We start from the raw sequence: 115,343 nt of genomic DNA, 5'->3' as shown, positions 1-115,343 counted from the left end.
GTAAGCTTCCAAGCGATGACCCAACGCCTGAAAGAAATGATTGGACATGTACTGGTAACCTCTAATACTGTCGTTGCGGATTCCAACTCTTTAAAAGAACGTGTTGAGGTTCTCAATGATATGGCGGAACACTCCAGCTCATCGGTAGTAGAAATCGGCAAAGGTAGTACGACTATCGCTAGCAGTGCATCAGATAACTCGAGAGCAATGGAAGAAATCAATTTAGGCATTCAAAGTATTGCCTCAGCAGCGAATGAAGTCACGGAGCAAATCAGTGAGGCTTCCGCTGAAGCAAGTGGCGGTAATGAAATTGCTCAAAGCGCTGTGCTGCAAATGCGCCAGGTTGAACGTGCTTCCCTACAGTCGCTGGATCAGTTACAAATCATGAATGAGCGTTCAGTAATGATCGGAGAAGTCGTTCACAGCATTACTGAAATTACGAAACAGATCCAAATGCTGTCGCTGAATGCTTCAATCGAAGCTGCACGCGCAGGAGAGCATGGACGCGGCTTTGCTGTTGTTGCGGGAGAAGTACGCAAGCTGTCTGAACAATCCCGTAACGCAAACGAACAGATCCGTGACTTCCTACTTGGACTTCAGGAAGATATGAGCCGCTCCGTTACCGAGATGAACCACGTGAATTCTGAGGTTGCCTCTGGAGTCGGCAAAGTAGCAGAAGCAGGTGATGCCTTTAATCACCTCCTGATTCTTATCCAAAGCATCAATCACAGCATCCAATCCGTATCTGCGGCTACACAGCAAATCTCGGCAAGTACAGAAGAAGTCAGTGCTTCCGTCGAAGAAACTGCACAAATTACATCAAGATCGCAAGAAAGTGCGGACACACTCGCTGCTAACTCAGAGCGGCAGCGCGTCGAACTGGAAGGCCATGCAGAAACCGTTAAACATCTGTATGAGCAAGCCAAGAAACTCCAAGAAGCTGTGCAGCAATTTAAGATTTAACGCTTGTAAACCAAAACCCCCGTTCACACGAAAGTGTTGAACAGGGGGTTTTTAGTTTGCGATGGCTCGCTTAGACTTGGGGGCATACGCTAGGCTTGCGCGAAGCTCGATTAGACTTGGCTACATGCGCTGGGCTTGCGCGAAGCTCTCTCTTAGACTCGGCGCGTCATTTGCTGCTAGCTTGCGCGATACTCTCGTTTAGACTCGGCACGCCATTTGCCGCTGGCTTGCGCGATACTCTCGTTTAGACTCGGCGCGTCATTTGCTGCTGGCTTGCGCAATCCTCTCGTTTAGACTCAGCACGCCATTTGCTGCTGGCTTGCGCGATAATCTCGCTTAGACTCGGCGCGCCATTTGCTGCTGGCTTGCGGACTCAGATGCCGCTATTACTCGAAAAACTGCCATTTGGAGACTTTTTCGGACTCGAGAGACGCTATTGCCTCATAATCAACCCAGACTCAGCCTATTTCGCTCAAATAGCGCCTCTGGTGTCCGAAAACGCTCCAAATTAACCCTTTTATCACAAATAAGGTCTCCTGAGTCCGGAGCCAAGTTACCTACTGCAAATTACTCAAAGTTCATCCGTGGATGCTACCTACTGCAAATTACTCAAAGTTCATCCGTGGATGCTACCTACTGCAAATTACTCAAAGTTCATCCGTGGCGCTACCAACAGCAAATTACTCAAAGTTCCTACGTGGATGCTACTTACTGCAAATTACTCAAAGTTCATCCGTGGCGCTACCTACAGCAAATTACTCAAAGTTCATCCGTGGCGCTACCAACAGCAAATTACTCAAAGTTCCTCCGTGGCACTACCAACAGCAAATTACTCAAAGTTCCTCCGTGGATGTTACCTACTGCAAATTACTCAAAGTTCCTACGTGGATGCTACTTACTGCAATAGACTCGGCTACATGCACTAGCTTGCGCGAAGCTCTCACTTAGACTCAGCACGCCATTTGCTGCTGGCTTGCGGACTCAGATGCCGCTATTACTCGAAAAACTGCCATTCGGAGACTTTTTCGGACTCGAGAGACGCTATTGCCTCATAATCAACCCAGACTCAGCCTATTTTGTTCAAATAGCGCCTCTGATGTCCGAAAACGCTCCAAATTAACCCTTTTATCGCAAATAAGGTCTCCTGAGTCCGAAGCCAAGTTACTCACTTAGTAAAAACTAGGTTACTCAGCTTTTTTCAGCTTTTATGACTAAGCAAACCTCACTCAACCTAGTGCCGCGGTGCCCAGAGGATGACCGTTACACCGATCACACAAATAACAGCTCCGACCCAGTCGTATACGTCTGGTGTCTTCTTGTCTACAAGCCATCCCCATAAGACCGCGAGTACGATAAACACCCCGCCGTAAGCCGCATACACTCTACCGAAGGAAGGGAATTTCTGCAACGTAGGGATAATCCCATACGCTATCAGAATCAAAGACCCCACTAAACCGTACCAAAGTGGCCGTGATTCTCTCAACCATAACCATACTAAATATCCGCCACCGATCTCAGCAAGCCCAGCAATTATAAACAGCAGAATGGCAAATAACATGTCATCCCTCTTCCCTATCTATCTCATAAAAACGCAAAGGTTGCTCACAACAAATTGTACTCAAGGTTCACCCGTAGAGCTCCTACAGCAAACTACTCAAGGTTTACCCGTAAAGTACCTACAGCAAATTACTCAAGACCCATCCGTGGTGCTCCTACAGCAAACTACTCAAAGCTCATCCGTAGAGCTACCCACAGCAAATTACTAAGGGTTCATCCGTAGTACCACCTACAGCAAACTACTCAAAGTTCATCCGTAGAGCTACCCACAGCAAATTACTCAAGGCTCATCCGTAGTACCACCTACAGCAAATTACTCAAGGTTCATCCGTAGTACCACCTACACCAAATTACTCAAGATTCCCCATGGAGCTCACATTAAATTGTGCTGGAGCAGCAATAACACTAGCAGCAGCACAACCTCCAGCAGCTCGTTCAGCGCGCCGTACACGTCGCCGGTGAGCCCGCCGAGCCGGCTGCTGATCCACCGCGCAGCTGCGGTGCCGCAGGCCAAGGCCGCGACCGGCAGCAGCAGAGCTGCCGCCAGATGCAGCGGCCACGCGGCTAAGCCAGCGCCGAGCGCCAGTGGCGCAGCGGCGGCGGCCAGCGAGAGCAGCGCGGCGACTGCCAGCGCGCGCCGCTCATGCGAGGAAGCTAGGCCGGCGAAGTTCGCGGCCAGCCCCTCGTTTCCACGGGCAATGGGATAACGCACCATTGCCCGCACCATATACCAGCGGCTCCAGACCGCTGGTACCAAGAGCAGCGGCAGCTCGTAGTAGGCGAAGCCTTCGATTAGAACTGCCAGTAAAGATGCTTTAAACAGCAGGAGCAGCACGCAGGCGAGTACACCCATCGCACCCACACGGCTATCCTTCATAATCTCCAGGGCCCGCTCCCGTGGCCGATAGCTGAGCAGACCATCCGCGCTGTCCATCCAGCCATCAAGATGCAACCCGCCAGTGAGGCCTACCCACAGAATCAGAGTGAGCACAGCTGCTGGCCAAGCAGGTAAAAGCAATCCCGTCAGGGCTGCTCCAGCAGCTACACACAGCCCAATTGCTGCGCCTACCATGGGATAGAAGATTACACTCCGGCGCAGCAGTTCAGGAGAGAATCCCGGATCACCTTTTACAGGAAATCGGGATAAGAACTGAAAGGCAGCTACGGCCGCATCCCTACGCTCCCTCATAAACGATACTCCCTGCTCTTCAGCTCAATCGGAATTCCAACAGTTACTAGAAAGACCTGTTCGCTTTGCCGTGCGATCAGGGCGTTCATTCTTCCCGCCAGATCACGATACAATCGGCCAAGCGCATACTCCGGGACAATCCCGTCGCCAACCTCATTAGTGACCAGAATAAGCGTCCCTTGAAAAGAACGCACACTGTCTTCAAGTCTTGTTATTTCACTCTCAACAAGCTCCTGTCTATTTTCAAAACCTTCCACGGCCAATAATGCATTGGATAACCATAAGGTTAAACAATCTACCAGCACCGCTTTTTCACCCGATAATCGCTTTAGCAGATCTGGTAAATCATACGGTTCCTCAAGCGTCTCCCAAGCGTAACCACTTTCCATTCGTTGATGCTGATGCAGAGCAATCCGTTCCTTCATTTCGTCGTCAAAAGCCTGTCCGGTTGCTACATAGAAGGCCTGATCTGCCAGTGACTGCATCAGTTTTTCTGCAAAACCACTTTTCCCGCTACGTGCGCCACCCGTTACAAGAATGCTCATCGTTGACCAGCTCCAGAGATGCCTGCACTTTCAAAGGTTGCCATTTCGTTCAAAATGCGGCAGATCGCCTCGATTAAATGAAGGCACAATACTCCCCCTGTTCCCTCACCCAATCTCAGACCTAGGTTAAGCAGCGGTTCAAGTCCAAGCTGCTCCAGCATTAGCTTATGACCCCGTTCTCCTGATACATGAGAGGCTATCATATAAGCGATGGATTCAGGTGCAAGGGCTTTTGCCACAAGCGCTGCCGCCCCCGAAATAAAACCATCCAAAATGATAGGTGTCCGATTAGCAGCGGCACCAAGAATCAGTCCCGCCAAGCCAGCGATTTCCAGTCCGCCAACTTTAGATAATACATCCAACGGATCTGCTGAATTCGGCTGATTTACCTTTAAGGCGCGTTCCACTACTGCAATTTTATGTAATAAACGTTCATCATCAATTCCCGTTCCTCGTCCCACGGCTACTTCAGGGGCTATTCCTTTGAGAGCACATAGAATGGCTGCACTAGCCGTAGTATTCCCAATGCCCATTTCGCCTGTTACAAAAATCTCCGTGCCGTTCGTAACCGCTTCCTGCGCAACGCTTATCCCAACAAGAAGAGCATTCATGGCATCCTCACGACTCATCGCAGGTCCCACAGCCATATTATCCGTTCCCCGGCGCACTTTACGATCAATCAGATCGACATGACTAAGATCGCCGTTTATGCCGACATCAACAAACTGTACCTCTGCCCCAGCTTGACGTGCCAATACATTCACAGCCGCTCCACCGCTGAGAAAGTTATGGGCCATCTGTAGCGTGACTTCCTGTGGAAATGCGCTAACCCCTTCGCAGCACACCCCATGATCAGCAGCCATCACAACAACTGTTCGTTTGGTGAAACTAGGCTGCTCCGTACCCGAAATTCCAGCGAGCTTAACGGCCAGAGGTTCCAATTGTCCCAAACTGCCCGGAGGTTTAGTCAGAATGTTCAGCCGATGCTCCGCCTTGAGGATGGACTGATCATCAGCCGGAATGATTTGTTTAATTACGTCTTGAATATCTGAAAGCATATAATTACGACCTCCTATTAAATGTATCCGTATAACCTATTCTATCTCATATTCGCAGAAAAGCCCCCATCTATGATAGAGGGGGACTTCTAGAATTACAACTTCACTTTCATAAAATCTTCGATTCTCTCCAGCGCCTCCGTCAATTTTTGTAAGGAAGCGGCGTAGGAGCAGCGAATATAACCCTCTCCGCCTGCTCCAAACACATGACCCGGAACCGCAGCGACACCGACCTCCCTGAGCAGCTGCAAAGCGAAGTCTTCTGATTTCATTCCGGTGTGAGCGATGGAAGGAAAGGCATAAAATGCGCCCGCAGGTTCATGGCAAGGTAGTCCTATGGATCGAAATCCACTAACCAGCAGCTTTCTCCGCTCATCGAAGCATTGCTTCATATGTTCCTTATGCTCCATTCCGTTGCGCAATGATTCAATCGCAGCAATTTGACCAAGCACGGGGGCACACATTGCAGTGTATTGATGGATTTTTAGCATCGCAGCAATTAATTCTCGATCGCCACAAGCATAACCCACTCTCCAGCCAGTCATTGCAAAAGCTTTGGAGAAGCCGCTAATCACAATCGTCCTTTCCAGCATCCCGGGAAGAGAGGCGATGCTGACATGCTGACTGTCATACGTAAGCTCGGCATAAATTTCATCTGAAATGACCAGTAGGTTATTCTCTTTTACAATCTGTGCAATAGGCAGCCAATCTTCATAAGTCATTACTGCACCTGTAGGATTAGTCGGAAAATTCACCATAAGAAGCTTGGAACGCGGAGTAATCACCTTCCGTAACGCTTCAGCAGTAAGTTTAAACCCCTGCTCGGCCGATGATTCTACCTCCACCGTAACCCCCCCGTTCAAATGGGTAATCGGCGAATATGCGATATAGCTCGGAGAAGGGACGATAATCTCATCCCCAGGTGTAATGAAAGCTCGTAATGCCAAATCCACAGCCTCGCTGCTTCCCACCGTAACCATAATCTCATCGTTTGGCTCATAGCGAAGCTTGAAACTTGTGTGCAGATAAGAAGCGATCTCCTCTCTAAGCTCCAGTAAACCGGAATTTGGCGTATACATCGTTTCCCCGTTATTCAAGGCACGAATACAGGCAGCTCTTACATGCTCCGGTGTAACGAAATCTGGTTCCCCTACACCCAGCGATATAATATCCTGATTCCCCGCACTTAGGTCAAAAAAAGCCCGAATCCCCGAGGGTGCAATCTCCCGCACACGTGGAGCAATCCATTCATTATGCATGGCTGTACACCTCTTCTTTTGCACTCTTTTCCGTTAGGGAAAGGGAGATGATTTCGTCCAGCAGTCCGCTGAAGGTGTAGCCTGCCGCTTGCGCGCTTTTGGGTAAAAGACTGGCCTTCGTCATGCCTGGTAACGTATTCACCTCCAGCACATAAGGAATACCCTCTTTAAGCAGCATATCAACCCGTGCATACACGCTACATTTTAGTGCTTTGTAACAGCTCAAGGCAGCCTCGCGTACCCGCTCATGCACCTCAGCAGGCAGTTCAATGACCCGTTCATCTGCTCCGCCTTCATCATACTTAGCACTGTAATCGAACCACTCGGCATTTGCTGAGGTAATTCCCAGAATAGGCAGCAGCTCTCCGTTTAGAATAGAACAGGTGATTTCTTGGCCTTGAATGTAGCTTTCGATCAAAATCGACTGATCACAGGCAAAAGCCTTCTGCACTGCGCACAACAGCTCCTCGCTGCTGCTCACTTTTTCCATTCCGATACTCGAGCCGCCTGAACATGGCTTCACCATAACAGGATATCCGAGCCGTTCCACCGCTTCAGCCGAATAATCCTTCATGCTGTCCCAGCATAGCCAATCTGCTGTATTGACGCCTGCGCAGCGCATAAGCTTTTTGGAGAGATCTTTATCCATGCAAATGCTGCTAGACAAAACCCCGCTGCCCGTATACGGAATCCCCATCGTCTCCAGCGTTCCCTGAACCGTACCGTCCTCTCCGTAAGCTCCGTGGAGCCCAAGCAGCGCGATATCGATTCCTTTTGCCTGCTCAATAAGCTCTTCACGCTTGGTGATCACTATTGGAGTAACCTCATATTTATTGGGATCTAGATTCTTCAAAATCTCTCTACCGCTATTCATGGATACCTCATACTCTGAGGACACCCCGCCCATAATTACGCCTACCTTCATCTTCATCTCAAGCACCTCTTTATCCCATTAGTTGTCGTGCTGTTCTGCCAATAATCTCGATCCCCTTGCGGATATCCTCATCCGTCACTCTGGAGAAACCGATCCGTATCGTATTTTGACCCTTACCGTCTGTGAAGAATATATCTCCTGCTGTAAAAATAACCCCTTGCTCATGACAGGCCGCCAACAGCGTCCTTGTATTAAAGCCCTCCGCGAAGGTTACAAAAAGATGCAGGCCACCGTCCCCTGACAGCGCCGTATAAGGAATACAATCCTTGCAGCATTGCAGGGTTAATTCATACTTTCGTTTGTATTCCGCTCTGGCTTTTTTCAAATACTTTTCTAAATGACCACCCAATAAATACTGATACAAAATGGATTGATCCAGCGTCGAGGTATGAATGGTACGGGCGCGCTTGACGCTTTCGAGGGAATTGATCAACTCCTGATCCGCCAGCACCCAACCTACACGTAGTCCCGGAAATAATACCTTGGAGAAGCTGCCGAGATAAATCACGCTGTTGCCGCTGCCTGCTGCTGCGATAAGTGGAGCCACATGTGAGCCCGAATATCGTAATTCCTCGTTAAAACCATCCTCAATCACCGGGACTTGGTAGCGATTCATCAGCTTCATTAGCCGCTGTCTTTTCTCTGGAGACATTACAATTCCGGTCGGATTATGATAAGAAGGGACGAAGTATGCACAGTCAAAAGCTTGCTGTTGCAATGCTTTCTCCAGCTCCGCCAAATCAATCCCATCACGCTCCATCGAAATCCCGGTGATCTCAAAACCGTTCAGCTTCAAATTTTTGATCGCTGTATGATGCGTCGGATTCTCACAAATGACCGAACCATTTTTTTTACTCAGAGCAGACAATACAATATCGAACCCTTCAGTAAAGCCATTGGTGATCAATATATCCTTGCCTTTCATTTCAACGCCCTTGTGCTCCATATACTGCTTCAAATAGTCTATTAAAGGCTTATACCCTTTGGCATAGCCGTAATTTAGCAGAACGTTGCCTTCCACCGACATCCGATCCATAAAGGACCGCTTCACATTATCCAGATCAAAAAGACTCTCATCAGGCGCTATGCTGGTGAAGGAGATCGTCCCCTTCTCCGCTCGAATCCCGCGCTTCATGATATCCAGTTCCTCTGCCAGCACCGCGTGATCATTGAGACGTGACTTCCAGTCCATCGTCCAGGAAGAGATCGTTTCACTGCCGGGCGGCGTAGCAGCAACATAACTTCCTTGCCCTTGCACGGCATAAGCAAAGCCATCATCCTCAAGCCCTGCATAAGCAGAGATTACGGAGTTGCGGCTAACCTTAAGCAATGTGCTGAGCTCTCGTGTGGAGGGCAGCTTTTGATTGCCTTGCAGACCGCCTTTTATGATTAAGTGCTTCATATAGTCTTTAATTTGTATATACACCGGCCGTCCGGCTATGAGCTTAAAATCCTTAAACATCTCTCAATCGCCCCCATGACTATCATGGCACAATCACTCGCTTAAAAAAAGAACCACAGCCATGGGATTTTAATCCGGCTGTGGTTCTATAAGAGGAAAAATGCCCAAAAAATCAAGTTACAGATCTATGCTCAATCACAAGCTCCCCTTCTCCAGAAGGGATCTCAAAACCATTTAAAAACCGGGTTAATATGTCCTCCGTAATCGGAAATGCGGCATTGGCGTCAAAACGTTCACTCCGGATAAGCAGTCTCTGACGCAATTCATCCGGCTGGACCTTTAAGTGAATCAGTTCCCACACGCCACCATAACTCTCAATGAGCTGCTTGTAATCGTTCCGTCTCTGACGTTGCCAGAAGCTGAAATCGATAACAACATGATGTTTTGCCTGAAGCAGATTCACCAGCTCCCCCCGCAGCTTTATCTCCGACTCTTCCTTATAGGACTCATAATTGTCCTCTGGATAATCCACCCCGAAACGGCCGTGCGTGGCCCAAATATCTTCATCTATCGAAAGTCTGGCGAATCCCTCTTTCTCCAGCTTTTTAGCAAAGGTTGTTTTACCCGACCCCGCTACACCGCACATCATCACTACGCTGGAAGCAACACTCGTACGCTTTTGCTGAAGCAATTTTTCAATAACCAACTTTTCGGTCAGCATTATAAATGCATCTCCCTTCCAATTGATGGTATACTCATCGTTACAAAATACTTTCTCAAGGGATTGTGATAAGGATATGGTGAAATCAGTCCAGCAGACCTCCTAAAATGAAAAATGAAATAATTTTAGGAGGTCATAATAAATGATTTTTATCCCGATTGGCATTGATAACTGGAGTAGAAAACCCTATTTTGAACATTATTTAAACAATGTCAGATGCACCTACAGCATGACTGTAAATATTGATATCACCCTTCTACTGTCAGAGCTTAAGCATAAGGGAATTAAGCTGTACCCAGCACTAATCCACATGATAACTACGGTGGTGAACCGTCATAGTGAATTCCGCACATGTTTTGATTCTGAAGGTAGATTAGGTTATTGGGATAGCTTGTCCCCTAGTTTTACAATTTTCCATGATGATGATAAGACTTTCTCAAGCATCTGGACTTCGTACGGTGAACAGTTTAATGATTTCTATAACCGTTATCTCGATGATATGAAAATGTACGGAAGCGTGAAACAATTTATCGCTAAAGCAAACGAACCACCGAACACCTTCCCTATTTCCAGCATTCCGTGGGTCAGCTTCACAAGCTTTAACCTGAATGTGTATAACGAGGGAACCTACCTACTTCCCATCTTTACGATAGGGAAATATTTTCAGCAAGACAAAAAAATACTATTACCCATCTCGGGGCAATTCCACCATGCCGTGTGTGACGGTTACCATGCCAGCATGCTGTTTAATGAATTACAATCACGTGCAGATACCTATAAGGAATGGTTACCTATTACCTAATATCTATTACCTAATATCTAATATCTAATTAACCATGTTATTCTGCTGACAGCAAACGATAGTTCAAACATAAAGGGTTCCACCTATTAGGTTTTCCTAATGACGTGGAACCCTTTTTTCATGTAATCATCCTTTTTCCAAAATATGAGCTTTAGCAGCTGACCATTGTCCATGCTGCCAGAGTATTTTTAGTACCATTCCATTCCCGGGAGAAGGAGCCACTGCATTGTAGAATGTGAGACCAGGAACTAACTGTGCAAGTAAATTCCTGATTACACCCCCATGCGTCACTACCAATACTCTATTCGATGTAACCTCACTTTTTTTCTCCTTGATAGCACAGCATCCAAACGCAGCCACAGCAGCTTGACCTAAGTCCAACAGGAAACTACGCAACCGAGCATCGAATGCTGTCCACGATTCTCCTTCTGGCGGTGTAACCTTTGAAGGATCATCAATCCAACGTCTATATAGAGAGTTATCTTTCAACTGCTCATAAGTGCAGCCTTCCCAAGCTCCGAAGTTCATTTCACGAAGCCGCTGATCGTAAACAGCGTCCTGCTCTAGTGAAGGTGCTACGAAAGCCAAGGTCTCCCGACATCTTAGCAAATCGGAACAGAACACACGCCAAAAACCACCTGATAACTCAGTCTGCATGCAGATCTGCTGCTGAGGTTGGGATAGCCGCTCACTTGCGTCAGGAAGCAATGGAAGATCCGTATGTCCCAGGTAACGATGCTCAACATTCCATTTCGTCTGCCCGTGTCGGATAAGCACTAGCTCAAGCTCTATAGAGGGAATTGCCATACCGACGCTCAGCCTCCAATCCATATCCATGCCACAACCGCGCATAGACCTACAAATATTGAAGAGCAGAGCATCATCATCCGCGAGGTCTGGATGATATCATCCGGTTCCATCGTACGTACCGGATCACCCATATAAGCCCGAAAAGAAGCGACGCCATGATACACATTTTCGCCTCCGAGTCGGATGCCAAGTGCGCCAGCCACAGCTGATTCTGGATAACCGCTGTTAGGGCTTGGATGTAGATGTGCATCCCGCTTCACCATTTGCAGGCATCTGCGCCAATCCAGACGAAGCATCCCTGCACATAGAGCCAAAAGCAATGCTGTAATCCGTGCCGGGATGAAGTTAGCCACATCATCGAGCCGGGCAGATGCCCAGCCGAGATCACGGTATTTATCGTTCTTATAACCGACCATTGAATCGAGTGTATTGACCGCCCGATAAGCCATAGCAAGCGGTGCACCGCCAATCAGCGCGTAGAAAAGCGGAGAAATAATCGCATCGACGATGTTTTCTGCTACGGTCTCCACCGTTCCACGGACAATTTCCGGTGCATCTAGCGAATTCGTATCACGTCCCACGATCATCCCTAACGCCTTGCGGGCAGCAGGAATATCGCCCTTCTGCAATTCCACGTACACCGCCATTCCTGCATCCTTTAGTCCCTTGGAGGCAATCGTGGTTGAAATCAACCAAACCTCGGCTATCCAGACGAGCCACGGTGAGATAGATGACAGCAGCCATAGCAGGATGGCTGTCAGTGCCCAAGCACCGCCCGCCACACATAGCGGAAGCAACACCCCTGCTCTGCGCAGGCTTTGCGGGCGGGACCATAAACGACGGATCACCCGCTCCAGAGCCGTGATTGCTTTGCCCATACCAATTACGGGATGAGGCAGGTTACGCGGATCACCTACGATCCGGTCAATTACGTAAGCCGCAAGCAACACCAAAGCGATTGTCACAAGCAATCACCTCTGAACAAGCTTCTACTTCTCCAGCTATCCATTCTCATTAGCTATCCTTCCTTGCCTGCACCGACAGCAGGCTGCCCGTCACAGCACTATATACAAGCCGGCCGATAGCGCCTCCAAGATCGGTTGCTGTGCCGGCATATACATGCTCGGCGCTGTATCGGCCACTTTGGCTCACAGCGAGTACAATAGCATCCGTAGTCGTGCCGGTAGCGATCAGGCCATTCTCGGGATCGGTAATCCCGAGATCTGCCAGCGCAGCAGCTTTGGCTTCGACAGCTGTCTGCACAGCATTGACCATGGCCGCCGGTGTCAGGCGGCCATCAATGCAGAGCATGATGTTAATCGTACCCGGCCGATACACAGCCAGCACATTGCGTTCCACACCTGCGCGCGCAGCATTTCCTGCGGCGGCTGTAACGCAAACAAATATTCCCGCTGAACCTGTGTCCTCTTCAGCTACCGCTGCATGCTCTAGCGGCACAGCCGTCATCAGACCAGCACAGCCGGATAAAGGATAACCCCAATCGCGCAGCTTATTCTCCATATCCTGGACAGGATCACTACATTCGTAATTGCGATCAACATATAAATTGACGGCCCGCTGCAGCCGGTTCATTCCTCCGCCGTAGAACGCGCTCGATAAACCATCGGCTTCTGCTGGCAGCTCCAGCAGCAGATGCTTATCCTTCCATTGCAGAGCAAGCCCTGGCCAGACGGCCGGACGATACTCCCTGATTCCCCCTGTAAGATTAAATGGAATCTTCACTTCCACCATAGCCGATCCCGCTCCTTTCATCGTTCATTTGTTTCATTGAACACTTACAATTATCCTCGAAAGGATGCCCCGCCAATCGCACTGTCAGCTCGCTCCGCACATAGAGTCATTAAAGACTACATGCACCTGTCACTTAGTCGCTAGAATCTCCGCCATCTGCAGCAAAAGGCGGGCATTATCCTCATGTCCCTTAACGGCAACTCGAATATGCTCAGCTCCTAACCCTGCATACATAGCGCAGCTGCGCACTAGTATACCTACGCGGCCAAGCCTAGTCTGAAACTCAGCCGCGCTCCACGGTGATGGCAAGCCACAGAGCAGAAAGTTGGCTTCTCCTGGTGGGACATCGCAGCCCAGCTGCATAAGACCTTGCCGCAGTTTTTCGCGTTCTGCTGTAATAAGCTCACGCGTGCGCTGTTCATAGTCACGTCCACTTGTAAGGCAGGCTTCCCCTGCGAGTAGCGCCAAGCCGTTCACACTCCAGGTGACCTGCTTTCCGCTCATCGCCTTCGCCAGCTTCGGGTGTGAAATCGCAAACCCGAGACGCAAGCCGGGAATCGCATAAAACTTCGTCATCGACCGCACCAGAACCGTATGCGGAAACCGCTCCAGCTCCGGCAGGAGTGTATTTCGCTCTGACTCCGGGATAAAGTCAATAAAAGCTTCATCCACAGCCAAATAAGTCCCGCAGCTTTCAGCCTTCTGCGCTAACAAGCGCAGTTCCTCCACAGCATACTGAACGCCATTGGGATTATTCGGCTGTCCGAGAAATAACAGCTCCACCTGTTCCAACAGCCCGACAATTTCCTCCACTCCAGCGCGAAAATGCTGTTCCCTTGTCCCCTGAACCGATAATACTTCAGCGCCAAATTGTACGGAAAGCTGCCGATACTCAGAGAAACAAGGCTCCACGATGCCAACCTTTTGCGGAGCTATCGCCAGCAGCAGCAAAGCCATAGATTCCGCTGCTCCGTTGCCCACAGTTAACCAGCTATTATCTACGCCAAGATTTTCCGCCAGTAGGCGTTTGAAGCGTCGGTGTCCAGGATCCGGATATGCTACCACCGTTGACAGTGCTGTTCTGAGCAGCTCCAAAACTTGCGGTGGAGGACCGACCGGATTGATGTTAGCACTATAGTCGAGAAATGTGCCTCCAGCTTCCCCATAGAGCTCCGCTGCCGTCAGCAAATCACCGCCATGGCCATATTTTTCAAGCATATTTACACTCCCTCTATCTACTTTCTCTAGCACGATATGTATGTCATTGCCACCATTATTGCCTCTTTGCCGGAAGAACGTCAATGCTTTCGCAGAAGGAATCAGCTAAATCCCCCGCTTCCCTCAAACCGACATGAATCTCAACAATGTGATCTCTTTTGTTAAAAAACCGCTTTTGGTTTAAAATGAAAGTTGTAATCAATTTTGCTGCGACGGAGGAATTCACTATGCTTTTTATTGATAACACAGGGATTACTGACGCATCCATCAATTTGGCGATTGAGGAATATGCGCTGAAGCACTTGCCGATGGACGAGAGTTACCTGCTTTTTTATATCAACAGCCCATCCATCATCATAGGGAAACACCAGAATACTATCGAAGAAATTAACCAAGAGTATGTAAAAGATAATAATATTCAGGTCGTACGTCGTCTATCCGGCGGTGGAGCTGTTTATCACGATCTTGGAAATTTGAACTTCAGCTTTATTACCAAGGATGACGGCCAATCCTTTCATAACTTTTTGAAATTTACCCAACCGGTCATCGATTACCTGCAAAGCATGGGTGTTAACGCCGAGCTAAGCGGACGAAATGATCTGCAAGTTGGTGAGCAAAAGATTTCCGGTAACGCTCAGTTCTCCACACGCGGACGTATGTTCAGCCATGGTACCTTGATGTTCAATCTTAATTTAGATGATGTACAAGCCTCTCTAAAAGTGAATCCAGAGAAGTTTAAATCAAAGAGCACCAAATCCGTACGCAGTCGTGTAGCGAATATCAAAGAACTGCTGGGTACAGATATGACGATCGAGGAGTTCCGCGCCGGCCTGCTGCGTTCGATCTTTGGTATGGATCCTTCGGAGGTTCCTCAGTACAAGCTGCAACAAGCCGACTGGGACAAAATTAATGAGATCTCCAAGGAGCACTACCAGAACTGGGACTGGAACTACGGTCTGTCACCAAAAAGCAACGTTAAACACACGCGCAAATTCCCTGCCGGAATTATTGATATTCGGATGGATATTGAAGATTCCCTCATTAAAGACATCAAAATCTATGGTGACTTCTTCGGAGTCGGTGACGTAGTAGATGTTGAAAATGCACTTCGTGGCAAACGTTATGACGAGGCTGAGGTTAGAGAAGCATTAGCTGATCTCGATTTGAAGCATTATTTCGGCCGTATTGAGCCGGAGGATTTTATCGGATTGGTCTTCCTAGAGGAATAGGATGAATTCACTGGTCATGATTTGAATCAAAAAGAGGACTCCTGCGCATTCGCCAGAAGTCCTCTTTTGCATGAATTAATACTCTTCGCTTTATCCTTTTACAGCAGATCCAACTGTCATAGCCCGTTCTACCTGCTCACTAAAGAACAAATAGACAATAACCATTGGCAGACTCGCCATCGTCATAACCGCCCCCATGCCACCCCAGTCTGTGCTGTATTGGCCTTGGAAGAACAATAGACCCAGCGGCAGTGTTTTCATCCCCTCATCAGAGATCAGAATATAAGCCAGCAAAAATTCATTCCAGTTGTTCAGAAATTGAAAAATGGCTACTGTTGCGACAGCTGGCGTTACAACCGGCACAATAATCTGCAGAAACATCCGGTATACATTCGCGCCGTCCATACAAGCGGATTCCTCCAGCTCCCCAGGAATACCCTTCATAAAGCCGTAGAATACCAGACAAGAGAACGGCAATCCAATGGCGACATAAGGAACAATCAGCCCACCGTAGGTATTAGTCAGATGTAAGTCCCGCACGAGTATAGCAAGTGGAATCATAATTACCTGCAGCGGCATGAACATTCCGATCGTCATATACAATCTGACCCCTTCACGGAATCTCCACCGCAGCCGGGAAATTGCGAATGAGAACATCAGCGATAATATGATAATAAGTAGCGTTGAAATCGTAGAGACTACCAAGCTATTCGTAAAATATCGCGGTATATTGAACTGTGACCAAGCGGCCACATAGTTTTCAATCCGGAAATTAGTCGGAAATCCGAAAGGGTTGGTGACAAAAATCTCGTCATTATTTTTCAGAGAATAAGAAATCATCCATAATAGCGGATAGATGGAAATGATAAAATAAATCCATAAGGGAAGCTGTATGAGCAATGCTCTCACTTTTTTCATAACGTTCCTTTTCCTTTCCGGCTTACTGCCTTATGCTTCATTTCGGTCAAATGTCTTGTTGATAATAATGGTGGCCAGAAGCGACAGAAGGACAAGCACAACCGATACCGCACAGGCATAGCCGTAGTTGCTTTCCAAGAAAGCATAACGATAAATCATAAAGGTAAGCGTATAGTTGCTCGTTCCCGGTCCGCCGTTAGTCATAATCAACATTTGTACAAAAGCACCGATTCCTGAAGTAATGGCAATGATCAGACAGAATTTGAACGTCTCCTTCATCATTGGAATCGTCACCTTACGATGCGCCATCCATTTGGAGCAACCGTCAATCGTGGCAGCTTCCATGTACTGCTCAGGGACAGATTTAACCCCCGCATATAAAAGACTGAACTGGTAACCCATGAACTGCCAGGCATTAACAAAGGCAATCGCAATTATGGATGTGGTTGGAGAAGTGAGCCAGTTTTGTTGATAAGGAATATGCAAAATTTCAAAAAGCCTATTGATCAATCCGTTATTCGGGTCGTAGATGGCAATCCATAGCTGACAAACAACCGTAACCGACAAAACTACGGGGATAAAATAAGCTGTTTTCAACAACTTACGCCCTTTGATTCGCGGGTCGGCACAGGCAAGCGCAAGAATGGTTCCCAATCCGATCTGAAATACAGCGAGCACCAGTGCAAAAATAAGGCCGTTACGAAGGGATGTCAAAAGCAATGGATCATCAAACATCTCTACATAGTTGGACAATCCGTTAAAAGTAGCCGTACTGAGCCCGTCCCACTCGAAAAAGCTACGATAAAAGGATTGAAGCACCGGATAGATAATCACTACACTATAAATCAACAGAGCGGGAAGCAGAAACAGCATTATGGCTTTCTTATTACCTAAGTATTTATGCATGCGGTAAGATTCCACTCCTTCCTTACCAAGCTGCTCACCCGATATAAGGGCTCGATCCGGGTGAGCTGCAGGGCATGGATCAATTTTTATTTATTTTATTTCTCTAATTATTTATTTTCTTTGTTCAGCACTCGGTTCATGTTATCCGTGAACTGCTTAGCCGAGAATCCTTCGATCAACATATTTTGTGTATTGTCGTCCAGTGCATTTTTAATTTGAACACTGCTTACCGCATTGGCGTAACCCTTCACGTTTGGCAGCACTTCTTCAGCGATTCTTTTCATCATGGCAGGCACTTCACCGGTCATTTCTTTATCCACTTTAGTCGCTACGATCGGGCTACCCAGCTGTGTATATTTGTATTCGCTATATTTTTGTGCGATAAAACTAGCTACTTTCACTGCAGTCTCAACATTCTTGCTGCTAGGAGAAACGGCAAAACCACCAGGGCCTCCGGCACCGTTAATGTACATTTTGTTGTTCTCATAAGTCGCTTCGTCCTTAGCTGGCCAGTACATCCAATCCACTTTATCCCCAAGCTTCTCAGCACTGCTGTAGATTTCCCACTGACCGTTGACGAACATGCCAGCTTTTCCTTGGTAGAACAAAGATGAAGCTTGATCATAATTGGTATTCGTAGCATTGACGTCGAACAAGCCTGCTTCTTCCAGCTTCTTCATTTGTTCTGCTGCTGTTACATAAGGCGAAGGCAATGTTGTCGTTCCCTTCGTTTCGAGTGGGCCAAACCCTTTCGTCTCCTCACGAGTCACAAGTCCGCTATAAAAAGAAGTAGTGATCCATTTCTCCTTCGCGAAAATTGAGAGCGGTGTATACCCTGCTGTAGAAAGCTTCTTAGCCGCTCCAGCCAGCTGATCGATCGTCTTGATCGGCATCTCGATGCCTACCTCTTTAAAGATATCCTTGTTGTAAAACAACATTTGGAATTCGATTCCCGTATATGGGAATGCGTATACATGACCGTCTGGGGCAATCAGACGGGACTCATTCCCTGTGTTTAGATTCGCTTTGAAATCTTTGGTGGCTTGGTATTCATCAAGCAGCTCGACATTTTTAGATTTGGCGAAGGTTTGCAGTGTAGGCCAGTCTGTTTCATAAATATCCGGCATGTTCCCAGTCGCGGCATATGTTTTCAGCTTCTGGTAGCCATCTTGAACAGCTTCATCCAGTACAATCTCCACCTCCGGCATTTCCTTTTTCAATTCCTCAACGGCATAATCAAATGGCTTTGAAGTATCTTCGTCAAAATGCTGTGCATAAATTTTTATTTGAATTTTCTTATCGGTGTTCCCAGCGGTCGTATTGGAATCTTCAGAGGTTGAACCACCGTTTCCGGCATTGTTACCACCACAGGCTGTAAGTGAGAAAGCTAAGGATAAAACGGTTGCAACCCCCAGTGTTCTGAATAACTTGTTGCTCATAATGAATCCCCTTTCTGATGCTCTATTTAGTGGAGCTAGTTGAATCCGCTATTTGTTAGCGTTTTCATCGTCCTATTTCTATTATATTTGAGCCTTGAAGACCCAAAAAGAGCCATATCGGGCACAATCGGTAATAAACAGGACAAAATGAAAGCGGCCTCACCAGAGAGCCGCCACCAAATTTGTTTATTAAATTTCATTATTAACGCCAATATGGCGGGAACGGGCAGCCAGCTGCTCAAATTCAGACGGCGGCATGCCATAGTGTTTTTTAAAGCATTTACTGAAATAATTCGGATCATTATAGCCCACTTTACCGGCGATTTCAGACAGTCTCACATTTCCTCCAGCAAGCAGTTCCTTGGCCTGCTTCATACGAGTATAGGTAATGAAATCAAGTACAGAGATTCCACCTTCTTTTCGAAAAACCTTCCGTAAATAGCTGGTATCTACATACACGCCATTCGCCACCTGGTCAACTGTCAGCTCACAATCGGAATAATGCTCCCGGATGTACTCTTTGGCGGCAATGAATAAATTGTACGACTTAGAGGGGCGGTGCTCACGACCTTGATCAATGACTTTACTGTACAAGCCTTTTATCCAGCTTTCAGTCTCATCCCAGTTATCCATCTCCCGTAGCCGCTGCTCTGATGAACCTGCTGGTTTCCAGAGACTTTCCGGATTGATCCCTCTTTCTCCAGCATTGGCAAGGCAAAGGGATACTATACTCATTAAAAGAGTAAAGGAATAGCTGCCTCCCCCTTTCTGGCGTCGTAGAATCTCAATTAATTTGCTTATGTCCTTCGCCGCTGCATCGCCATCCCCCATCTTTAACGCCATCAGCATGGCATCCTGAATTCCAAGATGAGTGATTTCTTTGGATGGAAAGGAGAACTCCTCTATCCCTTCAGAGGAATTCTGCTCGTCCATTTGGAGTGGAAAGAGCTTACTAGAAGCCGTCCCTTCTGCAATTATTTCCGGCTTACCAGCTTTGCGTGCACCTATTTTATGTGACTGAAGGCGCTGCTTCACCTTGATCATCATCTCGTTAAACTCTTGCTGGTTAAACGGTTTCAATAAATAATCTTGTACACCTAAGCGAATCGCTTTTTGGGCATAATCAAATTCATTGTGCCCTGTTACAAAAACAATCAGCATATCAGGAGCATTGGCCTGTAACCGGGTAACCAGCTCCATACCGTCCATATAGGGCATGCTAATGTCCACTAAAGCCAAATCAGGTTTCGTCCGTTCCGCTTCTTCCAGCGCTTCTCTGCCATTTGACGCTTCACCACAGACACTGAAATCATATTTACTCCAATCCAGCTTGGTCCGCATATAATAACGAAACAGCGGCTCGTCATCTACAACCATCACTTTATACATCTATACTGCCCCCCTGCACTTCCGTTCCGGGAATCGTCATTTTCATAACAGTACCTTTTCCCAGTCTACTTTCCACCGATAGGCCATATGGTTCTCCAAAATACAGCTTAATCCGTTCATGAACGCTGTAAATGCCAATGGATGCCGGTTTTCCTTCTCGTGAGCGGTATTCTACAATCCGGGACACCTGCTCCTCGGACATGCCAACACCGTTATCCTCCACGGTAATGATAACTTCTCTTCCGTGTGTATAAGCCTCTATTGAGATAAGCCCCTGACTGCCCTTTGTTTTTAATCCATGGTAGATTGCATTCTCTATGAGTGGCTGTAGGGACAATTTGGGTACCTTAACTCCTTCGAGAGATTTCGGGATATTAATCTCGTAACGTAATACGTCGGGGTTGCGAACCTGCATAATAGCCAAATAATCAGCTGCATTTGATACTTCCTCGGACAGTGGAATAACCTCGTTTCCTTTGCTAAGAACAACCCGATAGAAGTCTGCCAGTGCCTTGGTCGTATCCCGAGCCGCTTCATTAAGCTCCAAATCGTTGAGTACATAAATCGTATCCAGTGTGTTGTACAGAAAATGTGGTTTGATCTGGGCATGAATCAGAGCTAGTTCATATTCACGTTTCCGGACTTGTTCGTTCGTAATCGTCCGCATCAGCTCCTGAATACGACCAACCATGGAATTGAATACGGTGGAGATCAGCCCCGTCTCATCCTCTGTAGTCACTGGTGAGGTAACATTCAGATCGCCTTCCCTTACTTTACGCATCGCCTTCGTCACCTGAAGAAGCGGATTTACGATAATCTGTGACAGCTTTCCTGCAAACAGCAGAGACAGTAACAGGCATCCAATTCCCACGAATATAGTTAACGTTATATTACGGTGAATATCAGCGGTTAACTTTTGCAGCGAAATGGTATTCACAAGCTTCCAATTCAGCTTATCATAATACGTCACAGTGACCAGCTCTCGCCCGCTCCCCCTGCCGATAATTTCCGAGACAGAGCTTCCCGTCTTCCTAAGACTGCCGTTCAGTCTGTCCTCAGGCTTCAGTAGGAGCTTTGATTTATCAGGTGTAGACACGGTCCTTTGCGTTCCGTCTACTATAAAATATTTCTTGTCCGAAGAGGTTTCTCTAGCGGTTTCCAGAAAAGCAGAGAGAGCATCTTCTTTTACGTTCACAAATAATGTACCTATTAGGTTTCCCGTTTTAAGATTGTACACGACTTTACTTAGTGTGAGCACCGGAACTGCCGGATCACTAACCAGATAATCTCTCTGTTCAATAGGAAGCCAACGGTTGACTCCGTAGCTGCCTTTTTCTTTAGCCTTCTCCAGCATATCGCTGGTGAATACCTTCTGCTCGTTAGAATTACCGTAGGCGTAAGAGGAATAAATCTGGCCTTCCGTATCCACAAACACAGCAGAATCAACATCCGGAAAAATAATCAGATCGATAGAAAGCTGGCTCTGCATTAAATTGCGAAACCGCGTCTGCTCCACTGTCGAGGATAACAACGGACGTTCAGCATACATCCGATGGATGTCGGTAGTTATAATGTTGGCACTACTCTCCGTATTTTTTACAATCGTATCTATTTGCTGCATGATGAGCTTGGATTCATCTTTAAAATTGTACTTAGCCTTTTCGATCATCGAACGGCTGAACATCTGCCCTGAGAGCAAGCCTAAAGCAAGCAATGGAAAAATGATCAACGGTATAAAAATAAGGATAATTTTATTACGAATCTGCAATCTTCCAAACCACTTCACTAAGGAATCCCCCCGCATGACAGCCGCCTCCTGTGTGTTCTAGCGGTAATTCATTATGTGCTTCATATCCGTAAATCTCAAGGAGAAAGTATAAATACATATACAACTAAGGCTAGTGTCAGCAGGATAAAAACATTCTCTACAGCTCCACCTTTTTTCGTGCCTGTACTCATTAGCTTTAGACGCAGCTTAAATGGAATGGGCGGCAGGGGCGTAATTCCCCTTTGGGTGAGAGAGTCGGCTAATAGATGAAGCGCATAAGACATGCCGCCTGCTATCCATAGACTGCCACCATCCTGTATACCCGATGAAGCAAAATACAATAAAGTGCTCCAGCCTGCAACAGCATATAAGGTATGAGTCAATCCACGATGCGGGACAAGTGATGTAACTACGAGTATACAAGCTACTATGTAGTTCCAAGGATCATATGCCCCTCCGTATGCAAATACCGCAGTAGCGATTAGTACCATCACCAGATGCCGCAGCTTTCTTCCCGGCAGGAAAGTCACACTCCCCACAAGTAGGGCCAGTACAATATTCCAAGGGCTTTCAACAATTCCTGCAAAATAAAGATAAATCGCTGCTCCTATCAAAGCAACCTGTAGTACCCTGAGCAGAAAGTCAGGAATCGCCTTGCGTACCAGTAACGAATTCGGTTCATCAATGTCTGGCAGGAGCGAGCTTAATGCGGCGACGGCAATAACCGGGATTGTAATCTCATGGGCCATCAAACTCATAACAGATAGGGTAACCCCGGTGCTGATAATTAAATGGGATCTGCCCATCATAGTGAAACCGCTCCTTTCTAAGATGCAAAAACAAGAACAAATGTGCGGTTATCGAAGTATATCAAGACCCGGTTTTTTTGTCTACATAAAACGCTGAAATCGCTTAGTATATAAGCCTTTACGCGATTTCTATCTTGTCCTCCCCATGAATATACGATACAATTTGGACAACTTGACCTTGTCGTCTACATAGAGACGGCAGCTGCTGAAGAAAGGATGACCTAAGTAGTGAAGCGTTCCCGTATAGCCGATTTTAGCCTGCTGTTAGTGGCGATGATGTGGGGATGTACCTTTCTGATTGTACAAAATGCTGTCAAGGTGTTGCCACCGCTCGCGTTTAATAGTATCCGCTTTATGGGCGCTGCCCTGTTGCTGGCTCTAATCACAGTTATTTTTTACCGCAAGGATTGGAAACAGCTTAGTTTCCGCATGGTACGCGATTCTCTGCTGCTTGGCCTTTTTTTGTTTATGGGCTATGGCTTTCAGACGATGGGACTTCTATATACAACAACCTCTAATACCGGCTTTATTACCGGGCTATCGGTTGTCCTAGTTCCCTTTCTGTCTCTTGCCCTATTGAAGCATGCGATTTCACGATACACTTGGTTCAGTGCGGCACTCGCCGCAATCGGGCTTTATCTGTTGACCTTCACGGGCTCTGCATTATCCTTGAATAAAGGCGATGCCTTGATTCTTCTGTGTGCCATAGCTTTTGCGTTACAGGTAGCCTATACTGGCGTTTATGCACCTCATTATCCGGCGTTGCCGCTAGCTACTCTGCAGCTTGCTTTCGTTGGGCTGTTCAGTATTGCTGCCTCGCTTATTTTTGAAGGGGCAACACCGCTCGCCCACAGCGGGGAGCTGATTAAGGACCCAGATGTGCTTTGGGCTCTGCTGATCTCCATCGGGCCAACCAGCGCTTTTGCCTTCTGGATTCAAACCGCCTGTCAGAAATATACTACCCCATCACGGGTAGCCATTATTTATGCCACAGAACCGGTATTTGCCGTTCTGACGGGCTTAGCCTTTGGCGGGGAAACACTCGGGTTGTCCGCTCTGCTCGGTTGTGGTTGTATTCTGGGGGCTATGCTTATGGCAGAGCTGAGCCCGGAACCGGGTCAGAATCAACATAAGAAGAGTTATTTTTCCAAATTACATCTATTTAGAAAGAGATAAGGAGAGAGACAAATGTACAAATTGATCGCGATTGATATTGATGACACTCTGATTAATGACGACAAGGAAGTAACACCTGCTACCCAAACTGCGCTTGAAGAGGCTGTTGCCGCAGGTGTTGTTGTAACCCTTGCTACAGGCCGTGCTTACGCTTCCGCTCAAGCCATTGCCCGTCAAACTGGACTAAACGTACCTATCATTACTTACCAGGGTGCACTCGTTAAGAACTTGCTCGATGAAAAAGTACTGTATGAGCGTTACGTCCCGCAAGATGCAGTCCGCAAGCTGTTCACTTACTGCGTGGAGCATAATCTGCATCTGCAAACTTACATTGACGACAAGCTATATGCCCGTGAAGACAACCAAAAGATCAAAGACTATACGGACTTGAATAAAACGCAATATTTTATTGAGCCTGACTGGGAAAAGCTTGTCCCGCAAAAAACACCAAAAATGCTAATTATCGATGATCCTGATTTCTTGGATGAACTTGCTCCAATCCTGCATGAATTGCTTGGTGATTCCGTGCATATTACCAAATCCAAACCACACTTCCTGGAAATCATGCATCATGAAGGAACCAAGGGCATTGCACTTGAATTCCTAGCCAAACATTACGGCTGTGATCTTTCCGAGACCATCGCTGTAGGTGATTCTTGGAACGACCATGAGATGCTGGAAGCTGCCGGACTTGGCGTCGCTATGGAGAATGCTATTCCTGCTCTGAAAGAAATTGCTGATTTCGTGACCTTAAGCAACAATGACGATGGCGTGAAATATGCGATTGATAAATTCATTCTTAATAAAGTGAACTAAACTTCCTTAAGCAAAAGGGTGCAGCAACGCCATATTTCATGACGTTGCTGCACCCTTTTTTATTCCAAAACTCAAACTCCTGTAGAAGCTAATTCCACTTTCTCGGGTCCCATTCCACTCTCTTCTTCCTGCTCTAGCTGAGAATAGTACAAATCATTATATCTTCCTTCAGCAGCAAGCAGTACATCATGCGTTCCACTCTCCACAATTTCACCATTCTCCATCACGAGAATGATATCAGCGTTCTGAATCGTAGATAAACGGTGCGCGATAACGAGTGTAGTTTTGTCTCCCATTAGTTTACGAATGGCCTGCTGCACCAGTTTTTCTGATTCATTGTCAAGTGCAGCAGTAGCTTCATCCAACAGTAGAATAGGAGCGTTTCTCAGAATTGCTCTTGCAATGGAAAGCCGCTGACGTTGTCCCCCGGACAGTCGTGAGCCTTCCTCACCAATATCAGTATCCAGTCCCTCAGGCAATTCCATTACAAAATCATAGGCATTCGCTTTTCGCAAAGCTTCCAGAATTTCTTGCTCATCCGCCTCTGGATTTCCATTCCGGATATTATCACGAATGCTTCCTGTATAAAGACCTGCCTCTTGCGGCACATAGGAAAAATAACTTCTAAGCTTAGCCAGACTCATCTCGTTGATCCGCTGCCCATTGATTATTACTTCGCCTTCATCGGGTTCATACAATCCCAGCAATAGTTTGAAAAGCGTAGATTTACCTCCACCACTCGGTCCCACAACCGCCATCTGGGTTCCTTTTTGAAGCTCTAAGCTAATCTTGTTTATACTTTGTCTCTCTGCTCCCGGATACGAGAAAGAGATCGACGACATAACCATACTCTCAAATTCTGGTTGCTTAGTCTCCACTTCTGGAAGGGTCTCAACCTCCACCGGGCTATCCAACACCTCAAAGATCCGTCCCGCCGCCCCAAGTGATTGCTGCATCGAATTGATCAGTCCCGGCAGTGAAGAGAACGGCATCACTAAATAATTCATGAGCTGGATGAAAGCAATCATCGCACCGACCTCAAGTGATCCTTTTGCCACAAAATAACCAGCCACGACCAGCGCCAGAAGAAACGTAAAGTTTCCCAAAAAAGAGGAGAATGAGCCAGTAGCTCCCTCAATTCTTCCCCGCTTCAATTCTTCAGAAGTAATATTCTCACTATGCTCCTGATACTGCTTCATTAGTCTGCGTTCAATGCTAAAGGATTTAAACACCATACTACTGCCTAGAATGTCATGTAAAAAGGAAGTAATCTTGCTCATATTAGTCTGAATCTTCACACTGTTCTCACGCATCGCTGAACCAAAGATTTTTCCCGTAAGGAACATCAAAGGCCCCATTGCAAAACAGATCAATGCCAGTAGCCAGTTAATATAGAGCAAATAACCAAATGCCGCGAGGGCTAGTAAAGGGTTACGGATTAGATCAATCATTACCTCGCCTGTAGCATTACCAACAGATTGATTATCATTAGTAAAGCGGGACAATAAATCCCCGGAATGATTACGGTCAAAATAAGACTGAGGAAGAGCTAAGGCATGCCGCATCATATCCAACCGCAGCTCATTTCTGATCTTAGCTGCGATTTTATTTTTGAGATATCGATCGATGAAACCATTAATTGCACTCACTAATAAGTAGATTAATCCGAAAATAACCAGCCCTTTAAAAGCTTTCACATCGAGTCTAACCGCAGCATCCGTAATTACTGAGAGCAGCCAAGCAATCGTTAAATCCAGAACAATTCCAAATAAAGTCGTAAATAATAAAATCGTATATAAGAGCTTGTGCCTTAACATATATGTACTTAATCTTGAAAATACGCCTTTCTGCTTCAAAGAACCAGCCCTCTCACTTAAAATTCTATACCTCTAACCTTAGCGAACACCTTACTGTCATGCCGTTCCCCGTCATACCCAAGATTCGCACTGCGCAGGATCCCCTCCAGTGTAAAACCCGCACGTTCGGCTACCGCGGCACTTTTGATATTTCGTGCACTACAAAAGATTTCGAGACGATTCGCCCCTAATTCCCGTATGGCAAAATTGGTGATTCCATTTACGGCTTCTGTCATATATCCTTTGCCTGCACAGGCGCTCCGGATCCAATAACCAATCTCAAAATTGCGGAGTTCCCAGTTTAGATGATGCAGGCTAATGCAGCCGATAAAACCCTCCGTATCCCTTCTAAAAATACGCATATGTAGCTTATCCCTTTTTAGAAACTCCAGTCTGCCTTCTCTAGTAACTTTCTCTGATTCTTCTAATGTGGGTATTACTTGAGCAAAAGCCATCCAAGGTCTCAATTCATCTATACTTTCACGGATAGCCTCATTCATGCTAACTCCATCTCCCCATAAAGGGGCACGAATGAGCAGCCTCTCTGTTTCAAAACTCTCGGGAAAATCAAGCAGGATTGGATCCTTGGAGTCAGCCACTTCATACTCCTCCTTTGGCGATGATAATTATTCTAAATATGTAAAAATAATACGATATGCTTTTTGATTATATAGTATAAATGGGGATCTGAATACTGAATGCAATAGAAATCACAAAAGGAACATCAACAGGCTGAAGTTGCCCGAATGATGTCCCTTTTTGATTTAGTGAATATCTCAACTAAAGCGGACCACTCCATTTATTGGCTTGAAGAGTTAATTAAACGGATTCAACAAGGCGGAATATAACAGGTTAAATAGGATCAAGAAAACTCCCTTCCAGCAAAAGGGAGTTTTCTTTTTATCTAAATTTCAGCTGATCTCCGAAGACCCTAAGGGTATTCTCATCCCCGTCTCGGCCAGCGTAACATTTTCCGGTAAAATATATGATTTTCTCATATCCACATCATGCGACATATGGGTATAGATTGCCTTTTGAGGCTTCACAGTTTGCAGCAGCTCCGCTGCTTCCGTCATATCGTATACAGAACGAGTCGATAACTCCGCTGCTTCGTAATAGAAGCTTGTACCTAATACCAGCAAGTCAGCTCCATGCATCAGGCGTGTCTCTTCAGCTCCAAGAGAAATGGAATCTGGACAATACACCCATACATAGCCCTCCTTCTCCAGACGAAAAGCATACGAGTATCCATTCTTGCCATGGTTCACTTTCCAGGTATCAATTGTCCAGCCGTCTAGCTCTATGCCTTCATCACAAGGAATCATCTCGATCTGATTGCGCAGCCATGGATATTGCCGCTCTATTATCGGGATCACTTCTGCTGGGGCATAGAGCTGGCCCTTATATCCCATCCAGCGGCAAGAATCCGCCCATTCCGGCAGCCCACCAATATGATCAAAATGAGCGTGTGTCACCAGCAGTCTGCGCATATTCCGTACTCCCTGCGCCTCCATCTGACGCCGCCAGTCAGGCCCACAATCGATCACTAAAAAGTCACTGCCATTATCTATAAGTACAGAAGAGCGCAGGCGAATATTTTTACCCTGTTCCCTTGCCTCTGTACAGGTCTCACAACTGCAATATACCCGAGGAACCCCCATGGCATCCCCTGTACCCAAAAACACCAACGTATCCATCTGCTATCTCTCCTTCAGGTTCTCTTCAACGAAGTAATAAATCTAAATTACCCTCTCTCTATCTTAAAGAGACCCACCAAAAAAAGCCATCCCCACCACAGATGAACTGCTGGGATGACTCTTTTGTTATACCTTTACCTTATATTCCGGCAAGTACCTGATACCAAATTCCACGCTTGGAATAAAGTGAGCTTCGCACCTCATCCCAGCCTCCTAAATAGTTAATATCAAAGAGGCCCGCCGGATCAGGGTAATCGCTTTTGTGCTCAGCATAGACTTGTTTATCCACGGGACGAAAGCCATATTTTGCAAAGATCTCTTGTGCTTGTGGGGTTATCAAAAAATCAACCAGTGCTTCTGATGCTATGCGTGTCCCATGCTCATCCGCATATTTCTCTACAACAGCCGCCGGATTCTCAATCAGAATTGTATTTTTAGGAATAATGACTTCGTATTTGACTCCCTGAGCAATCCGGGCCAGCAGTTCATTCTCATAGGTGACAATTACATCCCCCACTCCATACTCGAAGGCTGCCATAGAAGCGCGGCCACTCTTATCCAGAGACTCTACATTGGCATGGATGCTTTCCAAAAAAGCTTTGGCTGCTGCTGGATCCTTTGCCCCCTCCTGCTCCTCTGACAGCTTCAGACCAGCCCCATAGATCGCGTTGATATCCCATTGCGCACCACCAGAGGTCTTCGGGTTTGGATATAACACTTTAATCCCTGGCTTGGCTAAGTCCGCAAAATCGCGAATGCCTTTGGGATTTCCTTCGCGGGTACCAAGAGCTACTACTGAACGTGTTACCATGCCTTGTTCACCCTGCTCTTTCCATGTTGGCGCTACGAGTCCAGCCTTAACTAGCTTCTCGACATCACCTTCCATGGCTAGCAGCGTCACATCCGCTTCAAATCCACCTACAATCGCTCTCGCCTGTGTCCCTGAAGCCTCATAAGACTCCTGAAAATTAATATCCTGACCCGTATCCGCCTTCCACTTGGCAGCAAATAACGGCAAAATATCCTGCATCGCATCCTTAGCCACACTGTATGCGCCAATTACCAGCGTAACATCCCCTTGCTTCGAAGGCTCTGCCATCGTCGTAGCTGCCTTCTCATTCCCGCAGCCGACTGCTGTCAGCGTGAGTATGGCCAGCATTAGGGCAGCAAAACATCCGTGCAGTTGTCTGCTCCTTTTGATATTCATTGCGGCCCACATCCTTCGAGGTAATGATTTTTAATATTTCCTTGAAAGTAGCTCTATGGCTGAAACTTAAAATTCAAGTAACCAACGTTCGGTATTTGCCGTAATTACGCGGAATGTTTGGACTTTCGGCCGCTGTTGTTCCCAGATTTATTAATTTTATATCCTCAGCGGATTAAATCCGGAAACAAAGGCGGTCGCTCCGCTCCTACAGTTCCAAACTTCCACTTCATTATCACATTCGCTACTATCAGAAAAAATTGAAAATCATTTTATTTATTTTTAAATAAAAATTGGCATTGGATCTTCTTTCAGGTTGTTCTCCTGGATCCAGCTGCGCTCATCATTAAACAGATAAGCCCGATGTACCAGTACTGAGATTTCCTGACCCGGCTGCAAGGTTTCTTTCTCCAACGAACGGTAGGTGACCAGCTTGTGGCCATTTACTTCAACCTCAACGAGCCATTCGCTGCCGCGGAAATGCAGATGTTTCACAACACCTTTTTCCGTGGCAGAAGCCATCTTGAACTCATGCAGGTTACCCACTTCAATATATTCAGGACGAATCAGCGCTTTGGTAGGCTTACCGTCCCCCGCACCTGTAAAGCCTTTAACCTCAGAAGCGTTCTCAATCAGCGTAGATTCGCCGATAAATGTTGCCACGAACGGTGTTTTGGGTTCCTTGTAAATATCCCACGGGGTACCCTTTTGTTCCAAACGTCCTTGATTAATGATCATAATTTCATCCGCTACTTCAATCGCTTCATCTTGGTCATGGGTTACAAAAATAGAGGTGATACCTACACGCTCAATCAGTTCACGCAGCCAAGCGCGCAGCTCCTGGCGGATCTTCGCATCAATAGCGGCAAAAGGTTCATCTAAAAGCAGCAGCTGTGGTTCAGGCGCAAGCGCACGTGCAAAAGCCACACGCTGACGTTGTCCCCCTGATAGCTGATGCGGATAACGTTTCTCGAACCCTTTTAACCCTGTAAGCTCCACAAGTTCCATAACTCGATCGCGGATAGCTGTTTTGTTAGCCTTTTTAACCTTTAAGCCAAAAGCGATATTATCAAATACAGTCATATGTTTGAAGAGTGCATAGTTCTGGAAGACGAAGCCGATCCCACGTTCTTGAGGAGGAAGATTGTTCACCGTCTGACCATGAAAAATAATCTCTCCGGTATCCGGTGACTCCAGTCCCGCCAGCATACGTAGAATTGAGGTTTTCCCGCCTCCACTTGGGCCGAGCAATCCAATCAGGTGACCTTTTGTAATGGTGAAATTGACGTCCTTGACCGCATGAAAATCTCCAAAATGCTTGTTTAACCCCCGCACTTCTACATGCATATTACTGCACTTCCTTTCTTCTCTTGGTCCATTCCATCAACAGCAGCAGACCTGCGGAAAATGCAGCCAGAACTAGCGCTATTCCTCCAGCAGCCGTCACATTAAAATTCTCAACATCCTGATAGACTAAAGTTGTCGCCGTCTGAGTTTTGTTCATAATGTTCCCCGAAACCACAAGTACCGCGCCGAACTCTCCAAGTGAACGTGCCACCGTAAGAATGACACCATACACAACCGCCCAACGAATCGAAGGCCAAGTTACCTTCCAAAAAATAGTCCAGCTACGAGCGCCCAATGTCGAAGCCGCTTCCTCCTGCTGTGAACCAATCTCCTGAAGCACCGGCATAACCTCACGCACCATTAAAGGAAAGGTAACAAATAAAGTGGCAATGATCATCCCGGGAATCGCATAAACGATCTTTAGTCCAATCCCCTCAAAAATCGCTCCCAAGGTACTATCGGGACCCAGCAACAGGACAATCATCAATCCTCCGATTACAGGGGATACCGCGTAAGGCAAATCCACAATACTGTTCAATAATCCTTTTAGACGCTTGCCGATCCAGTTCGCCCGAACAAGATACAGAGCCATCATAATACCGAACAATGTATTTAATAACGTAACTACTATCACAACAAGCCCAGTCATCATGAGCGCATGCAGCGCTTCGGGCCTAGTCAGAGCATTCCAGAAACCACCAAATCCTTCACTAAAAGCACCGATAGCCATTTTTCCTAATGGAGCAGCAATGAGCAGAAAAAACACTAAATAAGTAAGAGCAATCCATAATTTCCTCATGAGCGTCTCCCCCGCATCTGCAGCATATTAATCAGCCAAAGAATGAGAAAGGATAAGGTCAAGAGAATAACAGAAACCGCAGCGGCGGAGACCGGATTATCACTTTCAACTTCACCAAAAATAAAAACAGAAGATACAAGCGTACGGCCCGGAATATTACCTGCGACGAGTACCACTGCACCAAATTCCGCAAGCGCCCTTGAAAATGCGAGCATCCCACCACTGATCATCCCAGGCGCCATTGATGGAAGAATAACTTGCCAGAATACCCTTGCCCCCTTGGCACCCATTGTATATGCTGCTTCCTCTTCGGATGGGTCCAATTCCTCCAGCAAGGGCTGAACCGCTCGAATCACGAATGGAAACGTCACGAACACCATAGCAATTACGATAGCCGGTTGATGAAAAACAATTTCAAATCCAAGTGCCTCAGCTGCTTTGCCGATAAGGCTACCTGGTCCAAGCAGCAGTAGAATCATCAAACCTCCGACAGCTGTTGGTAGTGCAAAAGGTAAATCGACCAGACTGTTTAGCAGCGCTTTACCAGCAAATTGATAACGAATAAGGACCCAAGCAATCATAGTTCCTAACAAAACATTAATTAAAGTGGCGAAAATCGCCAGCTTTAAGGTTAGCAGCACCGACTTCCAAGCAATTGGATCGCTGACGCTTTCCACAAAATTGCCAAAACCAAGAGAAAAAGAGTTGTAATAGACCCCGAGTATGGGCAACACGATCAATACTACAAAATAGAGCAAAATTGTAGTTCGGAAACCCCAAGTCCAGCCTTTGTGTCTAAGCAGCGAATTCAATGATTTTTGCCCTCCCACCTCCGGATAACCGGTCGGTATACTAACCAAAATCCTCATTAATTATTCCTATTTATATACTTGGTTTTATATTATTACTACTTTACCAAATCCTTCTCACCGCCGTCAATTACTTTCAAGTGAATTTAGGTTAAAATATATGTATCAAAGGTACACTAAAAAATGGCACCTCACAGGAAGGGGATTGATTATGTTGCATACTCTGGAGATCACTACTACAAAGCGGGATGAATTACGTGATATTACTCGGGAAGTCATTTCTTATGTGAAAAAAAGTGGAGTTCAAGACGGATTGATTGTAGTTTATTGTCCTCATACCACTGCTGGTATTGCTATTAATGAAAATGCGGATCCTGATGTGAAGCATGATGTTCTGATGCGTTTGGATGAAGTCTACCCTTGGGAGCATCCGAAGTATCGGCATGAGGAAGGCAATACTGCCTCTCATCTTAAATCTATTACTACCGGGCCTTCCCAGACCCTGATCATCCACGAAGGTGAATTAATTCTCGGTCGTTGGCAAGGTATTTATTTCTGTGAGTTCGATGGACCTAGACGCCGGCAATGTTGCTTAAAAATAGTAGAGGGATAATAAACATACAAATGGCCGCTTCCGTTATCGCTGCGGAGCGGCCATTTAGACTATAACTAGAGTCTAGTAATACTTTCATCAAGCAGAGAAGCAGTGTTATACCAATGCACAGCTTTAAAGTGAAGATCTATAAAAAAAACAGCATTTTAAAGGCTGCGACATAAAACCTTTATATGAGCTAACGCTGCCTCTTTCACATCGTCAAACGATACTTTGTCCTGGATATAATAAGAAATAAATCCGTGTGCAGACAAGAACATTGTTAACGGCACATTCTGCCAGTCCTCAGACACATATCCCTCTTCCTTCATATGACGGCGCACAATACTGGAGAATAAATCAAAACATCGTCCCTGTTCTGCTCTACAATAAGCTAGCAATTCCTCATCGCGAATCATGAACATAATTTCATATTGATAGGGATGATCTATTCCAAATCTAATAAATTCCATAATCAGCTGTTCTACCCTTGTCATTCCTTCTTCAGGCGGTTTATTCATCACTTGACTGAGTAAAGCAGCCACATGATTAAAATCCTCTACAACAATAGCGTAGAACAACTCCGCCTTTTCCTTGAAATGATAATAGAGAGAGCCGTGGCTATATCCCAAATGCTGACCAATACTTCGCATTGAAATTGCCCGATACCCTTTGGTTATAAACAGATGCCTAGCGGCCTCTAAAATCCTTTCCCTCGACAACTCCTGCTCCACTGCTCTCCTTGCCATATACTAATCCCCTTCGCTGTAGTAAATCCGCCGCCCTTCTGTTATCAGGGCTTGCCCTTGGGTTAGATCTGTTATCCATGCCATAAAAGTGTCACCCTCATCATTTCGCGGCAAACATAACAACGTTACTTTGTCGGTGAACAAAGTCTCGCCAGTCTGAATCCCTCTTCCTCGAAGTTCGTTCTCAACCTTGCCCAGCCAAGTGTACTCTATCTCTACGAATACCTCTCGTCTCAGTACACGGGTGATTACTTCTCCTGCTTCAAGCGCAAGCACTGCTCCATCCGTATAAGCTCTAATCAGCCCACCGGCACCCAGCATAATGCCTCCGAAATAACGGGTCACTACGATTGCGACATTTTTAACTCCCTGATTGCGGATTACTTCCAAAATCGGTTTACCGGCTGTACCACTCGGCTCCCCGTCGTCCGATTGCCTCTGGATTTCGTCTCTCTCCCCAATCACATAAGCAGAACAGTTATGCGTTGCGTTCCAATGTTTCTTCTTGATGTCCTCGATAAACAATAAAGCTTCTTCTTCATTCTCCACTGGCATAACATGACCAATGAAACGAGATTTACGGATCACAACTTCCTTTGAGCCGGAAGAGCGGACCGTTTGGTATTGTTCTAACATAATTATTCCAGTCCTTATTTACATATGATGTCTTCATATAATGTCAGGAGCAGTCCCGGTATTGGATTACCTATGGACTGCTCCTGGTGACTTACATTAGTATGAATGTTCTGTGATTAATAGCTATTGTAAAACCTACTGCAATACTATTCAGTAAGTCTTGCTTCCAGCTCTGCTTTTTCTTTTTCGTAACCTGGTTTGCCAAGCAATGCGAACATGTTTTTCTTGTATGCTTCTACGCCTGGTTGGTCAAATGGGTTAACACCGAGCAAGTATCCGCTGATACCGCAGGCTTTTTCAAAGAAGTACACCAAATATCCAAAGGTGTATGGTGTTTGATCAGGAATAGTAACGATAAGGTTGGGTACTTGACCATCTGTATGTGCAAGCATTGTACCTTGGAAAGCTTTCTTATTCACGAAATCCATAGTCTTACCTGTTAAGAAGTTCAAGCCGTCCAGATCATCCGGATCATTCTCAATCGTAACATGATGAGCTACTTGATCTACTTGGATAACCGTTTCAAAAATGTTGCGGTTACCTTCTTGGATAAATTGACCCATGGAGTGTAGATCTGTGGAGAAATCAACGGAAGAAGGATAAATTCCTTTGAAGTCCTTACCTTCACTTTCGCCAAACAATTGTTTCCACCACTCAGATACAAAGTGTAAGGAAGGCTCATAGTTGACGAGGATTTCAGTTGTTTTACCTTTACGGTATAGCGCGTTACGAACTGCAGCATATTGATAAGCTTGGTTAGTAGCTACATCTGGATTGTTGAACTCATCCGCAGCGGCAGCAGCACCTTGCATCATTTCTTCAATGTTAATGCCAGCTACAGCAATTGGCAGCAAGCCTACAGGTGTCAATACGGAGTAACGTCCGCCCACATCGTCTGGAATGATGAAGGATTCATAACCTTCTTCAGTTGCCAATTTCTTAAGGGCACCTTTTTCCTTGTCTGTAGTAGCGTAAATGCGTTTACGAGCTTCTTCCTTGCCGTATTTCTTCTCCAGAGCAGCGCGGAAAATGCGGAAAGCAATCGCTGGCTCAGTAGTAGTTCCTGATTTGGAGATTACGTTCACGGAGAAGTCTTTGCCTTCTACTAGATCAAGCAGATGCGTGATGTATGTAGAGCTAATGTTATTACCAGCGAAATAAACTTCTGGAGTTTTGCGTTTATCTTTAGAAAGGTTATTGTAGAAAGAATGCGATAGCGCCTCAATAGCTGCGCGTGCTCCCAGATAAGAACCTCCGATACCAATTACAATCAGTACCTCGGAATCGCTTTGGATCTTCTTAGCAGCTTGTTGAATGCGAGCGAATTCTTCCTTATCGTAAGCTGTCGGCAGATCGATCCATCCAAGGTAGTCAGAGCCTACACCAGTTTTGTTATGCAACTGTTCGTGTGCTAGCTTAACTGGGGCGGCAAGGTTGTCGATTTCTTGTTGGTTAAAAAACGAAAGAGCTTTTGTGTAGTCAAAATTAATCTTCTTAGACATCGGTAATGGTAACCTCCTGTTTTATCTCTTTAAATTTAAAACCGTTTGTTACAACTTTATAATTAGGATACTTTAATTTGCCTTGACTGGCAAGGTCTTAGGGCACATAGAGGGCATTAGAACCAAGTTTTCCAAAGTTCCTTGGAAGCGTTTCCTGTATCAAAAGACTTAGGTGTGCTGTGGTGCTGGACAAAGTGCCGTGATAGAATAAAGAAAACGGAAGGTGGCTATATAAATGAAACAAATCGGTTTTATCGGACTCGGAACAATGGGTGCGCCTATGGCCTCCAATTTACTACATGGCGGCTTTCAGGTTACGGTATACAACCGTACGGCAGCCAAGTGTAAACCTCTTGAAGCAGAAGGTGCCCAGACTGCTCTCACGCCCCGCGAAGCGGCTGAGGGTAAGGATGTTATTATTACCATGATCAGCAATGATGATTCGGTTCGTGAAGTGTTTTATGGTCAAGATGGTATACTTGATGCTGTGAAGCCTGGTGGACTAATTATTGATTCCAGCACAATTTCACCAGGACTAGTTCGTGAGATTGCCGCTGCTGTAGAAGCGCGCGGTGGACATTTCCTAGACGCGCCAGTAACTGGAAGCAAACCGGCAGCGATTGAAGGAACCTTAGTGTTCATGGTCGGCGGTAGTGCTGAGGTCATAGAACAACATCATGATATCTTTGATACTTTGGGTAAGAAGCTGCTACATATGGGTGAGAACGGCAGCGGCGCTGTGGCCAAGCTGGCTCACAATGCTATGGTTGGTATTCATAATGTTGCCCTAGCCGAAGGATTCGCCATTGCTGTTAAATCAGGCGTACCAGCAGACAAGTTCCTGGAACTGGTACAACTTGGTTCTGCGGGCAGCAAACAAGCTGAGCTTAAAGGCCGTAAAATCATAGAAGATGATTTCAGCAATCAATTCTCCCTCGCTCTAATGCTTAAGGATTTGAAGCTTGCCTCTGCCCACAGCGATGCAACAGGCGTTCCTTCTCCTATGCTGGGCTTGGCTAAAAGCATGTTCCAAGCTGGATTCACCCAAGGTTATGGTGAAGAAGATCTCTCTGCCGTAGTGAAATGTTACGAAGAGTGGATCGGCCAAAAGATGGGTGCAAATGTATCCAATAAATAAATCCAAGAGCTCAAAACCTACTTCATAAGAACATTTACGACCGCCTCGCACATGATATTGCGATGCGGTCTTTTCTTTATGGACAATCCCATTGTCGAACCAATTATACGAACGTTTGTTTGTATAATTATAATACCAAATTAACAGTTGTAGTGCAAGAAAATATTGGTTGCTGTGGAGTTACTCAGAACGTTGTGGTGGTGTTGGTGGGATAGTTACTAAGAAGGTCGCGAAGTACTGGTTTGTCGCAAAAGTTACTGTATTAGTGATGAAAAGGTGGATTGTGCTGGTGGAGTTACTGATGAGTTGCTAAATAGTCGCTTAAAAGTTACTGAGGGAGTGCTGAAATGTTGGGTAAGTGCTGGAGAAGTTACTGGATGAGTTGTTAGATAATTTCAGAAAAGTTACTGAAGGAGCGCTGAATTGTTGGATAGATACTGGAGAAGTTGTTGGATAGTCACTGGGTGAGTTGCTGGTTAGTTGCAAATTGGTTACCAAGATGATCGCTTGATGACTACGGTATATCCCGTATTTTCTGGAACCTCTCCCTCGCTCCAAACCTTAAGCTCCTTTAACTAAGTAACCTCTGCGGTACACAGCCATCTCTATTGGACTCAGCTGACCTTATTCGCAGTATAATCTCACATTTGGCATGCTATCGGACTCCATAGTCGCTATTGGCATGAAAAGCGCCAATTATGAGGCTATTTCCATGGAATAGTTGCACTGGTGTCCGAAAACCTGCTCAAAAGACTATAAATTTGCTAATAGCGTCATCTAGGTCCTTAGCGGTAGGATTGGTGGTGACCCGGTACTACATTGGTGTTGATCTAGTGTTAACGCCATCTGAGTCCGTACGCAGTGGGTTGGCGCTAACCGTGTGCCAAAGTTGGTGATGACACAGCACCATCGGACTCAGCTGACCTTATTTGCAGCATAATCCCACATTTGGCATGATATCGGACTCCATATTCGCTATTGGCATAAAAAGCGCCAATTATGAGCCTGTTTCTATGAAATAGCTGCACTGGAGTCCGAAAACTTGCTCAAAAGGCTATCAATTTGCTAATAGCGTCAGCTGGGTCCTTAAGCGGTAGGATTGGTGTTGACCCGGTACTACATTGGTGTTGATCTAGTGTTAACGTCATCTGGGTAGTTACGCAGTGGGTTGGTGAGGACCCGGTGCCTAAAGTTGGTGATGACACAGCACCTTCGGACTCAGCTGACCTTATTCGCAGTATAATCCCACATTTGGCATGCTATCGGACTCCATAGTCGCTATTGGCATAAAAAAGCGCCAATTATGAGCCTGTTTCTATGAAATAGCTGCACTGGAGTCCGAAAACTTGCTTAAAAGGCTATAAATTTGCTAATAGCGTCAGCTGGGTCCTTAAGCGGTAGGATTGGTGTTGACCGGGTGCTACAGCGGTAGGATTGGTGTTGACCGGGTGCTAAATTGGTGTTCAATCCAGCGTTAACGTCATCTGGGTCCTTAAGTGGTAGGAATGTTGTTGAACCGGTGCTAAGTTGGTGTTGCTCCAGCGCTAACGTCATCTTGGTCCATAAGCAGTGAGGATGGTGGTGTCCCGATGCTAATTTGGTGATGATCCGATTCAGCCCTAATGTCATCTGCTTCCTTAAGCCTCAAAAGGAGCATGATGAATATACATATTTGAACATCAAGCAATCACCAGCCACAACAAAAAGCAGCGATCCTCCTATAACAGGAGAACCGCTGCCTTACTGACTTTACGATTTTTAAATTGAATCCGGGTCGTCTCACTCATTGAAAAAAGCTACTTATAGGACAACCCTTAGAAAAGTCTGTTTTCTATAGAACCGGGTAAGAACAGCAATAATCAGTTACTTCAAATACTTCCAACGCAAATTTAGAGTTGCCAGGAACATTGAACGTTGACGCTCCCTTAATCTCCTGCCATACCTCAGTGCCGGGAAGCAGCACTTTAAGATCGCCGGACAGAATCTCCATAATTTCAGGACCATCTGTACCAAATTCATACACACCCGGCAACATGATGCCCAGTGTCACCTTAGATCCATCTTGCAAAATTACCGTACGGCTGGTTACTTGTCCGCCATAATATACATTGGCTGCTTTTTCGATCGTTGCGTTGTTAAACTGACTCATTACTTGTTCTCCCCCTAATGATTATTCAGTTAATTACAGAAGTGCTTTCACACGGCTAACTACATTCTCTACAGTAAAGCCGTATTCTTTCATAACTCTATCGCCAGGCGCGGAAGCTCCGAAAGTAGTGATGCCTAGGATATCGCCTTGGTCACCAGTGTAACGTTCCCATCCGAAGGTTTGTGCCATTTCGATAGCAAGACGGGCTTTGACTCCTGGAAGAATTACGGAATCACGATATTCTTTGTCTTGTTTTTCGAACAGATCCCAGCTTGGCAAGCTGATTACACGAACATCGATGCCTTCTTCTGCCAAAGCAGCTTGCGCTTTAACTGCCAACTGTACTTCAGAACCAGTTGCGATAAGTTGTGCTTGTGGAGTGCCATTTTTGGAATCAGAGACAACATAACCACCACGTTTGATGTTTTCACGAACGCCATCTACGGTTCCAGCAAGAATTGGCAAGTTTTGACGAGTCAGAACCAAAGCAACCGGATTCTCTTTGTTTTCCATAGCATAAGCCCATGCTGCAGAAGTTTCGTTAGCATCAGCCGGACGAATAACAGTCAGACCTGGGATGATACGCAAGGAAGCCAATTGTTCGATTGGTTCATGCGTAGGACCATCTTCACCAACTGCAATACTGTCATGTGTCAATACATAGGTTACTGGCAATTTCATGATCGATGCCAAACGAATTGCTGGTCGCAGGTAGTCTGTGAATACGAAGAATGTTCCTCCGAATACTTTAAGACCAGTGTGCAGAGCAATACCGTTCATTGCAGCAGCCATACCAAACTCACGTACGCCGAAATAAATGTTGCGGCCATCATAAGATTCTGGTGTGAAAGATGTCAAACCATTCAAATGCGTCATAGTGGAGCTTTCCAAGTCAGCGGAACCACCCACTAGCTGAGGAACGCCAGCAGTCAGACCGTTAAGCGCACTACCGGAAGCGACACGAGTCGATACTGCTTTATCTTCAGTAGTGTAAGTTGGAAGGTTAGCATCCCAGCCTTCTGGAAGATCGCCATTGATTACAGTTTCGAATTGTGCAGCCAGCTCTGGATATGCTTTTTTGTAAGCCGCAAATTTGTCGTCCCAAGCTTTGTTAGCTGCGATTCCGTTTTTCTTCACTTCTGCAAAATGTGCACGAACTTCATCAGGCACATAGAAATCTTCTTCGTATACCCATTTGTAGAAATCTTTGGTCAGCTTAGCTTCTTCTGCTCCAAGTGGGGAACCGTGAGTACCACCATGGCCGCCTTTACCTTGTTTGTTAGGGCTACCATAACCAATAACTGTCTTCACTTCGATCAAAGTCGGTTTACTAGTCTCAGCTTGCGCCTCAGCAATAGCTTTTTCAATAGCCGGAAGGTCATTTCCGTCCTCTACGCGCAGAACTTGCCAACCATAAGCATCAAAACGTTGAGCTACATTTTCGGAGAAAGAAAGATTCAATTTACCATCAAGGGAAATATCATTTGAATCATACAATACAACCAATTTTCCGAGTTTCAAATGACCAGCAAGAGAAGCGGACTCAGAAGAGATCCCTTCCATAAGGTCACCATCACCACAAATAGCATAAGTATAGTGGTCAACTACGTTATGCCCTTCTTTGTTGTAGGTTGCGCCCAATTGAGCTTCGGCCATAGCCATACCAACGGCCATACCAATACCTTGTCCAAGCGGACCTGTAGTTGCATCAACACCAGCTGTGTGACCAACTTCCGGGTGACCAGGAGTCAAGCTACCCCATTGACGGAATTGTTTCAATTCTTCCATAGGAAGATCATAGCCGCTAAGGTGCAGCAAGCTGTACAGAAGCATGGAACCATGTCCAGCGGACAATACAAAACGATCGCGGTTTACCCATGTTGGATGATCAGGGTTATGATTCATTGTTTTTGCAAACAGTTGGTAGCCCATTGGTGCAGAACCCATTGGCATACCTGGATGGCCGGAATTCGCTTTTTCGATAGCATCAATAGCCAACGTACGAATTGTTGTGATAGACAGGTTATCTACTGTTGAGTTTTCTTCCTTCTGGATCGCTTGTTCTTGTTCACTCATTTAATAGTTCCTCCTCTGAAATCTCAAGAATGTCATTTTGACTCTTATTGTATCACTAGTGTGGAAGCAATTCCAATTGTTTTTAAAAACTCTTTGTTTTACAGCTTATGTTTTGCAATATCTACGCATTTATATACGCAAAAGTAACTATGTCATAAGACGGGTTTTTACTTAGCCTATGGTCTAGTTTTCTATTGCGACTAAAGTTTGTTTTACAATGCTCGAATATAAAGTAAGATGGAGTTACTCAAGTAAAATTTTCATTCATTATCCAATATCTCCAAGTGGAAAGGAATTCTGAACATGACTTCGAAAAAGGATGTTTATATTGTGCTTACCGGTACAGGTACAGCCTTCAGTGGTTTCATTAAGTGGTTTACAAAAGCTGATCTGAACCATGCTTCGATCGCCTTTGATAGTGAACTACGTGAGGTGTACAGCTTCGGAAGAAAAAAAATGCACAATCCATTCGTCGCGGGTCTGATTCAAGAAAATTTCATACACCCTTTCTATAGCAGCGCAAATTGCTCTATTTACCAGTTACGTGTCAGTGCCACGGAATACGATGCCATGTACAATCATGTCCAAGGGATGATGAAAAATCAGGAACGTTATAAATACCATCTTTTAGGCCTGATCGGCGTACTTCTAAATGTTAAAATAGATCGAGAGAACGCTTATTTCTGCTCTCATTTTGTTGCTTCCTTATTTGAAAATACCGCAGTTCAGCCTGTGAATAAGCCTTCCTGCTTTGTTACCCCGGAGGATTTCGCTCTTTCACTCTGTTCCCATAAAATATTCAGCGGCAAGTTATCCTATTATGTGCGTAGAGCTCAAAGAGCCTCTGCACGTTCGACGAATATACCTTTACATACACCTTCCGTTGCGACAAGAATGATGAGAATGAATGAAGAACGGACTGAAGGAGTTATATAAGTTATTGCTCGTGAAAAAGGGCTATGCGGATCGTATTTCCGCGTAGCCCTTTTTAGATGGAACCAGGATAAAGCCATAAATATTTCATTACTTCACACGATGGTTCTGAAAATATTCAGACCAATCGCCAGCGATCACAACAGTAGCTGTATCTATTTTTGTATTGTACTCATTCTTAGCTGTGAAGGTAAAGGTCACTGGACCATCGGGAAGTTTCACAAATGCCGGATCATATAATTCGCCTGTCCACAAGGTTTTGTCATTGTTAGTTGGATTTAGTTGTGTAGAATAACCTCCCGTCATTGTCACCTCAACAGTATCTGGTAGACCGGTTGCTATCCCTTGCAAAATAAATCGCTCACCTGCCCAAAACACATTGTAGCCTCTAGGACTCTCCTCATTACCGCTCTTGTTCAAATTGTAACCTTTACGGTTGTTATTCCATTCCTCTGTGTGCTGGACTCCACCTTTAATACTCAGTAGATTAACCATGAAATATTTACGAACTGAGATATTACTCCAGTTATAACCATCAAAAGCTTCTACTTCCACGGCATATTTTTCGTTCTCCACCAATATTCCAGCAGGCACTGGCCACTGTTTGGTACTTGAATTTTTTTCGCCAGATTGAACCTTAACCGTCCCTGTCGCCAAGTTGATAATTTGTACCTTATACCGCTGTTGTTCATCTCCATCCTCATCTTGATAATCCCACTTAATGATTGGTGTAAGCGTACTTGCGATCATAGGCTTACTTGGGTCAGTACTTGTTGGGTACGTTATCGTTACGGTCGGTTTACGGTTAGCTACGGTGATACTCTGAGATAGCTCTCGATACAGTCCTAGAGAATCCGTAACGGTTTGTTTAAAGGTAAAGACGCCATTTGAGGTGAATTTCTTCGTAAATTCAGCTTGAGTACTAGCCAATCCTTCCGTCCCGTTGGATGATTTCAAATCATACTTATGGCTGATCGTATCTCCCTTTGCAATGTCTGGATCCGTCGCTTTGCTCTTGATATTCAAAAGATCCGTGCGATAAATCGGCTCTTTGGCAGCATCTCTACCTGTATCCGTGATTAGTGTGAATCTAGGCTGTGGCGGATTGTCGATGATAAACGTTTTTTCGTTAGATATTTCTGACCAGGTTAATTTGGAATAAACCCGCCCATATACGGTGAAGTATTCAAATCGATTAAATGTATGGTTAGGGAGTTGATACTGCCGCAGCTGACCTGTGGTGTCAAAGTTCTCAACTGTCTTAACTAAGAGTCCGTCTTTTGAAAAAAATTCTAAACGGTACTTCTCCTGCGGATCACTCTCTGGGTCTGTATAATTCCATTTAATTAATGGATCTCCTTGTATTTCGGCATCTATTACGGATGGATTGGTTCCGGTTCCCACCGGGGTTATCAATGTCATTGAGGGCGCTAGATTTTTAGTAACATTCACCTTCAACGTAGCTATATTAGACTTATCACCGATCTGATCGATAACCCAGTGTTCCAATGTATAGATACCGGACTCAGGAAAATTAACATCAATATTAGGAGTTCGAATCCATTGCGTAAGGCCATCACTATCCGTTACTTTCCAGAAGTATTGCAGACTAGCCACGTCGGAGGGATCTCCATCCTCATCAAAAGATGTATATTGTCGGGTATCATATTGGAATACTGCCGATGGACCATTAATAGCAGCTGTTGGAATATGATTTTTAACAGCAAATGCACGTGTTGCATTGGAACTTAAAGCTCCAATACTTGAGGGATTAGGTACGTCTGTTGCTTTAAGGCGCATTTCCCATCCTTCTGATATAGCCTGCTGCGGTGAAATTCTGTTTGCAGCAAGAAGATCTCGTATCGTCAAAGATTGGTTGCGGTTACTACCAGCATAATAATAAGGACTATTGTTGAGTTTGGCGTACCATAAATAAGCAAGCGAATCTCCATCTTCATCAGGGTTTGGTGTCAGATTATCCATTGTAATTACTGTATCTCGATATACTTCAGCTGGCATGTTAAATGCTGCTGCGGGTGGGTGATTAATCACCTGGACATTTTGGCGATACCAATCCGACCATAACCCTCGATTGTCATGCACTTGTAAACTAATTTGATAATTACCAATCCCAAAAGCTGCAATATTAGGTGGCGTTGTAGCTCCTCCCGAATGCTCCCAAATTTTATTCCAACCGTCTTTGATAACCGTCCAGTAATAAACATCTAATGGATCATTATCCGGATCAAACGATTTATCTGTTATGCTAGTAGCCTTGCGGTAGGAAACGATATTAGGATCAACGGTAAATACCGCTACGGGAGGTAGATTACCTGTAGCCCCCACCGTCCTAACACACCAGTCGCTCCAGACCCCCAACCCATTATCGCCATCGACATCACGTACTCTAAGGCGTATGTCATATTGTCCAGAACTCGGTAATTGAGCTGGCGGTTGACCATCTGTCCATATTTCAGAATCAGTTTTTTTATACTGCCATTGCCAAGCTATAAGTCCCTTATTAACAGCCGTGATGTGGTCCAAATCGTAGGAACTATCTGTTAGCTGAAGAGATCCCCACGTCAGTTTGGCAGCAAACAATGCAATTGGCTTCCGATGAACATGATAGGTCATTGAAGATAAATTATCTCGACTCCATAAACGATAGTCATCGAATCGGTCATCGTTTTTAGGATTATCTCGTGCTTGAAAGGTTGCGTTATAGAGTCCGCTATATGGAAAGGAGGTATACCTTTCTGAACGCCATAACCCACTATCCGAAATGATACCCATCGAATTATCGAAGAAATACGGGTTATGATCGTATCTATAGCGTTCTTGATATTTAGAATCTCCTTCATAGTCTTTGTATGTGGTTGATAAGTCTATAGGAGTGTTAATCAATATAAAGGATTTATTCCTAAGCCTATAGGATACATTAACGACCAACGATTTCTCATCCTTATAATTATAGGGATCCACAACCTTGATAATGATATTGTGTCGTCCAGGAGGAATTCCGTCTGCCAAAACATCTATTGGGATGGAAAACCATTTATTATTTAGTGCCTGTTGGACAAGAACTTGTTTATAGAACACATTAGGGATTTCAGCACTAACGACTAGATCATTATTGTCCACATCTCGAACATATCCCTCGATGTTCATTCCACTGAATCCTGGTTCATTTAGTAGCTGCTGCTCGCTTGGTGTAGTCACTGTAAGACTTGGTGCACTATTTATAATTAATGATTTATACATATACGTATATGCTTGATTGTACCAACCATTCAAATATTGATCTGGCTGATGTTGAGCGTCAGCGGCGGCGACATTGATAGAAATTTCAGTTGGAAAATCTCCATACCACGTTTCCCATCTCTTTGTTTCTATTATATTAAAATCATTTGAATTCGTAATAAATGTATGATTAGCCCCAATATCTACGTTTGGACCTTCAACTACCTTATGTTGTCTCCAGTTAGCAGTTATATAATGATTGATATCTCCTAATCCCGTAGAAATGGTAACATATCTGGTACGTTGCATATCAGGCCACCATCTTGCTTCATTTCCAGTTTTCATAATAATGGGTCCATCCAAGACGATATCATATAAAAATTTCCTTGTAGTTAAATCGAATCGAACATTAGTGAGTGTAAATCCAGGTACGTCTAGCGTTATAGAACCAATTTTTCCTGCGCTCGGTAAAGTAGGAGCGTATTTTTGAAAACCCTCCACTCGTATGTCCATATAATTGACGATGTTTGGGTCACCTGCAGCCTCTACCTTAACACTCCCCGAATAAAATTCAGGGAATAAGAGAAATAGTAATACAAGGGCCATAAACGTTGAAATTGTTTTTTTAAATTCCCGCATCTCTAATCCTCTCTACCATGACCAATCGACATCAGGTGCTTGATTTTTAACCGTGAAGATCCGTTCGATCACATTTTGTGTAGTTTCCGAATTAATGGATTGCCGATCAGCCTGTGTCACATACTCATCGATGGTCGGCTGGCCAAATTCTTCGAATACAGTTAGTCGCACTTCGTATTGCCCAACATCTCTTACCTTGAGATTCAAACGATCTAAATTCTCATTATTAAAAACAACCCATGGTTCCCCTGAAAAATTTCCGTTGTTATCAGAATCGTAGCGGTATTCCCAAAGCCTTCGAGCCACCATATCTTGGTCTGGTGAATACGACATATCATCTATTGATAGGGTCGCTTGATTACCATCTGAAGGATTGCGATACGCTGTTCCAGCCATCGTAAAGTATGCAAAAGGTTTCTGGTCTGGTGCTATATCAAAAGTTGTTTCGTTTCTCGCAGTTAGCCCTAATGTATTCTCCACATAAATGGTTGCTTTATATTTCCCTGGCTTCTTGAATAGCACATCTTTGCTATATACTCCGTTCAGCGATCCGCTATATTTAATATCAGAATTCATTCCACCTGATACGACTGTGATGGTGAATTTAGTCTTAGCATCTACTATTGGGTAGTGGGTCGGGCTACTAACGTAACTTTGTATGATAACCTTTCGATTTTGCTTTAATGTACCATCTACCCTGATAGATGCATCTGGTTTTGGCTCAATGACATTAACCTCAGTACTAGTACTTCCAGTCATTTTGTCGTCGTCCATTACAGTCAAAGCAAGTGTTTGTTCCCCCAAATGGTCTTTATCATACCAAAGCGTTCCCCTTGGCAAAGTGCTCAATTCTCCCTTAGCATTAGGGGTATCCCAAAAGTAATCCGTAATATAACCATCGGGGTCATACGACCCTGCTGCACTGGCTACAAACTCTTGTCCTGCTTTTACAGTTTTCGGTGCATTTATAAGAGCTACTGGAGGTTTTAACTCTCTCGGTAGTTCTGGCGGTGATGTAGGACCTGGAAACCCTCCTCCCGGAGGACCTGAGGTTGTATACACTCCTGCTTTGACTGTAAAAGATTCTTTTAACGAATCGAACTTACTTCTTTTGGTCACGACTTCATTCTTAAATCTCACTACTATACTTAGTTCGTACTCTTGACTGTAGTTACTTTTACCTGCCACTTTCTCCTTCGGAATTTCAAACTTGAAAGTTTCGTTTGTCGTTAGAGTTTTGGTATACACCTTTTTTGTCTGGAGTGAACTGTCATTACCCTTCTCTTTGGCATAAAAAATCCATTCTGAAATATTCGAAATATCTTTATAGGATAGCAGCTCACCCTTCAATGCGATCTTAACCGAAACATTCTTATTATCAAACTTAATTGGGTTTGGATTAGGTTGTTCTAGAATTGCAGAACCTGTGAGTGTAGCTTCATCTGGGAGACCATATTCAAAGCTGACTGTTCCCCCGTAGCTGTAGGTGGTGACTTTAGCGTCTGCAGTGTAATAATAGGATGCGAATGCTTTATACTTTCGTCCTTCCGCTTTACCAGATAATCCGTCATTACTTTCTTTATCCCAAGGAACACCGTCAGGGATCATATAATTCAATATAATTCTCCCATTTTTAAATTTAGGATCGTCTGCATATGATGATTTTTTAAAAGGAATAACTTTTATAGTAGATTTAATAATGTTATGGTTATCAACAACATCATATACCGATCCGTTATACCATTTTAAATACTCACTATCTTGATAAGGACCAGCTGTTACCTTTAATTTAGGTGGATTTTGTGAGGGGTATCCATCAGTTGCTGTAACATCATCCGTCTTCATCCGATCATTTTTTTCATCGTACTGATTTATTTGCCATCTTTTTCCGTCTGAATATAGCCAAATCGAATTATATATTTGCGTTTCATACATTTCTTCCCAAGAACTTCTATATCCCACTACATTACTTAGGTATTTTTGATTTGCGACCCCTTTAAGCGTAACTTTGATCTTTCCGTTCTCCAACAAAAGGTCTATTTTTTCATTTGATCCTGTATATTTTAGAGTTCCTGTCTTGATTGATGAACTAGTCATGCCACTAGGAAGATCTAAATAAAAGTCTTTAGCAGCATTGCTAGATCCAAGCAAACCAGTTGTAATAGGAACAGAGATTGAGAAAGATTTTATTTCAGCTGCAAGCACAGATGTGGAATGAATAAATGTAAAAAACAAAAAACAGCAGAGAATTAATAAAATTATTTTTTTCATATTATTGCCTCTTAATAACTAACTACTAATTTTTCATCAAATCCTCCAGCATGAAACATACGAATTGCAAAATATTCGAAATCTCCATCATATAAAAATGCTTGATAGGTGGATAGTTGTTCTCCTGGCTTAAGCATATAGTAGTAGAATGCACTTTTATTGTTTATTCTCCCCTCATTTACCTTTGGCCAGATTGGATCAAGTTTCCCTCCTTTTTTTAGAGTTATAACCCATTTGTCCGCTTGATCATACAATGCTCTTTTCACAATACTTTTGCTGTTGTTTTTAATTATTATCTTAGTCCAAACCAAGTATTTAGGTTTGCTAACCATTACTCCAAATGAGTCATATTTAAATTGTTTCACTAAATTTTGTGCATCTTTTGACTTAAAATCATAAATCATAAACTTCTCCAGCATATAACTAAGCCCACCCGCCGTAACCGTAACCGGCAACTCTAAATCCTTTTTCAAACCATATTTACTTAAGTTATCCCTCATAATGGGTGCTGGTGTAGCAGCAGGTTTTGCTGTAGCTGATGGTGTAGATGCGGTTACTGGTGTAACCGCTGCTGCGTTAGTAATCACGTTTTGCCCCAATACCATGCTAAGTAACATTGTTGTAGTCAAAGCTGCTCTTAAAATGTTCTTCTTCATCACTGAATCTCTCCCTTTTCTTTAATTCGCTTTTCTTACTTATTGAACTTATACTCCTGAACTGCTGGCACCCTGATGGGCTGTTGTGTTTTGGATCTGGAGATCAGAACCGGGTGTTCCGTCTCTATGACGGCAATAACCGAAGGACCTGCGATGTATTTGGTTATGCCATATTCGCTATCCTCGTATAAAAGTGGAAACGTCACACCATCGGAATCATCAATAATATCGAATTTCACAATCTTTACTTGTGTCTTAAAACGACTGCTCCCTTGGGGGAAAAGGCCGCTATCAAGGCCTAGATTGTTCTGCAGGGTTTGCTGAAAAGTATCGTACGCTTCTGCAGGATCTATAATCAGACGACCACGAGTCAATTCGGTCTCATCTAATTCCTGTGCGGCATCGTGAACAGCGATATTATTTGCGTCTTTTAACATGTTGCGCAGCTGGTCCCACTCCTGATTCTGGATCTGAAAGAACCAGGAGTAGATAAAGATCAGTAGGACAAATGCCAGCTTAATAATGTAATCCATAAATTACGCTCATCCCTTAGTCAATCGAGATACTCACTCATAATTGATCCATGCCCATAATATCGAGTCGGCTGCGAAACCGTAGAAAAATTATAAGGAAACAGATTTATCCGCGGCGCGGTTACATACACATCAATTCGTTGCTTTCGCTCTTGAACGGTGTCTGTACTGCTAGTAATTTCTATCGAAGCTTCAGAAAATCCAATCGCCTTCAGATTTGAAATTACTTCATTCCGCATAGAAGCTGTAACCATCCCCTCTGTTGCTGCTTTTTGTGTGATATAGGACGTATTAGCTTTGACCTGTAAATCTAGCAGATAATCTATGTAGGAGAAGATAGGCTGCAGGATAATAAACAGGACTAGCCACATGAACAATGCCCGGAGGACGGTCTCCTTCATTAGACACGCCTCCTTCTAATACTGTTCCACTTGCTTAGTATGTGAGATGATATCGTCCTGACTGCTGCCGATCATATGCGTAGCTACCGTGACAAACATCCCCGCAATTACAAAGCCAATGGCCAAAAACATAGCGACGGAAATAGAGTCTTTTTTCATCTGACTTATACCGAAACGTGAGTCATGGACATAGTTAGTGCAGTCTGGCTGGAATCCAGCGGTTGAGTTAGAGATACCCCCGGGATCGTCGGTCTATTATCATCGGCAGCATTAATCACGTCACGCACCAGAGGAATCAAAATGGCAATTACGATGGCCACACACAAAAAACCGATAGCGATAAACAAACCTGTAGAAATAGCGTCTTTTTTCATTGTTAATTTCTCCCTTTTTATTTTAGGTTTTAAAAATAAGGTTGAATATACAATTTTTCACTGGAACATGCCGACTCCATTAAAATTTCCTTTGATTAGCAAAATGTACTGCATCGCCATGGCAACGATCATCAAAAAAGTAGCAATCGATGGAATAACATTAATAATCGTCGATAGATCACCGATGAAAGACCATTTTTTTAAATACTGATCGCTGGAGATTTTGGAGATAATCTTGCCTTGTTCACGCAAATAGTTTGCAGCTTCCGTGTCATCATCCATGCCTTCTGTCGCCAGCAAAATGGACCGGATGTCATTAATAAAGTGATGGTTATCCGGAAATTTGGCACAAAACCATTCAATCGCCCCCTCCACACCCTCATCTACTGCCCGTTCTGACAGCTCATACAAATCCTGACGTATATATTGAAAATGTCCCGCTGTACTCCCACAAAAAGCACCAAACTGCACATATCCGCGCTTACGTAGGCGATTATTCTCATAGAGACGAATGAAGGAGATCAACTCGCCATCTTTTTGAATATTCGTCTTTTGGTGAAGCCACGCCAACACCCAACCAAGCGGAAGATAACGCATCGGACTGCTGATTACGAGAATAAGTAGAGCAATTAGAGGGTCATAGAATGAAAAAGGAACAGATCGGATGAAATCGCTGACGACTTGGCTAAATAAATAGATGATTGCCGCTGAATAACGAAATAGCGTAACTTTTCGAGCCGAGATTAATAAATTGCATTCATTCAACAATTGCTGAAATCTATCACTCTGCACGTGTTCACCCAGCGAATTCCACCGGATGCCCAGTCGGACAAGATATCGTTCCTGCTTACTGCTGCTGCTCACAAACACAAGTAATGCGACATACACGATCCCGATCACTGTAATTAGTAGTAATAATCTATCCATAGTTCATCACCTTAGTGGTAGTCCAGTTTGGGCCTGGCAAGAATAGTACTGATCACAAAAGAGATAAAAAGGCCGGAGACGATCACCATCAAAAAGGAAAGACCTACCGCAGTTTCGAACTGCAGTTGAAAATAGATATCGGGCTTCAGCATATACATAAAGGTACCAACCGTAGATACCAGCACCAGAAGATTCCCATATAAGCCAAGGCTGATCGCATCTCTACTTCCTGCTTTTACAGTTAAAATCGTCTCTCTCTGCTGCTCCATAGAACGATTCAACAGCATTAGCGAGCTTTTTAAATAACGGGTTCCCTCCTTCTCGGCATAGAGCAGATCTGATATAAACTCTAAAGCGAAGGTGGTGCCGATCGCACTGGAGAATCTCCCTGCTTCCTCAACAAGCTCCTTCTCATTACTGTAATTAGAAAATGCGGCACCTAGCAGCTTCAGAGGGCTCTTTAGTACATTTTTATCCGTAAGAAAATCCGCTGTCCGATCAAGAATCGAATCTACCGACAAATGTGTGAATTTGGTGGAGATTTTGACTACATCGAGGAGATCGTAGCTTCCATGTACCTTCCGCTGTGCATAGATGTATCTCATACGAAAATAAGGAATCGTCGCAGATATTACAGCTATAAAAAGTGGAAATCTCCACGCCCCCTGAATCGGCTGTCCTTCATTAAAAGTAATCCCCTCCAAAAAAGGATTGTTAAAACTCAACCTTTCAGGGAGCTCACTAAGAGTCAGTAGTCCTGATAAGAAAACCGCAATAAATAAAATAGCTGTACGCATAACAAAACGCATAACGCTAATACCTGGTTCATACTTCCGGTGTACGAAATACAGAAGCTTGTCCAGATGGCGGTAGAGCCACAGCCTTTTTTTAACCGAGCTAACTCTTTTGCCAAAAATACTCATCTTATGTTTAATTCGAAAATCGAATTTCTGGACTACCTGCCGTAAATGCCTTTCGATGAGCAGTTTGGTGAGTAACCACAGTCCCCACACAATCCATAAATGAAGGACAAAACGAAAAATATAAAATAGTAAATCCATAGCTGTACCTCCTCACTCATTAAGTACTATCTTAGATTTCAAGCTTTCTTTAAGCGGCTGATCCATTGGTTTTGTTGAAGCAAGTCGTCCCAGCTCTTTCTGGACAATCTGTGTAGCCTCCGCATTTTTCTTAGTCATTTTTAGCATCAGATTTTTCGTCAGCTTGTCATTATAAGACCAACACATTTCCTGCGGCTCCCAGCGCATAAGATCATTAGCAAACACTGAATTTCTATCCTCTTCGTAAAAGATTTCTGATATTCGCGCCAGCCGCTTCTTCCCGTTCGGGACACTCTCCAAAATAAACACCAGCTCGCATGATTTCAGCGCAGAAATCAAATGCCCCTTTAGACTCCCGCCAATTCTTGTCGACACAGCAAACGCACCTTGATAAGGAATGTCCTCCGAATCCACGGTGTGGAAGGTTCCGGTGATCCCGTCGTATCCTTTTTCCCCACTCCACAAATAAAATTCCCACTCGTTATAACGCATCTCTGTCATATACAAAATATTTGGGTCATGCCGCAGCGACTCTACTCCCACCTCCATCAGTTCCTCATTCGCAGCTTGAATTGGAATAATTCGATGGCCTTTAATTTGATACGGTAAAATGGATTCCGGATGTTTCTCTATCATCACTACTCCCATGCAGGAGGAAGAGCCAAGCAGTTGCTCACCAACGATCGTATTGGCAAAGGTTGTTTTTCCTGACCCTACAGCACCCGCAATAATGGTATTGCGAAACGTGGACGATAACGCCCGAATGAACTCAACCGCCTCGGCAGGAATACATTCCGTACCCGCTTGATCCTCCAAATCCAGAAATTCCACAACCTGTCGCCGCAGTGATATCGTAGTAAAACCCTCCCAGACCCTAGGTGATACCCAAATCGCAAGCCGAATAAATCTACCTGGCCAAAGCGGATCATCCATTTTGAACTCCACCGAAGGATTATCCTTGTTCAGCTTTTTATTGGGATCACTTTTTAGCAAGGAACGCTTCAGCTGCTCCACCCGATCCAGTGAAGGCATCTCATACGGGTAAGCTATAAACTCACCTTTATGGTTATAAAAAATTTGCTTCCCAATCATTTGTAATCCGGTTGACTCGCTGTATGCACGATCAGTAAACCAACGATACGCTGGTCCAAAACCCTTCCACTCGTGATACAGGGCCTCTGCCGCCGTTCGGTACGCTTCTGGAACCTTTCCAGTAAAAGGTGTTTTTCGTAAGTACTTCTCAATCTCATTCATAAAAAAGCTAACTGCCTGCGGATCGCCAATTAATGCCTTTGCATTTAGCTCGAAGTAAGCGTCATCCTCACGTTCTAACCCTTCGTTCATCTCGGTTTTCATTTTTTGTAAAAAAGCATAAAAATCTTCCTTGCCCGGTTTGCTAGTGCGCAGCACGCTTTGTTTTAGAGAAAAGAGTGGACGACTCGCGAGAGTTTCAATCATAGAAATATCCCTTTCTTTTTGGCCTCTGGCGCTAATCCCATCGACACCAATAGAGAATGTACCTTATCATCCAAATGCTGTAGCTCTTTTTTGCCTAGAGGCAAGCTTTCCTGCAAGGGCTGGTAATACGGTAGCTCCAGCAAGATTTCAGTGCCAAATCTAAGAGCCATATTTTTGGACGAAGATATTTCCTCCACATTACTGCGGTTAATGATCAGCTGGAAATCATGCGGACGCAGATCTATATGCCCCGCAAGCTCGAATAGAGGTTGTAATCTGTGTTCATGTTTAGGATGAGTGACAATCATGCGTAACGACGACTTTTGCATACCGACATACCACGCAGCACTCTCGGGAATTGAACCGAAATCAGCAATAACCACATCCGCATTTGCTCCAGCTCTAGCCAAGAAATATTCGATCTCTTCCTCCAGATAATCCTGGACACTCAAGTAGTCGTAATTCCCCGGTAGATACAAATAGCCATCCTGCCTAATCAATTGCTCGAAATCTTCATCATGAATCATCTTCCCTGTAAGCTTGGGGCGCAGTTTGTCTAGACTTATCGTCGCTTTGCGGTCATACCCGGGGTCATATAAATCCAAACCAAGTACAAGAACACGTAGACCTGCCGCAGCAATTCGTCTTGCGAACAGCTTCGCCACACTCGTGCAGCCAATGCCTGGACCTGAGCCAAAAAAGCCAACCAAATTGCTCCGTTCCTCGCCATCCTCTTCCAGGATAAAACGAATCTTCTCTATCACTGCTGACGAGGTAGAACGAGGAGGAATAAAATATAGACCTAAGCTTTCACACAACATATGCACAGCTTGATAGCCGCGAATTCCCTTTTGCAGATATAAATACAGGATCATAGAGCTTGGATATTTGTATCGCAGCTCGCTAAGCGCTTGAACAGATACCTGGTCACTAGTAACCATTAACATATGACCTTCGGTATGCGCCGGATCGGGATACACGTTTTGTGTAACTACATTAAATCCCGCGTTTTTGATATCAATAATCGTTAACTGATCTATGCCGAGACTAAATATTTTCAAGGCAATCTCCCCCTACTCTACCCGTACGATCCACAGTTTTTTGCCCTGCTCCAAAAATTGTCCTAGCCGTTGACCCTCACTTTTCTTCAGCTTCAATTCTGGTGTCGCCACCTTGCCAGTAGAAGTGAATCGGTTATTGTTGTTGCCTTTCTCAGAATCCTGCACATCATTATTGTCTTCTGTTCGCACATAGTTCACGGTAACTCCAGATAAAAAGATCTCTTTAGCAGGATCGCTAAGCAAGCTTTGTTTTTTCACCTGTTCCTCGTTTTCTTTTTTAACTGTATTTGAACCAAGCGCCTCTCGCTGCTTCTCTCGCTCACCTTCTACAAGATAAATGTCTACCTTATCCCGGCTTCGCAACGAACCATTGATGGCATAAATAGCCTCCTTCGGAATAGGAAATATACCTTCATCCTGCAAAGGCTCTAAATCACTAACATCCACCAGTGATGCTGTCAAAATACTACCGTTAGTCAGATTCACATTCGTAATTTTGTGCTCCACTTGTGCGATTTCCGTAATTACACCAGAGGGTATATCCTTGGTCTGAACAGAATCCAGATACAAATCACTTGCTTTCAGCTCATAATTTTTAGGTAGAGATTCCCCAGCTCCCACCTTAACTTTGACCACGGTTTGGGAAAGCACGTAGGGCTTGAAATAGAGATCATAACCTAGCAATCCCCCGAATCCAGTAATCAAAATGAGACTTGCGAAAAAATAATTACGTTTTAACAAACGTCCTCGCTGTAACGCCAAACCTTCCACCTCCTTAACTATATGATTTTTGAGAACGACAAAAAGCACCTTGGCATAAATAGCCAAGCTGCTGGTAAAATGCTTTTTTACCTGATAGAGATTTAGTGAACTATTAAATTAAAGGATTCCGGTGAAAGCCCTCGGGCATAACCGTTGCTTTCACCGGAGAATACCTTTATTTAAATACTACAGTTTTGTTCTGATGGACGAGAATCCGGTCCTCGATATGCCATTTCACCGCACGAGCCAGAACAACACGTTCAATGGTACGCCCAATCCGTTTCAGCTCAATAACATCATCACTGTGGCTTACCCGCTGCACATCCTGTTCAATAATCGGTCCACCATCTAGTTCTTCAGTAACATAGTGAGCGGTTGCCCCGATAATTTTCACCCCACGTTGGTACGCTTGGGCGTATGGATTGCCGCCAATAAAGGCAGGCAGGAAAGAGTGGTGAATATTAATAATCTGATGGCGATAATGCTCAATAAAGGACGGCGAGATAATCTGCATATACCGTGCCAATATAATAACATCGATATCGTCTCCGATGACCGCTAACTGGCGTTTTTCTGCTTCATCCTTAGTATCCGCTGTGACTGGAATATGATGAAATGGAATGCCAAACGACTCGACATAAGATTTCATATCCAAATGGTTACTAACGACGAGGGCAATATCGGCATCGAGATCGCCCGCTTGCCACTGCCAGAGCAGTTCAACAAGACAATGGTCTTCTTTAGAGACGAATATGGCAAGTTTCTTCTTATGACGAACATTAAAGATCTTCCAGTCCATCTTAAAACGCTCCGCCACTCCGCCAAATTGAGAGCGAATCTCTTCCAGACGATCGCCTAATTCAGGTAGGTCAAACTCGACTCTCATAAAGAACATTCCGCCATCTGGATCCATCGTATACTGATCCGACTGCACAATATTTGCGCCATGCTGATACAGAAAGTGTGATACAGCCGCCACAATTCCCGGTCCGTCAGGGCAGGAAATAAGCATACGTGCCCGGTTGGAATAATGCTCGACACCCGACGAATTGTTTCTTTTTACGTGTAATTCCATGACCCTCTTCCCATCCTCTCATCTACCTACGCAATCTGAAGTATAGCTTAAGCGTTCACGAGCACTTAATTGCCTGCTAACCAAGCAATTAAACGATGATTAATAGCTTCCTCGCTTAGTTGCGGAAACAACTGGGCTGCGACAACTTCATCGTACAGACGCTCCAGTGGTTCACGTGGATCAGCTTTTTTAGCTTTGGCATCGTTCTTCAGCAGCTCCCAGACATTAAGTACATATTGACGGGAATCAATCTCCTGCTTGGCAAAAAATTCACGTAATGTTTCAACATCCTGCACGAATTCCGGTCCAAAGCGTTCAGCTACGTTACCACGCAGCAAAGCGATCTCCACCTCATACATCGGACGTTGTGTCTTAGCATCTTTACCAATCCATGGGGTCTCCAGAATGAAAGGCAGACCTTCCAGCTTTTCATGGTGTACGATTTTGTTAATCGTATCAAACCCAATCCAACCTGAGCCAATTGGCGTGTGACGGTCTTTGCGAGCGCCACATGGATTTTTACTGTCATTAATGTGGATTACACCAAGACGGTTCAACCCGATAGTCTCATCAAATTTGTTGAGAACACCGTCCAAATCATTAACGATATCATAACCAGCATCATGAATGTGGCAAGTATCAAGACAGACCGATAGACGTTCGTTATGTTCGACCTTAGCAATAATAGAAGCGATTTCTTCAAAACTGCGGCCGATCTCTGTTCCCTTACCAGCCATAGTTTCTAGAGCGATATGCACTTCCGTTTCATTCGTGCCTCCAAGCACCTCATTCAGGCCATCTGCAATCCGCTGAATACCATATTCAGCATCTTTATCAGTGAACGCACCTGGATGTAATACAATATGCTTGACCTCAAGTGCATGGGTACGGCGAATTTCCTCTTGCAGGAAATCAACAGCCAGTTGGTACGTATTCTCTTTATAGGAAGCGAGATTAATAATGTAAGGTGCATGGACAACAATCTCCTCTACACCATTCTCTTTCATAACCTGCTTCCCTTCGTTGGGATACATGGCATCAATCGGCTTGCGGCGCGTATTCTGCGGCGCTCCTGTATATATCATAAACGAGCTGGAACCATACTCATTTGCTTCATTTGCTGCGGTCAAAAGACCCTTGTCCGAGCAAGACACGTGTGAACCTATTTTCAGCATACTTCTTCCCTCTTTCCTTCACGAATTAACCCCTATTCTACCGTGATCGGAAAAATAAATCTAGACGAGGCCAATATGCCGGGTTCTGCTTCGCAAAACTTTGGAAATAAGCTATACTTTAATATGAGAATAATTCGTGTGAGAATCCTCATTGCCAAAAGGTGGTGTATGCATGTTTATCCAATCAGGACTTGGTTTATTATCCACACCGAGCAATTGGTTTATGAACTCTATCGCTTTCTGGACATTTATGCTGCTTGGTTCCATGTGTATCGGCGGTTTTTTTATGTTCCGCAAATTCCTAAAGGTCCTGCCCAAAGCTGATGGAAAGTCAAAGCTAGACTGGCAAAATTACTGGGTAGAACGTAGCCGCCCGCTCTGGAGTGACGAAACAAAAGCCTTTTTGGACCAGCTTGTTCAGCCTGTACCTGGTCCATTTCGTGATATTGCGAAGCATTCTATTGCTGCCGAGATCGGAAAAATCGCCGTCGAGAGCAATGCAAAAGAAGTTACTCGCGATCACTGCATTAAAGGTTACATAGTTGCCACACCGCGGCGCGATAACCGTTTTCTTGTCAATTTTCTCGAAAAGAATAAAATTGATTACTCTGCTTACCAGCATTTGTTTAAGTAATTTTTAATGAATTGTACGATTTAGAACGGAGGCCCTCCTTTGAAATATGTGATATGTGGCGGCACCGGTTTTATAGGTAGCGAACTAGCAAAATACTGGCTGCAAGCAGGTAATGAAGTTGCTATTGTAGGTCGGAATTTACCAAAAGACGCAACAACAATTCATCCTAAGCTGAGTTACCACACCTGGGACAGTCTAAGTTCTAATCCCGATCCAGTGGAAAATGCAGCTGCCCTAATTAATCTCGCCGGAGCTTCCCTTAGCCAGCGCTGGAGTCCAAGTGGCAAAAAAGCGATTATGCAGTCCCGACTTGCAACCGTTTCCGCAGCAGCTAAGTTAGTAGATCAAATGAAGCAAAAGCCTTCCGTAATCATTCAGGCTTCCGCCGTGGCGATTTACGGTACCTCTTTAGAGGATACTTTTAGTGAATCCTCACCAGCCCAGGTCATGGATTTCCCTTCAGAAGTAGTTAAGACATGGGAAGAGGCTTCAGATGAAACCTACCATGATATCCGCGTGGTCAAGCTGCGTACCGGAGTTGTGCTCGGCAATGAGAGCGGAGCATTCCCCAAAATGAAGCTGCCTTATTTATTAGGTTTTGGCGGCAACATTGGCTCTGGAAAGCAGTGGCTCTCTTGGATCCATCTGACGGATATTGTGCGTCTAATTGATTTCTGTACGCAAAATCCAACGATTAACGGACCTGTTAATGCGACTGCTCCAAATCCGGTAACGAACGAAGAGTTCGGCAGAACGATTGGCAAAGTCTACAAACGGCCGCACTGGTTCCCTTTGCCAGCCTTCCTGTTAAAAACAGCAGTCGGGGAATTATCCGAAATCTTACTCAAAGGTCAGCGCGTCCTGCCCGCAGCGGCATTAAATCATGGCTTTGACTTTACCTTCCCTACACTTCAAGTCTCTTTAGAAAATTTGAAAAAACAAAAATTGTAGAGCCACATTCATCGTTAGAACTCACCTTCATGCTGTATGAAATGTGTAGCTTCCTTTTATAATTTTAAATGTGGTCCCCTCTGTTAGTGGATACTCTTTATACGGGACCATGGCTTCACCTTGAAAAAGCGTTCCATTTCTGGAGTCAAGATCCTTCAGAATATATCCGCTGGTGCTTCTAGATATTTCAGCGTGTACTCTAGAGGCTCCTTCTGATCTTTCCACATATTGAGCCACCTCTGCCGATCGGCCGATAATGAAGCTAGTTCGATTTAACTCGATCATTTCCGCCTCTTCACCCTCCTCACCGCTTCTTTGGAGATAAGGAATACTCCGATCCAGCTTTTCGATTTGTCGTCCTTGCTCAGGCATTTTCTCCCGTGATAATAAAGTTGTTGGTGCTATGGCTTCTGGTGCTTTAACAGAACAATGTTCCTCTGCTAGTGATTCATGACGGGTTGCCGGAACGTTAGCTGCTGAATCTGAGAATTGCGGAGTTACCTTTGGGATTGTTGCTGGAGGACGCGTAGAAGTCACAGGGTTCCTGCCAAAATTCCACTCCAATTCTTTCCGACTCGGATTACAGTTAGTATCTTCAGAATCTTCACTCAGACTATCATCATCTTCTTTACCAAGCTTTAACCTTCCGCTCCAAACCATCCAACTTAAAACAGCCAATACAATCGTCACAACTACACAGACGGCAAGCCATAACGGCTTTGTACTATCCAAATATAGAAACTTCCACAGTAGTGCATCTCCTAATAGACACCCTAGCACTATATAGGTTCTTGAGCTTGAGGCTTGCGGATTCGTTACCTGCTCATCCTCCAAGCTTAGAGACACGCTCTCCTCCTCTTTTATCTTAAGATTAGGATAGCTGCTGATCCAAGGAGTAGCAGTCGGCTGCTCCAATCCCTTATCTTCGCGATGCTCATATATTTTTCTTAATGGTGGAGCTGCTGCCTCTTTCACTAGATATTCTTTTACGCCTTCATGAAGCTGTCTTTCAGGTGTAACGGGCTCTCTTTCTGTCAGCAACTCTGATAAAAGAATCTTTAAGCCAGCTGGAGTAAATCCCTCTTCACTGCAATATTGCAATAGTCTTTGCACACCACTGCCAGTTAGCTCTGTGATAGATGCCATTAACACCATGATTAGTGACTTGAGTGACTCTCCAAGCTTTGAACCAGACTTATTCTCCTGAATGGGTATGTAGGTCAGGTATACTTTACCGCTCTGTAACGACCCTTCAATAAAAATGTAATCTGCATGCAAAGCATACTGTTCCGCCCGCAGCATATATAATCTGCCATCTTCCATGCCTTGGGCAATTTGCAGCAATAACCCGAAAAATGAGCTCATACTTAGCTTCTCTCCTTTGAGTAGATGACTAAGCATTTTTTTGCGTAAAACAGCGTATTCCATAGTAACCTTCATATCTATTTCTCTAAGTAACAGCCTCAAATGATGAGGAATGTCGGTGTTCATCAGCATGCGCGCCTGAATCAAATTAAGCTTCTCCGCGTGTATTCCTTCGGGTTCACCAAGGATCATATATATACCATCCTGTTGTATAAAATCACGGGTTAATCCGAACAACAAACATCACCTCCCGAACTAAAAGTATAGATAAGCGCATATGGAACCAGGGATAACAGCCAGCATGAAAGGGAATTTCAACAGTTCACTATCGTTATTTTTTAATAGAAACGGGCTCTTCCATAAAATAAATCCAGAAATTCTGCTGATGATCTTACGCGAACGACTGACCGCCTCCCGTCTCTTTAAAACAATTAACCAGCCTATTAAAGCACCAAATAGTACAGAGTACATGACGACTTGCAGCGTAAACAACATCCCTGTCCACGCTCCGATTCCAGCAAAAAGCTTAACATCCCCCGCGCCAACCGCCCCTAATAAATGCATGATCAGAAGGACTGTAAATCCTACAGCAGCTCCCCCGAAAGCCCTCAGCAGTCCATGCCAGCTATTGATCACCCCTTGTGCAAGCAGACCGGTGAGCAAGCCTGACAAGGTGATCCAGTTTGGTATTCTCATCGACTTCAAATCTGTAATCAGTGCCGCTGCTAAAAACGGTAGACATCCCCAAAATGTCCACTCTGCCATTTATTACACTCCTTTTTCCACCCTTTCACTTCACTACTGTGAACATAACCTCAACAGATCTACCATCATCCAGTTGTATAACAAACGGCCACGAGCCCGGTGTGGTATTTACACCAATTTTCCATTCCCACTCGATATATCCATCTTCATCCGCTTGTTTCCAGCCTAAATATTTGGCAGTACTGCCCCCGCTCTTATAAAAGACTGACAAGCTGGCAGAAGCATTCGGCGGTATTCTGGCACGAACCTTGCCTTGCTTATTCGCTACAGCCGGGTTCGGCTTTTCTAAGATTTCAATGAATTCATCTGGTTGGCCAGTACCGTTCCCCTCCTTGGCTGTGCCTTCTCCCGTATCCCCGATCCAGAGGCGTTCAACAGCACTTGCTTCTAAAACAATACTTTGGTTTAGAAAGGGGACCTTCATCGGCAGCTTATAACTAACCACTAGCCCAAGGTAGGGACGAGTACCCTCTTTTAGCTCCGGCACCATAACATTAGATACATGAATTCGCTCATAATCCAGTAAATCTGATGTCAGGTATGGTTTCAATAAAGGTTTGATCGCAAGATCAAGTACACTTTCACTAGTCTCTGCCTGAAGCTTCTGCAACGGTCCCTCACCACTTTCTAAAGCCGACATAACCCACTCATTTAACGGCTTGGGTAAAGACTCAGCATAACTATCGCCCCAATCAGTAAGTGACAAGCGAGGAATAGTCCAATTCAGGCCAGCAGAATGATCACTGTCATCCCCTCCTGAATCATCACTTACTTCGCTGGATATTCCCCATTTTTGCACCGCCAAAGCCGCAGGATACATATGAGTTGAAATAGACTTTACAGTGTCTGATGCTGTACTTTGCAAAGCTGTCGAATACAAGGTCATCTGTACGATAGAAATCAGGAACAGGACGAATAGCAGGAAGAACGGAAGAACCATCGCCGCTTCTACTACCATGCTACCTTCTTCCTTGTCCTCCCCTCTGATTCCATACCCATCCCCCATCTCCTTACCAACCTCCCGCTAATAAGAATAATCAGCTTTTACTGCCCTCAGATACTTATTCCCTTGTACCTCTCCCGGAAAAGCAGCGGTATAATTCAACATTTTAACTACACCTGGCAGAAACCATAACTGCATTTGGAGCTTAATGTCCGATGATACATAGGTGTTTCTTTCCTCTGGATTTATTCCTGTGTTCAGTTGAATCAGAGCCAGCATCCGCGATAGCTGCACTTCCCCGCCTCCATGCATTATCATGAACAGTCGCAGATGATCACGGTAAGTCAGCTGCGCCGGCATATATTTGGATAAAGGAATCGCATCCTTCTCACAAAGCTGCAACATATCCTGAATGGCATGCTGGATTCCATACAACAGTGCCGCCGCTAGAACAGCCAGTGGATTTCCCAAGGTTGCCTTCTCTATAAATCCTTCCATTGTGCGAATGGACAACCTCATCGCGAATATTTCGGCATAGGCTGCGGCCACATTCCCTGCGGGATTATGAAATCCGTATAAAATGTATTCCAGCTCCTGAGCGCGAGGATCAAGCTGATCTGTGAGCTCACTAGTGTCTTCCAGAGAATTCAGTGCCAGACTAGCTAACTTTGAAACATCAAAATGCTGAAAATAAAGCGCGGAATACTCCGTTTGAAAAAGCCTGTCTCTAGCGCCCCCCATAATGCCACTCATTGCTGCATAAATCCCGTCAATATCCTTCATCGCCGAGCTTCCAGCAGCATAGGGATCTGAGGATACTTCAGATTTATCAGAGGATTGAGACTCCAATCCGTTGTTAAATGAAACATTGTCCTCATAAAATTGATGAAGGATTTGATAACGTTCCATCGAAGCTGCCGCTCCGCTACCTAGCATTCTAATTTTGTCCAGCAGTGCTCTAACCTCGCCCAGCTTGGATTTGGCTTCCCCCTCTACTTGCTTACGTGCTTTATCCGAGCTGCGATACTCTTCAAGAAAAGCCAAATCACTAGCGATAACACTTCCCTTCTTACCGTATTTTTTATAATAGTTGTCCACTACATGCGAAGCCCCTAGAACAGAGGAAATCATTTGGTAGGAATCACCGTTGACTCCCAAAGCTTCATGCAACACTCCTGATAATCCTGTTACCGTCGGTTCAATGGACTCGTACGCACTTTGCTGCATAAATAAACTATTCTCCATACTACTAATGTCAGCCGAAGAGAGGATCAAGGCATCTTCCTGTTCATGCAGCTTTTTAAGTGGCTCAGCGCTTATTTCCCCCGAGTTTCCCGGAATATCCCAGTCCTTAGCAGGATCGTCTGCCAGATTTACGCCACTTATTCGGGAAGCTGCCAAAACATCTCTCATCCGGTCATTCAATTGCTGCGCTTTGTTTAACGCATCCTTCGCTTCCTCCATTGATTGTCCATGTTCTTCATGAAAGGTTGTTAATAAGGATGGGAGCCGCGACAACATCTCTGAAGTTCGGCTCTGATAAAGTGCCAACTGATAAGTGTACTTTGCAGGCTTTTTACTATCACGATATAGATCTTCGTAATATTTCCCAAGATAGTCACTATACTGTGCTGGTATATCCGCGGCTGCTTGCATGCTTCCGAGCGAATGGGCCGAGATAGAATCTCCGGGCGGATTCATAATCCATAGCAGTACTCTTCTTCCACTCTCCGCCGCTTGGCTTCTCCGCTCTAACATTAGATCCAAATTCTCTTCACGTTCATCATATAAAGGTTGCAGCTTACTAAGTAATTCAGTAGCTCTTGAGGCCTCTGCCATTACGCCCGACAGCGGCTTGAATTTACCTGCCAGCTCCAAGGCGAAATCAACCGGAGCCTTATATTTCATCTCTTCCAGTATTTGATGACGAAAAACATCATAACTTCCCAGCGGCCGGCTCCATTCCAAAGAGGAGGATTCCAGTACAAAGGGTAAGAGATTGAACGTATCCCCCCGCCCACTTTTATGCAAATTTTCATTGAGCACTTTGGACAGCAGCATATCACCATCACTATCACCGAATGCAAATAAACCGTATCTCTTACGCAATTCAACATGATATGAAGACATAACAGAGCGGATACTGGCTCTCGCTAATCGTTCCTCCTGAACGTTGAACGCAGCGATTCGCGCATAATCAATCAGCACGGCAGTAAATAGAAAGACGAAAGCCAGCACCATGATTAGAAAAATTGTAACTGAGCCTTCTGTTTTGCCCTTAGCAGGACAACCCGTAATTATACTTTTCATTAAAACCCCCTCCCTTGAACAGAGATTTTACTTATCCTGAAGCTTGGTCAGCATAGCAGAAGCATCCTTCTTATCCATGTAAACTGCAGATCCACTACCCTCAGAGCCCCCTTTAAATTTAGCTCCAAAATAACGCATCAGGTCGACCGTACGAATAAACTCAACAGGCTCGACAATGATAGACTGGGCTTCAACAGTTGGGTTAGCCTCATCCGATAGAACGCTATCAAGCACAGGCAAGCTCAGTAGACGATTTAACTCGGCCTTTACTCTCCGTCCTGTAAGGCTGTGAGCATAACGCATAGTTCCTGGCATATTGTCCGGAATCATAGTAGACGATTGGCCCAGTTTAAGCACTGGCAATTCACTCTTCTCTGATAATTCACCGGGCAACTCTATTGTCACGCCAGCACTGCCAGCTTCTCCACCAAATAATGAGGCTAACAAGGCATCATCCCCAATTCTCCAATAAAGGGAGTCATACTCACCAGCCATGTAAGAACCAGAGACCTCCTTGTGACTGTTGTCCCAGTTGTAAGCCGCACGCTCAGTAGCTCCTGAGGCCACTTGCAACAGCATGGACTTCTGATAGCTATACAAGCAAAAAAACAAAAGAAGCATCGTAATAAACATGACGATCGGCAACAGAAGTGACGCTTCAATAGTAAAACTGCCTTGATCACCCTTAAACTTGTTCAATCGAATACTTCCTGACTCTTTTCACCCGCCGTTTTAATTAAGGCTTCTACTACCTCTTGAATTTTGTCCTTAAACAAAAGAACAACTGCAATCAAGACAGCAATAATCAAAATCATCTCCAAAGTTCCTAAACCTTCCTCGTCTTCCCAAAAGTTCTTCATACTGTCCAACATTGTTGATACCATCAGCTTCAGCCTCCTACATTTTTAACATCAAAAATGCTGGCGTTCCCACCAGTACAATTACTATTAAAAAGATAACTACCATCGGAAAAACTAATTTAGAGGATGCTTGCTCTCCGCGCGTCCGGCTAAGTGCCTTTCGTTTATCCCACAACATCCGCGACAGATCACGTAGCGATAGCACAAAATCCGCTCCACCTCTGCGATAATTCAGCAAAACTGTCGTTGTGAATACCGATACCTCCTGTACAGCGCATCTCTTGCTGAAATTTTCAAACGCCTGCTGGAAAGAATATCCGCCCTCCCATTCACTAGTCATAGTCATTAGCTCCTTATACAGAGGATGATTCGTATCCCCCCGGTGGCTTTCCACACAGCGAATAATAGCTCGTTGCACGGTCTCTCCTGCGCCAACCAACAACACAATACTGTTCAGCAGCTCTGGCAATTCGAGCATAATATTCTGCTCCCTAACTCTCACCTTTTTGTGCAGATCACTAACCATAGCGGTTGGTAGAGCAATTGCCAAAAACACACTCAATATCATACCTGCCTGTTCGCCACTAAATGCTGTAATCAAGCTTCCACCTACAAGCAACAGCCAGCTGTAACTTAGCATCTCACCCATGAACAGCAGGGTCCGCTCTGCGCTATAACGCATACCATAACTGCGCTGTAGAGAACGCTGAATTCTGAATAACAGTGAGGGAAACCGACTGGCGATACCACTCTTCTCAATAAGCAGTAATAACGGTTCGCCTAACTTCCGAAGCCGTAATCCTTCCATAGGAAGACTGCGTAACGCGACATATCTGTTGCCGCATTGAATTCGCAGTAGAACCCAGACTATCAGCAAAATAACAGTAACCACCGCACATAGCCAGCGCATGATTTCACCCCCTTCACAGTGGAATGTCCATTATTTTAGTAGTCCAGAGATAACATAGGAATAAAGCAACAAGCGCTAATGTCGATATGGCTATACCCGCTCCTGTATACATAGGTTGCATATATTCTCCAGCCGTCAAACTCATAAACATCACCATGATCAGCGGAGATATCAGCAGTGCCTTAGCCTCAAATTTCTTCTGAGCAATACTTACAGCAATATCCTGCTGAATATCCAGCTTCTCACCGATAATCGTTGATGTACGGCGCACCACTTCTACAAGATCACCACCAGTACGTTTACAGACCGAGAACACATCCGCAAATCGCTCGATGTCCTCCATTCCCGCTCTTTCACTAAAGTTCCGCAGCGCTTCTTCCACAGGCTGTCCATATTCCATGCGTGCACAGATAATGTTTAACTCGGAGATCATATCACTGCTTCCCTCCGGGTCGAGCATACGTAAATCCTGAACCGCCTCTCGGAATGCATTCTCCACCGAACGCCCAGCTGAAAGGGAGGAAGACAGCGAAAATAACGTCTGCTTAAATTGTAAATTCAGTGCATTTCGACGTCTTTTCAGTAGATAGTTACGCAGCATATGCGGGGCATAAGCTCCGCCAGGCATAAGCAGCAACGACAGCAGCCAATGATGATAAAAAAGATATCCAATTCCATACATCAGCAGTCCACCTGCAGTAAGGGTCAGAATCCTCTGCAGCAAGGTCAATTCGTATACCTTATAATCTGGTAATAACGAAGGACCGTCAGGATCCGCTTCTACAGGCTTTGCAGCAACAAATTTAAACTTAAGCATGACCTCCCCCCCTTCTGGAATTTTGAATCTCTATTGAGCCAATGGATAGGAGTTTACACCAGCCATCCTAAGCTTCGTTGTATGCAACAATGGGTTACCACAGGGAAGCAGCCCCCCTTGCACCCTTCCCTCTCGTTCACCAGCTTCTTGAAATTCATATAAGGGATTCAAGATCACTTCCCCGTCTTTCAACCCCGCAACCTCACTGATCTCCATCACCCGCCTGGAACGATCACGGAGACGTGATAAGTGTACGAAGATATCAATTGCCGATGAAATTTGCTGGCGAACAACAGCTACCGGAAGCTCCGCAGCACTTAGCACCATCGTCTCCAGTCGACTGACCATATCGTGTGCGCTGTTACTATGGCCGGAAGACAAGCTTCCATCGTGCCCGGTGTTCATAGCCTGCAGCATATCGAGACATTCCGCTCCCCGTACCTCCCCCACAACAATCCGGTTAGGGCGCATTCGCAGGGAAGAACGAATCAAATCTCGGATGGAAATCTCCCCTCTACCTTCCGTGTTAGCATTCCTGGTCTCCAGTGAAACAAGGTTCGGCACGGTTACAATCTGCAGTTCAGCGGAATCCTCTATCGTAATGACCCTCTCCTGTGGGGGGATATACTGAGATAATGCATTAAGAAAAGTAGTCTTTCCAGAGCCTGTCCCGCCACTAATAAAAATATTGTATTTAGCAGCCACTAAAATTTGCAGCAACTCTGCGGCTTCCAAGCTTAAAGCTTCACGATGGACTAAATCCTGCATCGTCATCGGTGTTTCAGGAAATTTCCGAATGGTCATCGCCGGGCCTTTCAGAGCTACCGGCGGAAGCACGATATTTACACGCGATCCGTCTTTTAGCCGAGCGTCAACGATAGGCGAAGAATCATTTACAACCCGGTTCACACCGGATACAACCGTCTGGATAATATCCTCCAACCTGCTGATGGACTCAAATTCCAAATGGAGACGACGAATCTGCCCCTCCTCTTCTACAAAAATCTCAGTATGGCTGTTAATCATAATCTCAGTGATCGCCGGATTATCCACTAAGGGCTGGAGTACATCCAATCCTCGAAAAGAATCGAACAATCTCTTCACGAGCTCATGTTTCTCCTGTGCTGTTAAATAACGCAGATTTTCGCTGTCCAAAATTGTCCTTTCAATATATTGGGTGAGTTCAAGATTTCCAACTGCAGAAGTAACATCTAATCCTGCCCGGATGTCACTGCGAAGTGCCTTAAACATTTCCTCATTCATGTAAACCCTTACCAGTGAATACTTGCGGAAGCGACGGTTCTATAATCTGCTTGCACAGCTGTAAGATCTCCTTTTGGAATTGTGGTGAGTTCAGAAAAAGCTCCTCACGGTGCTGCAGCGTCCAAGATGGGATATACGGAAGTACACCTTCAACGGTAATTCCTTCCGGAGGTGCCCACACCTCTAAACCCTCTGCGGCAAAATTCACGGCAAATCTACTTTTGTCCATCACTTGGCTGGGCATACCAGAATTAGGAGCATTGCAATGGGATAGCCATCTCATGGTCTTATGAATGCTTACCTCGTCATTTCTAACTACCCACAATAGAATTCCGCATTTATGTAACACAGCTTTGGCACGTTCTTCTTCAATACTGCCGGTATCTATTATAACTACGTCAAAATTTCTTTCCGCAACCAACAGCGCCAACAAATCTAGCGTATCCTGCGTAGTCATCTGCAGCATTTCTTTTACATTAATAATTGGCCTAAAAGCAGCACTTCGAAGGTGATCATACCTAATCACGTATTGCCCCAAATCAATCGTATCGGCTCCGCCCTTATCCCGGCTGGCTTTGATTTCATAAAGGAGCCGCTCTAGTCCAGGCGTATTTCCTGCAGGGGGCCGTAAAAATAATCCACTGCTGTCCACACTTTCAAGATTCAAATAAAAGACCGAAAGCCCCAATTCACCTAGCTGCTTAGCCATATTCATAGCTACTGTGGTTTTGCCCGTGTTCCCGCTTGAGGAGACGATACCGAGCAGCAGCGTTTCATCTAATACAGAGGAACCTCTAGCTCGTTTCACTTCACATAGTTGAATAAATGCTCCCAGCAGAGAAGGCAGTGCCTGATATTTCGCAATCATGATGCCTCCAGCCAGGCTTTTAGAACTCCTGCTAAGATAAGCTCCCTCCTCACTCAAAACTGCCCAAGGCACCTTAGTTCTTCCCTCCACAAGCCAAGCCTCGATAAAAGTAACGTCACCTACAACAGCATCCGGCATATCCTCTCCCCTCATAAAATCGATAAAAGCATCCAGCCGACTAAAAGCCGTGATTCGCAGCATTTCTCCATACTCACTATGATGAAGATAGTGTAGCAATGGTTCGATATATTGGCTTTCACGCACTGCGAGTACAATCCTTGCCGCCATAAAACCTCTCTCCTTTCGCAAGAAATTTATAAATATTGTCAAAAAAAAGACAGCAAAAAAGCACCGACAATAACCGTGGATACGGTACATTGAACGGTGCTTCCGTTACTATCCCTTTAATTTACAGCTATAGTAGCATATATATAAGAAGGCAGCAATAAGTTTTTTCGCACATCAAGTGGTTTTTAGACTCTCATCGTATCTTCACGCCAATTCTTGATGGCAGACCGGATATCGGCAGGACTAAGCTTTTCCTTCACCGCCCGCTGACATAGTGCCGGAAACTCTTCATCTCCTGCATACCGAAGCGCGATAATCTGAGCTAATTCAAGCTCTGGATTTAATACTTCACCTGTCAATCGGAAATACCGGAACTGCTCCTCTACCCTCACTACTCGATCCTGATTTTTTGTGGCATAAATTCGAATTCGAGTAATCGCAAATAATAGGCATAGAGATAAACCAAATAATAGCAAGGGCACTGTTAGAGCACCATCATCACGTAACACCTGAACGACATAAATTCCCGACCATACAAATATAATCAGCGCTAGCGGCATAGTTACAAAATGATAAGGCCAATCAAAACGCATAAAACCTTTAGGCTTCCCCTTGTTCATAATTCATCTCCATATTTATATGACTTATATATTGCTTAAAGCTTAGTCTCTCCGGGAATAGCTACGACAAAAGGTTCATTATTCCCCCAGTACAGAGACTGTCCTGAAACTTTAGTAGTTCCATCCGCATCAACCATTCCATAAATAATCTGACTTCCCCAAACACTCGTATAAAAAGAGGCATAGGATGGAGCTAGAACAGGTGCTTTACCATATTCCTTCGCAACTGGGTAACCGAATATCGCGGTAAAATCTTTATTTGTAGCCTCCTTGGACATATCCAGATCAGCTTCCCAAACTACTTTTACAATATTATCCTTGATCTCATAATACTTTACGAAATGTCCATACAATATAAAATAACCATCAGATCTGCCTTCAGGAAAATAATACGTCATAGACAACGCTTCATTATCACCCGTCAATTTGGAGGGTTCTCTTTCTTCAACCGGGAATTGCAGAGCAGCTATGCGGGAAACAACTAAGTCATTACTATTATAATTCTGCACAAGTTTAGCATTGGCCCGTTCCTGAACCCAGACTGTATTCGAAGCAGCATCTACTGTTACTCTCGCTCCAAGAGCCTCCGCAATAAACCGCAGGGGTACCGCTACTCTTCCATCCACTATTTTGGCCGATACATCCAGTTGTACAGCATCCGAGTTCTTCCAAGCCGTCCGTGAGCCAACCGTAAGCTTAATCTTCATAGAATCTCTAGCAATCGTAGCTTGCTTGGTATTGGCATCCCATTGAATAGAAGTATTCTTGAATCTTTCAAAAGCCTTCAGCGGAACCAGCGTCTTCCCCGACACGATTTGCACACCAACATCCACACTTGAATTGTTCACCATAATGCGAAGCTTGGGGGCAGCTGAGGCCGTACCGATCATACTTAAAGATAATAACATGACTATAAAAAACAGAAGCCCTTTCCGTTTCACTATTCGTTCACCCCTAGTCATAATATGAAAAAACTATACCCATTTATAGTTTCATTATAACATTCTCCCAAATTATGGATTACAAAAATCTCCGTTTGATCTCTGGGGTAGGGAGCATACACTGCTCATCACGTCCGAACCAACGATAGCGGTTCTTGGCTACATACCGATAAAGGGCATTGCGCAATGGGCGTGGTACTAAGATGAACACGTATGTGGCAGGCCAAGGAAATCTCAATTTATGGGCAATTCTTAGCACAGCGGCCGACTCTGTATAATACACTCCGTTCTCCAGTAAAATCACCGTGTTTAATTGTCCAGGCTGAAGTCCGGACTCTTTCATTAGCTTTGCCGCAATCTCATTCTGTAAAGGTGCGAATAGAAATTTAGCGTCGGGGTCACGCGGGATAATGAAACGAACTACCCCCTGGCAAAGATGACACACTCCGTCTATCAATACGATGGACTTATCTTTCATAAGGTTCAGTTCCTCGTTCATGGCTCCCCCTCCGTCTTAAAGGCGTAAATTTCTGCTTTTTTGGGTAAACAAAAACGCGGGATAACCTCCCGCGCCATCAAGTGCCGTTCTTTAATTATTCTGCGATTGCTTTCTCAATCCATTGATCCCCGATCATTTGCCCTTCGAAATCAGCAGTGAATGCCTCCATGCATTTGCAGATGAAATCTTTGCGGCAAATTGGACATGGAGTTTTAAGCAGGCGGCTGATGTTCGTCATTTTCCATTCCGGAAACCGATGATAAAACGCGCGGCACTCCGTTCCATCAGCAAGCTTGATAATGAACTCGTACAATCCTTCCTTATCGTTGCTGCTGGCTTTGGTCACATTCGTAATATTCGGTCTGTAAGACATCTTCATCACCCATTATTTAAATTTTTGGTTGTAAATTGCACACGCAGGCACATTCTCAGATACTTAGACATATTAAAGAATTTTAAGGGTGATGTCAACCAAAGACGCCTAACACGGCAGCTATTTATTACTCTTTTATGATTTACGTCTCTATTTAGCCATTATTTCCATAAAATATATACAGATACATTTAATCAACAATCTTTAATTCAACCTCGATATTACCTCTGGTTGCTTTGGAGTAAGGACAGAATTCGTGAGCCTTCTTCGCCAGTTCCTCTGCTTTGTCGTGTTCGATCCCTGGCAGCTTCACATCCATTCTCACAGCAAGTCTAAAGCCTCCATCGCTGTCATCCTTCCCAATGGACACATTACAAGTGACCTCCACGTCATGGAGTTTCACGCCCTCTTTACGGGCGATATTCGCTAGTGCACTCTCGTAACACGCTCCATAACCAGCCGAGAATAGTTGCTCTGGATTGGTACCGGAACCTCCCGGCCCTCCAAGCTCTTTAGGCATGCTTAAATTATGCTTTAACACGCCATCCGAGGATTCAATGGAGCCTTCACGACCGCCATGGACTGTTGTAGTTGCTGTGTATAATGCTTTCATGAGTCATCTTCTCCTTCATCAAGCTGTATTGGTCATGCTCATACTTTATACTTTAAACAACAGGTATGATTTGAAACGATGATGAGGAATGATTCATAATACTTTCTTATTTGGCTCCAGATCATAAATAGTGTACAATTAAATTGTTAAAAACTTAAATTAGCTATGGAGGTGTCATCCATGAGTATTTATGATTTTGAGGTCAACACTCTTAAGGGTGAAGAGGAATCATTGTCAAAGTACAAGGGTAAAGTACTCCTGGTTGTGAATACTGCCAGCAAATGTGGATTTACTCCCCAGTATAAAGGTCTTCAGGAAGTGTACGAGAAATTCAAGGACCGCGGGTTCGAAGTTTTAGGATTTCCAAGCAATCAATTTGCTGGACAAGAGCCTGGCGAAAGTGATGAAATTGCGGAATACTGCGAGATTAATTATGGGGTAACCTTCCCTATGTTCGAGAAGATTGACGTAAAAGGCGATGAAGCACATCCATTATTCAAATACTTATCCAAAGAAGCTCCTGGTGTCTTAGGCTCAAAAAGTGTGAAATGGAACTTTACGAAGTTTCTGGTTGACCAAGATGGCCGTGTTCTAAAACGGTTTGCTCCTAAGACCACTCCACAGCAGATCGAATCCGATATTTCCAAGCTTTTAAAATAATTCATTAGAAAAAGGATACTCACCACATCACACAGCCCCCTGTTGTTATGCGGTAAAGTATCCTTTTTAACTAGAAAGAACGTCATAATATCGCTATATATCAGCACCCTTTAATCTCTTGGAATATTTTATAATATTGTTGAAATATTTTTGCTGGGAGGGACAATCGGTGACTGTTCAACTGCTTGATATACCCGAACTAAATGTTATTGGCTGGGCAAATGTAAACTCATCCGGGGAGCCATATGCGAATCTTTGGGAATATGTTTTTGGCGAGCTGGATATTGATGCAAAATTTGATGCTATACCCACAAAAGTTCAAAGCAGCGGTTGTTATCTCGGTCTATTTCAGAACCGTACATCCGTGCCTAAACTGTGGGAGCATACCGCATGGGATATTGATTTTTTCCTTTGTGTTGAAGTCGAGCAGTTAGATTGTATCCCTGAAGGCCTTATTCATAAGAAACTTCCTGCGTCTACCTATGCTATATTTACTGCTAACGGATTCCCTCAGTTGGCTTTTCAACATACCTGGAATTATATATATAATGAATGGCTGCCGGATTCCGGTTATAAGTTCAATCCTGATGGAGTCTTTTACATCCAATACACGGAAAAGTCCGGTCCGGATGATGAAGGATTCGAAGCCAATCTATGCGTGCCGCTTGTAAAGAAGTAGGTTGTGTGATTGAGGATTGAACAAAAAAAGAAGCCTTGCATCGCAAGGCCTCTTTCTTCATTCTGTATGCGGTAGAGAGGACTCGAACCTCCACGGGTATACACCCACTACCCCCTCAAGATAGCGTGTCTGCCATTCCACCACTACCGCGCGGTGTGTTAAACATAGAACATAAATTTGTTTGAGGTCAACATTCATTATTATAAATGTACTTTTCTCAAAAGTAAAGATGCAGATTTTAAGATTCTTCGTCGACCATTTTCTGTTTACGATATTCAGCAAAAGCTATATATTCCTTGATAAAATTCTTTTCTGCTGGAAGTAATTCATCTACTCGGCTTTCCGATAGCTGAACATCACTCAAATCATAGTCTGCGCCGCTCTCTCGTACAGTATCCGGTGTATCTTTGCCGAGAATGAGCCAGTCCAGACTAACATGAAAAAAATCACCGATCTCAATCAGCTTATGTGTTCCTGGAGTAGTCTTTCCCCGCTTCCAATCTCCCATATTACCTGTGCTGATATTTAACTGCTCACAGAATGATTTTTTGGTCAAACCTTTCTGCTTAATCAGGTATTCTATACGTTCGTATATGGTCTGCATCGGTGAATCGCCCTCCATCTAAAAATAAATTACTTATTTACGTAATTACCTATTGCAAAATAACGTAAAAAAGTATATAATTAGTATTGTTATGTATTATCCGATTATATCATATGGCTGGAGTGACGATAAGAGGCGACTCAGGTGACAAGTATCTGTTAGAATACCGTCTGGCCCCCTTTGTTAACTTATCATCCTGAATGATCTCTAGGAGGGAGCGGTGACTTTTGTCAAAATGCTTATCATCTTCCATTATCCATTCACTTGAAGCTTTACCGCACAATGCGGTGGTAATCAACAGTCATGGGATTATCCAGTTCACCAACAGCAGGTGGAAGGCCTTTAGTCATGAATATGGTCTTTCTACTAATAAGAAATGGATTGGCGCGTATTACTCAGAGCTCATGCAAGATGTGATTGTCGATCCCGATCAATGGGCCAAGCTTTATGAATCAGTGAAATATATACTCCGCAGAGAGCATCAGGTTTATACTTCCGAATTCTCCATACAAACCGCTAATAAAGGGAAACGAATCTTCCGTTTGGAGATCTACCCATTTCTCTCAGATCCGCACCCAGAAGCCACTTTTATAATTTCACTATATGATGTGGGCCCCTATAAAGAAGAACCTCTTCATCCGGAGATCATAAACCTCCGTTCAACCTTACCATCATCTTTTGAGCTAATCCCAATCTGTGCTTCCTGTAAATGTATTCGTAATCCCAAGGATGAATGGATCACCATTGAACATTTCTTAAAGCATCAGCTTTCTTTGCAATTCACTCATGATATCTGCCCAGACTGCATAAGACAGCTCTATCCCCAGTATGCTGGGGCTTTTAAGAGATGACCTGACGTCACTGAATTTCACTTCTAATCTTATAAAAAAAAGTAAGAAATCCTCTGCGAACAAAGGGTTTCTTACTTTTTATTTGTATGCGGTAGAGAGGACTCGAACCTCCACGGGTATACACCCACTACCCCCTCAAGATAGCGTGTCTGCCATTCCACCACTACCGCATAATATGACCCGTATGGGATTCGAACCCATGTTACCTCCGTGAAAGGGAGGTGTCTTAACCCCTTGACCAACGGGCCATGCTTTACAAGTTATTTTCTTGTCACAACAAAAATGAGTATATCAAACCATAAGAATTTTGACAAGCCTTTTTTTAAAAAAAGTTTAAACTAAAAGAAACGCGCACCAATAAAGGTACGCGCCTCTAATCACAACGCTTATGGGTTTACTTTTGCCTCAAAGGTTTGTACCCCATCTACAAACTTTAGCACCACAGCTGCTTTTACCGGGTCATGCGTTTCATTCATTGTGATTTTACCCGTGGCCAGTTGTAAATCCTTTGTCCCCGCCAGTGCATCCTTCAGCTTCTCAGGTTCTGTGGAATCCGCACGTGTAATCGCGTCTGCCACTAGTTTCACAGCATCATATCCAAGCGCAGCCATCCCATCTGGAACAAGATCACCGTTAGCAGCCTTGAAGGCATCTACGAACGATTTTACTTCTGGCGAGCTATCTTCAGGTGAATAGTGATTGGACATAAACGTATTGTTTAGGGCATCCGCTCCGGCAATCTCAGCCAGCTGAGGTGAATCCCAGCCATCCCCGCCCATAAACGGAACGGTGATCCCCATTTCGCGAGCTTGCTTTACGATTTTGCCGACCTCCTCATAATAGCCTGGAAGATAAATAACATCGGGATTAGCTTCTTTAATACGTGTTAATACGGCTTTAAAATCAGAATCTTTTTGTTGATAGGATTCTTCGCTTAAGATTGAGCCACCGTTCTTAGTAAACGTTGCTTTAAAGAAGGTCTGCAGCCCTTTGGAATAATCGCTTGAAGCATCCGTATAAATAACAGCCGTCTTCGCTTTAAGTGTATCCTTAGCAAAGTTAGCCATTACTTCGCCTTGGAAAGGATCAATAAATGAGGCCCGGAATACCCATTCGTTCAAATCTCCAGTACGTTCATCAACTGTTACTTTGGGATTGGTGGCTGAGGAGCTAACCAGCGGGATGCCTTTTTCTTGAGCAACGGGAACAATCCCGAGTGTATTCGTAGATGTAGTTGCACCTATAATAGCTACAACTTTATTGGTAGTAATCAGCTTTTGCGCTGCGCGTGTCGCCTCTTCCGACTTGGAGGCATTATCCGCTTCAATCAGTTCAAGTTTTTTGCCGAGTATTCCACCTGCGTCATTAATTTCTTTTACCGCCAGCTTTGCCCCTTTGAGTGCAGAATCACCGAAGGAAGCCTGGCCGCCTGTAAGCTCAAGGTCTGCTCCAATCTTGATGGTCCCTCCACCAGTGTTCCCACCTTCAGCAGTAGTGTTGTCTGTCTTGTTCCCACAGCCTGCCAGCAATCCACCAGCCAGCAATGCAGTCAGCAATATGGCCCCGATTTTCTTCATCCTCTTCCAGCCTCCCAAAATAAATATTTTATAGGTTCTTTCTGTGATACTGTTGTGAACTAGCCGATGAATTAATGTCCCAGATAAGCCATTCTGATCTCTTCCGAATCTGCCAATTCCTTGGCATCTCCCTCAAGCACCACTCTGCCCGTCTCAAGAACGTAAGCCCTATGAGCAATTTTAAGCGCCTGATGGGCATTTTGTTCTACAAGAAGCACTGTTGTTCCAGAGGCATTTACTTCCTGGATGATCCGAAAAATATCCTGAACGAGCAATGGAGCAAGCCCCATCGAGGGTTCATCTAATAATAAAAGCTTGGGATGCCCCATCATCGCGCGCCCCATAGCAAGCATCTGCTGCTCCCCGCCGGATAATGTGCCGGCAAGCTGTTTTTTTCTTTCTAAAAGACGCGGGAAGATGGAGTAAACCTTGGCAAAATCAGCAGCTAAGCTGCCTGAATCCTGTAAAAAAGCTCCTAGCTCCAGATTTTCTTCCACAGACATATTAGCAAATACACGCCTGCCTTCCGGACAATGAATAAGCCCCTGTTTTACGATGGACTGAACACTCTGATTCGTAATAGATTTATCCATGAAATCTATACTGCCTGTTTTGGGTTTCAGCAGTCCCGAAAGCGTCTTAAGCAACGTGGACTTACCTGCTCCATTTGCGCCGATTAGAGTTACAATCTCGCCTTCTTTTACATTCATACTTAAATCCTTCAAGGCATGAATAGCCCCATAATATACATTGATCCCCTGTACGCTAAGCATGGTCCACTACGCCTCCTGTCCCAAATAGGCTTCTATGACTTTGGGATGATTCCGTATTTCAACGGGCGTACCTTCAGCAATCAACATTCCGCGGTCCAGCACATAAATCCGCTCACACACCCCCATAACCAGGGACATATCGTGCTCGATAAGCAGGATCGTCAGCTCAAACTCTTCACGGATCCAGGCAATAAGATTCATTAGATCCCGAGTTTCATTCGGGTTCATCCCTGCGGCTGGTTCATCCAATAGCAAAAGCTTAGGTCCTGCTGCAAGCGCGCGCGCAATTTCCAAACGCCTTTGATTTCCATAGCTAAGATTCCCGGCACATTCATCACATTGATCGGCAAGATTAAATATTTTGAGAATATCCATAGCCTTTTGCGTAAATTCGTTTTCTTCTACAAAATGCTTAGGCAGACGGAGCATGGAAGTGAACATTGAATGTCTGGCATGCTGGTGAAATGCGATCTTAACGTTATCCAGCACCGTCATAGAAGTAAATAGACGGATATTCTGAAATGTCCGCGCTGCCCCTTTTCGGTTAATCCGATAAGGCTTCATCCCGCCTACTGCCTGATTGCTGAGGATAATATCGCCACTGGAAGGCGGGTATACACCTGTCAGCAAGTTAAAAAGGGTTGTTTTTCCCGCGCCATTAGGTCCGATGAGCCCAATCAACTCGCCTTTATTAATATGGAGAGATACCTCGTTAAGCGCCTTAAGCCCGCCAAATGCACGACTTGCTTGTTGAACATCAAGAAGCACTTCCACTGTTGATGCTGTCACTTGGCTTGACCTCCTTTTTAGACCATTTCAAGAAAGAAAAACCCGTGCTGCCAAGCAGTCCTTTAGGCCGAAAAATCATCATCAGAATTAGAATCGCCGAGTAAATAATCATCCGCAGCTCCGGATATTCCTGAAGCACCGTGAAGAGCACCGTCAGTACAATCGCACCCACGATGGCCCCGCTTGTACTTCCTAGCCCACCTAACACTACCATGACTAGAATTTCGAATGATTTCAGAAAATTAAAGCTGCCAGGATTGATGACGTAGAACTTATGAGCAGAGAGACCACCCGCTATTCCCGCAAATAATGCTCCAAGGGAAAAAGCAATGACTTTGTACAAGGTTGTATTAATCCCCATCGCTTCAGCAGCAATTTCATTCTCCCGAATCGCTATACAAGCCCGGCCGTGAGTGGAACGTATAAAGTTATTGATCACAACAATCGTGACCAATGTGAACAGAAACATAATCGTCCAAGTCGTTTGATTAGGAATGCCGCTTAGGCCTGAAGCTCCGCCCACATATTCTGTATTGAGCAGGACAATCCGGATAATCTCACCAAATCCCAGCGTAGCAATCGCCAGATAGTCTCCATTCAGCCGCAAGGTCGGAATCCCGATAAGTACACCGAAAAATGCAGCAACCAGTCCAGAGATCACTAGCGCCAGCACGAATGGCATCTCAAAGTTCAAAGTTAAAATGGAAGAAACATAAGCACCAATAGACATGAATCCAGCATGCCCGATTGAGAATTGCCCCGTTATCCCATTAATCAGATTCAAAGACACCGCCAGCATGACATTTATACAAATTAGAATTAGCGTAGACTCCATGACATCATCAAATATTCCCGTTGTTAGAAGAACTTGAATGACGATATATAGCATGACAGAAAATACAATGCCTATCCAAAATGACTTGTTTATCTTCTTCATAGGCATCTCCCTACACTTTCTCGCGGACATTTTTACCAAATAGCCCGGATGGTTTAAAGATAAGGATTAGGATGAGTACAGCAAATGCCACACCATCACGCCAAGAAGAATATCCCAGAGAAGAAACCTCTGTCTCGACTGTGCCCAGCAGAAGTCCCCCTACCAGAGCACCAGGAATACTGCCAATGCCACCTAGAACCGCAGCCACAAAAGCTTTAAGCCCCGGAAGTACCCCCATCATCGGATCCACTGAATTGTAAGTCATTCCGAAAATAACGCCTGCCGCTGCCGCAAGTGCAGATCCTATAGCGAAGGTGGCTGAAATGGTCCGATCTACATTAATCCCCATCAACCGTGCTGCTTCCATATCAAAAGAAACGGCCCGCATCGCTTTACCAATCTTTGTTCGGTGCACAATATACTGAAGGATGATCATCAAAATAACCGTCGTGCCCAAGATCATGATTTGATTGGAGTCCACCTGAATCGAGGAACCAAACAAGTTGTATTGCTGCTTATTAAGAATCTCCGGAAATCCTTTAGCCTGAGGACCAAGCACAAACACACCGCTGTATTCCAGCAAAAAAGAAACGCCAATTGCAGTAATCAACACAGCGATTCGCGAAGCTTTTCGTAGAGGTTTGTATGCTAGCCGTTCGATTGACATCCCCAGCAACGCACTGATTGTCATAGAAATCACCAATGAGATAAGTAAGACCAGTATCGGAGGAAGCCCTGCTGAAGCCAAGTACCTGGCACTGAACAATCCAATAAACGACCCAACCATAAACACATCCCCATGGGCGAAATTGATCAATTTAATAATCCCGTAAACCATGGTGTACCCTAGTGCGATCAGAGCATAGATGCTCCCTACAGAAATCCCGTTAATTAACTGTTGAATGAAATACTCCATCGCCGTCCCCCAATCCCCATATTTATTTTTAAAAACACCTTTCTTTAGCTTACATTCATTTTCATCGTTTTATGTCACTTATATTAACACAGTACTATACATGCGTCAGTAAAATTTGTGGTTTTTACTATAATATTCAATATTTTATGTTATATTACATAACACTCCGAGTTAAACCTTTGGGATGTATAAAGATAGAAAGTGGGTAAAGAGAAGAAAACAGGAGAATTATGGAGATTTTTAAAGTTTGATTTTCAGAGGGGGAGTCTTTGATTTTACCTACAGATTGCATTTAATGATAAATAATATAACATTTGTCTCTTTGGATATGTGTTTTTCGAGTTTATTATGAGTTACTGGTCAAGTTGTATCTCTATTTTTGCGCAAAAAAAGCTCTGTCCCACACAATAATTCGAGTGAGAGAAAGCTAATTAGGGTGGTCAGCTCCATTCTTTGCACTTCCGTCACGAGTCAATTACTCATCATTTTCTTGTTTAATTCTTTAATCTGCATCATATGATGTAGGTCATGCGATATAAAATCCTTTAAATAGGACTCAAAGGAAAACCTTCCGTCCACATATTTGCCTGAGTATTTTCCCTCCTCAAGACTACTTATACAATCTAATATTAAGTTACGATACTTCACAGTCAATTCTATTAATTCGTCTTTGGTTTTTGTTTTACCATATGTAACAGCATCATTATTGAATTGATCGAAATCAATAAGTTGAAGTGTTATCGCTTTATCGTATGCTATCGGTTCGATCGTCGATTCATAGAAGTATTTATCCCATAACAAAATATGACTAACAACATCATGAGTGGTCCATTTTCCTTCAGCGATGGGTGTTTTCCAATCTAAATCAATAATTTCTAGAACAAATCCATTCCATTCCTTAAACTGATTTAGCAAATCTGATCTGTTATTCATTGGCACATCTCCTTTTCTGGTAAACATCAAAATTCTAACAAAATCTCTTTAATTCATTCCTATATAGTTCATAGTTCGCTTCATCGAAACATATAAAAATAACCTTATTTATTTCCGACTTATTACCTAGGAAACAGTCGCTAGCACTAGACTCGCGGGGTTGTCCACCTAGCTAACTCTTCTTCAAACCTTTACCTTTATCGAACCAACACCTCGTGGTCCACGGCGTGAACGTATTGTTCGCAGCTATCTAGCTTTTTCGGAGCTACTAATATGTTCTTCAGCATCCAGCTATTTTCTATATATGTAATCGATAAATCCTTGTCGTATCCATTCGCCTTCAAACTTTCTTTCCAGTACTCGATCTTCTTTGTATATTAACTGCAAATCATCAAACATAGAATCCGCCTCATGATAATCATAATAAGAGTGTATTACGAATTCATCGTCTTCTATTTGTTCAAACTGATAATCCCCCAAATCAACTCCATCGCCGACTCTAAAATCCTTTAGGGTTAAAAAATTTACAAATAATAATCCATTAGGTTTTAGAACGCGTTTCATTTCATTTATCGCTTTTTTCACATCTTGTTTTCTCATATGAAAAATAGAGTTATATGAATACACAAAACTCTTCGACTCATCACTTAGTGCCAACTGTCTCATGTCGCCTTGTTGTATATTTAGATTCTGTCCTCTTTCAGTTGCGAACTGACTAGCTCTTTTAATTTGTTCGTCATTCATCTCAATACCGTATGTACTGTATCCATAGTTTGCAAACAAACTTAGTGGAGGTGAATCCCCTCCCGCCCCGCAGTCTAATATGTTTTTTTCCATACCACTTTCATTGCATAATGCCAAAAATCTGTACAAGGAGATCTGCTTAAACAGTTCCATGTTGATTCCACTCCTCTGATCATGTAGTTATTGGATTCACTCATAGATCTTTCCCATATAAATTATTTGAGCACATCTCTTCCATGGGTTTTCAGGTTTACTTTATTGAAACCCCGCAGTTCCAAATGTCTCTTTAATAACTTTTTCGTATTCATCCCATTTAAAGCAAAAAGGGCCTATATCAATAGTCTTATTACCGGATTCTAATTTGAAATCTCTCCATATAATAAGATCCTCTTCTCTCTCAATAAATACTGATATAAAGCCACATTCTTCATCGCCACACCAGGGACAGACTAATATTGGGTACCTGTAGTACAAATATTCATGCATTTCGTTTAACAAAAAATAATTAATCATTTTCCTTTGATGCTCTTCACTACCCCACCCGAGCGAAGGAACCCTATCATATTTTTTTAACATTTGGTAAAGAGATCTACCATCAATTATTACGTCGGCAAAAATAGTATTTTTATTTCCCTCTTGATCCGGATCAAAACTATCATATCGGCTTGACGGTTTTGTTTGTATTTGATTTATTGTTTTCATGCTCCCTCCTTTAAACTCTTCACACTTATCAATTAAACATTCGATCCCTCCACACCATTCCCCTTCCAAAATATTGAATTCACCGTTTCTCAGAATCGCATATAGCAACCGAAAAATAAATTCACACAACAAAAAAGAGCTCCCAGAATGGAAGCTCTTCTTATGTAATTCAGAACGGAGAGAGTGGGATTCGAACCCACGCACCGCTTACGCAGTCTAACCCCTTAGCAGAGGGTCCCCTTATAGCCACTTGGGTATCTCTCCATGAAAATGGCTCCCCGAACAGGACTCGAACCTGTGACAACTCGATTAACAGTCGAGTGCTCTACCAACTGAGCTATCAGGGAACATTACAAGTGAACATGAATTAATTTATCATGATTTCAAGGTCTAGTCAAGCGGGCAAAATAATTTTTGTGATCGTTTTCAAATTTATGCTATTATTCGGCCGCTTGCTAGATTTTTTAAAGAGATTTCCATCCCTCTCCGTCTATAGATTACACCATTCTCCATCCTGCGGAAGCTGTACCCGATCCCCCAACGATTCCTTCTCTAAATGAGCTTTTAGCTTATCTCGGGTAACCAAACAATGGTTAATGGCGTCCATGTGCACAGCAATCACTTTAGTAGAAGGAGCATATTCACATAGGTCTACGACATCCTGCTCATTCATTGTAATATGGCATCCGCTTAAAAACTGCGCACCACCAGCATTCACAACGGTCACCTCAGGTTTAAAAACATCCAATGCCATTCTCACCTTATCACACCAAATCGTATCCCCAGCCACATATAGAACAGGTTCGCCTTCCGCCTGAAACACAAACCCGGATACCTTACCCATAAGTTTACCAGTCACTCCAGTGCCATGCCGTCCATCAGTACGTGTTATAGTTATTCCATTAAACGTCAATGAACCGCTAATTTCCGTGGTATGCTCAAACCCCTGCTTCGCTAATTTATCTCCATCTCCTTCCTGACATAATAGTGGTAGATCATGCGGCAACAAAGAAATGGCAGCAGCATCCCAATGATCCTGATGAAGATGTGTGACAAGAATTGCATTAGGACTCAGCCATTGTTCTACGGCTCCCGGCAAAGGAACGAGCGGATTGCGGCGATCATTGTCAGTATTAAAAATAGGCGGATTAGCACCCTGTTCACTCAACATAGGATCAATTAAAAATGTACTGCCACCATACTCTAGCCATAGGGTCGCGTTGCGGATATGCTGTATTTTCATCGGAAGCCCTTCTTTCTTTCAGATATCTTCTGCTACAATTAATTATAGTTGGACCTTGAAACAGAATACATTGAGATTGGAAAAAGATTGGCCTGTTCTACTTTCACGCAGAAAGGATTTTAGATAATAATGAGTTCTTATTTTATAGATGATGTGGATTTTCGCATCCTGCAGCTTCTAATTGAAGATTCCACGATCAGTCACAAAGATATTGGGCAGCAAGTGCATATGACCGGTCAGGCTGTGGGCGCACGTATTCGCAAAATGCAGGACACCGGAGTGATTGAAGGCTACACGGTACGCTGGAATCCGGATAAGGTTGGGGAGACTATTCATGCCTTTATTACTGTTTTTTTGGGTTCGAATACGGTTCACCCAGCCTTTCAGACATTCGCAAAGCAGCATGATAGTGTAAAAGAAATACATAGGGTCAGCGGAGAAGGCTGCTACTGGATACGTGTTCGTACCGGAAGCCAAGAGGAGTTGAATAGTTTTCTCGACGAACTGCTGAAGTTCGGAAATTACAGAGTCAATCTATCGATGGGAAAACTGAAATAAGTCTGTATCGGAATCGGATATGAAGCTACTATCGGACCCAGTTGACCTTATACTCAGCATAATCGCATATTTGGCATACTATCGGACCCCATTGCCTCTATTGGCACGAAAAACACCAAATATGAGCCTCTTTCGAACGAATAGCGTCACTTGAGTCCGAAACCCTGCCCAAAAGGCTAAAAACTTGCCAATAGCGTCATTGGGGTCCGCAAGCCTCAGCCAATGATAGCTCGGCGATGTTGGTGTTGGTGCAGGTGTCGATGTTGGTGTTGGTGTTTATGCAAGTGATTGGGTTACTCAAAGCCAATGAGCTTTCGCTTGCTCATAAGCTTTTATAGCAGACCAGCCATCGTCAAAAACGCAGAGCAGCGATCCTCCAATAACCGGAGGATCGCTGCTCTGCTGTCTTTTTACTTATGCCATATTGTAGCTTCTACTGCGGTAGCTAATTCAATAATTCAGCTGCTCTAAGCAACCGGACAAGAATTATGGCGGCTTCTGCACGGCTAGTATCACTGCTAGGTGCAAAGCTGCCTGATGGTTGACCTTTCATAATACCTTTTGCAACCAGGTCAGACACTGCTTCTTTAGCCCATGAGGAAATAGTTGAAGCGTCTCTGAAAACATCTGTAGCAACGATTGCTCTAGATCCTTCAGCTTCTAGATTCAGCAGCTTCATTGCTCTGGCTGCCATAACAGCCATTTGCTCCCGTGTAATAGGGGCGTTCGGACGGAAGGTTCCATCCTCATAGCCTTGAACCAGTCCTAAGGCTGCAGCAGCTCTGGCGTCCGCTGCATACCAAGATAAATCGGACACATCACTGAAGGTCTTCGTCGTGTTCGCAGCTACAAGACCTAACGATCGAATCAGCATAGCTGCGAACTCGGCACGACTGACAGATTTCTGAGGTGCAAAGGTATCTGTGGATTGTCCGGTCAAGATCAGTCGGCTGGCAAGTCTCTCAATCTCATTTCTCGCCCAATGTGTAGCAATATCCCCAAAAGTCACAGGGTGCAGCGCAGCGACAAATACACCGCTCGCAATACTGCTCTTAACCGTAACCTTGGTCATCCCATTAACGAGCTCATACAATGCAGGTACATAACGGAAGGAACCCGTCTGTTCATCGTAAATAAGGACTACACCTGTCTTCGCATCCAGCGCCTCCTTAAGCATAAATGTACGATCTACATAAGTGGTACCGAACCCGCTTGCTGCTACAGAGGTTTTTCCATCCGTTACCTTTAGAGTGAAATTAGCCGGTGTTCCTTGCACAGTAAAGCCTTGCTGCTTAGCTTTGGCAATCAGTTGTTCCAATCCTTTTCCGCTTAGCGAATTTACATTGAACTCCAGTGTGCCTGCCGGCATTTGTGCGGCTTTGAGCACACTCTCCACAAGCTCTAACGGGAAGCGGTAGCTCATCCCCCCACTTTCAATAACAAGCACAGCTTTGGGGCTAAGTGCCGCCGCCTTACGTAAAGCATCTGCACTAAACCGGGCTGTGCCGTCACCGTTAGCTGAAATCTCGATAACAGCCTGCCCTGCAGTCGCCTTAGCTTTTAGCTGCGCATCATGATTAGCTGCTGGCGTAGGTGCTGGTGTAGCCGTCGGTGTGCCGGGTTGAACAGGGTTCACTGACCCTGTAGGGTCTGTTGGACCAGGAGTACTTGTTGGTTCTGGAGTACTCGTCGGACTAGGAGTACTTGTTGGATCCACAGGATCGATCGGGTCTACAGGATCTTTCCCGCCAGGTGATAGCACCTCAATTGTATATCCCCTCTTATCGCTGCCCACAGTTACCGTGAAGTCTGTGATACCCGCTTTAATTCCATTAAGACTGTCGTTGGTAAATGTAGCAATCTCATTGCTCATAATATTTAGAGTAGCTTGTGCGGTAAGATCTCTGCCTTCTTTATCTAGTACCTTAAGCGTAGCTGACTTACCCTGCTCTAATACCACAGGCCCGCTCTGTCCATCTGCTAGTTTGATAGAGAACGGTTTAATGGCTGAGGCTATTCCTTGATTTTGTTCTTTAATGCTTAAGTCAGGAGAGGCATTGGTCATTAGGTTCATCCGTTCACCACGAATAATCATGTTGTCGACCAGCAGACTCCCTTTCAGATTTTTCGTAACTTCTATACCGCTTGTACCTGCGCCATCCAATACATTATTCGTCAGCACAACTCCATCAATGGAAGTGAGAGTATCTCCCTCTAGATCACCTTGAGCAATCAGCCCCGAATAAGTGCTGTCCAGTGCCGTATTGTTGCGAATGAGTACTTTTCCTTTCAGATCACTCTCACCAGCATAAAGCCATAACGCACCCAGATTTACGCCGTAACCGGAATCGTAGCTGCCAGTTCTAAGCAAGGTATTTCGCTCCACAACCGTTGTTCCTTGGAAGGGCTCGGCGGTGAAACGGGTAGAGACTGCAATCCCGGCTCCATTAGTCACAGTGTCTTTTACCACGTTGTCCTGGACTTTGTTATCTTTCCCCCCAAAGATTACAATGTTATCCGCTAACCAAGGCAAGGATACCGTATTAAAACGTGCCGTGTTATTATAGCTCGGTGTACTTTCCGTACCATTCACATCCGTCAACTTGCCGTCTGTAAACGACCACATTGCGATTCCATCATCCCCTGGATAGCGGATGTCACTTTGTTCCATCATGCTGTTGCCAGTCCCTACGGCAAAGTTAATCCCGTCTGCCATAAGATTGCGGATCCGCAGACCTGCCATGTACAGACCCTTCGTACGCGCCTTTTCACCCATCGGCTGAGTTAACCACAAGCCTGCTTTGGTATGTTCTATCCAAACGTTCTGTATAATCGAACCTTGGCCAAAAGCACCATGGAAAGCGTTGGTGATCGCTTCATCATCCCGTTCGTTAATGCCGCCTTCAATCATCAGATCGTAAACACCAACCTTACCGCCGTGACCATAAAACTTAGCTCCATTCAGAACTGTATACCACATGCCGGCACCACGTATTTCAGCGGTATCCAGATCCAGCAGCCCCTCACCGACATTAAAGGTACCCGCCGGGAACCACACACCTTTACCTGTCGCATTCGCTTCGGCAAGGGCTGCCTTGAAGGCTGCGGTATCATCTCCCTCATCATTCGCTGCCGCTCCAAAATCCGTTACGGAAATAAATCCGTCCGGGCGAGCCAACTCAGGGGCAACCTGCTCCATATCCACCAGGTCAATGACGTAAGAAGCTGCGTTGTCTCCTGTTCCCTTCTCTAAGCGAATAGTTGCTCCGGCAGGAGCATCGCCGATCAGAGCATGGATTTCGTCAAAGAAGCGGTGCCCACTGCCTTGGCGAGGGTCATTTGACCATGGGTAGCTGCCATATTCCCAAGCATATTTGGATGTCAGCTTAAGCTGCTTCTTAACTCCATCCACATATAGAGTCAAGGTTTCTTCCGCACCAGCCCCATCTGGACTATCAGGAATAGAATATCGAAGAACGATGGAGTTAGCTGATTCTGCAAGCTTGAACTCTAGATAATCTCCCGTATTCTTCAAGGCCACCGCTTGTCGTCCAGAAGCCTCAGAAGCCATGCTGAGATATTTCCGCGACGAGCCAATCAGCGTTCCGTTTGTTGCCGCATCCTCAGCTTCATAGCTGATATATGGAACCGTTGCTCCACGGTATGTTTTGTTAACGCTGTTTTTTACGGTCAGGCTATCAAGGGTTACTTTACTCCAATCCACATTGTCACTACTTAGAGAAACCGTGTTGATGCCTGCACGAAGCTGCAATTTTACCGCTACAGTCTTCCAAGAGGCAGACTTGCCAAGACTAACCTTGCCCCCTTCGTTTAATCCATTCACCTCTAGTGCCAGATCCGTTGCGGCAGCAGCGGTATTTTTGTATCGAATAACAGCATCGTATTCCCCAGCCTGCTGGGCGTTGACTGCAAACCGTATAACACGTTTCCCTTTGAATGCTTCTCCTCCTGCATAAATTGCATCAGCAGGGATAGGTAAGAAGCTCCAGAGCTCACTATCAGTTCCATTTGCAGCAGAACCAAGCTGAACAGCCGATGTGCTGTGAGAAAGAAGACCTGTTCCGTTCGCACTTAGCAGAAGAGCATAACCTAACTTCTCTTCCAGCTTCCATTGGGATCTTTCTGTATCTCCAGCAGCTAACAAGACCACTTGGCCCGATTCATTGAGCGAAAGATAATGTTGTGTCTGAACATTCATAATCCGTTTGCGTCCGTTTATCTCCTGGACCAGCCACTGGGATTGAGCCGCCATATCGGAAGCATCTGCATATAGGACAGCCCCCTCTTTTTCGGCCAATACTTTACCAGCCATGCCTTTCGGTACAATGGTTATGATGTTGGTATCATTTTGAACTGGAGTTGTTGTATTGTTATTGCGCAGTTCTCCAGATGGAGTAGTAAACTCCTGTGGAGCCGCCTCAAGTGTCCATAGTGCCGTACCCTCACTTTCTAGCAAAAGCGCACGTTCAGCATATCCTGTCTTATTGGCAATGTTTATTAATTCATCGTCGTATTCTCCAAAGAGACTACGAATGGTGTAATGTGTATAATCGGAAGCCAAGCTTACTTCCCAGGCGGATGCTCCGTCTACAGCAGGATCTGTACTCCTGCTCTCCAAATATGAATAATCACCATTCAGCGTTAAAAAATGACCTGTTGCCCGGTTGGTGATCGTCTGTTTGCTCTCCTGCACAGATACATTCCAGTGCGAAAATCCATTGTCTGCTGACGGCTGCCCGTACAGAACAACCCCATGCTCATTTTCGTATAAATACTCTCCGCTGCTTGCATTCTTGAATCTTACAGAGTAATCAGGCAGTGGCGGAGCAATCGCTTCAACCGCTTCAGAAGTAAAATGTGCACTGCTTTTTTCCGCTGTATCTGCAGCTTTACTGATTCGGAGAATTGGGTTGCCGTTATCATCCGGCGCACCATAGATATAGTGACCAGCCCATGAGCTCATAATGGTAGTCACACCGGATGGTTGCATATCAACCTTCCACTTAATGCTGGCCCATACATCGTACACTGTTTGCAAAGTTTGAACGCTAACTTTAGGATCAATCTCATCTACAGCCCCACCTATATGCTCAAGGGAGAGATAACGTCCAGTGCCTTTATTTTTTATCTTCACCGATCCATTGCTGCCCGCTATTTCTTGCAGCTGCCAGACAAAGGAATCGTCATTCAAATCAAGTGGACCATAAGTAGCCTGGCCTACTGTTACATCCTCGTTGGCAGCTGCTAGAGGTGCAAGATTTTGGTTAGAGTGTGCAGAGTCCTGGTCAGCATAGACAGCTTCAGTAACCGTCTTGGATTCTGGCAATTCCTCTATTGCAGCTGGAGAAGTCAGCAAAGGACCATCCTTAAGATATTGATCTTCTCCATTTACAGCATCTAGCTGAAAACGGAACAAATCTTGTTTTTTCTCGGTGACCGGAACAAATCTCCACTGCGGACTGCCCCAACCTGGATTGATCACTCCGTACTCAGCATATTTAGTGAGGTTTTGAAGTGAAATATACTTCTCTGGGATTTTATTAGGTTCCTTGTCGAGAACGCTACTGATTACGTAGGTGTTGTTCCCAACGTTTTTGCCTGTCCAGATGTATTCTCGTTCCACATGATTTCTGTCTGGAAGCTCTGTGACCTGAAGGTGGCCATTTGGCATATTCATCGTGTTCATGTAATGGCCTGTTTTCTTGTTTTTGAACAGCTTGCGGCCGTTATATTTCTCCACGAGCCACTGATCGGAGCCGTCCTTCTGCATATTTCCATATTTTAAAAGACCATCAACACTCTCATACCAATAAAATGACTTCCAGCCATTCTGAATCCGGTAATAGGGCACGGTGCCGTCAGTCGGTGTGTTAGGATCTAAAAGCTGCCACTGAGCGCTCAAAGAAGTCGCATCCCCAATCGCACCCGCATGTTCTCCACCCAATGTAGACAAATAAATGCCTGTGCTTTCGAGATTCTGAAGCGTCTGGTAATCATCATAATCATCGGAATCGTTAAAAATCCATTGATCCGACGGCTGACTTCCACTAATCTGCAAGGCCTTGGCAGTACCTTCACTATAAGAAACATAATGATCGGTTGCCGCATTACGAATACGCTTATTGCCGTCATAATCTTCTATATACCATAGATAGTCAGAGGTGTTAGCGGCATCTGGTGTAATAATTCCATGCTTAAGCTCGCCGTTTGCGGATTCATATAAGAAATCTGTAGCCACTTGTGCATCCGTATAAGTTGCCAGACGTACAGGCTGTAATTCGGAAATAGGCACGATTCTCCACTGCGCGCTTGGATTAGAGGCTGAACCCGGCCAGCTGTTAGATCGCACATTATTGTCATCGCTGAATTGTGGATTTAGCCATAATGGACTCCCCTCTTCAGTTAAACCACTGTTACGAAGGGTAATGAAGCCCGTCCCATCAGGGCCTGGTGCATGCTCTTGGACCCATTCACTTAGCTTCACATGATCCATATCGACTTCCTGCGAAAAAACCCCCGCCCAGGTCACTTCATTTTGCTTAATATAATGACCTGTCGCACGGTTGCGAATCATTACTGTTCCGTCATCCGTCCCTGATTCAAGATACCACTGGGCCGCTTCATTGCTGACAGGCTGTTTACCGTAAAGAACATTCCCTTCACTTTCATACATTACCTGACCGGGGCGGAGACGACTCTCTAGCCGTACAGGTGCTGCATTTAGATCTATAAAAGCCCACTGCGGACTCTCAAACGTAACATTAATATCCGAGCTTACTTGCGCATAACCAAGCTGATTCTCCTCGTGGATAACCAACTTCCCCTCTGGCACAGTCGCACTTCGGATGATCATGTATCCATTGCGATTGGAAGTATCAATTAGCCACTGATCCGCAACACTTCCAGAACCTTGGTGTTCTGCCGCCTTAAGTGAATCCTCTTTGCCGTTGTTACCAGCCATTGTAATGTAATGGCCTGTCTTCACATTCTTGATTCGTGACAGCCCGTTCACCGTCTCAACCGTCCAATGCGCTGAAGCATCGGCTGGATTGGTCATGCCATAACGCACGATTCCTGCGGATGTCTCATATAAAAAGTTGTTTTTCCACTTATTCTTGATGAGTACCGTACCTGATGGAATTTGCTCAGCGCCTGTTCCTCCAACCCCTTCTGCTCCCACGGAACCACTACCGGTTCCCATTACAGGCAAGCTTGAAAAAATCAGCAGCAGCGCGAGCAGACCCGCCATTGCGGACCTGATTCGTTTCATACATGTGCCCCCTCTAATTAATATGGACTTCCTTTTCATCTTAGTTTGGGAACGCTTACAAAACGATGTGCGATTTTATCCAGAAAAAGGTGTATTTGTACGGATATCCAATCCCTACAACCTTCATGAAGATTGACAAATCGGTTTAACGCGATGATAGTTAGTTTTAGCTACCCGCAAGGAGTAAACAAACGGAGGTACATATGAATTTCAAAATTGATTCGCCAAAAATAGCAGATCCTGACTCTCTTCTTCCTGAGCAAATATATTCACTGCAAACCAAAGACGAATTCAGCTGTTGCAGCATCAGCGATACGGTTATTGATAATCAAGAGGCTAATAAGGTCAGCTTTGATCGCGTGATTTTTAAAAATGTAACGATTACGGAGTGCTCCCTAACTGGGATCGAGCTTATGGATGTGATATTTGATCACTGTGATCTATCCAATGTGGATTTTACGAATGGCATTATTCATCGAACTGAATTTAGAAACTGCAAGCTCATCGGCACAGACTTTACAAGAGGCAGATTCCAGAATGTTCGTGTAGTAGATTGTATCGGGGATTTTGCTACGTTTCGATTCGCTAATCTGAAGCAGGTTTCTTTTGAGAACAGCTCATTAATGAGTTCCGACTACTATCAGTCAAATTTCCAAAAAATCAGCTTCAGCGAGTGTAATATGGATCAAGCCACATTGTCAGGATCAAAGCTTAATGGGATCGACCTTAGTGACTGCGAGTTCAGTGGCTTGATCGTGGATATCAAAGATTTAGAAGGATGCATCATTTCGCCTCAGCAAGCTGTTTCTTTTGTCGGATTATTAGGTTTGGTTATAAAATAAATAACTTCAACTTGCCCGAACATTTACCGCAGCGATAACGCTTAGGGTCTACTTTTCGCTTACGCGGATACTCCATGGCACAGGCACTGCATACAAGCTTATATCGATAGGGCAGCGGCTTCCGAGCTTTTGCACCCGGCAGTGTCTGACAGTAGCGGCTTCCGCCGACTTGCGCCAGCAGGCTTTTGAAATCAGCGTCACGATGCATATACCCTCGCTTAGCCAAATGCAAATGATAATGGCAGAGCTCATGCTTTATAATCCGCTCCGTCTCTTCTCTGCCAAACATGGCAAGCTGATGGGGATTAATCTCTATATTATGGCTTTTGGTAAAATATCGGCCGCCCGTTGAGGACAACCGGCTGTTAAAGCTCGCCTTATGCCTAAACGGCACGCCAAAGCTGTCCCGTGATACCTGCTCAATCCACAGCTGCAGCTCTTCGTTGCTCATAGTTTCCATAGCGTTCTATCACAAGTCCTTTCCACGGGAAATAAGATCTCTACTTGAATTGTAACTTGTGCATAGGCTAAACTGTCAAGAAGGAAGACAAGTACGGAGGGAGAATGAACAATGCCGAAAATGCGGTATGTAATTTTGCAGCAAAATCAAGAATTACAATTCGTGGAAATGCCTGAGGAATATGCGTACCAACTAAGTGCGCTCAATTTACGCCTGAACAAAGAAATCGACAAGCTGACAGCCGATAATGTTCCGGATCTGCCCTTAGCCATCGCCGAGTGCGATTCGCTGGATCTGTTACGTGAGGATTACTCCCTGGAGTCCGGTCTGGATTATATCAATAGATTGGAACAAGCCTTCGCCTCTGTTCAAGAGCAGAAGAACTACCCACTGATCTCCCTGCTTACTGAGATACGAGCACTACAGGCTCAATTGGAGCAGTGGTACGAAGAGGAAGCAGAAAGCCTACTGTAATCCGCACCTTTAGGCTTATTTCTCCATATTCTAACTTACGTAAGTTGTTAGAGGAGGGATTTGCTTGCCACAGTGGCTCTGCCATCAGCTAATGAAAGCTTATTACAAAAAAGACCGCCGTCAGATCAAGCTGCTGAATGAGTGCTGGTTCTTTTATCGTAATTCTGCGGAATCGAGTAATGAGATGAAGTTATAGCCTCGGATGATTAAAATCTAGGTCATATTTAAAGCAGCGGATATCGTCTTTTAAAAAGACGGTATCCGCTTTTGTTAAGAAAGGGGACTTATAATCATGATCAGTAGAACAAGACATATACAGCTGTCTCCGGAAAGTGGGACTGAGGAAGAGGACAATTATAATCTCTATGTCATAGTCACATTCCCTGACCGCTCCCGCTGGGCATCGGATTTCTACACCTTCAAGAACATCGAAGCGATCCGACAAGACTACATCCAAAGTGGTGCTTGTCTAAATGGGGCCTACTGGAGTGCACCTAATTATCTAACTGTCGTGGATCATATTGATCGCAAGCGAATTGAAGAAATCGTCGATTTATATATTTCGGAAGGTACATTCGAATACGCCTTTGAATACATAGGACAGGTCACGGAGCGGGATCTGGAGATTATCGATTATCCGGAAGGCTTTTTCAACCCTTTAGAAAAGTTTGAGCACAGGTACGTTATGCGGCAGTTCGCTGCAATTGAGTTTATGCTGGAGAATGCTGCACCAGAAACTATAGCAGTAATAAAAAAGATCATCGCAGAGAAACAATAAGACTCCGCCTTAAGAATCAATCCTTATTAAAACTTAGGAAATACATATTTAACCAAAAAGAACAGAAAACCAAAAAATATAATAATGTAAGCAGCATATTTAATAAAGGTAGATGCGACAACGCTGGAATCCGATTTCCGTTGTACCTCCCTATGCTCCACTTCAACACTTCTATCCTTATAGCCCGGTTCCATCAGCAATCTCTCCTTTCGAATGTTCATCTTTGATAGCCTCCATTAACCCGAGGCTTTCAAGATTGAATCAAAATTCTAGATTGGATTAAAAAAAAGACCGGAATTCTCTTCAGCTTTTCGAGCTGAGAAATTCAGGTCTTCTTTCTACTTACCCTTTAACCGAACCCGCCGCAATTCCCTCAACGATACGGTTACTAAGGAACAGGAATGTAATCAGGATAGGCAAAATACTGATCATAAGCGTTGCCCCGATCGCACCCCAATCTGTCGTATATTGACCAATGAAGTTTTGCACCCCCACGGTCAGCGTCTTGTAAGAATCAGAACTAATAAATGTGTTTACAAAAATAAATTCGTTCCAGTTATAGATCATATTAATAATGGCTGTAGTCGCGATCACCGAGCTTGTCATAGGAAGTATAATTCTAAAAAACATTCTGTTCACGGAACAACCATCAATTACTGCAGCCTCTTCCACTTCGCGTGGCAGTGCGTAATAGAAACCCAGCAAAATCATAATCGTTATCGGCATGTTAAAAGCGACATAAGACAAAATAAGTGACAAGGGGTGATCCGTTAAGCCAATCTTATTGAATATACTAAATAACGGAATAAGCGTGGAGTGAACAGGAATCATCATCGCTACCATAAACAATCCCAGTACGAACGAGCTTCCCTTCCATTTCATCCTGGTAACTGCATACGTAACCAAGCTCCCGAAGATAACCGTTAACACCGTAGCCACGATGGTAATCCATACGCTGTTGAAGAAATACACGTTGATGTTCCCTACATTCCAGACCTTCGCGTAATTCTCCCAATGAGGATTCATCGGCAACGATAGAGCAGGAAGGTTGAACACTTCCTGATTATTTTTTAATGAGAAAAACAGCAGCCATACAAGCGGAAACAATTGCAGAGCAGCAACGGCAATCAACACGATATATAGCAATGAGTAGCCTAATTTACGTGTGATCTCCGCACCTGCGCCGCCTGGCTTTGGCCCGATTTCTAGCCTTCCTGCAGTTCCAGACATCATGAAGCGCCCTCCTTATGAGTATTGGATCGAATCTTTCGTAGCAGTTAATTTGCGAATGACCCAAGTAATGACGAGACAGATGACGAGCAGGAAGAAACCAATTGCGCTCCCGTAGCCAAAATCATAAGCCCGAAAAGCCTGATGATACATATAAGACGCCATCACTTCACTAGAGCCATTAGGACCTCCATCCGTCATAACAAAGATTAAGTCAAAATACTTCAGAGAACCTACAACGGCCAGAACAATCGTAACTTTAATGACTTCCATTGCGAGTGGAAGCTTTATTTTCCAAGCGATTTGTAAGGCAGAGGCTCCGTCAATCTTTGCTGCCTCTTCCAGAGAGGTCGGGATATTCTTGAGTGCTGCGTAATAGATCAGAATATAGAAACCGGCATATTGCCACAGAATGGGAATAAATAAAGCAAACAAAACTAATGTAGGCTCTGCAAGCCATGCAGGAGGATTAGCAAAACCAATGGATACTAATAAGCTGTTCACAATTCCGTTCGTCGGATGATAAATTCTTAGCCAAAGCTGCGCAATCGCAACGGACGATAGCAGCATCGGAATCAGATATATTTTGCGAAACAAGTTAGCTCCCTTGATCCGGGCGGCTAATACCATAGCAATTGCCAAATAAATAATGAGACTTAGGGTAGAAAACAACGCTAACTGCAGAGAATGCCAAGCACTATTCCAGAAGGTTTGGTCTGTTAGCAAAGCTTTATAGTTATCAAATCCGATAAAAGCCAGAGCACCAATGCCATTCCATTTATTCAGTCCATAATAACCCGTTAGAACAATCGGAATATATACAATAGCCAGAATGAGAAGCAAGGCGGGAAATACATATAACGCGATTATTTTTTTGTTAGACATCACTTTATCCAAAGTGTCCGACTCCTTTCCTTCATAAACCGTTTGAGGAAAGGCTTATCCGGCATCACGCTGCCGGATAAGCTAATTGTCCCCTTCACCTAGTTGTCGAAGCTTTAGTTGCCTTTGGAGATGGCCGCGTCATGCTCCTCGGAATACTTCTCTGGCGTCACCGCTTTGCCAAAAAGAGCCTGGATCATATTCAGATGCGTTTCTGCTGCATTGGCACGCATTTGAACATCTGCGAATAAAGTGATGCTGCTAGCTTTGTTCATTTCGTTAAACAAATCGATGTAGAGCTGTGGTAGTTCCAGTGTGGCGGTGTCTACCTTCGTAGCTGGAATAACGCCTGCTCCAGTTACGGATTGCTCTCCCCATTTGGATACGAAATACTCGACGAATAATTTTGCTTCTTCTTTTACCTCAGAGTTCTCAGCAACAAATAATCCTACACCTGGTCCACCTACCCAGCTGTTAATGTCTCCCTTCCCGCCTTCCACTGTCGGGAATTTGAAGAAACCAACACTATTACGGAATTCCAGTGGAATTTCTTCATTCGTTGTGAAGTTTGGCAGATCCCATGATCCCATCATGTACATTGCTGCCTTGCCATTTACGAACTCTGATTTTGCCTCTTCATTTGATAAACCGTTGAATCCCTTAACAAATGCATTGCTGTCTACAAGTGATTGAACCTCTGATGCCGCCTTTACTAATCCTTCATCCATAAATGAGCCTGATCCACTGATCGCACCTGCAAGTGCCTGTTGGCCTGCGATCCGATCAGCCAGATACATATACCAAAGCGATCCTGTCCAGCGATCCTTATTGCCGAGAGCAATCGGTGCAATGCCCCCATCAGATAGTGTTTTTACAACTTGCTTAAACTGATCGTAGGTTTGTGGAACTTCAAGATTATATTTTTCAAAAATAGCTTTATTGTAGTAGATAGGTGCGATGTTAAACTCAAGTGGAAGCGCATACGTTTTATCGTTAATAGCATAAGCTTCTGTAGTTCCTGCGACGAACTTGTCTTTTAATTCACCATTCAACAAGTCATCTACAGGTGCGAACAGATTTCCTTCAACGTAAGGCTGCAAAAAGCCAGCGGCCCAAGTTACCCCAACGTCTGGCAATTCGTTAGAAGCAGACAAAACCTTCAGCTTATTTTTGTATTGCTCGTTGTCCAGAACCTCTTGCTTGATCACAACATTGGGATGCTCTGTTTGATATTCTTTAATGATTTGATTAACAATTTTATTTTGTCCGGCAGAAACACCTTCTGGCCATAAATGCATGAAGTTAACGGTGACTTTGTCGCTTCCCCCATTTGCACTACCTTTAGATTCACCTGCATTGTTATCTTTTTGACCACAACCAGCTGTGACAAGAACGAGGCACATCGTTAAGAACAATATTGTCCATTTTTTATTGCGCACGCTTACAACCCCTTTTCTATTGTTGTCTAGCGGCCTTGTAACCGCTTAACTAAATTGTAGCTTGGATCCCATGATGTCGTAAGGTCATAAGGATTGGGACTAATACCACTATTATTGGATTCTTTCCTCCGTGGTCATGACGTTCTGGCGGTATTGCCCTGGACTAACATTTTCGAGTGCACGAAATACCTTCACAAAATATTTGGCCGTCTGATAGCCTACTTGTTCCGCAATTTCAGCAATAGACAACCGTGTGCTCACCAATAGTTCTTTGGCTCGTTGTATTCTCCTTCTCGTTACATATTCACTGTAAGTCAGTCCCGTCTGCTCTTTGAAAAGGACGCTGAAATAGCTGGCATTCATGTGTAATTGATCCGCTATATCACGCATGGATATCGATTCGTGAAGATGTTCGTCTAAGTATTGGAGTGCCTCACGCACTTGAGTGCTATACACTTTCTCCTGCTGTACCGTTTCCATAAGCTTAGGATCGATCAGCTTTTCCATTCGTTCGATTCGATATATATCATCCTTGCGTTTCAATGCCAGTTCCACTGCTCGGACCAGCTTCGTTTTGTCGAGTGGCTTCAGTAAATATTCAACTACACCAAACTGCAAGGCTTTCTGTGCATAGTCAAATTCAGGATGGCCGGAGATCACAATAACCACTGGAGGATGAGGCATTTCGTTCAGCTTTTCAACTAATTCTAGCCCTCCAATCTCAGGCATGCGCACATCGGTAATAAGTAGATTAACTTCGTTATTTTGCAGCCATGCCAGTGCTTCAACACCGCTTGCTGCGGTTTCGATGCGATATTGACCGGATGACCAGGCTTCTAATGTTTTACGAACCCCTTCTCTTGTTCTCGGTTCATCATCTACGATGAGTATAGTTTTCACGTGTTTTTCCCCTCTCCAGGTTCATTCGGTATTTCAAAAGAGATGCTAGTTCCATAACCTTCTTCACTTCGTATTTCAAGCCCGTCCGTATTGTCTACGTAACTGAGTTTCAGTCTCCGCTCTATATTAGCAATACCAATCCCAGTCCCTTTGGAAGACCTCATGCTCCCCTTCTCCATGGTGTGATAGATAGACGATATCTTTGCTGCATCCATCCCTGGACCATCGTCAGTTACCGTAACCAATGTATATCCCGGACGACTTGAAGGTCTGACAATTAGCATGACTGTCCCCGGTCCAACCCTTTGCTCTACGCCATGAAGAATCGCATTTTCGACCAGAGGCTGGATTAACAGCTTCGGTAGCGGGACACTTCGGCAAGCTTCATCTGACTCAATCCGCCAGGATAACCTGTCGAGCATACGCATCTCCATAATCTTCAAATATCTTTCGGCATGGTCGAGCTCATCGCCGATAGTCACCCATTCATCATCATCAGTTCGATTGATGACATAACGAAAAAGCCCTGACATATCAACCACAATTTGAGCTAATTCCTCCTCACCCTTTTCATCGAGGGCCCAGTAGAATGCTTCTAATGTGTTAAATAGAAAGTGCGGATTGATTTGAGCCTGAAGTGCCTTTAATTCTGTGCGACTCTGGACGATCTCCTTCTGATAGACGACTTCAATTAGTTCATTCAGAGAGTGAACCATCTGGTTATAAGTATTATTGAGCTCATTGATCTCCATAGTGGTAGAAGTGACTGAAATCGGTTTCAAGGTTCCAAATCGCGAACCACGCATCACTTTAATCAAATTCAGTATGGGACGTGTAATCATCGTGGATAAAATAAAAGTAAAGATGAGAAACAATAAACTGCCAACAACACCGGATACGATGATCGCTGTACGAAGGACAGATATCCCCTCTGTCGTATAGTCAACTGGAGTGAGGATTACTAGCCTCCAGCCTGTTGCCTTGGACTGCTTCTGAATTACAATGTAGTCTTCTCCGCCAACCTCAACCTTTTCTCCTCCATGATCCAGTATCTTATTTGCATTGACATTTACGGAAAAATCGGAAGAAATTTGCCGTCCCGCTTCATCAAATAATCTCATTAATTCACGCGTTTCCGCCTGTGAGCTGTCCACCTCATCCGTAAGCTGGAAGTAACTTTTCTCAATTTGAACCATAATATAGCCAGCTTTCGTGAATGAATGATCAATCAGTCTAATATTACGAATCGCAATGACGATATCCGAATTCCGCGGGTCAAGTCCAAACCATACGAGACGTCCTTTGCCCTCGTCCACCCGGCTGATCCATTCTTCGGATACTCGATTGTTCAGGCTGGCGTCATCAACCGAAAGTAATTTCTGATAATCACCTGCATACAGCTCAATGGAACGAATCCCTGTCGCATACGCCTCATATTTACGTACTTCCTGCTGGATGGTTTGACGTTCGGCGAAACTGATCGGCTTTCCTTCAGCCTCTTGAGCGAGCAATCGCTGAATGGAGGCGTTGGTTGCCACTTGCGCCGTCAACGTATTAATCTGCCGGATCAGTACATCCAATTTGCCCGTTGCCTGAACTGCAGTCTGTTCAATGTGCTTCTCCGCACTATTGCGTAATAGAACCGAAACTTGCCCGTACATAAAAAAACCAACCGTGGCGAGTACGATCACCATGACAAACATGAAACCCAGGAAAATTTGATTACGCAATGTGTTTAACTGTCCAAACCTCGTCAATCTTTACACTCCCTTCCGCCTGATAGACTTGATTCCTCATCAAAAAAGATGACCCTTAAATCTTCAGGAATCATCTGCAGCTCTAGTTATTTGTTAATTCAGCCTTTGGATTATATGATATCAGTGATTAGTTTCTGAGCCCATATCCATATCGCGTTTTAATTTATCCAAATCAACCAAAAAAAACAATATAGAATATATACTCGTGCCTACCAGAGTTGCACACAAAAAAACCGTACCTCCGCTGACCCGGGTATACCGGAATAGCAGTGTACGGCTTGTATTTTTAAATGTGGAGGTTCTAATTAAAACTACGGTTGGACACCCATGAACCCTGCAATTTACGCAGCATAATAATTTGTCCAGTATGGTAAGAATCGTGTAGGATAAGGCTCATTACCTCTTCTCCTGGCGCATGACCCGAACCGCCCCAATCATACGCGCCTTCTTCCAACGCTTCAATGATTTCTCTAAGAGCAGCATGCACGTCCTTCAGGTCTGCAACGGCTTTCGCCCATGCTTCTTCTCCTTCAGCTGTTACAGTAAAGGTATCATCGTTGCTTTCAGCATCGGGTTGTTTGGGCAACCCTTTTAGCTTTCGCAGCAAACGCACCTTATAATAAGTTAGATGGTTAACCGTTTCCCAGATAGAATTGGCCGCCCCACCCTCTGGCTTCCAGAGAGCCTGTTTGCTATCCACACCTTCCAGCGCATCGCTAAGCGGCGGAGCCCAATCCTCGATATCCATGCAATAATCCCAATTTTGGAGCAAGACCTCACTGATTTTATTTTGCATGTTCAACCTCCTAAAAATTTGTGTAAACATAAACTTCATGGTGTAGCTTCAAAAAGAACTACTTTAAAGCGAACTAATATGTAACGACTTAAACTACAATATAGTAGTTACAAAAGAAATGTAGCATAATTCCAGATTGTATTCAAGTAACTAGCTAAACATATTTTTAACTGTTACAATGATTTGTAATGAGCGTTGAATCGGAAAGGATGAACAGACCGTGTTGTGGGAGGATTTCATTAACAGCTACTGGCGGGATTGGCGAACAGGAGATAAGAATAAAGATCGGGACAGGCTCGATGAAGAAGAATGGGTTTTTAAATGGCTGAAGGAGTATTCTCTTTTAGAAACACAGATGCCGAACACGATAGAAATGGCGCAGCTTAAAAAGCTTCGCTCACTACTATGGAACTGGGTACAGGCTATTGTGCAAGGAAACACAGTGTATGGAGAAATGCTTGAACAGCTCAATATCTATTTGGACAAGGGTCCTGTTACACGGCGAATTGTGTGGAAAGGCGACGAGCAAGCGGAAATAAAGCTGTTGCCACTTCATAGCGGTTGGGAGCAGGTGATGGCGGAGATTGCGGCGTCTTTTGCCGAGGCATTGCTTGAAAAAGAACCCACAAGATTCCGCATCTGCGAGAATCCCGATTGCCTCTGGGTCTATTATGATGATACACGCAACCGCTCCAAGCGGTACTGCGATGACAAAGCTTGTGGCAACCTTATGAAGGTGCGGCGCTTCCGGGCGCGGAAGAAGGCTGAGTCTGAGAGGGAATAGGCGGTTGTAGCAACGATACTCCGGTTTGCGGTGGCTTGCTACGGCAGATTATGGGCAAGTGGAAAAAGGCTGGCAGAGCTTTATGAACTCGTAAAATAACTGCATTTCATACACTTATTCCGCATCCAAAGGGGATCATCAAGACTTTAATTGTATTCTGTACACTTAAAAACTAGAAAATGTGCCCATAGAGTAATAAATCACAAAAATAGATGTACGAAATACAGTTATATCCTTTGGCGGGTTATTTGCAGGATTATAGTTGTACAAAATACAGTTAAAAGCTTCTGCACATCGCTCTCCTTGGCTCTTAACCCCCAACAACCCCAATATCCCTCCACCCGATCATGATCTCTTCAACGAGCTCATTCCCAATCTTCACTTCTTTTGTCGCAACAGATTGCCCACCCACTTTGTGGTAGAAATGAATCGCGGGATTTCCTGTCACCACCCAAGTCATGAACGAGCTATAATTTTTCTCCAATAAATTCTGTGCTACGCTTCTTATGAGTTGCCTTCCAAGACCCTTTCCTTGCTGTTCCTTAAGCAAATAGAGTGCATATAGCTCCGCATCATAGAGATCAGAGAGATCTGACCCTCTTCGCGCTCCTCCATTTGCAAAACCAATAATCGTCCCAGCCCCATCTTCGGCCACATACATAACCTCGTCTTTATTGGGGTTTTCAAAATTCCGAATCCAGAGCTTTCTTCTTGCTTCCACTGTGATTTTATCGAGAAACTCGTCCGAAATTAGCCCTCTGTACGTGGTTTTCCAACTCGCAGCGTGGACAAAAGCGATCCCGTCTATATCACTAGCTGTTGCTTCTCTAATCTTCAATTTATTTCCCCCTCAGATTTCCGATAAAAGCTTCAGCTAGTCCAAGATTGACAGTACTTGCTTATGAATAGTAACTATTTAAGGATTCTCTAAAGACATTAATGGGCTCTTTATAATCAATAGGTTTATATATAATAGTGTTCAACCACTTATTCCTCTCAAGCAAGCTGCTGAAATCACTTTGAGCTACCGAATTGTATAGTGTTATTTCATTCATTGTTCCAAGTACACTTTTATTATTTGTACGGGATATAGTGATTTCTCCGGCCTCTAATAAATACTGATTTATGAGCTGCTTCTTAAAACCCTCCTGCAATAAATACTCCTTAAGTTCTATTCTGAACTTTTCAACCAATTTATCAGCTTGACCACTTCTTATTCCATCCAATAATATACATAACCGGCTTGCATCATGTACAAATAAAATATGTTTTTTTCTGAGCTGCATAATATTCACATGCCAACTAAAAAAGGAGGAGATGTCTTCTACTTCTACTGGAGCTACTTTCATATCTTTTAATAATTTCTGAGTATATCTTAGTACTAACATCGCTGACACGCTCCTTTGTCTTCACCCTGCCTATTAGTCTCAATAGTCCTTCTACCTCAATTTACCCTTGCAGTGCCTTTCGCACGCTTAATATATATTTCGCCTGATCAAGTGGGTTCACGCCCCGGCGGGTGCGCTCAGCAGATACGTCTGGTGGACATTCTTCATAGCCGGCAAAAAAAGAAGTAAACGTGCTGCGCCCCTTCGTGTAGGAGCTTAAGCTGACAGGATAATCGAGCGACGTTGCCAGCGGCAGACGTCCTTCGATAATCATCCGTTCGCCTTGCAGCACGGGAGGCTCGAACGTGCCGCGCATCTGCACGAGGTCGTTCATCACCCGGCCGCCATTCTCCTCAGGAACCACGATGCGAACCTGCAGAATCGGCTCCAGAAGCTTAGTGCCTACCCGAGCGAGTCCGTCCATAATTCCCATCGGAGTCGCCACAGCAAAATCCAGCGGATGGGTATGCCATACATGATGCTGTCCCTCGGTCAAGGTCACTTTAAGGTCGGTAACCTCCCAGCCATACAAACCCTGCTGCAAGGCTTCCGGTACACGACGTGCGGTTTCGCTCTGGTATTGCGGCAGCAGATCGGAACTCCGCACTATCGAATCATAGACTAAACCACTGCCCGGAGGTCCAGGCTCAATCTGAAAGCGTAGAATCGCCCAGCACGGTTTCGGCATCGTGTAAGCGATAAAACCTTCGCCGGCACGGGCTGGCGTTTCTTTATATATGACAGAAGGCTGACCGAAAGTAACCTTCAGCGCATATCGCTCCTCCAGAACACTGTTCAGAATCTCCAGCTGAATCGGTCCCATTACTTTGATATGCAGCTCCCGCTCATCCTGCAGCCACTGTGCATCCAAAAGCGGATCTTCATCCGCCAGCTCCTGCAGCGCCCCGATAACCTTATGGTCATCCATTTCTGGCTCCCAGAATACACGCACCGTTAGCAGCGGTACAGCCAGCTTCGCCTCCTCCGGAATGGCCCCCGGATGGCCGAGCACATCTCCGATGCGCACCCCGGAAAGACCATAGATAACAGCAATATCTCCCGCTTCAAGCGCTCCGACATCCTCGGTCCGACCACCTTCGACCTTGCGGATCTGGGTCACTTTTCCCTGAATATCCTGCGTATAATTCATCAGCGTATCGCGGTTACGGATCGTCCCTTCATAAAGGCGGACAAACGCCATCCGTCCCATACTTTTATCACGTTGAATATTGTATACGATGCCTGACACCGGACCCTCCACATTCCCACCAGCGCGTGGAAAATACTCAACCATCGCATCCAGCAAGGCAGTAATCCCAAGCCCCTTGGCGGCGACGCCATAAACCATCGGAAAAAAGCGACCTGATGAGGAGGCTGTTTTCATATATTTTTTCCATTCAGCCAAATCAATCGGACTACCTGACATATACTTCTCCAACAGCTCTTCGTCCCGTTCAGCTAAAGCCTCTAATAATTCTGTTCGCTTGTTAGCATCAGCTTCATTCTCCCATAAATCTATTGCTCCTATGTACTCCTTCTCTTTGCCGATCGGTTGCTGAACTGGAATGATATCACTAGACAAATAATTTCGCGCCTCTGCCAGCACAGCTTCAGAGTCAGCACCTCCACGATCCATTTTGTTCACAAAAATAAGTGTGGGGATTCCCAGCTTGCGCAGCGCGTTCCAGATCATCTCGCTTTGGGCCTGCACACCCTCCACGGCTGAAAGAACAAGCACCGCACAATCCATCACCCGCAAAGACCGCTCAACTTCGGACAGAAAATCGACGTGCCCCGGGGTATCGACCAGATTAATCTGCACACCTTTCCAAGCAAAAGAAGCCAATGCCGCCCGTACGGAGATCCCCCGCTGCCGCTCCACATCCATAGAATCCGTCAATGCCGTCCCCGTATCTACGCTGCCAAGCGCTCGAATGCGACCGCTTTCATACAAAATATGCTCCGTTGTTGTTGTCTTCCCGGCGTCCACATGGGCAAATATCCCCACATTAATCCGTTCTGCTCCCTGCTGCTGAATCATCTATAGTTCCCCTATCATGAGCTAGATTTATCTAAATTTATCTGAATTTATATTATTTACATCCTTATGTTCCATAGTAATATATCCATCCACGTTGTTCCACCCTCCAGTTCAAATGGTTAGATTCAGCTATGCCGGGTATGTAATTACTAATATAAGAAATTTAACGCCGAGGAGGAAATTCATCATGACAGATAAACGTTTACAGGATAAAGTTGCAGTGGTTACAGGTGCTGGTTCCGGTATTGGAAAAGCTACAGCGATACGGTTTGCCCAACAGGGAGCTAAGGTATATATGCTTGACCGCACTCCCGAGGATTCCTATGAAACTAAACATGAGATTGAATCTATTGGCGGTACAGCAACAGTAATTGAATGCGATGTCTCCAATCCAGGTCTGGTCGAAGAAAGTATTCGTAAGGTTGGGGAGGCGGCCCAGAAGATTGATATTATTTTTGCCAATGCTGGCATTAATGGTACATGGTCTCCCATCGAAACACTAGAAATCGAAGATTGGGACCAGACACTGAATACCAACCTACGCAGCACCTTTGCCACAGTAAAATATGCCATCCCCCATATGAAAGAAAATGGCGGCAGCATCATTATCACCAGCTCCATTAACGGCAACCGAGTATTCTCGAACATTGGCGCTTCCGCTTACTCATCTTCCAAGGCAGGACAAGTTGCTTTTATGAAAATGGCGGCACTAGAGCTGGCGCAATACGGCATCCGTGTAAATGCCATCTGTCCTGGATCAATCGATACACAAATTGGAGATAATACGTATAAAAGCGATGATCTTCAAGAAGTGAAGATTCCTGTGGAATTTCCGGAAGGTAATCATCCGCTGGAAAATGCACCAGGTAAGCCTGAGCAGGTTGCCAATCTGGTATTATTTCTCGCATCGGATGAATCTTTTCATGTGACGGGAACTGAAATTTATGTAGACGGTGCCGAATCGCTACTGCGTGGATAATATTTTACTTGAATCGTTATAATATTTTAAATTCTATGCAACATTTTGGTCTAATCTACCATCTAAGAGTATGGAGGTGACGCAAATGAAAAAACCATTATTCATAAATAACGCTAAAAAAATGACTATAGCCTGCGGCATTTTGGCAGCGAGTGTGTCTTTTGGGGCATCCGCTTTTGCTTTTTCAGATTTGAAAGGTGATCCTGCGGAAGCAAAAATCAACTCTTTGCATAAAGAGGGGATTATAAACGGAGTAGACAAAGATAAGTTTGCTCCTAAATCTAAAGTAAGCTTTGCGCAAGGGATACAATTCATCGTTGGGGGTCTGAATCTGACTCCGCAACCAGCGGCAGGTAGTAGTTCTTCCAAAGCCAGTGATTATTTTGATAAAGTGAACGACAAGGCCTGGTATGCTTCGGCTTTCCTGACTGCCAAGCAAAATGGCCTTTCACTCGACCGGACAGTGGATCCTAATGGAACTATCACCCGTGCTCAGTTCGCGCACTTATTGACGCAAGCGTTGCAAAGTAAAGGTAACTTCCCTGTTACGCTGATGTATGTAGACATTAAGGATGGCGATAAACTCTCTACGGAGGTTATAAATAGTCTCCAGATCCTGCTGAATACACATATTGCTACACTCGATAAGAACGGTAGTTTCCGGCCGAATGATGCTATTACCCGCTCTGAAGCAGCCGCTCTGATCTATGATGCAGCCGCTTTTGCTAAACGTGTAATTGTATCTAATGGCAGTCCCACTACTCCAACCTACGAAACAGAGGTTACGTTGACCAAAGCGGGTGAAGGCGTAAATAAAGCCACCCTTACCGTTAATAATCTACCTAACCCCGGGTATGGGCTGGTGATTGAGCGAATCGAATTTGGTAAAGACAATACGGCTGTAATTTACTTTAACGTGACTGCTCCTGAACCAGGGAAAATGTACGCGCAGGTGATCACAAAAGCATCTGTTGCCACTTATCTGCCAGATGGATACAAAGCTATCGCTCAACCTGTAACTGGCTCCGCCTCTTATTCGTCTAGCGCGGCACAATAATATAAATTGAACTTGAGGGTTTTAGAGTTAAGGGCCAGTCGCAGCTGCGGTGAATATTTGGGCTTCCAGCTGCCGTTTATGATGGCTGAGATACGGAGAAGCTTATGCTTACGAAGATGGCTTTCCTGTGGAAAGCTATAGGGAGGGCATTATCACTCTTACAGTTCTAAAGTTCCCCTTCGCCTCTCTTCCCTTTCCTCAGGTATCTAAGTTCATTTTTATAAACAAATAAGGGATGCCTCAAAAGCCATCATATGGCTACTGAAGCATCCCTTATTTGTTGTTTGTTGTTCCTTCCCCCTTTATCCCAACTCCAAACTCTGATTCATTAGGTAACGAATGCAGCCGCTATCGAACTACATAATTGCTATTGTCTTAAAAAACATCCAATATGGGCCTATTTCTAACGAATAGCTGCACTGGGCCGAACTGTGCTCCAATCGCAATAAATTTGCAAATAACGTCGCTGGGTTCGCAAGCTAACTCAGGCTCAGAAATGCTGATTACTTAGCAGTGATGAACATCAGACTTCGAGCGATTAGATCATATTCGTGTGCAAAGCTACTTGACGGGGATGAACATCAAACTTCGAGCGATTAGATCATATTTGTGTGCATGAAGCTACTTGACGGGGATGAACATCAAACTACGAGCGATTAGATCATATTTGTGTGCATGAAGCTACTTGACGGGGATGAACATCAAACTACGAGCGATTAGATCATATTTGTGTGCATGAAGCTACTTGATGGGGATGAACATCAAACTTCGAGCGATTAGATCATATTTGCACGGACGCAGCTGCTATCGGACCCAGATGACCTTATTCGCAGAAAAATGCCAATTTCACGATACTATCGGACTCCACCATCGCTATTGGCACAAAAAGCACCATAGATATGCCTTTTTCTAATGAATAGCTGCACTGGAGTCCGAAACTATGCCCTAATCGCTAAAAACACGCGAATAGCGTCATCTGGGTCCGTTAGGCTCAGCGTGTATCAACGAATATGAAAATCCGCTAAAGCAGGTAGCCAAAAACAAAATACAAGTCAGCGATGCTCCAATGTTTGCGGTATGCGAACGTAGCAGATGGGTGTGTAGTAGAGAGGTGTGCAGCAGGTAGGGCACAGCAGTTAGTGTACAGCAGGTAGTGTGCATCAGTTAGGTATGCATCAGTTAGGTATGCATCAGTTAGGTATGCAACAGATGGATTTGCACGGATGGGGTTGCAGTAGCTATCGGACCCAGATGACCTTATTCGCAGTATAATCGCACATTTGGACTACAAAAGGACTCCATCGTCGCTATTGGCACAAAAAGCACCATAAATGTGCCTTTTTGTAATGAATAGCTGCACTGGAGTCCGAAACTGTGCTCCAATCGCTAAAAACACGCGAATAACGTCATCTAGGTCCGTAAGGCTCATCCTGTATCAACGAATATGAAAATCCGCTGAAGCAGGTACCCAAAAACAAAATACAGATCAGCGATGCTCCAATGTTTGCGGTATGCGAACGTAGCAGATGGGTGTGCAACCGCTAGGTGCAACAGTTAGGTATGCAGTAACTAGGTGTTCAGTAACTAGGTGTGCATCAGTTAGGTATGCATCAGTTAGGTGTGCAGCAACTAGGTGTTCAGTAACTAGGTGTGCATCAGTTAGGTATGCATCAGTTAGGTGTGCAGCAACTAGGTGTGCAACAGAAGGATTTGCAGCGGATGGGGTTGCAGTAGCTATCGGACCCAGATGACCTTATTCGCAGTATAATCGCACATTTGGACTACTAAAGGACTCCATCGTCGCTATCGGCACAAAAAGCACCATAAATGTTCCTTTTTGTAATGAATAGCTGCACTGGAGTCCGAACCTGTGCTCTAATCGCTAAAAACACGCGAATAGCGTCATTTGGGTCCGTAAGGATCAGCGTATACCAACGGACGTGAATAATAAGTTGAAGCAGGCAAACAGCGTCCATAATAGCGCCGTCTGAGTCCGTAAGCTAAGGCGTCCATTGATCATGAATAATGCCGACTAATGCATGGTCTTCTCCGATCTTTTCGAAGACTAGGCGCAGGCTGCGCCAATCCATACCCTCGACAGAAGGATCGATACCAGCAATATGATATTCAACGAAATCATATTGCTCCTTAGGATACACTTCGTTTAAGTTATTGATCGTCGTCCCTTGCCCAAGCCCCTTGTTCACAGCAATTTCGGCCTTCTGAATGAAGTCCGCATCATAAACAAACCGCTTGTAGTAATCTGCAAATGTCAGCTCGATTAAATCACCGGAGCCAGCAAATGTTCGCCAGACTCTTTTGGTAGAGTCATTCATTAATCCTTCTACTTCCTCCCGGGTGAATACAAGATCATTTTTTGTATCCACGTATGCATATGGAGAGAAACGTAGCCCTTTATCCCGATGTACCCATGCCGCTAATTGCTTCATATTCTTATTCTTAATGGAGTTCATTACCGTAGACGCCGCTTCCTCAACTAATGGCGGCAATCCCTCTAGATCCTGCGGCTGCCCCGTACTTGATGTCTCAGTCTCCTGTGGTGATTCCGTAGTAACCGCTGACTGTGCAGTTTGTGTCTGCTCTGGCGTCTGCTTTTGTGTCTGCTCTGGTGCCTGCTCGGGTATCGGCTTTTGCGTGTGCACTGGTGTCTGCTCTGGCGTCTGCTCTTGTGTCTGCTCTGGCGTCTGCTTCGGCTCCGTCCCTGCTTCTGGCGTTCCGCTACATGCTGTAAGCCATAACATTGCTGCTATCAGCGCCAGCCCACCGATTTTTTTTGCGAAGTACATAAGATCCCTCCTTAGCTTCGATCCTTCACTCTTTAGACTGATTTGAACAAATGAAGGTTGCAAGCTTATACTAAAACTATCAATCATACAACTCTTATGAGAGGGCGGGGTTACCATTCATTTAACAGAAAAACTTAAAAGCCTTCCCCTAACTCCCGGCGTTTATCTCATGAAGGATAATCTCGGTCATATTATATATGTTGGCAAGGCAAAACAGTTAAAACGGAGAGTCCAATCCTATTTTCAAAACTCAAAATCTCATTCCCCAAAGGTTAAGCAGCTTGTAAGAAATATTAAAGATCTGGAAATCATCCTTACGGATACCGAATTCGAAGCCTTTATGCTGGAATGCAAATTAATTAAAGAGATCAAACCCATGTACAATAAAAAAATGAAAAATCCGCAGGCTTATACCTATATCGTAATAGGAGCGAATGAAAAAATACGTTCGTTAGAGATTACGTATGATCCTGCGGTCAAAGAAGGCACTCAGGTTTTGGGTCCCTATACAAGCAGAAGCACGGTTGAACGGGCAGTACAAGGCATTAAAGAAAGCTCAAAAATCCTTTGCAGCAACCCTAGCTTTAAAAATTCCCTATGCCTAAACCATTCGCTTGGCCTATGCATAGGGATGTGTGCAGGCGGAGATGCCGCTGTTCAATATAATAAAATTATTGATCGGGTCATTGGCTTACTAAACGGCTCAGATTCCAGCATCCTCGAGGAAATGGAGCAGCGGATGGCAGTGGCCGCGGAGCACTATGACTTCGAAACCGCCGCCAAATACAGGGATTATATTGGAGCTGTCAGCTTCCTGATTCACAAAGAGAAGGTCATCGAATTCGCTCAAGAGAATCAGAATATTGCAGTTCTTGAGGCCATGAATGAACAGACGCTTAAACTCATTCTGCTCAAGGGCAACCTTATCCTGTCCCATACCAAGCTACAATATGATCAACCGGATATCACCCACCTGCAAGCGGCAATAAAGTCAGCGATTATGACCACTTTTCACAGTGAACCCAATCAGACCCCGGCAGCGATCGGCCGCCATGAAATTGACGAAGCACAAATAATATACAGCTATTTAAAAAGCAGCTCCTGCAGCTACATCATCATTCAAGAGGATTGGCTTGCAGCTGAGCAACGTTCCAATATGGAGGCTTCGGTAAATGAGCTGTTGCAGATTTTTTTAAATGCGGTTCCTTCTCATTCCTATAATTAAAAGGTACGGGTTGTAACTGCGGTGAATGTTTGGACTTCCGGCTGATTATAGTAAACGGCGGCCTGCCTTTGCAGGCTGCATTTTTCGGTTTTGCTTCTTCAACAATCTTTTATAGCGTTTCTGAGTGTAAAGCACCTCACCCGCCTCCATTACCGTTTCCTTCGCCTCATTAACAACCAGCTTAGTTTCCTCCACACATTCCTTCATACGATTGATCTCCGATTTGAATCCCTCAGATCTGTCCTTCGCCTGCTCCAACGTGATCTGAATGTTTTCCTTCATCTCATCTATAGGTTCTTTCAACCCCTCTACTGATTGCTTAACTCCGTCAAGGGATTGCTTCAGGCCATTCACACTATTTTTTAATTCTTTCAATGGATTTCCCACATCTATCTCCTCCTAGTAATAAGCCATTAGTTCAACTGTTACTCTAAACTTACCCAAAGAGTGCACGTCCTTCACTCCTATAATGACAAAAAGGGTTCCAACTAAAAATAATCAACAAGAAGCCAGTCCCCAATAATGGAGGCTGGCTTCTTGTTGTCGTTCTTTGAGGATCACTGCGATCTGTCTACTTTACGCTTCCCGCCTCAACACGCGGCGGACGCATCGTCAAGCTGACCCGGCCCTTCTTCAGGTCAACCCCCATCACCCAGACGGTGACATTGTCTCCTACGGAGACAACGTCCATCGGGTGCTTCACAAAGCTGCCGCTGAGCTGGGAAATATGCACCAGCCCATCGTTTTTGATGCCGATATCGACGAATGCGCCGAAATCGATAACGTTGCGGACGGTTCCCTGCATTTCCATGCCAGGAACCAGGTCCTCGATCTTCAGCACATCGGTGCGGAAGATCGGCAACGGCAGCTCCTCGCGCGGATCGCGGCCCGGACGCTGCAAGCTCTCCAGGATGTCGCGCAGCGTAGGTACGCCGACATCCAGCTTCACAGCCAGCTCCTCGGCATTTTGCACCTCAAGCTGTGAGGCCACTTCTTTGCTGCCAAGCTTATTCACATCGAGGCTTAGCTCACGGAACAAACGATCCACCACCGGATAGGACTCGGGGTGAATAGGCGTGCGGTCCAAGGTGTTGTCTCCACCCGGAATCCGCAGGAAGCCGATACATTGCTCATAGGACTTGGCACCTAGACGAGGTACCTTTTGCAGCTGCTTCCGAGTCGTGAACTTGCCGTTCTCTTCCCGGAATTTAACGATATTCTTAGCAATTGTTCCATTAACCCCTGCCACATAAGAGAGCAAAGCAGGAGATGCCGTGTTCACATCCACACCAACATGGTTTACCGCTGATTCCACGACGGCTTTAAGACTCTCCTCCAGATGCTTTTGGGAGACGTCATGCTGGTACTGTCCCACACCAATAGCTTTCGGATCGATTTTCACCAGCTCCGCCAGCGGGTCTTGCACACGACGGGCGATAGAAGCCGCGCTGCGCTCCGCTACATCCAGATCCGGGAATTCCTCCTGCGCCAGCTTGGAAGCCGAATAGACACTCGCTCCCGCTTCATTAACGATCAGGTACGCCAGCTCTGGATTACCAATCTCGGCAATCACTTCTGCTGTAAACTGCTCCGTTTCACGCGAGCCTGTACCATTGCCGATTACGATGAGCTGAATGCCGTACTTAGCAATCAACTCTTTGAACTTAGCAGCAGCTTCGAGCTTCTTGTTGTTCGGCGGCGTCGGATAGGTCACAGCTACCTCTAGCAGCTTACCTGTATCGTCTACAACAGCCAGCTTACAGCCAGTACGGTATGCAGGGTCAACACCCAGCACACAACGTCCCTTTACTGGCGGTTGCAGCAGCAGGCTACGTAGATTGCCAGAGAAGATCGAAATCGCCTGGTTCTCCCCACGTTCGGTCATCTCTCCACGAACTTCACGCTCTACAGAAGGAGCAATCAAACGTTTGTAGGCATCCTCAGTCACTGCTTCCAGCAGTTCCTTCACCGGGGATGGCCCTTTAATGATCTTCCGTGCGATATAGGCATGAATTTTATCAGTGACGACCTCAATGCCTACCTTTAATATATTTTCACGCTCACCACGGTTAATTGCTAGGATGCGGTGAGGTGGCATTTTGTGTACAGGTTCACGGTAACTATAGTAATTTTCGTATACAGATTCTTGTTCTGCATCCTTTGCTTCAGACACAAGAATACCTTGACTTGCTGTATACTGGCGAACCCAAGAGCGGATCGCAGGATCATCTGCTATGTTCTCGGCAATGATATCCAGTGCGCCTTGCAGCGCTTGGTCTGCGCTCTCTACTCCCTTTTCCACATCAATATATTTCGATGCTTCAGTCTGTGTATCCCCTTGTCTTTGCTGCTCCAAGATCCAGTTAGCAAGCGGCTCAAGTCCTTTTTCCTTCGCAACACTAGCCCGCGTCTTACGCTTTTGCTTGAAGGGACGATACAAGTCCTCTACTTCCTGAAGCTTGACCGCATTGATAATTTGCTCATGAAGCTCCTTGGTCAGCTTGCCCTGCTCTTCAATATTGCGTATAACGTCTTTTTTACGTTCGCCTAGATTGCGAAGATAACCCAGCCGTTCTTCAATATCACGAAGCGCATTCTCGTCCAGCTCACCCGTCATTTCCTTCCGATATCTGGCGATGAACGGAATGGTATTTCCCTCATCCAACAGTCCTACCGTAGTGCGTACCTGTTTCAAACTAATGTTCAATTCCTTGGCAATCGCTACGGTTATCAATTCCTGCTCCCGCTGTGCGTTTGCCTCATCCGTAATGACTTCCGTATTGCTGTTATCTACCGCCATTAGTATCCCTCTTCCCGTACACAATCTGCTTATACATATCTTGATCTCATAATTAAAATAGTATCACAGATTCGGCTCTGCACCAAAGACCAGCCCGAATAGCGCGCTTTGTACTGAACCGCTGTGCGATAAAGCGAGGCATGGTAGAGTGGTCAAGCCCGGATTCGGCGATTACGCCCGCTGTCCCATTCCCCGTTTGCCGGAACTCAGTGACAATACAAAACACAAAGCCAGAACGAGCGCGGCTGCCCCATATGGGAAGTTAATACTAAGATCAAACAAATACCCTGCGACGATAGGCCCAGCAATATTTCCGAGACTTGTATAAGCTGAGTTCATTCCCGCTACGAAACCTTGCTGCGATTCTCCGGCCATCTTGGAAAGCTGTGTGCCTACTGCTGGACGCAGAATATCCATTGCAAAGAACACAATAAAGGTAACCGTAATAATCGCCCAAAAGCCGCTTACAAACAAGGTCAGCAGAATAAACAATGATGAGACTATAAGACAAGTGGAGATCACCTTGTTCTCCCCGAATTTATTCAAGATCCAGCCAAACGCGGACACCTGCACCACCGCACCTGCAATAGAACCAAAGGTAATTACAAAAGCGATATCCTTAGGCGTAAAGCCAAATTTATGGTCCA

Annotated in this window: 107 protein-coding genes and 5 tRNA genes (2 of these 112 only partly in view); 22 read left to right on the top strand and 90 right to left on the bottom strand. The window is 44.7% G+C overall.

All coding sequences use genetic code 11. From position 1 onward, the window contains the following. A protein-coding gene (locus MHI51_RS06265; protein WP_076193028.1) for a methyl-accepting chemotaxis protein crosses the window boundary here: on the top strand, positions 1–963 show its 3' portion. It extends 726 nt beyond the left edge of the window; 963 of the gene's 1,689 nt are visible here — the last part of the coding sequence; the start codon falls outside the window, past its left edge; it ends in the stop codon at positions 961–963. 1,231 nt (positions 964–2,194) lie between these two features. Here the strand turns inward: MHI51_RS06265 and MHI51_RS06260 are convergent. From MHI51_RS06260 to MHI51_RS06225, 8 genes are all read right to left on the bottom strand, one after another. Continuing rightward, positions 2,195–2,521: a YnfA family protein gene (locus tag MHI51_RS06260; RefSeq protein ID WP_342410511.1), complete on the bottom strand. Its 327-nt coding sequence runs from the start codon at positions 2,519–2,521 to the stop codon at positions 2,195–2,197. Between the two features lie 372 nt (positions 2,522–2,893). Next, positions 2,894–3,709 (bottom strand): adenosylcobinamide-GDP ribazoletransferase, encoded by an 816-nt coding sequence (gene cobS / locus MHI51_RS06255; RefSeq protein WP_405173691.1) that lies wholly within the window; start codon positions 3,707–3,709, stop codon positions 2,894–2,896. Continuing rightward, the gene (gene cobU, locus MHI51_RS06250) at positions 3,706–4,254 is read right to left on the bottom strand and encodes a bifunctional adenosylcobinamide kinase/adenosylcobinamide-phosphate guanylyltransferase (protein WP_076277717.1); all 549 of its coding nucleotides are present in this window, start codon (positions 4,252–4,254) and stop codon (positions 3,706–3,708) included. The genes cobS and cobU overlap by 4 nt, the downstream gene beginning before the upstream one ends. After that, positions 4,251–5,312, bottom strand: coding sequence for a nicotinate-nucleotide--dimethylbenzimidazole phosphoribosyltransferase (gene cobT, locus MHI51_RS06245; protein ID WP_405173690.1), 1,062 nt, complete (start codon positions 5,310–5,312; stop codon positions 4,251–4,253). Before cobT ends, cobU begins: the two co-directional genes overlap by 4 nt. A gap of 95 nt (positions 5,313–5,407) precedes the next feature. Then, complete coding sequence (locus tag MHI51_RS06240; RefSeq protein WP_405173689.1) at positions 5,408–6,571, bottom strand: aminotransferase class I/II-fold pyridoxal phosphate-dependent enzyme; 1,164 nt, start codon at positions 6,569–6,571, stop codon at positions 5,408–5,410. Next, positions 6,564–7,496 (bottom strand): D-alanine--D-alanine ligase, encoded by a 933-nt coding sequence (locus MHI51_RS06235; protein WP_405174041.1) that lies wholly within the window; start codon positions 7,494–7,496, stop codon positions 6,564–6,566. Before MHI51_RS06235 ends, MHI51_RS06240 begins: the two co-directional genes overlap by 8 nt. Before the next feature lie 19 nt (positions 7,497–7,515). Further along, positions 7,516–8,967, bottom strand: a complete 1,452-nt coding sequence (locus MHI51_RS06230; RefSeq protein ID WP_076277713.1) for a PLP-dependent aminotransferase family protein — start codon at positions 8,965–8,967, stop codon at positions 7,516–7,518. Between the two features lie 112 nt (positions 8,968–9,079). Further along, positions 9,080–9,628: an ATP-binding protein gene (locus MHI51_RS06225; RefSeq protein WP_339281772.1), complete on the bottom strand. Its 549-nt coding sequence runs from the start codon at positions 9,626–9,628 to the stop codon at positions 9,080–9,082. A 142-nt stretch (positions 9,629–9,770) separates the two neighbouring features. On the opposite strand from MHI51_RS06225, the gene catA reads away from it, so the two are divergent. Beyond that, the gene (gene catA, locus MHI51_RS06220; protein ID WP_076277711.1) at positions 9,771–10,430 is read left to right on the top strand and encodes a type A chloramphenicol O-acetyltransferase; all 660 of its coding nucleotides are present in this window, start codon (positions 9,771–9,773) and stop codon (positions 10,428–10,430) included. Between the two features lie 126 nt (positions 10,431–10,556). On the opposite strand, the gene MHI51_RS06215 is transcribed toward catA, so the two are convergent. From MHI51_RS06215 to MHI51_RS06200, 4 genes are all read right to left on the bottom strand, one after another. After that, positions 10,557–11,237, bottom strand: a complete 681-nt coding sequence (locus tag MHI51_RS06215; RefSeq protein ID WP_076277710.1) for a histidine phosphatase family protein — start codon at positions 11,235–11,237, stop codon at positions 10,557–10,559. 8 nt (positions 11,238–11,245) lie between these two features. After that, positions 11,246–12,205 (bottom strand): adenosylcobinamide-phosphate synthase CbiB, encoded by a 960-nt coding sequence (gene cbiB, locus MHI51_RS06210; protein WP_076277709.1) that lies wholly within the window; start codon positions 12,203–12,205, stop codon positions 11,246–11,248. A 49-nt stretch (positions 12,206–12,254) separates the two neighbouring features. Continuing rightward, positions 12,255–12,992 carry an adenosylcobinamide amidohydrolase gene (locus MHI51_RS06205; protein WP_076218820.1) on the bottom strand — a complete coding sequence of 246 codons (738 nt, stop codon included), beginning with the start codon at positions 12,990–12,992 and terminating at the stop codon, positions 12,255–12,257. Between the two features lie 129 nt (positions 12,993–13,121). Next, entirely contained in the window at positions 13,122–14,210 is a 1,089-nt protein-coding gene (locus tag MHI51_RS06200; RefSeq protein ID WP_076277707.1) for a histidinol-phosphate transaminase, read from the bottom strand. Positions 14,211–14,437: 227 nt separating this feature from the next. Here MHI51_RS06200 and MHI51_RS06195 point away from each other — a divergent pair, with 227 nt between their 5' ends. Beyond that, positions 14,438–15,439 carry a lipoate--protein ligase gene (locus tag MHI51_RS06195; protein WP_076128152.1) on the top strand — a complete coding sequence of 334 codons (1,002 nt, stop codon included), beginning with the start codon at positions 14,438–14,440 and terminating at the stop codon, positions 15,437–15,439. A 90-nt stretch (positions 15,440–15,529) separates the two neighbouring features. On the opposite strand, the gene MHI51_RS06190 is transcribed toward MHI51_RS06195, so the two are convergent. The 6 genes from MHI51_RS06190 to MHI51_RS06165 all read right to left on the bottom strand — a co-directional run bounded on the left by MHI51_RS06190 (position 15,530) and on the right by MHI51_RS06165 (position 22,668). Further along, the gene (locus MHI51_RS06190) at positions 15,530–16,357 is read right to left on the bottom strand and encodes a carbohydrate ABC transporter permease (protein WP_036681776.1); all 828 of its coding nucleotides are present in this window, start codon (positions 16,355–16,357) and stop codon (positions 15,530–15,532) included. A gap of 30 nt (positions 16,358–16,387) precedes the next feature. Beyond that, positions 16,388–17,263: a carbohydrate ABC transporter permease gene (locus MHI51_RS06185; protein ID WP_038569153.1), complete on the bottom strand. Its 876-nt coding sequence runs from the start codon at positions 17,261–17,263 to the stop codon at positions 16,388–16,390. A gap of 107 nt (positions 17,264–17,370) precedes the next feature. Next, entirely contained in the window at positions 17,371–18,702 is a 1,332-nt protein-coding gene (locus MHI51_RS06180; RefSeq protein WP_076218822.1) for an ABC transporter substrate-binding protein, read from the bottom strand. 189 nt (positions 18,703–18,891) lie between these two features. Next, on the bottom strand, positions 18,892–20,091 hold the full coding sequence (locus MHI51_RS06175) for a response regulator (protein WP_076218823.1): 1,200 nt from the start codon (positions 20,089–20,091) through the stop codon (positions 18,892–18,894). Continuing rightward, positions 20,084–21,895 (bottom strand): sensor histidine kinase, encoded by a 1,812-nt coding sequence (locus tag MHI51_RS06170; RefSeq protein ID WP_076218824.1) that lies wholly within the window; start codon positions 21,893–21,895, stop codon positions 20,084–20,086. The genes MHI51_RS06175 and MHI51_RS06170 overlap by 8 nt, the downstream gene beginning before the upstream one ends. A gap of 59 nt (positions 21,896–21,954) precedes the next feature. Then, positions 21,955–22,668, bottom strand: coding sequence for a metal-dependent hydrolase (locus MHI51_RS06165; protein WP_076128159.1), 714 nt, complete (start codon positions 22,666–22,668; stop codon positions 21,955–21,957). 228 nt (positions 22,669–22,896) lie between these two features. On the opposite strand from MHI51_RS06165, the gene MHI51_RS06160 reads away from it, so the two are divergent. Further along, on the top strand, positions 22,897–23,844 hold the full coding sequence (locus MHI51_RS06160; protein ID WP_052096830.1) for a DMT family transporter: 948 nt from the start codon (positions 22,897–22,899) through the stop codon (positions 23,842–23,844). Positions 23,845–23,856: 12 nt separating this feature from the next. After that, positions 23,857–24,660 carry a Cof-type HAD-IIB family hydrolase gene (locus MHI51_RS06155; protein ID WP_036681768.1) on the top strand — a complete coding sequence of 268 codons (804 nt, stop codon included), beginning with the start codon at positions 23,857–23,859 and terminating at the stop codon, positions 24,658–24,660. A gap of 71 nt (positions 24,661–24,731) precedes the next feature. On the opposite strand, the gene MHI51_RS06150 is transcribed toward MHI51_RS06155, so the two are convergent. From MHI51_RS06150 to cysT, 7 genes are all read right to left on the bottom strand, one after another. Further along, complete coding sequence (locus tag MHI51_RS06150) at positions 24,732–26,516, bottom strand: ABC transporter ATP-binding protein (RefSeq protein WP_076128161.1); 1,785 nt, start codon at positions 26,514–26,516, stop codon at positions 24,732–24,734. 17 nt (positions 26,517–26,533) lie between these two features. After that, positions 26,534–27,115, bottom strand: coding sequence for a GNAT family N-acetyltransferase (locus MHI51_RS06145; RefSeq protein WP_405173688.1), 582 nt, complete (start codon positions 27,113–27,115; stop codon positions 26,534–26,536). Positions 27,116–27,427: 312 nt separating this feature from the next. Next, positions 27,428–28,213 (bottom strand): MBL fold metallo-hydrolase, encoded by a 786-nt coding sequence (locus MHI51_RS06140; protein ID WP_076185771.1) that lies wholly within the window; start codon positions 28,211–28,213, stop codon positions 27,428–27,430. Positions 28,214–28,352: 139 nt separating this feature from the next. Beyond that, positions 28,353–29,420, bottom strand: a complete 1,068-nt coding sequence (locus MHI51_RS06135) for a sulfate ABC transporter substrate-binding protein (RefSeq protein ID WP_405173687.1) — start codon at positions 29,418–29,420, stop codon at positions 28,353–28,355. 279 nt (positions 29,421–29,699) lie between these two features. After that, positions 29,700–30,764, bottom strand: coding sequence for a sulfate/molybdate ABC transporter ATP-binding protein (locus tag MHI51_RS06130; RefSeq protein WP_076104838.1), 1,065 nt, complete (start codon positions 30,762–30,764; stop codon positions 29,700–29,702). A 1-nt stretch (position 30,765) separates the two neighbouring features. Next, a complete protein-coding gene (locus MHI51_RS06125) occupies positions 30,766–31,563 on the bottom strand; it encodes a sulfate ABC transporter permease subunit (RefSeq protein WP_076104839.1) in 798 nt (265 codons plus the stop codon). Then, the gene (gene cysT / locus MHI51_RS06120) at positions 31,560–32,375 is read right to left on the bottom strand and encodes a sulfate ABC transporter permease subunit CysT (RefSeq protein ID WP_076128166.1); all 816 of its coding nucleotides are present in this window, start codon (positions 32,373–32,375) and stop codon (positions 31,560–31,562) included. Before cysT ends, MHI51_RS06125 begins: the two co-directional genes overlap by 4 nt. A 208-nt stretch (positions 32,376–32,583) precedes the next feature. On the opposite strand from cysT, the gene MHI51_RS06115 reads away from it, so the two are divergent. After that, positions 32,584–32,985 carry a secondary thiamine-phosphate synthase enzyme YjbQ gene (locus tag MHI51_RS06115; protein WP_405173686.1) on the top strand — a complete coding sequence of 134 codons (402 nt, stop codon included), beginning with the start codon at positions 32,584–32,586 and terminating at the stop codon, positions 32,983–32,985. A 146-nt stretch (positions 32,986–33,131) separates the two neighbouring features. Here the strand turns inward: MHI51_RS06115 and MHI51_RS06110 are convergent, their stop codons facing one another. The 3 genes from MHI51_RS06110 to MHI51_RS06100 all read right to left on the bottom strand — a co-directional run bounded on the left by MHI51_RS06110 (position 33,132) and on the right by MHI51_RS06100 (position 35,851). After that, entirely contained in the window at positions 33,132–33,713 is a 582-nt protein-coding gene (locus tag MHI51_RS06110; RefSeq protein ID WP_036681739.1) for a TetR/AcrR family transcriptional regulator, read from the bottom strand. 3 nt (positions 33,714–33,716) lie between these two features. Next, entirely contained in the window at positions 33,717–34,349 is a 633-nt protein-coding gene (locus MHI51_RS06105; protein ID WP_076099036.1) for a YigZ family protein, read from the bottom strand. Positions 34,350–34,495: 146 nt separating this feature from the next. After that, positions 34,496–35,851 carry a glucose-6-phosphate isomerase gene (locus MHI51_RS06100; RefSeq protein ID WP_036681734.1) on the bottom strand — a complete coding sequence of 452 codons (1,356 nt, stop codon included), beginning with the start codon at positions 35,849–35,851 and terminating at the stop codon, positions 34,496–34,498. Between the two features lie 235 nt (positions 35,852–36,086). Between MHI51_RS06100 and MHI51_RS06095 the strand changes: the two genes are divergently transcribed. Then, positions 36,087–36,989, top strand: a complete 903-nt coding sequence (locus MHI51_RS06095; protein WP_405173685.1) for an NAD(P)-dependent oxidoreductase — start codon at positions 36,087–36,089, stop codon at positions 36,987–36,989. A 1,831-nt stretch (positions 36,990–38,820) separates the two neighbouring features. Here the strand turns inward: MHI51_RS06095 and MHI51_RS06090 are convergent. Together MHI51_RS06090 and tkt are read right to left on the bottom strand one after the other, a co-directional pair. Then, a complete protein-coding gene (locus tag MHI51_RS06090; RefSeq protein WP_036681729.1) occupies positions 38,821–39,138 on the bottom strand; it encodes a pyrimidine/purine nucleoside phosphorylase in 318 nt (105 codons plus the stop codon). A 33-nt stretch (positions 39,139–39,171) separates the two neighbouring features. Then, positions 39,172–41,214 (bottom strand): transketolase, encoded by a 2,043-nt coding sequence (tkt, locus tag MHI51_RS06085; RefSeq protein WP_036681727.1) that lies wholly within the window; start codon positions 41,212–41,214, stop codon positions 39,172–39,174. A gap of 303 nt (positions 41,215–41,517) precedes the next feature. On the opposite strand from tkt, the gene MHI51_RS06080 reads away from it, so the two are divergent. Next, complete coding sequence (locus MHI51_RS06080) at positions 41,518–42,150, top strand: hypothetical protein (protein WP_036681725.1); 633 nt, start codon at positions 41,518–41,520, stop codon at positions 42,148–42,150. Positions 42,151–42,237: 87 nt separating this feature from the next. Here the strand turns inward: MHI51_RS06080 and MHI51_RS06075 are convergent, their stop codons facing one another. The 14 genes from MHI51_RS06075 to MHI51_RS06010 all read right to left on the bottom strand — a co-directional run bounded on the left by MHI51_RS06075 (position 42,238) and on the right by MHI51_RS06010 (position 57,780). After that, positions 42,238–46,026, bottom strand: a complete 3,789-nt coding sequence (locus MHI51_RS06075; protein ID WP_405173684.1) for a hypothetical protein — start codon at positions 46,024–46,026, stop codon at positions 42,238–42,240. A gap of 12 nt (positions 46,027–46,038) precedes the next feature. Then, positions 46,039–48,297 carry a PKD domain-containing protein gene (locus MHI51_RS06070; RefSeq protein ID WP_405173683.1) on the bottom strand — a complete coding sequence of 753 codons (2,259 nt, stop codon included), beginning with the start codon at positions 48,295–48,297 and terminating at the stop codon, positions 46,039–46,041. An 11-nt stretch (positions 48,298–48,308) separates the two neighbouring features. After that, positions 48,309–48,953 carry a hypothetical protein gene (locus MHI51_RS06065; protein WP_405173682.1) on the bottom strand — a complete coding sequence of 215 codons (645 nt, stop codon included), beginning with the start codon at positions 48,951–48,953 and terminating at the stop codon, positions 48,309–48,311. Between the two features lie 35 nt (positions 48,954–48,988). After that, positions 48,989–49,486, bottom strand: coding sequence for a hypothetical protein (locus tag MHI51_RS06060; protein WP_405173681.1), 498 nt, complete (start codon positions 49,484–49,486; stop codon positions 48,989–48,991). Between the two features lie 20 nt (positions 49,487–49,506). Beyond that, positions 49,507–49,887 (bottom strand): hypothetical protein, encoded by a 381-nt coding sequence (locus tag MHI51_RS06055; protein WP_076220818.1) that lies wholly within the window; start codon positions 49,885–49,887, stop codon positions 49,507–49,509. A 15-nt stretch (positions 49,888–49,902) separates the two neighbouring features. Next, positions 49,903–50,046 (bottom strand): hypothetical protein, encoded by a 144-nt coding sequence (locus tag MHI51_RS06050; RefSeq protein WP_162636675.1) that lies wholly within the window; start codon positions 50,044–50,046, stop codon positions 49,903–49,905. A 5-nt stretch (positions 50,047–50,051) separates the two neighbouring features. Beyond that, complete coding sequence (locus MHI51_RS06045) at positions 50,052–50,261, bottom strand: hypothetical protein (RefSeq protein ID WP_076137569.1); 210 nt, start codon at positions 50,259–50,261, stop codon at positions 50,052–50,054. Between the two features lie 57 nt (positions 50,262–50,318). Then, positions 50,319–51,188 carry a hypothetical protein gene (locus MHI51_RS06040; RefSeq protein ID WP_076277695.1) on the bottom strand — a complete coding sequence of 290 codons (870 nt, stop codon included), beginning with the start codon at positions 51,186–51,188 and terminating at the stop codon, positions 50,319–50,321. Positions 51,189–51,199: 11 nt separating this feature from the next. Next, a complete protein-coding gene (locus tag MHI51_RS06035) occupies positions 51,200–52,249 on the bottom strand; it encodes a hypothetical protein (protein WP_076277694.1) in 1,050 nt (349 codons plus the stop codon). Positions 52,250–52,261: 12 nt separating this feature from the next. Then, entirely contained in the window at positions 52,262–53,707 is a 1,446-nt protein-coding gene (locus MHI51_RS06030; RefSeq protein WP_076277693.1) for an ATPase, T2SS/T4P/T4SS family, read from the bottom strand. Then, positions 53,704–54,768, bottom strand: a complete 1,065-nt coding sequence (locus MHI51_RS06025; protein ID WP_405173680.1) for a hypothetical protein — start codon at positions 54,766–54,768, stop codon at positions 53,704–53,706. Before MHI51_RS06025 ends, MHI51_RS06030 begins: the two co-directional genes overlap by 4 nt. Positions 54,769–54,780: 12 nt before the next feature. After that, positions 54,781–55,530 (bottom strand): SAF domain-containing protein, encoded by a 750-nt coding sequence (locus tag MHI51_RS06020; RefSeq protein ID WP_076219714.1) that lies wholly within the window; start codon positions 55,528–55,530, stop codon positions 54,781–54,783. A 175-nt stretch (positions 55,531–55,705) separates the two neighbouring features. After that, positions 55,706–56,605 (bottom strand): formyltetrahydrofolate deformylase, encoded by a 900-nt coding sequence (gene purU, locus MHI51_RS06015; protein WP_076219715.1) that lies wholly within the window; start codon positions 56,603–56,605, stop codon positions 55,706–55,708. A 65-nt stretch (positions 56,606–56,670) separates the two neighbouring features. Next, positions 56,671–57,780 carry a deoxyribonuclease IV gene (locus MHI51_RS06010; protein ID WP_036681702.1) on the bottom strand — a complete coding sequence of 370 codons (1,110 nt, stop codon included), beginning with the start codon at positions 57,778–57,780 and terminating at the stop codon, positions 56,671–56,673. A 172-nt stretch (positions 57,781–57,952) separates the two neighbouring features. On the opposite strand from MHI51_RS06010, the gene MHI51_RS06005 reads away from it, so the two are divergent. After that, positions 57,953–58,414: a DUF2621 domain-containing protein gene (locus MHI51_RS06005; protein ID WP_036681700.1), complete on the top strand. Its 462-nt coding sequence runs from the start codon at positions 57,953–57,955 to the stop codon at positions 58,412–58,414. A 48-nt stretch (positions 58,415–58,462) separates the two neighbouring features. Next, positions 58,463–59,365 (top strand): TIGR01777 family oxidoreductase, encoded by a 903-nt coding sequence (locus MHI51_RS06000; RefSeq protein ID WP_342410887.1) that lies wholly within the window; start codon positions 58,463–58,465, stop codon positions 59,363–59,365. Positions 59,366–59,392: 27 nt separating this feature from the next. Here the strand turns inward: MHI51_RS06000 and MHI51_RS05995 are convergent, their stop codons facing one another. From MHI51_RS05995 to MHI51_RS05925, 15 genes are all read right to left on the bottom strand, one after another. Further along, the gene (locus MHI51_RS05995; RefSeq protein ID WP_405173679.1) at positions 59,393–60,967 is read right to left on the bottom strand and encodes a DUF6382 domain-containing protein; all 1,575 of its coding nucleotides are present in this window, start codon (positions 60,965–60,967) and stop codon (positions 59,393–59,395) included. Positions 60,968–60,985: 18 nt separating this feature from the next. Next, complete coding sequence (locus tag MHI51_RS05990) at positions 60,986–61,495, bottom strand: prepilin peptidase (protein ID WP_076128203.1); 510 nt, start codon at positions 61,493–61,495, stop codon at positions 60,986–60,988. 25 nt (positions 61,496–61,520) lie between these two features. Continuing rightward, entirely contained in the window at positions 61,521–62,501 is a 981-nt protein-coding gene (locus MHI51_RS05985; RefSeq protein WP_076277688.1) for a TadE/TadG family type IV pilus assembly protein, read from the bottom strand. Between the two features lie 18 nt (positions 62,502–62,519). Beyond that, positions 62,520–64,748: a hypothetical protein gene (locus MHI51_RS05980; RefSeq protein ID WP_405173678.1), complete on the bottom strand. Its 2,229-nt coding sequence runs from the start codon at positions 64,746–64,748 to the stop codon at positions 62,520–62,522. Between the two features lie 27 nt (positions 64,749–64,775). Then, positions 64,776–65,447 carry a TadE family protein gene (locus MHI51_RS05975; RefSeq protein WP_076277687.1) on the bottom strand — a complete coding sequence of 224 codons (672 nt, stop codon included), beginning with the start codon at positions 65,445–65,447 and terminating at the stop codon, positions 64,776–64,778. Next, positions 65,444–65,632 carry a Flp1 family type IVb pilin gene (locus MHI51_RS05970; protein WP_036681690.1) on the bottom strand — a complete coding sequence of 63 codons (189 nt, stop codon included), beginning with the start codon at positions 65,630–65,632 and terminating at the stop codon, positions 65,444–65,446. The genes MHI51_RS05975 and MHI51_RS05970 overlap by 4 nt, the downstream gene beginning before the upstream one ends. Before the next feature lie 13 nt (positions 65,633–65,645). Continuing rightward, positions 65,646–66,521, bottom strand: coding sequence for a type II secretion system F family protein (locus MHI51_RS05965; protein WP_405174040.1), 876 nt, complete (start codon positions 66,519–66,521; stop codon positions 65,646–65,648). A 10-nt stretch (positions 66,522–66,531) separates the two neighbouring features. Beyond that, the gene (locus MHI51_RS05960; protein WP_076277686.1) at positions 66,532–67,335 is read right to left on the bottom strand and encodes a type II secretion system F family protein; all 804 of its coding nucleotides are present in this window, start codon (positions 67,333–67,335) and stop codon (positions 66,532–66,534) included. A 30-nt stretch (positions 67,336–67,365) separates the two neighbouring features. Then, complete coding sequence (locus MHI51_RS05955) at positions 67,366–68,598, bottom strand: CpaF family protein (protein ID WP_405173677.1); 1,233 nt, start codon at positions 68,596–68,598, stop codon at positions 67,366–67,368. Continuing rightward, positions 68,591–69,754, bottom strand: coding sequence for a hypothetical protein (locus tag MHI51_RS05950; protein ID WP_076185824.1), 1,164 nt, complete (start codon positions 69,752–69,754; stop codon positions 68,591–68,593). Before MHI51_RS05950 ends, MHI51_RS05955 begins: the two co-directional genes overlap by 8 nt. 185 nt (positions 69,755–69,939) lie before the next feature. After that, a complete protein-coding gene (locus MHI51_RS05945; RefSeq protein WP_076185827.1) occupies positions 69,940–70,374 on the bottom strand; it encodes a DUF6526 family protein in 435 nt (144 codons plus the stop codon). Positions 70,375–70,409: 35 nt separating this feature from the next. Continuing rightward, positions 70,410–71,315 carry a copper amine oxidase N-terminal domain-containing protein gene (locus tag MHI51_RS05940; protein ID WP_076219299.1) on the bottom strand — a complete coding sequence of 302 codons (906 nt, stop codon included), beginning with the start codon at positions 71,313–71,315 and terminating at the stop codon, positions 70,410–70,412. 79 nt (positions 71,316–71,394) lie between these two features. Continuing rightward, positions 71,395–71,814: a thiol-disulfide oxidoreductase DCC family protein gene (locus MHI51_RS05935; protein WP_405173676.1), complete on the bottom strand. Its 420-nt coding sequence runs from the start codon at positions 71,812–71,814 to the stop codon at positions 71,395–71,397. Between the two features lie 94 nt (positions 71,815–71,908). Then, a complete protein-coding gene (locus tag MHI51_RS05930; RefSeq protein ID WP_036681678.1) occupies positions 71,909–72,187 on the bottom strand; it encodes a hypothetical protein in 279 nt (92 codons plus the stop codon). Positions 72,188–72,377: 190 nt separating this feature from the next. Then, on the bottom strand, positions 72,378–72,800 hold the full coding sequence (locus MHI51_RS05925; RefSeq protein ID WP_036681676.1) for an organic hydroperoxide resistance protein: 423 nt from the start codon (positions 72,798–72,800) through the stop codon (positions 72,378–72,380). 180 nt (positions 72,801–72,980) lie between these two features. On the opposite strand from MHI51_RS05925, the gene MHI51_RS05920 reads away from it, so the two are divergent. Together MHI51_RS05920 and MHI51_RS05915 are read left to right on the top strand one after the other, a co-directional pair. Beyond that, complete coding sequence (locus MHI51_RS05920) at positions 72,981–73,460, top strand: glutathione peroxidase (RefSeq protein ID WP_038569095.1); 480 nt, start codon at positions 72,981–72,983, stop codon at positions 73,458–73,460. Positions 73,461–73,629: 169 nt separating this feature from the next. Then, the gene (locus MHI51_RS05915) at positions 73,630–74,139 is read left to right on the top strand and encodes a GyrI-like domain-containing protein (protein ID WP_405173675.1); all 510 of its coding nucleotides are present in this window, start codon (positions 73,630–73,632) and stop codon (positions 74,137–74,139) included. Positions 74,140–74,206: 67 nt separating this feature from the next. On the opposite strand, the gene MHI51_RS05910 is transcribed toward MHI51_RS05915, so the two are convergent. Next, positions 74,207–74,289 (bottom strand) — tRNA-Leu (locus MHI51_RS05910). Positions 74,290–74,377: 88 nt separating this feature from the next. Next, a complete protein-coding gene (locus MHI51_RS05905) occupies positions 74,378–74,743 on the bottom strand; it encodes a helix-turn-helix domain-containing protein (RefSeq protein WP_405173674.1) in 366 nt (121 codons plus the stop codon). A gap of 227 nt (positions 74,744–74,970) precedes the next feature. Here MHI51_RS05905 and MHI51_RS05900 point away from each other — a divergent pair, with 227 nt between their 5' ends. After that, complete coding sequence (locus tag MHI51_RS05900; protein ID WP_076128220.1) at positions 74,971–75,594, top strand: hypothetical protein; 624 nt, start codon at positions 74,971–74,973, stop codon at positions 75,592–75,594. A gap of 87 nt (positions 75,595–75,681) precedes the next feature. Here the strand turns inward: MHI51_RS05900 and MHI51_RS05895 are convergent. The 13 genes from MHI51_RS05895 to MHI51_RS05835 all read right to left on the bottom strand — a co-directional run bounded on the left by MHI51_RS05895 (position 75,682) and on the right by MHI51_RS05835 (position 84,208). Then, positions 75,682–75,764, bottom strand: a tRNA-Leu gene (locus tag MHI51_RS05895). 6 nt (positions 75,765–75,770) lie between these two features. Beyond that, a tRNA-Glu gene (locus tag MHI51_RS05890) sits at positions 75,771–75,842 on the bottom strand. 138 nt (positions 75,843–75,980) lie between these two features. Beyond that, complete coding sequence (locus MHI51_RS05885; protein WP_076128222.1) at positions 75,981–77,171, bottom strand: ABC transporter substrate-binding protein; 1,191 nt, start codon at positions 77,169–77,171, stop codon at positions 75,981–75,983. 71 nt (positions 77,172–77,242) lie between these two features. Then, complete coding sequence (locus MHI51_RS05880; RefSeq protein ID WP_405173673.1) at positions 77,243–77,944, bottom strand: ABC transporter ATP-binding protein; 702 nt, start codon at positions 77,942–77,944, stop codon at positions 77,243–77,245. Positions 77,945–77,950: 6 nt separating this feature from the next. After that, on the bottom strand, positions 77,951–78,733 hold the full coding sequence (locus MHI51_RS05875) for an ABC transporter ATP-binding protein (RefSeq protein ID WP_405173672.1): 783 nt from the start codon (positions 78,731–78,733) through the stop codon (positions 77,951–77,953). Next, positions 78,702–79,670, bottom strand: a complete 969-nt coding sequence (locus MHI51_RS05870; RefSeq protein WP_076128228.1) for a branched-chain amino acid ABC transporter permease — start codon at positions 79,668–79,670, stop codon at positions 78,702–78,704. Before MHI51_RS05870 ends, MHI51_RS05875 begins: the two co-directional genes overlap by 32 nt. A gap of 10 nt (positions 79,671–79,680) precedes the next feature. Next, entirely contained in the window at positions 79,681–80,508 is an 828-nt protein-coding gene (locus tag MHI51_RS05865) for a branched-chain amino acid ABC transporter permease (RefSeq protein ID WP_370511630.1), read from the bottom strand. Positions 80,509–81,057: 549 nt separating this feature from the next. Then, positions 81,058–81,519 (bottom strand): DinB family protein, encoded by a 462-nt coding sequence (locus tag MHI51_RS05860; RefSeq protein ID WP_076220224.1) that lies wholly within the window; start codon positions 81,517–81,519, stop codon positions 81,058–81,060. A 291-nt stretch (positions 81,520–81,810) separates the two neighbouring features. Next, positions 81,811–82,416, bottom strand: a complete 606-nt coding sequence (locus tag MHI51_RS05855) for a class I SAM-dependent methyltransferase (protein ID WP_405173671.1) — start codon at positions 82,414–82,416, stop codon at positions 81,811–81,813. A gap of 102 nt (positions 82,417–82,518) precedes the next feature. Then, complete coding sequence (locus tag MHI51_RS05850) at positions 82,519–82,965, bottom strand: oxidoreductase (protein ID WP_076278195.1); 447 nt, start codon at positions 82,963–82,965, stop codon at positions 82,519–82,521. Between the two features lie 175 nt (positions 82,966–83,140). Then, positions 83,141–83,229, bottom strand: a tRNA-Ser gene (locus tag MHI51_RS05845). A 7-nt stretch (positions 83,230–83,236) separates the two neighbouring features. Next, positions 83,237–83,312, bottom strand: a tRNA-Asn gene (locus MHI51_RS05840). A 143-nt stretch (positions 83,313–83,455) separates the two neighbouring features. After that, positions 83,456–84,208, bottom strand: coding sequence for an MBL fold metallo-hydrolase (locus MHI51_RS05835; protein WP_076220266.1), 753 nt, complete (start codon positions 84,206–84,208; stop codon positions 83,456–83,458). Positions 84,209–84,337: 129 nt separating this feature from the next. Here MHI51_RS05835 and MHI51_RS05830 point away from each other — a divergent pair, with 129 nt between their 5' ends. Continuing rightward, on the top strand, positions 84,338–84,766 hold the full coding sequence (locus MHI51_RS05830) for an Lrp/AsnC family transcriptional regulator (protein ID WP_076277914.1): 429 nt from the start codon (positions 84,338–84,340) through the stop codon (positions 84,764–84,766). 445 nt (positions 84,767–85,211) lie between these two features. Here the strand turns inward: MHI51_RS05830 and MHI51_RS05825 are convergent, their stop codons facing one another. Next, on the bottom strand, positions 85,212–92,057 hold the full coding sequence (locus MHI51_RS05825; RefSeq protein WP_405173670.1) for an S-layer homology domain-containing protein: 6,846 nt from the start codon (positions 92,055–92,057) through the stop codon (positions 85,212–85,214). Between the two features lie 203 nt (positions 92,058–92,260). Between MHI51_RS05825 and MHI51_RS05820 the strand changes: the two genes are divergently transcribed. Then, the gene (locus MHI51_RS05820) at positions 92,261–92,899 is read left to right on the top strand and encodes a pentapeptide repeat-containing protein (RefSeq protein WP_076219628.1); all 639 of its coding nucleotides are present in this window, start codon (positions 92,261–92,263) and stop codon (positions 92,897–92,899) included. Here the strand turns inward: MHI51_RS05820 and MHI51_RS05815 are convergent. Continuing rightward, positions 92,889–93,350 carry a SprT family protein gene (locus MHI51_RS05815; RefSeq protein ID WP_081383508.1) on the bottom strand — a complete coding sequence of 154 codons (462 nt, stop codon included), beginning with the start codon at positions 93,348–93,350 and terminating at the stop codon, positions 92,889–92,891. The genes MHI51_RS05820 and MHI51_RS05815 overlap by 11 nt on opposite strands. A gap of 120 nt (positions 93,351–93,470) precedes the next feature. Here MHI51_RS05815 and MHI51_RS05810 point away from each other — a divergent pair, with 120 nt between their 5' ends. From MHI51_RS05810 to MHI51_RS05800, 3 genes are all read left to right on the top strand, one after another. Then, on the top strand, positions 93,471–93,833 hold the full coding sequence (locus tag MHI51_RS05810; protein WP_036686808.1) for a hypothetical protein: 363 nt from the start codon (positions 93,471–93,473) through the stop codon (positions 93,831–93,833). A 64-nt stretch (positions 93,834–93,897) separates the two neighbouring features. Next, positions 93,898–94,029, top strand: a complete 132-nt coding sequence (cmpA, locus tag MHI51_RS05805; RefSeq protein WP_094903512.1) for a cortex morphogenetic protein CmpA — start codon at positions 93,898–93,900, stop codon at positions 94,027–94,029. Between the two features lie 96 nt (positions 94,030–94,125). Further along, positions 94,126–94,611 carry a hypothetical protein gene (locus tag MHI51_RS05800; protein WP_405173669.1) on the top strand — a complete coding sequence of 162 codons (486 nt, stop codon included), beginning with the start codon at positions 94,126–94,128 and terminating at the stop codon, positions 94,609–94,611. Positions 94,612–94,637: 26 nt separating this feature from the next. On the opposite strand, the gene MHI51_RS05795 is transcribed toward MHI51_RS05800, so the two are convergent. From MHI51_RS05795 to MHI51_RS05765, 7 genes are all read right to left on the bottom strand, one after another. Next, a complete protein-coding gene (locus MHI51_RS05795; RefSeq protein ID WP_036686806.1) occupies positions 94,638–94,832 on the bottom strand; it encodes a hypothetical protein in 195 nt (64 codons plus the stop codon). Between the two features lie 121 nt (positions 94,833–94,953). After that, positions 94,954–95,844, bottom strand: a complete 891-nt coding sequence (locus MHI51_RS05790) for a carbohydrate ABC transporter permease (protein ID WP_076187513.1) — start codon at positions 95,842–95,844, stop codon at positions 94,954–94,956. A 12-nt stretch (positions 95,845–95,856) separates the two neighbouring features. Next, positions 95,857–96,738 carry a carbohydrate ABC transporter permease gene (locus MHI51_RS05785; protein ID WP_405173668.1) on the bottom strand — a complete coding sequence of 294 codons (882 nt, stop codon included), beginning with the start codon at positions 96,736–96,738 and terminating at the stop codon, positions 95,857–95,859. Positions 96,739–96,839: 101 nt separating this feature from the next. After that, the gene (locus MHI51_RS05780; RefSeq protein ID WP_405173667.1) at positions 96,840–98,162 is read right to left on the bottom strand and encodes an extracellular solute-binding protein; all 1,323 of its coding nucleotides are present in this window, start codon (positions 98,160–98,162) and stop codon (positions 96,840–96,842) included. 111 nt (positions 98,163–98,273) lie between these two features. Beyond that, the gene (locus tag MHI51_RS05775; RefSeq protein ID WP_076104666.1) at positions 98,274–99,062 is read right to left on the bottom strand and encodes a response regulator; all 789 of its coding nucleotides are present in this window, start codon (positions 99,060–99,062) and stop codon (positions 98,274–98,276) included. Then, on the bottom strand, positions 99,059–100,819 hold the full coding sequence (locus MHI51_RS05770) for a sensor histidine kinase (RefSeq protein WP_038569068.1): 1,761 nt from the start codon (positions 100,817–100,819) through the stop codon (positions 99,059–99,061). Before MHI51_RS05770 ends, MHI51_RS05775 begins: the two co-directional genes overlap by 4 nt. Positions 100,820–101,120: 301 nt before the next feature. Further along, on the bottom strand, positions 101,121–101,615 hold the full coding sequence (locus tag MHI51_RS05765; protein ID WP_036686798.1) for a DinB family protein: 495 nt from the start codon (positions 101,613–101,615) through the stop codon (positions 101,121–101,123). Between the two features lie 220 nt (positions 101,616–101,835). On the opposite strand from MHI51_RS05765, the gene MHI51_RS05760 reads away from it, so the two are divergent. Beyond that, the gene (locus MHI51_RS05760) at positions 101,836–102,399 is read left to right on the top strand and encodes a CGNR zinc finger domain-containing protein (protein ID WP_405173666.1); all 564 of its coding nucleotides are present in this window, start codon (positions 101,836–101,838) and stop codon (positions 102,397–102,399) included. Between the two features lie 310 nt (positions 102,400–102,709). Here the strand turns inward: MHI51_RS05760 and MHI51_RS05755 are convergent, their stop codons facing one another. The 3 genes from MHI51_RS05755 to MHI51_RS05745 all read right to left on the bottom strand — a co-directional run bounded on the left by MHI51_RS05755 (position 102,710) and on the right by MHI51_RS05745 (position 105,828). Further along, positions 102,710–103,237 (bottom strand): GNAT family N-acetyltransferase, encoded by a 528-nt coding sequence (locus MHI51_RS05755; protein WP_076277911.1) that lies wholly within the window; start codon positions 103,235–103,237, stop codon positions 102,710–102,712. Between the two features lie 61 nt (positions 103,238–103,298). After that, positions 103,299–103,787: a DUF6933 domain-containing protein gene (locus MHI51_RS05750; RefSeq protein ID WP_036686793.1), complete on the bottom strand. Its 489-nt coding sequence runs from the start codon at positions 103,785–103,787 to the stop codon at positions 103,299–103,301. 61 nt (positions 103,788–103,848) lie between these two features. Further along, on the bottom strand, positions 103,849–105,828 hold the full coding sequence (locus MHI51_RS05745) for a GTP-binding protein (protein ID WP_405173665.1): 1,980 nt from the start codon (positions 105,826–105,828) through the stop codon (positions 103,849–103,851). A gap of 187 nt (positions 105,829–106,015) precedes the next feature. Between MHI51_RS05745 and MHI51_RS05740 the strand changes: the two genes are divergently transcribed. Further along, positions 106,016–106,807, top strand: a complete 792-nt coding sequence (locus MHI51_RS05740) for an SDR family oxidoreductase (protein WP_405173664.1) — start codon at positions 106,016–106,018, stop codon at positions 106,805–106,807. Positions 106,808–106,892: 85 nt separating this feature from the next. Further along, positions 106,893–107,864 carry an S-layer homology domain-containing protein gene (locus MHI51_RS05735; RefSeq protein WP_076187528.1) on the top strand — a complete coding sequence of 324 codons (972 nt, stop codon included), beginning with the start codon at positions 106,893–106,895 and terminating at the stop codon, positions 107,862–107,864. A 2,000-nt stretch (positions 107,865–109,864) separates the two neighbouring features. Here MHI51_RS05735 and MHI51_RS05730 read toward each other — a convergent pair. Beyond that, the gene (locus MHI51_RS05730; RefSeq protein ID WP_342410487.1) at positions 109,865–110,671 is read right to left on the bottom strand and encodes a hypothetical protein; all 807 of its coding nucleotides are present in this window, start codon (positions 110,669–110,671) and stop codon (positions 109,865–109,867) included. Positions 110,672–110,840: 169 nt separating this feature from the next. On the opposite strand from MHI51_RS05730, the gene MHI51_RS05725 reads away from it, so the two are divergent. Beyond that, complete coding sequence (locus MHI51_RS05725; RefSeq protein ID WP_342410486.1) at positions 110,841–111,896, top strand: GIY-YIG nuclease family protein; 1,056 nt, start codon at positions 110,841–110,843, stop codon at positions 111,894–111,896. Between the two features lie 45 nt (positions 111,897–111,941). Here MHI51_RS05725 and MHI51_RS05720 read toward each other — a convergent pair whose 3' ends face one another. The 3 genes from MHI51_RS05720 to MHI51_RS05710 all read right to left on the bottom strand — a co-directional run. After that, on the bottom strand, positions 111,942–112,283 hold the full coding sequence (locus MHI51_RS05720; RefSeq protein WP_076277906.1) for a hypothetical protein: 342 nt from the start codon (positions 112,281–112,283) through the stop codon (positions 111,942–111,944). A 184-nt stretch (positions 112,284–112,467) separates the two neighbouring features. Continuing rightward, entirely contained in the window at positions 112,468–114,696 is a 2,229-nt protein-coding gene (locus tag MHI51_RS05715; protein ID WP_405173663.1) for a Tex family protein, read from the bottom strand. 171 nt (positions 114,697–114,867) lie between these two features. Then, on the bottom strand, positions 114,868–115,343 hold the 3' end of the coding sequence (locus MHI51_RS05710; protein ID WP_076100052.1) for an MFS transporter. 724 nt of this gene lie beyond the right edge of the window; 476 of the gene's 1,200 nt are visible here — the last part of the coding sequence; its start codon lies off the right edge, out of view; its stop codon occupies positions 114,868–114,870.

It is taken from the genome of Paenibacillus sp. FSL H8-0260 (genome assembly GCF_045040625.1).
In the GTDB taxonomy this organism is placed as follows: Bacteria; Bacillota; Bacilli; order Paenibacillales; family Paenibacillaceae; genus Paenibacillus_AQ; species Paenibacillus_AQ odorifer.
The sequence above is the reverse complement of the archived record's forward strand: the minus strand, read 5'-3'. Positions and strand labels throughout refer to the sequence as shown.

Bases quoted from the DNA above. Each gene is read 5' to 3' on its own strand.
- MHI51_RS06260 (WP_342410511.1), bottom strand. From the start codon at position 2,521: ATGTTATTTGCCATTCTGCTGTTTATAATTGCTGGGCTTGCTGAGATC.
- cobS (WP_405173691.1), bottom strand. From the start codon at position 3,709: ATGAGGGAGCGTAGGGATGCGGCCGTAGCTGCCTTTCAGTTCTTATCC.
- cobU (WP_076277717.1), bottom strand. From the start codon at position 4,254: ATGAGCATTCTTGTAACGGGTGGCGCACGTAGCGGGAAAAGTGGTTTT.
- cobT (WP_405173690.1), bottom strand. From the start codon at position 5,312: ATGCTTTCAGATATTCAAGACGTAATTAAACAAATCATTCCGGCTGAT.
- MHI51_RS06240 (WP_405173689.1), bottom strand. From the start codon at position 6,571: ATGCATAATGAATGGATTGCTCCACGTGTGCGGGAGATTGCACCCTCG.
- MHI51_RS06235 (WP_405174041.1), bottom strand. From the start codon at position 7,496: ATGAAGGTAGGCGTAATTATGGGCGGGGTGTCCTCAGAGTATGAGGTA.
- MHI51_RS06230 (WP_076277713.1), bottom strand. From the start codon at position 8,967: ATGTTTAAGGATTTTAAGCTCATAGCCGGACGGCCGGTGTATATACAA.
- MHI51_RS06225 (WP_339281772.1), bottom strand. From the start codon at position 9,628: ATGCTGACCGAAAAGTTGGTTATTGAAAAATTGCTTCAGCAAAAGCGT.
- catA (WP_076277711.1), top strand. From the start codon at position 9,771: ATGATTTTTATCCCGATTGGCATTGATAACTGGAGTAGAAAACCCTAT.
- MHI51_RS06215 (WP_076277710.1), bottom strand. From the start codon at position 11,237: ATGGCAATTCCCTCTATAGAGCTTGAGCTAGTGCTTATCCGACACGGG.
- MHI51_RS06205 (WP_076218820.1), bottom strand. From the start codon at position 12,992: ATGGTGGAAGTGAAGATTCCATTTAATCTTACAGGGGGAATCAGGGAG.
- MHI51_RS06200 (WP_076277707.1), bottom strand. From the start codon at position 14,210: ATGCTTGAAAAATATGGCCATGGCGGTGATTTGCTGACGGCAGCGGAG.
- MHI51_RS06195 (WP_076128152.1), top strand. From the start codon at position 14,438: ATGCTTTTTATTGATAACACAGGGATTACTGACGCATCCATCAATTTG.
- MHI51_RS06190 (WP_036681776.1), bottom strand. From the start codon at position 16,357: ATGAAAAAAGTGAGAGCATTGCTCATACAGCTTCCCTTATGGATTTAT.
- MHI51_RS06185 (WP_038569153.1), bottom strand. From the start codon at position 17,263: ATGCATAAATACTTAGGTAATAAGAAAGCCATAATGCTGTTTCTGCTT.
- MHI51_RS06180 (WP_076218822.1), bottom strand. From the start codon at position 18,702: ATGAGCAACAAGTTATTCAGAACACTGGGGGTTGCAACCGTTTTATCC.
- MHI51_RS06175 (WP_076218823.1), bottom strand. From the start codon at position 20,091: ATGTATAAAGTGATGGTTGTAGATGACGAGCCGCTGTTTCGTTATTAT.
- MHI51_RS06170 (WP_076218824.1), bottom strand. From the start codon at position 21,895: ATGCGGGGGGATTCCTTAGTGAAGTGGTTTGGAAGATTGCAGATTCGT.
- MHI51_RS06165 (WP_076128159.1), bottom strand. From the start codon at position 22,668: ATGATGGGCAGATCCCATTTAATTATCAGCACCGGGGTTACCCTATCT.
- MHI51_RS06155 (WP_036681768.1), top strand. From the start codon at position 23,857: ATGTACAAATTGATCGCGATTGATATTGATGACACTCTGATTAATGAC.
- MHI51_RS06140 (WP_076185771.1), bottom strand. From the start codon at position 28,213: ATGGATACGTTGGTGTTTTTGGGTACAGGGGATGCCATGGGGGTTCCT.
- MHI51_RS06135 (WP_405173687.1), bottom strand. From the start codon at position 29,420: ATGAATATCAAAAGGAGCAGACAACTGCACGGATGTTTTGCTGCCCTA.
- MHI51_RS06130 (WP_076104838.1), bottom strand. From the start codon at position 30,764: ATGCATGTAGAAGTGCGGGGGTTAAACAAGCATTTTGGAGATTTTCAT.
- MHI51_RS06125 (WP_076104839.1), bottom strand. From the start codon at position 31,563: ATGAGGAAATTATGGATTGCTCTTACTTATTTAGTGTTTTTTCTGCTC.
- MHI51_RS06115 (WP_405173686.1), top strand. From the start codon at position 32,584: ATGTTGCATACTCTGGAGATCACTACTACAAAGCGGGATGAATTACGT.
- MHI51_RS06110 (WP_036681739.1), bottom strand. From the start codon at position 33,713: ATGGCAAGGAGAGCAGTGGAGCAGGAGTTGTCGAGGGAAAGGATTTTA.
- MHI51_RS06105 (WP_076099036.1), bottom strand. From the start codon at position 34,349: ATGTTAGAACAATACCAAACGGTCCGCTCTTCCGGCTCAAAGGAAGTT.
- MHI51_RS06100 (WP_036681734.1), bottom strand. From the start codon at position 35,851: ATGTCTAAGAAGATTAATTTTGACTACACAAAAGCTCTTTCGTTTTTT.
- MHI51_RS06095 (WP_405173685.1), top strand. From the start codon at position 36,087: ATGAAACAAATCGGTTTTATCGGACTCGGAACAATGGGTGCGCCTATG.
- MHI51_RS06090 (WP_036681729.1), bottom strand. From the start codon at position 39,138: ATGAGTCAGTTTAACAACGCAACGATCGAAAAAGCAGCCAATGTATAT.
- tkt (WP_036681727.1), bottom strand. From the start codon at position 41,214: ATGAGTGAACAAGAACAAGCGATCCAGAAGGAAGAAAACTCAACAGTA.
- MHI51_RS06080 (WP_036681725.1), top strand. From the start codon at position 41,518: ATGACTTCGAAAAAGGATGTTTATATTGTGCTTACCGGTACAGGTACA.
- MHI51_RS06075 (WP_405173684.1), bottom strand. From the start codon at position 46,026: ATGCGGGAATTTAAAAAAACAATTTCAACGTTTATGGCCCTTGTATTA.
- MHI51_RS06070 (WP_405173683.1), bottom strand. From the start codon at position 48,297: ATGAAAAAAATAATTTTATTAATTCTCTGCTGTTTTTTGTTTTTTACA.
- MHI51_RS06065 (WP_405173682.1), bottom strand. From the start codon at position 48,953: ATGAAGAAGAACATTTTAAGAGCAGCTTTGACTACAACAATGTTACTT.
- MHI51_RS06060 (WP_405173681.1), bottom strand. From the start codon at position 49,486: ATGGATTACATTATTAAGCTGGCATTTGTCCTACTGATCTTTATCTAC.
- MHI51_RS06055 (WP_076220818.1), bottom strand. From the start codon at position 49,887: ATGAAGGAGACCGTCCTCCGGGCATTGTTCATGTGGCTAGTCCTGTTT.
- MHI51_RS06050 (WP_162636675.1), bottom strand. From the start codon at position 50,046: ATGAAAAAAGACTCTATTTCCGTCGCTATGTTTTTGGCCATTGGCTTT.
- MHI51_RS06045 (WP_076137569.1), bottom strand. From the start codon at position 50,261: ATGAAAAAAGACGCTATTTCTACAGGTTTGTTTATCGCTATCGGTTTT.
- MHI51_RS06040 (WP_076277695.1), bottom strand. From the start codon at position 51,188: ATGGATAGATTATTACTACTAATTACAGTGATCGGGATCGTGTATGTC.
- MHI51_RS06035 (WP_076277694.1), bottom strand. From the start codon at position 52,249: ATGGATTTACTATTTTATATTTTTCGTTTTGTCCTTCATTTATGGATT.
- MHI51_RS06030 (WP_076277693.1), bottom strand. From the start codon at position 53,707: ATGATTGAAACTCTCGCGAGTCGTCCACTCTTTTCTCTAAAACAAAGC.
- purU (WP_076219715.1), bottom strand. From the start codon at position 56,605: ATGGAATTACACGTAAAAAGAAACAATTCGTCGGGTGTCGAGCATTAT.
- MHI51_RS06010 (WP_036681702.1), bottom strand. From the start codon at position 57,780: ATGCTGAAAATAGGTTCACACGTGTCTTGCTCGGACAAGGGTCTTTTG.
- MHI51_RS06005 (WP_036681700.1), top strand. From the start codon at position 57,953: ATGTTTATCCAATCAGGACTTGGTTTATTATCCACACCGAGCAATTGG.
- MHI51_RS05990 (WP_076128203.1), bottom strand. From the start codon at position 61,495: ATGGCAGAGTGGACATTTTGGGGATGTCTACCGTTTTTAGCAGCGGCA.
- MHI51_RS05985 (WP_076277688.1), bottom strand. From the start codon at position 62,501: ATGGGGGATGGGTATGGAATCAGAGGGGAGGACAAGGAAGAAGGTAGC.
- MHI51_RS05980 (WP_405173678.1), bottom strand. From the start codon at position 64,748: ATGAAAAGTATAATTACGGGTTGTCCTGCTAAGGGCAAAACAGAAGGC.
- MHI51_RS05970 (WP_036681690.1), bottom strand. From the start codon at position 65,632: ATGGTATCAACAATGTTGGACAGTATGAAGAACTTTTGGGAAGACGAG.
- MHI51_RS05960 (WP_076277686.1), bottom strand. From the start codon at position 67,335: ATGCTTAAGTTTAAATTTGTTGCTGCAAAGCCTGTAGAAGCGGATCCT.
- MHI51_RS05955 (WP_405173677.1), bottom strand. From the start codon at position 68,598: ATGAATGAGGAAATGTTTAAGGCACTTCGCAGTGACATCCGGGCAGGA.
- MHI51_RS05950 (WP_076185824.1), bottom strand. From the start codon at position 69,754: ATGGCGGCAAGGATTGTACTCGCAGTGCGTGAAAGCCAATATATCGAA.
- MHI51_RS05945 (WP_076185827.1), bottom strand. From the start codon at position 70,374: ATGAACAAGGGGAAGCCTAAAGGTTTTATGCGTTTTGATTGGCCTTAT.
- MHI51_RS05935 (WP_405173676.1), bottom strand. From the start codon at position 71,814: ATGAACGAGGAACTGAACCTTATGAAAGATAAGTCCATCGTATTGATA.
- MHI51_RS05930 (WP_036681678.1), bottom strand. From the start codon at position 72,187: ATGTCTTACAGACCGAATATTACGAATGTGACCAAAGCCAGCAGCAAC.
- MHI51_RS05925 (WP_036681676.1), bottom strand. From the start codon at position 72,800: ATGAAAGCATTATACACAGCAACTACAACAGTCCATGGCGGTCGTGAA.
- MHI51_RS05920 (WP_038569095.1), top strand. From the start codon at position 72,981: ATGAGTATTTATGATTTTGAGGTCAACACTCTTAAGGGTGAAGAGGAA.
- MHI51_RS05905 (WP_405173674.1), bottom strand. From the start codon at position 74,743: ATGCAGACCATATACGAACGTATAGAATACCTGATTAAGCAGAAAGGT.
- MHI51_RS05885 (WP_076128222.1), bottom strand. From the start codon at position 77,171: ATGAAGAAAATCGGGGCCATATTGCTGACTGCATTGCTGGCTGGTGGA.
- MHI51_RS05880 (WP_405173673.1), bottom strand. From the start codon at position 77,944: ATGCTTAGCGTACAGGGGATCAATGTATATTATGGGGCTATTCATGCC.
- MHI51_RS05870 (WP_076128228.1), bottom strand. From the start codon at position 79,670: ATGAAGAAGATAAACAAGTCATTTTGGATAGGCATTGTATTTTCTGTC.
- MHI51_RS05865 (WP_370511630.1), bottom strand. From the start codon at position 80,508: ATGGTTTACGGGATTATTAAATTGATCAATTTCGCCCATGGGGATGTG.
- MHI51_RS05860 (WP_076220224.1), bottom strand. From the start codon at position 81,519: ATGAATAACAGATCAGATTTGCTAAATCAGTTTAAGGAATGGAATGGA.
- MHI51_RS05855 (WP_405173671.1), bottom strand. From the start codon at position 82,416: ATGGAACTGTTTAAGCAGATCTCCTTGTACAGATTTTTGGCATTATGC.
- MHI51_RS05850 (WP_076278195.1), bottom strand. From the start codon at position 82,965: ATGAAAACAATAAATCAAATACAAACAAAACCGTCAAGCCGATATGAT.
- MHI51_RS05835 (WP_076220266.1), bottom strand. From the start codon at position 84,208: ATGAAAATACAGCATATCCGCAACGCGACCCTATGGCTAGAGTATGGT.
- MHI51_RS05830 (WP_076277914.1), top strand. From the start codon at position 84,338: ATGAGTTCTTATTTTATAGATGATGTGGATTTTCGCATCCTGCAGCTT.
- MHI51_RS05825 (WP_405173670.1), bottom strand. From the start codon at position 92,057: ATGAAACGAATCAGGTCCGCAATGGCGGGTCTGCTCGCGCTGCTGCTG.
- MHI51_RS05820 (WP_076219628.1), top strand. From the start codon at position 92,261: ATGAATTTCAAAATTGATTCGCCAAAAATAGCAGATCCTGACTCTCTT.
- MHI51_RS05815 (WP_081383508.1), bottom strand. From the start codon at position 93,350: ATGAGCAACGAAGAGCTGCAGCTGTGGATTGAGCAGGTATCACGGGAC.
- MHI51_RS05810 (WP_036686808.1), top strand. From the start codon at position 93,471: ATGCCGAAAATGCGGTATGTAATTTTGCAGCAAAATCAAGAATTACAA.
- MHI51_RS05800 (WP_405173669.1), top strand. From the start codon at position 94,126: ATGATCAGTAGAACAAGACATATACAGCTGTCTCCGGAAAGTGGGACT.
- MHI51_RS05795 (WP_036686806.1), bottom strand. From the start codon at position 94,832: ATGAACATTCGAAAGGAGAGATTGCTGATGGAACCGGGCTATAAGGAT.
- MHI51_RS05790 (WP_076187513.1), bottom strand. From the start codon at position 95,844: ATGATGTCTGGAACTGCAGGAAGGCTAGAAATCGGGCCAAAGCCAGGC.
- MHI51_RS05765 (WP_036686798.1), bottom strand. From the start codon at position 101,615: ATGCAAAATAAAATCAGTGAGGTCTTGCTCCAAAATTGGGATTATTGC.
- MHI51_RS05750 (WP_036686793.1), bottom strand. From the start codon at position 103,787: ATGTTAGTACTAAGATATACTCAGAAATTATTAAAAGATATGAAAGTA.
- MHI51_RS05745 (WP_405173665.1), bottom strand. From the start codon at position 105,828: ATGATTCAGCAGCAGGGAGCAGAACGGATTAATGTGGGGATATTTGCC.
- MHI51_RS05740 (WP_405173664.1), top strand. From the start codon at position 106,016: ATGACAGATAAACGTTTACAGGATAAAGTTGCAGTGGTTACAGGTGCT.
- MHI51_RS05735 (WP_076187528.1), top strand. From the start codon at position 106,893: ATGAAAAAACCATTATTCATAAATAACGCTAAAAAAATGACTATAGCC.
- MHI51_RS05730 (WP_342410487.1), bottom strand. From the start codon at position 110,671: ATGTACTTCGCAAAAAAAATCGGTGGGCTGGCGCTGATAGCAGCAATG.
- MHI51_RS05725 (WP_342410486.1), top strand. From the start codon at position 110,841: ATGAAGGATAATCTCGGTCATATTATATATGTTGGCAAGGCAAAACAG.
- MHI51_RS05715 (WP_405173663.1), bottom strand. From the start codon at position 114,696: ATGGCGGTAGATAACAGCAATACGGAAGTCATTACGGATGAGGCAAAC.